The organism is Methanobrevibacter intestini (assembly GCF_047402955.1).
GTDB lineage: Archaea > Methanobacteriota > Methanobacteria > Methanobacteriales > Methanobacteriaceae > Methanocatella > Methanocatella intestini.
The window spans coordinates 1,095,120-1,210,462 of the sequence record NZ_CP187956.1; the positions used below are offsets into that span (position 1 = coordinate 1,095,120).

91 protein-coding genes and 1 tRNA gene (2 of these 92 cut by a window edge) are annotated in these 115,343 nt (G+C 30.7%); 55 read left to right on the top strand and 37 right to left on the bottom strand.

From position 1 onward, the window contains the following. The 3 genes from ACMC9J_RS05020 to ACMC9J_RS05030 form a co-directional block, all read left to right on the top strand. On the top strand, positions 1–930 hold the 3' portion of the coding sequence (locus ACMC9J_RS05020) for a glycosyltransferase family 2 protein (protein ID WP_427002984.1). The gene continues 609 nt to the left of window position 1, outside the view; only the last 930 of its 1,539 coding nucleotides appear in the window; the start codon falls outside the window, past its left edge; its stop codon occupies positions 928–930. A 4-nt stretch (positions 931–934) separates the two neighbouring features. After that, positions 935–3,502, top strand: a complete 2,568-nt coding sequence (locus tag ACMC9J_RS05025) for a glycosyltransferase domain-containing protein (RefSeq protein WP_004032599.1) — start codon at positions 935–937, stop codon at positions 3,500–3,502. 146 nt (positions 3,503–3,648) lie between these two features. After that, positions 3,649–3,783: a hypothetical protein gene (locus ACMC9J_RS05030; RefSeq protein ID WP_427003633.1), complete on the top strand. Its 135-nt coding sequence runs from the start codon at positions 3,649–3,651 to the stop codon at positions 3,781–3,783. Positions 3,784–4,135: 352 nt separating this feature from the next. Here the strand turns inward: ACMC9J_RS05030 and ACMC9J_RS05035 are convergent, their stop codons facing one another. Continuing rightward, the gene (locus tag ACMC9J_RS05035; RefSeq protein ID WP_019266886.1) at positions 4,136–5,194 is read right to left on the bottom strand and encodes a glycosyltransferase; all 1,059 of its coding nucleotides are present in this window, start codon (positions 5,192–5,194) and stop codon (positions 4,136–4,138) included. Between the two features lie 88 nt (positions 5,195–5,282). Here ACMC9J_RS05035 and ACMC9J_RS05040 point away from each other — a divergent pair, with 88 nt between their 5' ends. The 17 genes from ACMC9J_RS05040 to radA all read left to right on the top strand — a co-directional run bounded on the left by ACMC9J_RS05040 (position 5,283) and on the right by radA (position 25,833). After that, positions 5,283–6,821 carry a glycosyltransferase gene (locus ACMC9J_RS05040; RefSeq protein WP_427002985.1) on the top strand — a complete coding sequence of 513 codons (1,539 nt, stop codon included), beginning with the start codon at positions 5,283–5,285 and terminating at the stop codon, positions 6,819–6,821. Between the two features lie 549 nt (positions 6,822–7,370). Then, positions 7,371–7,637: a hypothetical protein gene (locus ACMC9J_RS05045; RefSeq protein WP_019265203.1), complete on the top strand. Its 267-nt coding sequence runs from the start codon at positions 7,371–7,373 to the stop codon at positions 7,635–7,637. 17 nt (positions 7,638–7,654) lie between these two features. Next, entirely contained in the window at positions 7,655–7,933 is a 279-nt protein-coding gene (locus tag ACMC9J_RS05050) for a hypothetical protein (protein ID WP_019265204.1), read from the top strand. A gap of 146 nt (positions 7,934–8,079) precedes the next feature. Continuing rightward, complete coding sequence (locus ACMC9J_RS05055; RefSeq protein ID WP_400247166.1) at positions 8,080–9,120, top strand: glycosyltransferase domain-containing protein; 1,041 nt, start codon at positions 8,080–8,082, stop codon at positions 9,118–9,120. Beyond that, positions 9,113–10,714 (top strand): glycosyltransferase family 2 protein, encoded by a 1,602-nt coding sequence (locus tag ACMC9J_RS05060; protein WP_427002986.1) that lies wholly within the window; start codon positions 9,113–9,115, stop codon positions 10,712–10,714. Before ACMC9J_RS05055 ends, ACMC9J_RS05060 begins: the two co-directional genes overlap by 8 nt. Continuing rightward, positions 10,711–12,219, top strand: coding sequence for a glycosyltransferase (locus ACMC9J_RS05065; RefSeq protein ID WP_427002987.1), 1,509 nt, complete (start codon positions 10,711–10,713; stop codon positions 12,217–12,219). The genes ACMC9J_RS05060 and ACMC9J_RS05065 overlap by 4 nt, the downstream gene beginning before the upstream one ends. Further along, entirely contained in the window at positions 12,209–13,255 is a 1,047-nt protein-coding gene (locus ACMC9J_RS05070) for a glycosyltransferase family 2 protein (RefSeq protein ID WP_427002988.1), read from the top strand. The genes ACMC9J_RS05065 and ACMC9J_RS05070 overlap by 11 nt, the downstream gene beginning before the upstream one ends. Position 13,256: 1 nt before the next feature. Beyond that, a complete protein-coding gene (locus ACMC9J_RS05075) occupies positions 13,257–14,291 on the top strand; it encodes a glycosyltransferase family 2 protein (protein WP_019268450.1) in 1,035 nt (344 codons plus the stop codon). Between the two features lie 132 nt (positions 14,292–14,423). Beyond that, positions 14,424–15,209 carry an ABC transporter permease gene (locus ACMC9J_RS05080; RefSeq protein ID WP_427002989.1) on the top strand — a complete coding sequence of 262 codons (786 nt, stop codon included), beginning with the start codon at positions 14,424–14,426 and terminating at the stop codon, positions 15,207–15,209. Between the two features lie 14 nt (positions 15,210–15,223). Beyond that, positions 15,224–16,984 (top strand): ABC transporter ATP-binding protein, encoded by a 1,761-nt coding sequence (locus ACMC9J_RS05085; protein WP_427002990.1) that lies wholly within the window; start codon positions 15,224–15,226, stop codon positions 16,982–16,984. 2 nt (positions 16,985–16,986) lie between these two features. Next, on the top strand, positions 16,987–18,081 hold the full coding sequence (locus ACMC9J_RS05090) for a CDP-glycerol glycerophosphotransferase family protein (RefSeq protein WP_427002991.1): 1,095 nt from the start codon (positions 16,987–16,989) through the stop codon (positions 18,079–18,081). After that, positions 18,074–19,036 (top strand): glycosyltransferase family 2 protein, encoded by a 963-nt coding sequence (locus tag ACMC9J_RS05095; RefSeq protein WP_427002992.1) that lies wholly within the window; start codon positions 18,074–18,076, stop codon positions 19,034–19,036. Before ACMC9J_RS05090 ends, ACMC9J_RS05095 begins: the two co-directional genes overlap by 8 nt. Before the next feature lie 5 nt (positions 19,037–19,041). Beyond that, positions 19,042–20,007 (top strand): glycosyltransferase family 2 protein, encoded by a 966-nt coding sequence (locus tag ACMC9J_RS05100; RefSeq protein ID WP_427002993.1) that lies wholly within the window; start codon positions 19,042–19,044, stop codon positions 20,005–20,007. A gap of 15 nt (positions 20,008–20,022) precedes the next feature. Next, the gene (locus ACMC9J_RS05105) at positions 20,023–20,880 is read left to right on the top strand and encodes a glycosyltransferase family 2 protein (protein ID WP_427002994.1); all 858 of its coding nucleotides are present in this window, start codon (positions 20,023–20,025) and stop codon (positions 20,878–20,880) included. A 48-nt stretch (positions 20,881–20,928) separates the two neighbouring features. Continuing rightward, positions 20,929–22,332 carry an undecaprenyl-phosphate glucose phosphotransferase gene (locus tag ACMC9J_RS05110; RefSeq protein WP_019265216.1) on the top strand — a complete coding sequence of 468 codons (1,404 nt, stop codon included), beginning with the start codon at positions 20,929–20,931 and terminating at the stop codon, positions 22,330–22,332. Positions 22,333–22,485: 153 nt separating this feature from the next. Next, on the top strand, positions 22,486–24,867 hold the full coding sequence (locus ACMC9J_RS05115; protein ID WP_427002995.1) for an OB-fold nucleic acid binding domain-containing protein: 2,382 nt from the start codon (positions 22,486–22,488) through the stop codon (positions 24,865–24,867). 30 nt (positions 24,868–24,897) lie between these two features. Further along, complete coding sequence (gene radA / locus ACMC9J_RS05120) at positions 24,898–25,833, top strand: DNA repair and recombination protein RadA (RefSeq protein WP_019265218.1); 936 nt, start codon at positions 24,898–24,900, stop codon at positions 25,831–25,833. Positions 25,834–25,870: 37 nt separating this feature from the next. On the opposite strand, the gene ACMC9J_RS05125 is transcribed toward radA, so the two are convergent. Then, complete coding sequence (locus ACMC9J_RS05125; protein ID WP_019268113.1) at positions 25,871–26,026, bottom strand: zinc-ribbon domain-containing protein; 156 nt, start codon at positions 26,024–26,026, stop codon at positions 25,871–25,873. A 101-nt stretch (positions 26,027–26,127) separates the two neighbouring features. Between ACMC9J_RS05125 and ACMC9J_RS05130 the strand changes: the two genes are divergently transcribed. The 4 genes from ACMC9J_RS05130 (at position 26,128) to ACMC9J_RS05145 (ending at position 31,741) form a co-directional block, all read left to right on the top strand. After that, complete coding sequence (locus tag ACMC9J_RS05130; protein WP_019265220.1) at positions 26,128–27,033, top strand: AEC family transporter; 906 nt, start codon at positions 26,128–26,130, stop codon at positions 27,031–27,033. Positions 27,034–27,560: 527 nt separating this feature from the next. Then, entirely contained in the window at positions 27,561–29,549 is a 1,989-nt protein-coding gene (locus ACMC9J_RS05135) for a CoB--CoM heterodisulfide reductase iron-sulfur subunit A family protein (RefSeq protein WP_019265221.1), read from the top strand. A gap of 216 nt (positions 29,550–29,765) precedes the next feature. Then, positions 29,766–31,034 carry a serine hydroxymethyltransferase gene (gene glyA / locus ACMC9J_RS05140; protein ID WP_427002996.1) on the top strand — a complete coding sequence of 423 codons (1,269 nt, stop codon included), beginning with the start codon at positions 29,766–29,768 and terminating at the stop codon, positions 31,032–31,034. 5 nt (positions 31,035–31,039) lie between these two features. Then, positions 31,040–31,741, top strand: coding sequence for a dihydromethanopterin reductase (acceptor) (locus ACMC9J_RS05145; RefSeq protein WP_427002997.1), 702 nt, complete (start codon positions 31,040–31,042; stop codon positions 31,739–31,741). On the opposite strand, the gene ACMC9J_RS05150 is transcribed toward ACMC9J_RS05145, so the two are convergent. Continuing rightward, a complete protein-coding gene (locus tag ACMC9J_RS05150) occupies positions 31,738–32,091 on the bottom strand; it encodes a DUF192 domain-containing protein (RefSeq protein WP_019265224.1) in 354 nt (117 codons plus the stop codon). The genes ACMC9J_RS05145 and ACMC9J_RS05150 overlap by 4 nt on opposite strands. A gap of 160 nt (positions 32,092–32,251) precedes the next feature. Here ACMC9J_RS05150 and ACMC9J_RS05155 point away from each other — a divergent pair, with 160 nt between their 5' ends. From ACMC9J_RS05155 to ACMC9J_RS05175, 5 genes are all read left to right on the top strand, one after another. After that, positions 32,252–33,457 carry a methionine adenosyltransferase gene (locus ACMC9J_RS05155; RefSeq protein WP_094516340.1) on the top strand — a complete coding sequence of 402 codons (1,206 nt, stop codon included), beginning with the start codon at positions 32,252–32,254 and terminating at the stop codon, positions 33,455–33,457. Positions 33,458–33,620: 163 nt separating this feature from the next. Further along, positions 33,621–36,893, top strand: a complete 3,273-nt coding sequence (gene ileS / locus ACMC9J_RS05160) for an isoleucine--tRNA ligase (RefSeq protein ID WP_427002998.1) — start codon at positions 33,621–33,623, stop codon at positions 36,891–36,893. 9 nt (positions 36,894–36,902) lie between these two features. Next, positions 36,903–39,053 carry a phosphoribosylformylglycinamidine synthase subunit PurL gene (purL, locus tag ACMC9J_RS05165; RefSeq protein WP_019265227.1) on the top strand — a complete coding sequence of 717 codons (2,151 nt, stop codon included), beginning with the start codon at positions 36,903–36,905 and terminating at the stop codon, positions 39,051–39,053. Between the two features lie 12 nt (positions 39,054–39,065). Next, a complete protein-coding gene (locus ACMC9J_RS05170; protein WP_250416935.1) occupies positions 39,066–40,283 on the top strand; it encodes a molybdopterin molybdotransferase MoeA in 1,218 nt (405 codons plus the stop codon). Positions 40,284–40,299: 16 nt separating this feature from the next. Continuing rightward, the gene (locus ACMC9J_RS05175; RefSeq protein WP_019268115.1) at positions 40,300–41,445 is read left to right on the top strand and encodes a site-2 protease family protein; all 1,146 of its coding nucleotides are present in this window, start codon (positions 40,300–40,302) and stop codon (positions 41,443–41,445) included. A gap of 8 nt (positions 41,446–41,453) precedes the next feature. On the opposite strand, the gene ACMC9J_RS05180 is transcribed toward ACMC9J_RS05175, so the two are convergent. The 3 genes from ACMC9J_RS05180 to ACMC9J_RS05190 form a co-directional block, all read right to left on the bottom strand. Further along, positions 41,454–42,632, bottom strand: coding sequence for an AAA family ATPase (locus tag ACMC9J_RS05180; protein WP_427002999.1), 1,179 nt, complete (start codon positions 42,630–42,632; stop codon positions 41,454–41,456). Positions 42,633–42,893: 261 nt separating this feature from the next. Continuing rightward, positions 42,894–43,307, bottom strand: coding sequence for a ferritin-like domain-containing protein (locus ACMC9J_RS05185; RefSeq protein ID WP_019265232.1), 414 nt, complete (start codon positions 43,305–43,307; stop codon positions 42,894–42,896). Between the two features lie 49 nt (positions 43,308–43,356). Beyond that, on the bottom strand, positions 43,357–44,583 hold the full coding sequence (locus ACMC9J_RS05190; protein ID WP_019265233.1) for an FprA family A-type flavoprotein: 1,227 nt from the start codon (positions 44,581–44,583) through the stop codon (positions 43,357–43,359). 225 nt (positions 44,584–44,808) lie between these two features. Between ACMC9J_RS05190 and ACMC9J_RS05195 the strand changes: the two genes are divergently transcribed. Beyond that, positions 44,809–45,576, top strand: a complete 768-nt coding sequence (locus tag ACMC9J_RS05195) for a V4R domain-containing protein (RefSeq protein ID WP_094516346.1) — start codon at positions 44,809–44,811, stop codon at positions 45,574–45,576. On the opposite strand, the gene cobI is transcribed toward ACMC9J_RS05195, so the two are convergent. Then, entirely contained in the window at positions 45,573–46,277 is a 705-nt protein-coding gene (gene cobI, locus ACMC9J_RS05200; RefSeq protein WP_019265235.1) for a precorrin-2 C(20)-methyltransferase, read from the bottom strand. The two genes, ACMC9J_RS05195 and cobI, sit on opposite strands and share 4 nt — an antisense overlap. A gap of 200 nt (positions 46,278–46,477) precedes the next feature. On the opposite strand from cobI, the gene ACMC9J_RS05205 reads away from it, so the two are divergent. The 3 genes from ACMC9J_RS05205 to ACMC9J_RS05215 all read left to right on the top strand — a co-directional run bounded on the left by ACMC9J_RS05205 (position 46,478) and on the right by ACMC9J_RS05215 (position 50,070). Then, on the top strand, positions 46,478–47,356 hold the full coding sequence (locus ACMC9J_RS05205; RefSeq protein WP_427003000.1) for a DUF4062 domain-containing protein: 879 nt from the start codon (positions 46,478–46,480) through the stop codon (positions 47,354–47,356). Positions 47,357–47,466: 110 nt separating this feature from the next. Next, entirely contained in the window at positions 47,467–47,925 is a 459-nt protein-coding gene (locus tag ACMC9J_RS05210) for an ATP-binding protein (protein ID WP_427003634.1), read from the top strand. 306 nt (positions 47,926–48,231) lie between these two features. Next, positions 48,232–50,070 (top strand): helicase C-terminal domain-containing protein, encoded by a 1,839-nt coding sequence (locus ACMC9J_RS05215; protein WP_427003001.1) that lies wholly within the window; start codon positions 48,232–48,234, stop codon positions 50,068–50,070. 18 nt (positions 50,071–50,088) lie between these two features. On the opposite strand, the gene ACMC9J_RS05220 is transcribed toward ACMC9J_RS05215, so the two are convergent. The 8 genes from ACMC9J_RS05220 to hpt all read right to left on the bottom strand — a co-directional run bounded on the left by ACMC9J_RS05220 (position 50,089) and on the right by hpt (position 54,586). Continuing rightward, positions 50,089–50,162: transfer RNA gene (locus tag ACMC9J_RS05220), tRNA-Arg, on the bottom strand. A 9-nt stretch (positions 50,163–50,171) separates the two neighbouring features. Next, a complete protein-coding gene (locus ACMC9J_RS05225; protein WP_019265240.1) occupies positions 50,172–51,185 on the bottom strand; it encodes a topoisomerase IV in 1,014 nt (337 codons plus the stop codon). Between the two features lie 11 nt (positions 51,186–51,196). Further along, positions 51,197–51,511 carry a transcription factor S gene (locus ACMC9J_RS05230; RefSeq protein WP_019266911.1) on the bottom strand — a complete coding sequence of 105 codons (315 nt, stop codon included), beginning with the start codon at positions 51,509–51,511 and terminating at the stop codon, positions 51,197–51,199. 89 nt (positions 51,512–51,600) lie between these two features. Beyond that, a complete protein-coding gene (locus tag ACMC9J_RS05235; RefSeq protein WP_304130549.1) occupies positions 51,601–52,029 on the bottom strand; it encodes an NUDIX hydrolase in 429 nt (142 codons plus the stop codon). A gap of 38 nt (positions 52,030–52,067) precedes the next feature. Then, entirely contained in the window at positions 52,068–52,358 is a 291-nt protein-coding gene (locus ACMC9J_RS05240) for a DNA-directed RNA polymerase subunit L (RefSeq protein ID WP_019266912.1), read from the bottom strand. 11 nt (positions 52,359–52,369) lie between these two features. Further along, entirely contained in the window at positions 52,370–52,942 is a 573-nt protein-coding gene (locus ACMC9J_RS05245) for an exosome complex RNA-binding protein Csl4 (protein WP_019265244.1), read from the bottom strand. Between the two features lie 68 nt (positions 52,943–53,010). Further along, positions 53,011–54,015, bottom strand: a complete 1,005-nt coding sequence (gene dph2 / locus ACMC9J_RS05250; RefSeq protein ID WP_019265245.1) for a diphthamide biosynthesis enzyme Dph2 — start codon at positions 54,013–54,015, stop codon at positions 53,011–53,013. Between the two features lies 1 nt (position 54,016). After that, the gene (gene hpt / locus ACMC9J_RS05255; protein ID WP_019265246.1) at positions 54,017–54,586 is read right to left on the bottom strand and encodes a hypoxanthine/guanine phosphoribosyltransferase; all 570 of its coding nucleotides are present in this window, start codon (positions 54,584–54,586) and stop codon (positions 54,017–54,019) included. 104 nt (positions 54,587–54,690) lie between these two features. Here hpt and ACMC9J_RS05260 point away from each other — a divergent pair, with 104 nt between their 5' ends. The 8 genes from ACMC9J_RS05260 (at position 54,691) to ACMC9J_RS05295 (ending at position 61,516) form a co-directional block, all read left to right on the top strand. Further along, positions 54,691–56,034, top strand: a complete 1,344-nt coding sequence (locus tag ACMC9J_RS05260) for a signal recognition particle protein Srp54 (RefSeq protein WP_019265247.1) — start codon at positions 54,691–54,693, stop codon at positions 56,032–56,034. Further along, a complete protein-coding gene (locus ACMC9J_RS05265) occupies positions 56,031–57,245 on the top strand; it encodes a tRNA pseudouridine(54/55) synthase Pus10 (protein WP_427003002.1) in 1,215 nt (404 codons plus the stop codon). The genes ACMC9J_RS05260 and ACMC9J_RS05265 overlap by 4 nt, the downstream gene beginning before the upstream one ends. An 11-nt stretch (positions 57,246–57,256) precedes the next feature. Continuing rightward, complete coding sequence (gene moaC, locus ACMC9J_RS05270; RefSeq protein WP_427003003.1) at positions 57,257–57,724, top strand: cyclic pyranopterin monophosphate synthase MoaC; 468 nt, start codon at positions 57,257–57,259, stop codon at positions 57,722–57,724. Positions 57,725–57,793: 69 nt separating this feature from the next. Beyond that, positions 57,794–57,955, top strand: coding sequence for a preprotein translocase subunit Sec61beta (locus tag ACMC9J_RS05275; protein WP_004032550.1), 162 nt, complete (start codon positions 57,794–57,796; stop codon positions 57,953–57,955). Positions 57,956–58,021: 66 nt separating this feature from the next. Then, positions 58,022–58,846 carry an imidazole glycerol phosphate synthase subunit HisF gene (hisF, locus tag ACMC9J_RS05280; RefSeq protein ID WP_400253827.1) on the top strand — a complete coding sequence of 275 codons (825 nt, stop codon included), beginning with the start codon at positions 58,022–58,024 and terminating at the stop codon, positions 58,844–58,846. Beyond that, positions 58,843–59,778 (top strand): DNA glycosylase, encoded by a 936-nt coding sequence (locus ACMC9J_RS05285; protein ID WP_427003004.1) that lies wholly within the window; start codon positions 58,843–58,845, stop codon positions 59,776–59,778. Before hisF ends, ACMC9J_RS05285 begins: the two co-directional genes overlap by 4 nt. A gap of 4 nt (positions 59,779–59,782) precedes the next feature. Continuing rightward, positions 59,783–60,133 carry a VOC family protein gene (locus tag ACMC9J_RS05290; RefSeq protein ID WP_304147026.1) on the top strand — a complete coding sequence of 117 codons (351 nt, stop codon included), beginning with the start codon at positions 59,783–59,785 and terminating at the stop codon, positions 60,131–60,133. 3 nt (positions 60,134–60,136) lie between these two features. Beyond that, positions 60,137–61,516, top strand: coding sequence for an MFS transporter (locus ACMC9J_RS05295; protein ID WP_427003005.1), 1,380 nt, complete (start codon positions 60,137–60,139; stop codon positions 61,514–61,516). A 10-nt stretch (positions 61,517–61,526) separates the two neighbouring features. On the opposite strand, the gene ACMC9J_RS05300 is transcribed toward ACMC9J_RS05295, so the two are convergent. Continuing rightward, positions 61,527–61,961, bottom strand: a complete 435-nt coding sequence (locus tag ACMC9J_RS05300; protein ID WP_019265254.1) for a peptidylprolyl isomerase — start codon at positions 61,959–61,961, stop codon at positions 61,527–61,529. Between the two features lie 74 nt (positions 61,962–62,035). Between ACMC9J_RS05300 and ACMC9J_RS05305 the strand changes: the two genes are divergently transcribed. Then, the gene (locus tag ACMC9J_RS05305; protein WP_295870322.1) at positions 62,036–63,202 is read left to right on the top strand and encodes an acetylornithine transaminase; all 1,167 of its coding nucleotides are present in this window, start codon (positions 62,036–62,038) and stop codon (positions 63,200–63,202) included. Here ACMC9J_RS05305 and ACMC9J_RS05310 read toward each other — a convergent pair. Next, the gene (locus ACMC9J_RS05310; protein ID WP_019265256.1) at positions 63,199–63,603 is read right to left on the bottom strand and encodes an NUDIX hydrolase; all 405 of its coding nucleotides are present in this window, start codon (positions 63,601–63,603) and stop codon (positions 63,199–63,201) included. The two genes, ACMC9J_RS05305 and ACMC9J_RS05310, sit on opposite strands and share 4 nt — an antisense overlap. Positions 63,604–63,765: 162 nt before the next feature. On the opposite strand from ACMC9J_RS05310, the gene ACMC9J_RS05315 reads away from it, so the two are divergent. The 3 genes from ACMC9J_RS05315 (at position 63,766) to dapF (ending at position 67,083) form a co-directional block, all read left to right on the top strand. Further along, positions 63,766–64,842: an acyltransferase gene (locus tag ACMC9J_RS05315; protein ID WP_427003006.1), complete on the top strand. Its 1,077-nt coding sequence runs from the start codon at positions 63,766–63,768 to the stop codon at positions 64,840–64,842. A gap of 88 nt (positions 64,843–64,930) precedes the next feature. Then, complete coding sequence (gene lysA / locus ACMC9J_RS05320) at positions 64,931–66,214, top strand: diaminopimelate decarboxylase (RefSeq protein ID WP_304170500.1); 1,284 nt, start codon at positions 64,931–64,933, stop codon at positions 66,212–66,214. 8 nt (positions 66,215–66,222) lie between these two features. Beyond that, positions 66,223–67,083: a diaminopimelate epimerase gene (gene dapF / locus ACMC9J_RS05325; RefSeq protein ID WP_019268122.1), complete on the top strand. Its 861-nt coding sequence runs from the start codon at positions 66,223–66,225 to the stop codon at positions 67,081–67,083. A 17-nt stretch (positions 67,084–67,100) separates the two neighbouring features. Here the strand turns inward: dapF and ACMC9J_RS05330 are convergent, their stop codons facing one another. The 10 genes from ACMC9J_RS05330 to polC form a co-directional block, all read right to left on the bottom strand. Beyond that, complete coding sequence (locus ACMC9J_RS05330) at positions 67,101–67,682, bottom strand: HemK2/MTQ2 family protein methyltransferase (protein ID WP_304147031.1); 582 nt, start codon at positions 67,680–67,682, stop codon at positions 67,101–67,103. Between the two features lie 6 nt (positions 67,683–67,688). Further along, positions 67,689–68,600: a 16S rRNA (adenine(1518)-N(6)/adenine(1519)-N(6))-dimethyltransferase RsmA gene (rsmA, locus tag ACMC9J_RS05335; protein ID WP_250416907.1), complete on the bottom strand. Its 912-nt coding sequence runs from the start codon at positions 68,598–68,600 to the stop codon at positions 67,689–67,691. A gap of 9 nt (positions 68,601–68,609) precedes the next feature. Next, positions 68,610–69,257 carry a DUF655 domain-containing protein gene (locus ACMC9J_RS05340; RefSeq protein ID WP_019265262.1) on the bottom strand — a complete coding sequence of 216 codons (648 nt, stop codon included), beginning with the start codon at positions 69,255–69,257 and terminating at the stop codon, positions 68,610–68,612. Between the two features lie 244 nt (positions 69,258–69,501). Continuing rightward, positions 69,502–69,846, bottom strand: a complete 345-nt coding sequence (locus ACMC9J_RS05345) for an RNA polymerase Rpb4 family protein (RefSeq protein WP_019266922.1) — start codon at positions 69,844–69,846, stop codon at positions 69,502–69,504. A 10-nt stretch (positions 69,847–69,856) separates the two neighbouring features. Further along, positions 69,857–70,153: a 50S ribosomal protein L21e gene (locus tag ACMC9J_RS05350; RefSeq protein ID WP_019265264.1), complete on the bottom strand. Its 297-nt coding sequence runs from the start codon at positions 70,151–70,153 to the stop codon at positions 69,857–69,859. A 194-nt stretch (positions 70,154–70,347) separates the two neighbouring features. After that, entirely contained in the window at positions 70,348–70,644 is a 297-nt protein-coding gene (locus tag ACMC9J_RS05355; protein WP_019265265.1) for a putative quinol monooxygenase, read from the bottom strand. 47 nt (positions 70,645–70,691) lie between these two features. Then, positions 70,692–71,762 (bottom strand): NAD(P)-dependent alcohol dehydrogenase, encoded by a 1,071-nt coding sequence (locus ACMC9J_RS05360; RefSeq protein WP_019265266.1) that lies wholly within the window; start codon positions 71,760–71,762, stop codon positions 70,692–70,694. A 186-nt stretch (positions 71,763–71,948) separates the two neighbouring features. Further along, positions 71,949–72,560, bottom strand: coding sequence for a queuosine precursor transporter (locus ACMC9J_RS05365; protein WP_019265267.1), 612 nt, complete (start codon positions 72,558–72,560; stop codon positions 71,949–71,951). Between the two features lie 158 nt (positions 72,561–72,718). After that, positions 72,719–75,049 (bottom strand): anaerobic ribonucleoside-triphosphate reductase, encoded by a 2,331-nt coding sequence (gene nrdD, locus ACMC9J_RS05370; protein WP_019266923.1) that lies wholly within the window; start codon positions 75,047–75,049, stop codon positions 72,719–72,721. 170 nt (positions 75,050–75,219) lie between these two features. After that, a complete protein-coding gene (gene polC / locus ACMC9J_RS05375; RefSeq protein WP_427003007.1) occupies positions 75,220–78,525 on the bottom strand; it encodes a DNA polymerase II large subunit in 3,306 nt (1,101 codons plus the stop codon). A 183-nt stretch (positions 78,526–78,708) separates the two neighbouring features. Between polC and ACMC9J_RS05380 the strand changes: the two genes are divergently transcribed. Then, entirely contained in the window at positions 78,709–79,467 is a 759-nt protein-coding gene (locus tag ACMC9J_RS05380; RefSeq protein ID WP_019265270.1) for a hypothetical protein, read from the top strand. A gap of 22 nt (positions 79,468–79,489) precedes the next feature. Further along, complete coding sequence (locus ACMC9J_RS05385) at positions 79,490–79,966, top strand: nucleoside deaminase (RefSeq protein WP_304130530.1); 477 nt, start codon at positions 79,490–79,492, stop codon at positions 79,964–79,966. Here ACMC9J_RS05385 and lysS read toward each other — a convergent pair. Continuing rightward, positions 79,963–81,546 carry a lysine--tRNA ligase gene (lysS, locus tag ACMC9J_RS05390; protein WP_019265272.1) on the bottom strand — a complete coding sequence of 528 codons (1,584 nt, stop codon included), beginning with the start codon at positions 81,544–81,546 and terminating at the stop codon, positions 79,963–79,965. The genes ACMC9J_RS05385 and lysS overlap by 4 nt on opposite strands. Before the next feature lie 237 nt (positions 81,547–81,783). After that, positions 81,784–87,933, bottom strand: coding sequence for an Ig-like domain repeat protein (locus tag ACMC9J_RS05395; RefSeq protein ID WP_427003008.1), 6,150 nt, complete (start codon positions 87,931–87,933; stop codon positions 81,784–81,786). Positions 87,934–88,300: 367 nt separating this feature from the next. Between ACMC9J_RS05395 and ACMC9J_RS05400 the strand changes: the two genes are divergently transcribed. Beyond that, positions 88,301–92,833 carry an Ig-like domain repeat protein gene (locus ACMC9J_RS05400; protein WP_427003009.1) on the top strand — a complete coding sequence of 1,511 codons (4,533 nt, stop codon included), beginning with the start codon at positions 88,301–88,303 and terminating at the stop codon, positions 92,831–92,833. Positions 92,834–92,912: 79 nt separating this feature from the next. Here the strand turns inward: ACMC9J_RS05400 and thiC are convergent, their stop codons facing one another. After that, positions 92,913–94,211 carry a phosphomethylpyrimidine synthase gene (thiC, locus tag ACMC9J_RS05405; protein ID WP_427003010.1) on the bottom strand — a complete coding sequence of 433 codons (1,299 nt, stop codon included), beginning with the start codon at positions 94,209–94,211 and terminating at the stop codon, positions 92,913–92,915. 184 nt (positions 94,212–94,395) lie between these two features. After that, the gene (locus ACMC9J_RS05410; RefSeq protein ID WP_019264635.1) at positions 94,396–95,310 is read right to left on the bottom strand and encodes a carbohydrate kinase family protein; all 915 of its coding nucleotides are present in this window, start codon (positions 95,308–95,310) and stop codon (positions 94,396–94,398) included. Positions 95,311–95,629: 319 nt separating this feature from the next. Here ACMC9J_RS05410 and ACMC9J_RS05415 point away from each other — a divergent pair, with 319 nt between their 5' ends. Next, a complete protein-coding gene (locus tag ACMC9J_RS05415) occupies positions 95,630–96,973 on the top strand; it encodes an IS4 family transposase (RefSeq protein WP_427003011.1) in 1,344 nt (447 codons plus the stop codon). 127 nt (positions 96,974–97,100) lie between these two features. Here ACMC9J_RS05415 and ACMC9J_RS05420 read toward each other — a convergent pair whose 3' ends face one another. Further along, positions 97,101–97,970 (bottom strand): helix-turn-helix domain-containing protein, encoded by an 870-nt coding sequence (locus ACMC9J_RS05420; RefSeq protein WP_427003012.1) that lies wholly within the window; start codon positions 97,968–97,970, stop codon positions 97,101–97,103. Positions 97,971–98,043: 73 nt separating this feature from the next. Between ACMC9J_RS05420 and hxlB the strand changes: the two genes are divergently transcribed. Beyond that, a complete protein-coding gene (gene hxlB, locus ACMC9J_RS05425) occupies positions 98,044–98,634 on the top strand; it encodes a 6-phospho-3-hexuloisomerase (RefSeq protein ID WP_019264633.1) in 591 nt (196 codons plus the stop codon). An 8-nt stretch (positions 98,635–98,642) separates the two neighbouring features. Here the strand turns inward: hxlB and fdhD are convergent, their stop codons facing one another. After that, complete coding sequence (gene fdhD / locus ACMC9J_RS05430) at positions 98,643–99,392, bottom strand: formate dehydrogenase accessory sulfurtransferase FdhD (RefSeq protein WP_427003013.1); 750 nt, start codon at positions 99,390–99,392, stop codon at positions 98,643–98,645. A gap of 101 nt (positions 99,393–99,493) precedes the next feature. Here fdhD and ACMC9J_RS05435 point away from each other — a divergent pair, with 101 nt between their 5' ends. From ACMC9J_RS05435 to ACMC9J_RS05450, 4 genes are read left to right on the top strand one after another with little or no spacing between them, the layout of a single operon-like run. Continuing rightward, on the top strand, positions 99,494–100,594 hold the full coding sequence (locus tag ACMC9J_RS05435) for an ABC transporter substrate-binding protein (protein ID WP_019264631.1): 1,101 nt from the start codon (positions 99,494–99,496) through the stop codon (positions 100,592–100,594). A gap of 9 nt (positions 100,595–100,603) precedes the next feature. After that, the gene (locus ACMC9J_RS05440) at positions 100,604–101,617 is read left to right on the top strand and encodes a FecCD family ABC transporter permease (protein ID WP_019264630.1); all 1,014 of its coding nucleotides are present in this window, start codon (positions 100,604–100,606) and stop codon (positions 101,615–101,617) included. After that, a complete protein-coding gene (locus ACMC9J_RS05445) occupies positions 101,608–102,411 on the top strand; it encodes an ABC transporter ATP-binding protein (protein WP_019264629.1) in 804 nt (267 codons plus the stop codon). The genes ACMC9J_RS05440 and ACMC9J_RS05445 overlap by 10 nt, the downstream gene beginning before the upstream one ends. 11 nt (positions 102,412–102,422) lie before the next feature. Next, a complete protein-coding gene (locus ACMC9J_RS05450) occupies positions 102,423–103,001 on the top strand; it encodes an FmdE family protein (protein WP_019264628.1) in 579 nt (192 codons plus the stop codon). A gap of 69 nt (positions 103,002–103,070) precedes the next feature. On the opposite strand, the gene ACMC9J_RS05455 is transcribed toward ACMC9J_RS05450, so the two are convergent. The 4 genes from ACMC9J_RS05455 to ACMC9J_RS05470 form a co-directional block, all read right to left on the bottom strand. After that, the gene (locus ACMC9J_RS05455; RefSeq protein WP_427003014.1) at positions 103,071–105,719 is read right to left on the bottom strand and encodes an Ig-like domain-containing protein; all 2,649 of its coding nucleotides are present in this window, start codon (positions 105,717–105,719) and stop codon (positions 103,071–103,073) included. Positions 105,720–105,839: 120 nt separating this feature from the next. Next, positions 105,840–108,338 carry a right-handed parallel beta-helix repeat-containing protein gene (locus ACMC9J_RS05460; RefSeq protein WP_094516624.1) on the bottom strand — a complete coding sequence of 833 codons (2,499 nt, stop codon included), beginning with the start codon at positions 108,336–108,338 and terminating at the stop codon, positions 105,840–105,842. A gap of 120 nt (positions 108,339–108,458) precedes the next feature. Then, the gene (locus ACMC9J_RS05465; RefSeq protein ID WP_427003015.1) at positions 108,459–110,747 is read right to left on the bottom strand and encodes a right-handed parallel beta-helix repeat-containing protein; all 2,289 of its coding nucleotides are present in this window, start codon (positions 110,745–110,747) and stop codon (positions 108,459–108,461) included. 163 nt (positions 110,748–110,910) lie between these two features. Next, positions 110,911–113,241 (bottom strand): MSCRAMM family protein, encoded by a 2,331-nt coding sequence (locus ACMC9J_RS05470; RefSeq protein WP_427003016.1) that lies wholly within the window; start codon positions 113,239–113,241, stop codon positions 110,911–110,913. Positions 113,242–113,636: 395 nt separating this feature from the next. Between ACMC9J_RS05470 and ACMC9J_RS05475 the strand changes: the two genes are divergently transcribed. Further along, on the top strand, positions 113,637–115,343 hold the 5' portion of the coding sequence (locus ACMC9J_RS05475; protein ID WP_019264623.1) for a right-handed parallel beta-helix repeat-containing protein. It continues 234 nt past the right edge of the window; only the first 1,707 of its 1,941 coding nucleotides appear in the window; the start codon lies at positions 113,637–113,639; its stop codon lies off the right edge, out of view.

Below are 115,343 nucleotides of genomic sequence, written 5' to 3' on the forward strand. Positions count from 1 at the left end.
AAAGGAAACAATGATGCAGCTAAAATAGCTAATGGGGAGTATTTACTTTTATTGAATAATGATATTGAACCGACATATGGGTGGCTTAATGAAATGGTTGGAACAGCCTTAAATAATGAAAATGTTGGTTCTATTGGAGCTAAATTAGTATTTCCTTACTATGAAGATATGGAAAGTCAGGGCAAATCCTTTTCAATCCAGCATGCAGGTGTAAAATTTAGAGAAGAAAGAACTCCATATATTTATGGCCCCTATCATGAACATATGTATTCAACAATGCTTTTTTCAGATGAGTTAAATCATCAAAAAGAAGTAATTTCAAATACTGCAGCATGTTTATTAGTTCCAAAAGATGTTTATTTCGAATTGGACGGATTAGATGAACAGTATATTTACGGATATGAGGATATTGATTTCGCATTTAAGTTATACAAAGCAGGTTATAAAACAATTTACAATCCTGCAGTGTTATTGTTCCATCATGAATCTGCAACCAGACATGAAGATGATGACAGGAAAAATCAGCTGAATTATCACAATATAATGCATTTTGCAGATAAGTGGGGAGACTTTATTTTTAAGGAAATTTTAAAGGATAAAATTGAGGCAAATAAGTTTTTCACAAATAAAAAACTGGATTTCTCGATTATAAGTAAAAATAATGATTTGATAAAAAAAGTAGTTTCCAAATTAAACAATGAATGCTATAATGTTAAATTGATTCCCAATATTGATGATTTGGATATTGGTCAGGACTGTGATATTTTAATATCAACTGAAAAGGAATATGATATTAAAAATGTAAGTTCAAGACTTAATTTAATAAAAATTTTAATATCTGATGAAAATAATAATGATTATGACATGGTTTTAAGTGAAAATGACTTTGAATTTAATCTTTTAGATAAAATTAAGGAAAAATATTTGTGATACTATGAGTTATGAGGAAATTTATGAAACATATCAGGAAGTTGCAAAGGAGCACATTAACAGGGATTTATTTAATCATTCCTCAGAAGATGCAGCCAAAACAATTGAAGATATTAAAAATAACAAAATAGCTATTTATACAGCTTTCACAGGGGATTATGATACTTTAAAAGAACCTGAAGTAATTGATGAAAACTGTGATTACATATGTTTTACAGATAATCCTAATCTGGAATCTGACACATGGAAAATTATTCAAATGGATGAAAGCACTTTAGATAACAATAGAAAAGCCAAACAGTACAAATTACTTCCTCATAAATATTTAAAAGATTATAAATACAGTTTTTGGTTAGATGGAACATTTAGAATAAAAGGAAGCATTAGGGAATATATCTACAAAAACATCAAAGCTTCCTCTCCAATGCTTTGTGTAGTTCACACAGAAAGGGATTGTGTTTACGAGGAATATGAAGCTTCTAAAATAATTCCAAGATATCCTCGTGCAGTAATGGAAGAACAGATTAATTATTATAAAAATCAGGGATTTCCAAAAAAATATGGATTGGGGGTAATGGGAGCTATTTTTAGAAAACACAATGATCCTGCAATCATTAAAGTCATGGAAGATTGGTGGGAGGAAAATATTAGGTTTACAAATCAGGATCAGCTAAGTTTTGCATATGTATGCTGGAAAAATGATTTTCATCCGTCAGTTAGCTTAATTTATTACTGGGACAATGAATACTGGGCTAAAGATAAAGGTGATTATCACCATAAGGTAGTATTTTCAATGCCAATAACCAGTGATAACCTGAGAGCTAAAATAGGTGCTCAGGTAGAAAATATGGATCTTGGAGATACAATTGAGCTTTCAAAAGAAGAAATGTATCTTTTAATCAATGATGTAAAAGGAATGGCAGGTTATAGAATAGATACTGCAGGCAGAGTGGGATATCTGCAAAATGAATACAATACTTTTTTAAATTCCAATTCTTTAAAGCTTACAAAACCATTAAGGGTAGCCGGTGATGTAGCTAGAAAAGTTAAGAATAATCATATCTTTGAATTCGTTAAACATAAACATGCAGAAGAAAATATCCATATTTATGATACTATAAAACATTTTGGCATTTTTGATGAAGCAGAATACAAAAAATTACACGGTGAGGTTGGAGATGCTGTTTTACACTTTATAGAGGAAGGTTCAAAAACAGACCATATTGATGATAAATTAAAATATATCAATCCGATATTTGATTTATATTATTATATCAGCTCAAATAATATTTCATCTGATGAAGACCCGCTTATTCATTATATAACTAAAGGGTTTAATAAAAAATTAGCTATTAATAGAAATTATCCTAATTTTGTCGAGTATTTGCATGGAAATTTACACGAGCAGTTAGATGCTTTTGTCACTAAAAGGATAAAAGAAAAACTGGCTGATGAGAGTTATATTTCAGATTCAAAAATTTTAATTGATTATATTCATACAAATCATGAATTTAAAACAGATACAATTAAAGTGGGAGTATTTTTAGAGGATAATTTTGATAATATGAATGCATGTCCATTTATAAGGATTCATTCATTGTTTAAAGAGTTAAGCAAAAGCGGAGACTATCATTTCTTTGTTTATGGTCAGGAAATTTTACCTTTAATTGATGTAAACCAAATAATCAAATCAAAAATCTTCGATGTAATTGTAATTCAAAGAGTAAATCCATATTCTACTAAAATAGCTAAAAAAGCTAAACAGCATGGAATTAAATTGGTTTATGAAACTGATGATGACTTTTTAGATATCAACCCATCTAATCCCTCATTTAATTATATTCAAGGAAATTTATCAAATATTAAAAAACTGGTTTCTGCAGCTGATGAAATAGTTGTAAGTACTTCAGAGCTTAAAAGGCGTTTCGATAGCCTGAATTTGTCAGGCAATGTAACAATCATTAGAAATTACTATCTTGATAATGTATTGCCGTTGAAAGGATTTTCATATAAAGGTAATAATTATGTAAAAATAGGTTACTTTGGAACAATGACTCATAATAATGATTTGGAGCTTATTCATAATGTTATATTAAGATTAAAGGATATTTTTTCTAAAAAAGGCATTCAGGTCGATTTGGAAATCATTGGAGCATCTATTGATGAAAATGCAGACTGGTTCAATGTTAAAAAAATACCATATTATCCGATGTCAATGGCTACATTCATGAAATGGATATCTGCTAGGGCAAACTGGGACATTGGAATAATTCCATTAGTTAACACAGAATTCAATAAATGTAAAAGTGAGTTAAAATACATTGAATTTACAGCTCTTGGAGTTCCAGTAGTAGCTAGTGATGTTGATGTATATAAGAATACTATTGAAGATGGAGTAACTGGATTTTTAGCCAATAGTGAAGATGAATGGGTAAATAAATTATCCCGATTAATTGAAGACCCAACGCTTAGACATGGAATATTAAACAATGCACGTGATGATATTTTGAAAAACTATGATTTAAGATCCCGTGCAAAACAGTGGGATGAAATTTTTAAGAGGGGGTCCTGATAAAAAAGTTTTTTATTAATGGAAAATTGATATTATTTCGTAAAATTGTTTTAATTTCTTAAATAAAAGTTATATACAAAAAATATGATTTAAATGATAGACAATATAAACTTTTAGAAATACTTTCTCAAAATAATGAAAATATTATAAATAAAGAATATAGGGAATTATTTGGAGTATCAAGATCCACAGCAGCAAGAGATTTAAGAAGATTGGTTGAATTAAATTTGATTCAAAAATATGAGATTAGTGGCAAAGAAGTTATTTATTCAATTAAATAATTCTTAGGAATGATATGTTGATTAAAGTAAAAGGTTGGTTTATTATTTTTAAGTTTCTTTAAGTATCTGTAATATGATACACTCATGACACACTTAAATATTTTTTTTAAGTTTTATTATATTTGAATGGGGCTTTTATTATTGTGTGTTGTGTTGTGTTTTTTATTATTTTTTTTTGAAGTTTTCTTTCAGTATTTGTGTGTGTCCTATGCATGACACACTTAAATATTTTTTTTAAGTTTTATTATATTTGAATGGGGCTTTTATTATTGTGTGTTGTGTTGTGTTTTTTATTATTTTTTTGAAGTTTTCTTTCAGTATTTCACTTTGATGAATCATGACACACTAAAATTCAAATCTTTTTTTCCAATCTCTGTTTTATATTTTTAGTTTTATACTTAAACCAGCCTTTTGTAGTTTGCAGATTAGCTACCTGCTGGGTTTTATGAGCCAATTCAACTTCCAGCTGGTGGATTCTATTTCTAAATAGCTGATAATCACCCATGAGACTGTAGGCTTCATCCAGATTTCTGGCTCTTATCTGAGTTATTATACTTTTAATTGCATTATTTTCAGGAGTCGGATTAATGTCATCCATTTCGTCAAATAATTTAAGGGACTTACTTACCAGCTCCTTTTTATCTTCAAAGTCAATTGTTTCACTTAAAGCCACATCACTAATCCAGCAGCTTAAATGCTGATTAAAAATAGTGTCGTAATATTTGCATGCATTGTTTTTCTTAAGTACATCTACTGTATTATTATATCCTTCAATTAATCCATCCAAATAATGCATTCCTTTAGATAAACTTGTTGAACTGTTGTCACCGGTTCTTAATCTGAAATTATAAACAATATCATTTATAAAGACTATTTTTGAGGCATTTACGAAAGCATCAATCATAAAAGTTAAATCTTCAGCAAAAACTCCCTCTGGAAAAGTTATGTTATTTTCATTAAGGAATTCTTTTGGAAATATCATTCTCCAGATATTATTTATTGAAAAAAAGCGTAAATCTTCATCAATTGAATTTAAAACAACATCCTGTGTAATCCAGTCTTCAGGGACTATTTTTTGTTCTCCAAATGTTTGGAATTTACCGATAGCTACATCACATGAATTTTTAGTAACTGCATCGTATAATTTTTCAACACTTTCAGGCAGGTAATTGTCGTCATGATCAATAAACATTATATATTCTGCTGTGGAATTAGCTATTCCTATGTTTCTGGCTCTTCCTGGAGTTCCTGTTTTTTTACCTGATTCAAAGGTTTTTATATTTTCATATTTTTCACAATAGCTGTTTATTAACTCCTGAGTGTTGTCAGTAGAGTAATCATCAACAATAATCAGTTCTATATTTTCAAATCCGATGCTTTGGTTCATAATTGAAGCTATTGTTGAATCCAAAAATTCCACGCTATTGTATGTTGGAATAATGACAGTGACTTTATAAGACATAAATTTATTTTTATGTTAAGGTATTATATAATATATTATGAATTTGTCTAAATCCATTAAAAACAGTCCTTTAGCTTACATAGCTATGAAATCAAAAGCCAGCCCTAAAAAGATTTCAATGTATAAAAAAATTTATTCAAGGATTAAAAACCTGGAATTAATTGATAAAGACAAATATGTAGCTGTTCATGACGATTGCAAGGTTCAGAATATGGATGTTAATTTGCATTATCTGTATTATGGAGTTAAAGATGATTTGGCTACTCAGCAGTCATATATAACTGATTTATTTAATCTGGAATTTTATAAAAGCAAATATGAGGTTGACAATCCTGTTTTTGATTATGTTCTGGATGGTTTTTTTAAAAACAATCAGATTAATGTTTTTGACAATAATTATGTTAATACACTTGAAACTCCTATCTTCACTCAGTATTATAATGGTCAAAACACTAAACTCCATTTGGAAGTTAAAGATAATTGCTATATAACTGATAAACGTACTTTAATTCCATATATTCAGCTTGAAAAACCTATTGATTCAGATAAAATTAGAATTGGTGTTTTCACAAATGATCCTTTTGAAAATTTAGCTCCATGTCCATATATAAGACTTCATGGTCCATTTAATAAGCTAAGCAAATCTGATAAATACACATTTTTCATGTATGGTATGGATAGCTATGTTATGATGGATATAGACAATATTTTAAGGTCTAAACTATTTGACATTGTTGTTGTACAAAGAATTTTACCGTTTCTGGATTTATTATTGGCCAGATGCAAAAAATATGGCATTAAAGTTGTTTATGAAACTGACGATGATTTGTTGGGAGTTGAAAAAAACAGCCCTTCTTTTGAGTATGTTGACCGGGTCAGAAGTCAGATAACTAATTTCATTGATAATGCAGATGCAATAACTGTTACTACTCCTAATTTGGCTTCTAAATTTGATTCAAATAAAACTACGATAATACATAATTATTATGTAAATACAGTTTTCAATGTTAAAAAAGATATTAAAAGAGACGGTAAATTAAAATTGGGGTATTATGGAACACTAACTCATTCTAAAGATTTATTTTTAATTAAAGATGTTATTCTAAAGCTTAAAGAAAACTATGACTTTGATTTTGAAGTAATTGGAGGTTTTAATGCAGAAGATGATGTATGTGAAGAATGGTATGATGCTGTTGAGCTTCCTTTAAATAATATGTGTTTTGAGGTATTTATGCCATGGCTTTCAAAAGTAGCTAATTGGGATGTTGCACTGGTTCCTTTAGAGAATTCAAAATTCAATCTGGGGAAAAGCGAATTAAAATACATTGAATTGGCAGTATTGGGAATTCCTGGAGTTTATAGTGATATGCCGGTTTATAATACTGTTGTTAAAAATGGCGTTAACGGTTTGCTGGCTACTGATACAAAAGACTGGGTTTTAAAAATTGAAGAATTGCTTTCGGATATGTCATTAAGGGAGAATATTCGTAAAAATGCATTAAATGATGTTTTGGAAAATTATTCTTTAGATGAAGTTGTAAATAAATGGGATGATTTATTTTCAAAATTAATTTAGTTTATTCAACTTTTTTTAAAATTTTATTAATATTGTTTAAAAAATTAGTATAATTGCTACTTCGGATATTTATTTTTAACTATTATTTGTGATAACTGATAACAATAAAGTGCTTTTATATAATTCTTTGTTTAATATAGATTAAATTGTATATTATTGTACTATATTTTTAGTTAACTGTTTTAAACAATTGGATTAATGTAGTTTTATGTATAACCTATTTTTATCTAACTTCTATTTTTATATATTTTTGGTGTTTTGATTATTAGAAGTATTTATTTTGAAGCTATTAATTTTTATAGTATTCATTGTTCTAACAATTTGGTTAAAATTCTTAATTAAATTTCAATAAAAATTATAATATCTTATTTTATGTTTAAAGCTTTTTTAGTTTCATAGATTATTTTTAAATATATTAAAAAAATCAGTTACTGTATCTATACCATAATTTTATATACAATTAATTTTAAAGTTGATTAGTGTAGATTTTTTCATCACTGAATGTTATTCAAAATGGAAAAATTTACAATATGGAATATGGTGATTGGAATGTTAGAAGAATTTATACCTTTTATAGGTTTATTAATTTTCGGTAATATCGAAAACTTAGTATTGTCTTCACAAGGTGTGGTTGCTGGAGCAAATATTTTAAAATTAAGTATTTACAGTATTATTTGTGTTATTATTTGGTTAATTGTAGGAACTGTAGGTGCTACTGTTGCTTCTCAATATGCTAGTTTCATTGATTTTATCGGAGGACTTGCTATATTTATATTAGGTCTTCAAGCAATGTATGAATCCATTGCAAATAAATAAAAAAGGAGGATTAGAATATGGCAAATGAATTTAAACAATTTATGGGATTATTAATTTTTGGTAACATTGAAAATTTAATCTTATCTGCACAAGGTGCAACAGCACATGTCGATCCATTTATATTAGGTGGATTAAGTTTAATTTGTGTAATTATTTGGCTTTTAATAGGTACATTTGGAACCAAATTTGCTATTAAATATGCTAGACATATTAACTTTATTGGTGGTCTTGCTATCTTTATTTTAGGTATTCAATCTATGGTTGGAGCAATTCCAGGCATATTAGAATTTTTCTAATACTTTTTTTAATTTAGTTTAAAAAAGTTTTTAATCATTAAGTGTCTTAAAAACTTTTTTAAGCTAATGGCTTTTTAGATATATTTAATTAATATTAAAATGAAAATTATTATCAGTTATTTTAATAAATTGTTTTGCTGATTTTTATGACTGAGAATAATGTTGACCCTTACGAAGTAGTTAAACAGAGATATGAATCAACAGTAGATAGTTTTATCTTAAGTGATTTATTTGGCCCTACTTTAGAAAGCAATCAGGAATTAATAGATGATGTTAAAGATAACAGATTAGTTATTTATACAGCATTTACCGGAAATTACGATGAATTAAAAGAACCTGAATTCATTGATGAAAATTGCGATTATGTTTGTTTTACAGAAAATCCTGATTTGGAATCTGATACTTGGGAAATAGTTCAAATGGAAAAATCAACATTGGATGATAATAGAAAAGCAAAACAGTACAGATTATTCACTGATAAATATTTTCCAGATTATAAATACAGTTTTTGGTTAGATGGAACTTTTAAAATAGTTGGAAGTATTAGAGAATACATTTACAAGTATGCAAAGTCTAAAATGCTCGTTGTTGTTCATCCTGAAAGGGATTGTATTTATGATGAGGCAGTAATGTCAATGCCATTTCCAAGATATTCCAATTACACTATGACTAAACAGGTTGAAAAGTACCGTTCTGAAGGAATGCCTGAACATTATGGTCTTCCAGCTACTGGAGCATTATTTAGAGCACATAATGATCCGGAAATTATTTCGATAATGAGACAATGGTGGCGGGAAGTTGCAAACTACACTAATCAGGATCAATTAAGCCTACCTTATGTCATGTGGAAAAACAATTTTCATCCGTCAGTTTCTGATGTTTATTATTGGGTTAATGAATACTGGTCTAAAGAAGGAAATTATCAGCATAATTTTGAAATTGAAGATTATATAACCAGCAGAAATTTAATCAAATCCTTGGAAGGCAATATTAAAGATAAAAACACTTTAACCAAAGAAGAAATTAATTTGTTATTCAATGATATTGATGCACTAAGAGACGAAGCTAATGCATTAAACATGGCTCGTGATCATTGGGATAGGCAAATCAGAGGAGTTAGAAATTCAACTTCCTGGAAATTAACTAGTAAATTACGTAATGCACGAAATAGGGGAGACAATGACTAAACACTTGATTAATTTCTTACTTAAATCTAATTTTGATTTTAAAAAAGCCATGAAAAATTACAAATATTATAATGCTATTGAAAAATCAGGGCTTTTTGATGAAAAATTTTATTCTAAAACTTATGAGGATGTTAATGGTGACAGCTTAACTCATTATTTAGTTAAAGGACATTTGGAAGGTAAACTTCCAAGCAGAGATTTTGATCCGGATTTTTATAATAATAATTATCCTGATGTTCACAGGGCCCAATTAAATCCTCTACTTCATTATGTTGCACATGGGAAAGATGAAGGTAAAATATTTCAATATGCTTATCCAATTAGAAGAAAAGAGGAAATTTGTGAAACGAATTTAGCTTTCTTAACTAATTATGAATTTGACACAGAACCTTTGGTTTCTATTATTATACTAACAAGAAATGGTTTGGGTCACTTAAAAAGATTATTTAAAGATTTTGATAAGAAAACTAATTATTCAAATTATGAAATTATTGTTGTAGATAATGCATCAACAGATGAATCTGTCAGCTATTTAAAAAGTCTGGATTTACCTGTTAGAATAATTGAAAATGATGAAAATGTCAGCTTTTCAAAAGGGAATAATGATGTTGCTAAAATAGTTAATGGAGAATATATATTGCTTTTAAACAATGATATTGAACCTACTTACGGATGGCTTAATGAGATGGTGGGAGCTATTGTCAATAATGAAGATGTAGCTTCTGTAGGTGCAAAATTAGTTTTTCCATTTTATGAAGATAACAGGGGAAAGTCATTTAAAATTCAACATAGTGGGGATATTTTTGCAGAAAGGATGTATCCCTGCTGTTTATATGCAATTAATAAGGCTAATACTCATTTGGATCTTTTTGATGCTTCACTTACAAAAAATACTCAATGTATTGCTGTTACAGGAGCTGTTGATTTAATTGATAAAAAGGTCTATGATGAATTGGGAGGTCTTGATGAGGATTATATCTATGGACTTGAAGATGTTGATTTTTCATTAAAATTACATAAAAATGGTTATAAAACCCTTTTAGCTTCTAATGCTTTACTTTTCCATCATGAATCAAGTACTAGAATTAAAACTAAAGATTATGCAGATAATGATAAACATAATTACAATGTATTTTGGTCTAAATGGGGAAATTATCTTTCTAAAAACTTGCTTTTAGATAAAATCCATGATGGGAAATTTTTCACTCAAAAGAAACTTAAAATTACAATAATTGATGAAAATTATCAGGATAACTCTGATTTTTTATCTAAAATTTCTAAAGACTTTAATGACTTAGGTTTTACAGTTGAACTGATTTCTGATTTGAAAAATCTGTATATTGGAAACTCTTCAGATATTTTACTTTCTTTATCTTTGGATTATGATTTGGAAAATATGGTAGCCAGAGATGATATTGTTCGGGTATTTATTTCACAAAACGGTGAAGATAATCCGAAAGGTTATGACATTGTAGTATCTGAGGAAAATAAAGATTATGATTCCAAATATAATTTTGTAATTAAAGATAATTTTGTTAAAGAATTTTTAGATAACTTGGAAGATATTCTAATGAAAAGTGACGGATTTTTATGAGCTTTAAAAACAGGTTAATGAGTAAAATTCCAGCTAGCTATATTTTACATAAATCCTCCAGTAAAACGGAAGCTAAAGCAATTATTAAAGGATATAATGCAATTCGTAAAAATAAATTATTTGATGATGAATTTTACTTAAATAAATATCCTAAAGTTAAAGCTTCTGAGATGGATCCTTTGCTTCATTATATTTTCTTTGGATTTGATGAAGGAAAAAAGCCAAATAAGGATTTTGATGGAGTATTTTATAAACATCACTATGGGGATGTAGAGATTAATCCCTTAATTCACTATGCATTATATGGAATTAATGAAAATCGCCAAATTAAAGTAGCTAATGAAGATTTGGCAGCCTTCAATAATCCAAATAAAGTAAATATATTATTTGTTCTACATGAAAAAATAGGAACTATTGGAGGTACTGGTTTTACTAATCTGGATATTATCAATAGTCTTGATAAAAAATTTCAGGCATTTATTTTAACTTCTGATGGTGAAGACATTGAATTATGGAAATCTGATTCCTCTTTAGAAAAAATAGCTAATTTTAATTATCATCCTAAAGAGTATGAATTTTTGGACAGCAATTTAGCTAACATTTACGAAGAAATCCTATCAAAATTAGATATTAAAGTCATTCATATTAATCATTTAATCAATCATACTTTTGATTTGGTTGAAATAGCTAATAAAAAAGAAATTCCTTATATTACAAGTATACATGATTTTTATTATATTTGTCCGTCGATCCATTTAATCAATGAAAATTACAGTTACTGTGAGTTCAAATGCAATAATTGCAAATTTGAAAATATTTTAAAGGACTGGCAAAAACACGGCTTTAAATTACTTGAAAATGCTTATTTAAATATTGCGCCATCTGATTCAGTAATTGAAATCTATAAAACTGTATATCCGGATTTAATTAATTTTAAGTTAATTGAACATGGTAGAGATATTAAAAAATCAGATATTGAACCTGAATTATCTGTAAAACCAATTAAAATTGCTCTTCCAGGTCACATATCACAGCATAAGGGATCTTTATTAATCAAAAAAATAAAAAATTTAGATAAAGACAATGAATTGGAACTGCATTTTATGGGAACTGCAATTCCCAACTTAAATAAATATGGAATAAATCATGGAAGATATAAAAGAGGAGATTTTAACAAGGTTATAGCTGAAATTAATCCTTCATTTATAGCTATTTTATCAACATGTCCTGAAACATTCTCACATACATTAACTGAAAGCTGGAAATCAGGAATTCCAGTAATAGCTACAAACCTTGGAGCACTAAAGGAAAGAATTAATAAGACAAATGGGGGATGGTTAGTAGACTATAAAGATCCTCAGGCAATATATGATAAGATTTTAAGTATTGACGAAACAGATTATCTGAAAAAAGTAGAAAGCATATCTAAAATCCGCTTTAAAAGCCTTAAAGAAATGACTGATGAATACAATCAGATATATGGGGAAATAGCTGATGAATTATAAAATATCTGTAATAGTAGCTACTTACAACTCTGGCGATTTTTTAAATGAGTTTTTAGACTCTATCATATCTCAGAGTTTAGGTTTTGAGGATATTGAGGTTATTTTTGTTGATGATGCTTCAACTGATACTTATACTTTGGAGTTGTTGCATAATTTTGATGAAATGTATTCTAATGTTTTGGCTGTATTTTTAGATGAAAATTCAGGGTTTCCCGGAACCGGCCGGAATAGGGGTTTGGATTTGGCCAGCGGTGAGTATGTTATCTTTGCTGATCATGATGATAGCTATGTAGAAAATGCTTTTGAAGTAATGTATAATAAAATAAGGGATAATGATGTGCTGATATCCAATTTTAATCAGATATTTGATGATAAAGCAGTTAAATTCAAATCATTATACAAAGACACACCAACAGTCAAAGTTAAAGATATTGGTGAAGACAGAAATCTTTTAAGAATTCCTGCAGCTATTTGGACAAGATTATTTAGAAAAGACTTCTTAATTGAAAATAATATCAGGTTTTTAGAAGGGATGCTTTGCGAAGATGTTTATGTAGCTACTTTAGGCTGCTTAAAAGCAAATGGAATAATTTATCTTAATGATTTCTATAGCTACAACTACAAAATTCGTGATGTTGAAGGAAACAAATCAACAATCCATATCAGAAACAGAAAATACATTGAAGCAATGTTAAATGGATATTATGAAATAGCTAAAATGCTTGAAAATGAAAATAAAACAGGTTATGGTAAAGAAATATTTAGACAACATTTAACATCATGGTTATATACAATTGTATTAAGTGAATTGGACTCCAGCGATAAAAAAGAGCTGTTTGCAAAGTCATATGATATTTTTAAAATGTATTATACACAAGATCCCTACTTTAAAAAAAGGTATAATAATCTGGTTAACAATATTTTAACTAAGGACTTTGATGAGGCTGTTGCTGAGGCAAACAAATTAGAAAAAACTCAGGAAAACATAAATAACAGAAGTTTTCTTTCAAGATTAAAAAACAAATTGAGAAGATAGAATGTATAAAATTTCAGTTGTAGTAGCTACTTATAATTCTGGTGATTTTTTAAATGGGTTTTTAGACTCTATCATGTCTCAGAGTTTAGGTTTTGAGGATATTGAGGTTATTTTTGTTGATGATGCTTCAACTGACAGTTATACTTTGGAGTTGTTGCATAATTTTGATGAAATGTATTCTAATGTTTTGGCTGTATTTTTAGATGAAAATTCAGGGTTTCCCGGAACCGGCAGAAATAGGGGTTTGGATTTGGCCAGCGGCGAGTATGTTATCTTTGCTGATCATGATGATAGCTATGTAGAAAATGCTTTTGAAGTAATGTATAATGAAATAACCAAAGAAAATGCTGATTTTTTAATTACTAACTTCTATAAAGTTTATGAAAATGAATCTGTTAAAGAAAAAACAGTTTTCAATAGGGAAAATATTGCTGTAAACAGTTTTAGAGAGGATTTACGGTTATTTGATATTGCTCCGAGTATCTGGACAAAATTATTTAAAAAAGACTTCCTGACTGAAAACAATATTAGATTTTTAGAAGGAATGCTTGCTGAAGACTTGTATGTTTATGTTTATGCACTTCTTAAATCTGAAAGAACAGTTTATCTGGATGATTTTTATAGCTATAATTATAGTATACGTGATGCTGACGGAAATAAATCCACAATTCATATTAGAAATAAAAAATACTTGGCCAGCATGGTTGATGGTTATTTTGAGATAGATAACTTGTTAACTAAACTAAATAATGAGGAATTCTTCTCAAATATCTTTAAAAGACATTTTGTTTATTGGTTAACAAGTTTGGTAGCTAGTGATATTTCCGATACTGAAAAAAGAGAGTTAGTAGCAGCTATTAATCCATTACTTAGAAAACAAGTAAATATAACTTCGGATTTTGATGAAAGAATTTATTCACCTTTGACTAAACCTATTTTAGCAGGGGATTATGATGAAACAGTCAGAAAAATAACTAAAATTAAAAAATCAAGAGCCAGGAAAGATAAAATCAAGTCTTTTTTTGGATTGGGATAATCCATTAAAGATATGTGTTTAATGTGTGGAGATAATAAGACTAAATAATCTTCGGATAAGCAATCTTTTTATAATTCTTTTATTAAAAATAACTAACAGTTTAAAAAAATTTATTTTAGAGAGTTCTTGTTCATGTTTGAAAACAATATGTATGTACAAAATTTTAATAAGTATACTTTTCTGCTTACCGAATTAATTAAAAGGGATATAAGCGGAAAATATAAGGATTCTACTTTAGGTTTATTTTGGAGTTTTTTAAATCCATTATTATCTATGATTGTTTTAACAATGGTTTTCTCTTTAATATTTGCAAATACTATTGAGAATTTCCCAGTTTATTTGTTAAGTGGTAAATTAGTATTTGATTTATTTGCTAATGCTACTACTGGAGCCATGGATTCCATTAAGGCAAATTCTGAGATTATTAAAAAGATTTATGTTCCTAAATACATGTTTGCAGTAGGAATTGTCTGTTCAGAATTTATTAACTTTTTAATCTCTCTGGTGGTATTGGTTGCTGTGATGATAGTTACCGGCGCTCCATTCCATTTTGCATTAATATATTCACCAATTCCATTGTTTTTCTTATTGGTTTTAACAATGGGGGTAGGTTTAATCCTTGCAACAGCTACAACATTCTTTACAGATATTAAATATTTATACGGAGTTCTTGTAATGCTTTTATCATTTATGACTCCTTTGTTCTATCCGATAGATATTATTCCTCAACAGTACCTATTTGCATATAAATTAAATCCTTTATATTCAGCTGTTGAGTGTTTCAGAAACATTATACTTGGCGGGACTTTCCCAGATACCTGGCCATTCCTGTTTTTGATTGTAACTTCAATAATTTCACTTATCATTGGTGTTTACATATTCTTCAAATATCAGGATAAATTTGTACTTAATATATAGGGAGGTTTATTAGTTTGACTATTCAAGTAAGATATCCAAAAGTTATTACTCAAGAAGAAAATTCCAGTAAATCTGAATGGAATGATTTAGATAATGTTAAAATCGATGATTGGGATGAATTAGCTTCTACAGTAGTTAAATCAAATGAAGCTCCTCAGGTTATGTGTACAAGTCATTTTGATTTTAATATTCCTGATGATGCCAGAGTATCAGAAGTTATTGTAGAGCATGATTTTCATAAAGATTCTTCTGAAAATCCCATTAAAATGGATCCTCCTATGATTAAAGCAGTTATAGGAGACAGTGAATTTGAAAAAGAATCTTTTGTTCATGCAGATGTTTATCCTGCAGACAGGTCTGTAAAAATAATTGTTGATGACATAGAAGGTAAGGATATTAATAATAATTTCGCCATTAAAGTAGAATTTCCTAAAAACACCAGTGAAAATGACGGATTACTTTATTTTGATTATATTCGTGTCAAATTAGTTTTTGAGGTTAAAAGATATCTTATAACTTCCGGTGAAACTAACAATTATTTCCCAACAAAGGAAAAACCTATAAAAATAGCTGTAGGTGAAGAATTAAGATATTCTATTTACTTTAGAAATGTAAATGGTATTTCAAAAGAACCTCAGGAAGTTAAAATCAACATTCCTGAAGGTTTTGAACTTGTAAAATATTATTTCAAACCTAGGAAAGTTAATAAGTTATCTGAAAAAGATGTAGAGGTAGCTGAAGATATATTTGATGAAAAAAATTATATTTGGACTCCTTCAGCACGTGGAAAAGGAATGTCTGGATTAAGATTAATTCTTAAAGCTACCTGTGAAGGATTTACTCATATAAATGCCTATACTAAAAATTATGGTGCAACTCCTAATTTTTATGTTGAAGTTCATCCTGAAGGATTTGAAAGTCCGGTCAATATGTTTGATGAAACTTCCGGAGTTTGGGCTTCTGAATTAGAAGATAATGAAGAATTTCAAAGATTAAATCAGGAAGTAGCTATTGATGTTGACAGTGTATCTATGGAATTTGATATGCCTCAAGAAAAAGTGGATAATCTAAAAGAGTATTGTATTAAATGGGTTAAAAGGGAACTTAAACCTAAAACAAATTTCAAAGCACTTAATGATTTATCATTTACTATTAACAAAGGTGAAAGGGTAGGAATTATAGGATTTAATGGTGCAGGTAAAAGTACTCTTTTAAAAGTATTGTCCGGTGTATTTAAACCAACTAAAGGTAAAATATACACTGCCGGAAAGATAGCTCCATTATTGGAACTTGGTGCAGGTTTTGACCATAATTACAGTGGAAGAGAAAACGTATTTTTAAATGGGGCAATATTAGGTTATTCCAAAGAGTTTCTATTAAGCAAATATGATGAAATTGTTGAGTTTTCAGAACTTGGTGACTTTATGGAAATTCCAATTAAGAATTATTCCTCAGGTATGGTTGCTAAACTCGGTTTTTCAGTAGCTACTGTTGTTGAACCTGATATATTAATTTTAGATGAAATTTTATCTGTTGGAGATGTAAAGTTCCAAAAGAAAAGTGGAGACAAACTTAAATCTATGATGGGGTCAGGAGTTACTGTTCTTTTAGTATCACATTCAACTGCCAAAATAAGGGAATTATGTACCAGAGCTATTTGGTTAGATAAAGGTAAGCTTATAATGGATGGTAATGTTGATTATGTCTGTGATGCATATATTGAAGCAGCTAAAAAAGCATCTGCAGATGAAATTAAAGATTTAGAGCTTGTATAAGTATGTATCTTAAACATAAAATTTATGGAAAACTCTTCAATTTATTTACAAAGTTTTCAATTAATGATAAGCAGATATCTTTTATTTTAGATTCTGCTGAATCATTTAAAGGAAATTTGGATTGCATTAAACAGGAATTTGAAAAAAGAGGAGATTTCCAGTTTAACTTTTTTTATAAAGACAAATTATCTTTTTTGGCTTTTAAAAAATTAGCCACTTCCAAATATGTATTTCTGAATGATAATTTTTTTCCATTAGCTTTTATGAACTTTAAAAAGGATACAAAGGTAATTCAGCTATGGCATGCTCCAGGAGCTTTTAAAAAATTTGGTGCATCAAGTGATGTTAAATCTAGAAATATTTTAGCTGAAATTAGTCAGAATATAGATTATTTAATTACCTCTTCAGAGGATATTGAAGATTATTATAGTGAAGCATTTCAAATAAATAAATCTAAAATTAAGTCTTTAGGTCTTCCAAGAGCAGATTATTACTTTAAAAATCATGACTTGGACAAATTAAGGTCAAATTTCAATTTCAAATACCCGATAGCTGAAAATAAAAAAATAGTTCTTTATGCACCTACATTTAGGGACAATCCTGAAGATAATAATGTTTTTAACTTTTTGGATTTGGAAAAATTCAATAAAGAGTTAGGTAAGGATTATATTTTAGTTTTAAGGCTCCATCCTAAGATTAAAAAGTTTTTTAAAGATAAAATTGAAGTTAATCAGAAATATGTTGATTGCAGTGATTTTAAAAATGAACAGGAGCTGCTGTTAATTTCTGATATTTTAATAAGTGACTATTCATCAATAATGATTGAATTTGCCTTGTTGAATAAACCTATAATATTTTTCACTTATGATTATGATACATACATGTCTAAAGACAGGGGATTTTACTTTGATTTTAAAAAAAATGTTCCAGGTCCAGTTGTCTATACAACTGATGAGCTGATAGCTGAAGTTAAAAATAATGATTTTGATAAAAATAAAATTTCCGAGTTTAGAAAAACACAATTTAATTCAATTGATGGTGAAGCATCTAAAAGAGTAGTTGATTTCTTATTAAATGATGGTGGCAAAAATGGATAATATTAAAGTAAGTGTAATTGTTCCAGTGTATAATGATGAGGAATATATACAAACTTCCATATCTTCGATAATGAATCAGGAATTTAGTGAAACTTATGAAATAATTGTTGTAGATGACGGATCAACTGACAATAGCTTGGATATTGCACATGAATTATTAAGTAAAGCTGATATTCCATATAAGCTGGTTCATCAAAGAAATTCCGGTGTAAGTGTAGCTAGAAATCATGGAATTGAAGTTTCAAGAGGAGATTATTTGGTATTTGTTGATAGTGATGACTACATCTTAACAAATCACCTGTCTGAATTGTATAATGGAAAAACAGATTTTACATTAACTCAAATGGCAAAAGAAGGTGTAAAATCAGCAGTCAATTCAATTAATTATCCGGAACTTCCGCTATCTGCTCATGATCTGATTAAAATGGAACTTCAGATGATGATTCCGGAATTTAGTTTTTGTCAGCTGATGTATAAAGCGGATTTGATTAAAGATAACAGTTTGAAATTTGATTCGAAAGCCGTTTATGGTGAAGACACTGAATTTGCCTTGAAAGCATTAAGCTATGGGGAAAGTGTAGCTATTGGTGAAGAAATAACTTATCTCTACATTCAAAGAAAAGATTCAGCTACAAGTAATGCAGGTCTTAATAGATTTAATTTCATTGAAACCTTAGAAAAGCTTTCAGAATTTTATAAATCCCGTGGGCAGAATGAACTGGCAAACCTTGTAATTACAAGCAGAATTCCCAGAGCCATTTTTGGAAATATGAATTATTTTTTCTACCATAATTATGATTTTGATGAAGTAATTTCTAAAATGGAGGATTTGGATTTATTTTCAAAATTGTCCCGCTTCAAAGGGGATTCTAAATTTAAGTTTAAAATAAAGCTATTTTTATTAAATCCAAAATTATATTATAAAATGTGGAAAAAATTTAAAAATACTATCTGATTATTATGAAAGCTTCTGTAGTAACACCAAATTATAATGGGAAAAAATTTCTAAAAACATACTTCGATTCTTTAAACAGGAATAAAGATTCAGTCGGTGAAGTTATTTTAGTAGATAACGGATCAACTGATGGGAGTATTGAATTTATAAAAGATTACTCAAAAAATTTAGATTTCCCGGTTATTATGATTAGAAATGTTGAAAATTTAGGATTTGCAAAAGCAGCAAATCAGGGTATTTTAAAATCTAATTATGATTATATATTTTCTCTAAATAATGATACTGAAGTTGAAAAAGGAGCTATTAAGTCATTAATGGATTTAATTTCTTCAGATGATGATATTTTTTCAGTTGCTTCTAAAATGGTTAAATTTGATAATAAAAATTTGATAGATGATGCCGGAGATGAATACAATATTCTGGCATGGACTAAAAAAACAGGTGAAAATCAGCCTGCAGAAAATTATGATGAAATATATGAAATATTTTCCAGCTGTGCCGGAGCAGCTATGTATAATAAGGCTATTTTAAATAAAATAGGTCTTTTTGATGAAAATTTCTTTGCATATATGGAAGATGTTGATTTAAGCTACAGAGCGAAAATCAATGGCTATAAAAACCTGTTCTGTCCTGATTCTGTAGTTTATCATATTGGAAGTGCAACAAGCGGAAGCAGATATAATAAATTTAAAGTTAAGCTGGCTGCAAGAAACAATGTGTGGATGGTTTATAAGAATTTTCCAGTCCCTCAAAAGATTTTAAATTTTATATTCCTCTTTTTAGGATTTTTAATTAAATATTTGTTCTTTGTTAAAAAAGGATTTGGCAAAACATATTTGGAAGGCCTTAAAGAAGGTTTAAAAACAAGAAATAAAATTGATAAAGTTAAATTTAACAGAAAAAATACCAGAAACTACTTTAAAATAGAATGGAAATTAATTGTTAACACTTTTAAATTTTTAAAAAAATAAAATTAGTTGAGAATTATGGATCTTTCAATTGTAATTGTAAATTATCAGACATTTGACCTGACAAGGAATACTATAAATTCCATATTAAAATATGAGTATCCTTTTAGCTATGAAATAATTGTAGTTGATAATGCATCAGCTGATGATAGTTTAAGTAATTTAAAAAATTATTTTAAAGATTCAGTTAAATTTATTTCTTCAAAAGAAAATAATGGGTTTGCAGCAGGTAATAATCAGGGTTTAAAGATAGCTAGTGGACAATACATTCTTTTATTAAATTCAGATACTATTGTTTGGGAAAATACATTGGAAAAAATTTATAGTTTCATGGAAAATAATCCTTTTGTGGGGGCATGTGGCTGCAGAGTTCTTTTAGCTGATGGAACTCTGGATAAGGCATGTAAAAGGTCTTTTCCAAATGTTAAAAATTCATTTTACAGATTATTTCACATTCCAACAAACAGCAAAGAGGATAATTATAATTTGGATAATCTGCCTGATGATGAAATTTATGAAATTGACTGCTTAACTGGAGCATTTATCTTTCTTCGTAAAAAATGTCTGGATTCCGTTGGATTACTGGATGAAACATTTTTCATGTATGGTGAGGACATTGATTTATGTTATAGGATTAAACAGGACCATTGGAAGATAATTTACTTTGGCAAGGCTAAAATAACTCATTTTAAAGGGGCCAGCAGTAAAAAACAAAAATCTAAATTGCTATATGAATTTTATAGGGCAATGTATATTTATTATAAAAAACACCATGCAAACAACACTTCATTTTTTGTTAATCTGATTGTTTATTTGGGAATTGCTTGTTTATGCATTTTAAAATTGATTCTAAATTTCTTTAAAAAGAAAAATTAAATATTATAAGAAATTTAAAGATATACTTAAATCTATTTTTGTGATAAAATGATTAAGCAGAATCAGAGAGTATTAAATGTAGTTATGGTTTTAACGGATGCATTAGTTGTAACTATAGCTCTTTTCTGTGCATGGTGGTTACGTTTTAAAACCACTTTATTTGGTCCGATTGGAGGTCATTTAGGTTTACAAAGCTATGTTATTTTTTTAACATTTGCTGTAATACCAACATACTTAATATTGTACTTTTCTTTTGGTCTTTATAAACCCTACAGAACTCACAAAACAATTTTTTCAGAAGCAACTCAACTTATAAAAGTTAATATTGTTGCATTCTTTGTTTTAGTTGCTATTTTATTTATTGTTAACGAACCTAACTTTTCAAGAATCATGCTATTCCTTTTAGCTATTATAGCTACTGTTTTTGGAATAATTGAAAGATTTGTTATTAGGAGCTTCTTAAAAGAAATCAGATCTAATAACAAGAACTTAAAGCATATTCTTATTGTTGGGGATAATGATTTAGCTTATACTTTTGCACGTAGAATTAGAAATAATCCATATTTAGGTTTTGCTGTTAGCGGATTTTTAGGTAAAAGTAATCATGTAGGTTTGGAAATTGAAGGAAGCAAAATCATAGGTGCTTTTAAAGATTTAGATGAAGTTCTTGAGAAAAATAATTTTGATAGGGTTGTATTAGCTATTCCGTTAAAGTATTATTTTAAAATCAACGAGCTTGTGGAAAGCTGTGAAAAGGTAGGAATTAAAGCAGAGATTATTCCAGATTATATAAGGTATTTCCCGGCACAGCCATCAGTAGACATGATTGAAGATATTCCGATTATCAATATACGTTATGTTCCGTTAGATGATGCATTTAATAATTTTTTAAAATCCTTATCTGATTACATAATATCTGTTATAGCTATCATAATTACATCTCCAATTATGCTGATTACTGCAATAGCTATTAAACTGACTTCTAAAGGACCGATTATATTTAAACAGGAAAGAATCGGTTATCATGGAGAACCATTCATGATGTATAAGTTCAGAAGTATGAAAGTCCAAAATCCTAACGAAGAAAAATCAGAATGGACAACAAAGGATGACCCAAGAAAAACTAAAGTAGGTAATTTTATCAGAAAAACAAGCATTGATGAATTGCCTCAATTTTTTAATGTTTTAAAAGGAGATATGAGTGTTGTTGGTCCCAGACCTGAAAGGCCGTATTTTGTTGAAGAATTTAAAGAAAAAATTCCAAAATACATGGTTAAACATCAGGTTAAGCCAGGGTTAACTGGATGGGCTCAAATTCATGGATGCAGAGGTAATACTTCTATTAAAAAACGTATAGAATTTGATATTGAGTATGTAGAAAACTGGCATATGGGTTTGGACTTAGCTATAATGATTAAAACAGCTGTAAAGAGAAATCCTAATGCATATTAGATTTTACACATTTGCACTTCAGTGTAGTTTATTAAAATTTATATTCTATTTTTTTAATAATTATTTTAAAAATTACTTTTCAAATGCTGTCTCTAATAGTTTATATACATTTTAATTTAAAATAATAATTAACTTTCTAACGAGGGGTTTGGTATGGATAATGAAATTTTAGAATTATATGAACAAGTCAAAGATAAATTGACGATGGAAGAATTTCAAGCAAAAATAAATGATATTTCTAAAGAAAACGAAGATTTAGGTTTTGTGGATGATTATTATGCTGCTGAACAGGTGGTAAACAATATACTTGGAGCCAGTAAAGATGACCAAAAATCCAATGGTGAAATTTTGGATATTGGTGATTTGGAACCTGGATCCCAACCAGCTATTGTTGGAATGATTAACAGTATCTCAAATCCAAAATCTTTTAAAACCCGTAAAGGTAAATCTGGACAAGTCTGTAATATGGAATTAAAGGATAACACTGGTGAAATTAGAGTAGTGTTATGGACAGAAAATATTAAACTTCTTAAAAACTTTAAAGAAGGAAACATTGTTAAAATTACTGATGTTGATATAAAAGAGGGTTATAGGGGAGATAATGAAGCTAATTTAAGACCTAGATCAACTATAACTCATTTTAAAGAAGCAGATTTATCAAAATTCCCGACATACGAGGAGAATATAACTGATATTGAAGACCTTGTTCCCGATACAAAAGCAAATATTATTGCTAGAATTATAAGAATTCCAACTCCAAGAACTTATGAAAAAGATGGAAAAGAAGGAAAAGTCGCTTCTCTTGAGCTAAAAGATGCAACTGGTGAAATATCTTATACCTTGTGGAATAAAAATGTTGATTTGATTGAGGAATTAGGTTTGGATGCCGGAGATTCTGTAAAAATCTTAGGTGCACAGGTAAGGGAAAGAAACGGGGAATTGTCATTAACTCATTGGGACGGTAGGATAATCAAAGGAGATTTTGATGTTCCTGAATTCAGTCAGGAATTTATTAAAATTGGAAATATTACAGAGCAAAGTAATATAGCTATTAAGGGAGTTATTTCTAAATTGCAAGATGTCAGAACATTCACAAGAAAATCTGATGGCTCTGAAGGTAAATTAAGAAACTTTGATGTTACAGATGATACAGGTTCTATTAGAACTACCATATGGGGACATGATACAGATATTTTGTTAACTAAAGGAGGCATTGTCAAGATTATAGGTGCTGATGCTCGTTTTGATGATTATACTGACAGTGGATATTCACTTAATACAAATTTCAACACTCAAATTTCAATAAATCCGGAAAACCTGTCTGATGAGGAATTAGCTATCTTTGATGAAATCAAACAGAAAGTTTCTCAAATTAAAAGACTTAGTGAAGTTGAAGAATATGATGAAGACGGAATTGAAGTCGATGTTATAGGAAGAATGTTTGCTATTGGAGAAATAAACGAGTTTCAAAGAGATGATGGCAGTGTAGGATATGCACGTTCAGCTAAATTTTCTGACGGTGAAGGACGTGTTAATTTAACATTTTGGGATCAGAAAGCTAAACAGGAATACAAACCTGGCGGAGCATACAAAATTGAAAATGCAAAGGTTAGATTGGGAATGTATGAAGTCGAATTAAACATTGGAACTTCTGCACGCGTAATGGAATTGCCTGAAGACAGTGACCAAGCAAGATTCTTACCGTCATTTAAAACTATTGAAGCAATGATTTATACTCATAAATCAATATCTGATGTTGAAGAAGATGATGAAAATCTTATTGTTATGGGTAGAATAATTGATGCAAGCAATACTCGTGAATTTGATAGAGATGATGGAACTAAAGGATATGTTAAATCTTTAGAAATAGCTGATAATTCTGGTTCTATCAATGTTACTTTATGGAATGAATATGCTAAAAAAGATTGGAATGTTGGAGACGCTATTAAGTTCCAGGATCCTCAAATTTCATTTAGAAATGACAGTTTGGAAATTAATGTATCAAGATCCACTTCTATTCTTGAACCTGATGAATCAGAGATTAATGATTTGCCAACTTATGATGAATTAAAAGAATCAATTTATGTTCCTAAAACCATTGAGGCTTTAGAAGATGATGACAGAAACGTTCGTATAACTGGTACTCTTAAAGAAGTATTTGGCAATAAAATATTAATTACAAAATGTCCTAACTGTGGAAATACTGTAAATCAGTCATCAGAGGATTTTGTCTGTGAATTCTGCGGAGAAGCTGTAGATGAACCTAAATATCTTTTAATGATTCCGGCAAGACTTGAAGATGACACTGGCGAAATTTCAATTACTTTCTTTGATAACCTGGCTGAAGAACTTCTTGACATGAAAAAAGAAGAAATAATTAATCTTACTGATGATGGTTCCGATTTAGGACCTATGGAAGGTAGAATAGATGATTTAAACGGTTTAACTGTTGAAGTTATTACTAATGTTAGTTTTGATGATTATAATGAAGAAATTAGGCTTAATCCTAAAAGAATTTTATCTAAATATTACTAAAATAAAACAAATTAATGAGGCATGATTATTATGGTGGAATTAGAAGATTTACCAAGTGTTGGTGAAAAAACAGCAGAAAAATTAAGAGATGCAGGTTTTGCAGATATGATGAGATTAGCTACTGCAACCCCTAAAGAATTATCTGTTAAAGCAGAAATTGGTGAAGGTGTAGCTGAGAAGGTTATTGAAGCAGCTCGTAAATCTGAAAAAATAGACTTTGAAACAGCGTATGATGTTCTTGAAAGAAGAAGGGATGTAGGTCACATTTCTGTTGGAAGTGAAGGCTTCAATGATTTGATTGGTGGTGGAATTGAAACTCAATCAATTACTGAAGTATTTGGTGAGTTTGGTTCTGGTAAAAGTCAAATTTCTCATGAACTGGCTGTTACTGTACAATTGCCTCCTGAAAAAGGTGGACTTGATGGTGAATGTGTATTTATTGATACTGAAAACACTTTCCGTCCAGAAAGGATTGAACAAATAGCTAATGGTTTTGAATTGGATATTGAGGAAGTTTTACAAAAGATTCATGTAGCTCGTGCATTTAATTCTTCTCACCAGATCTTAATGGCCGAAAAAATTAATGAACTTATTCAACAAGGCAATAATATTAAATTAGTTATTGTTGATTCTTTAATGGCTCATTTCAGAGCAGAATATGTTGGAAGGGAATCTTTAGCTGTAAGACAACAAAAACTAAATCAGCATTTACATGCACTTCAACAAATAGCTAATACTTATAATGTGGCTGTTTTCATAACAAACCAAGTTCAAGCTAAACCTGATTCCTTCTTTGGAAGCCCTACTAAAGCTATTGGTGGACATGTTTTAGGACATGCATCTACTTATAGAATCTGGCTTAAAAAAGGTTTAGCAGGTAAAAGAATTGCTCGTTTAGTAGACAGTCCTCATTTGCCTGAAGGTGAATGTGTATTTAAAATTAAAACAGAAGGTATTGTTGATTAATTATACCTTTCAACCCCTCTTTTTTTACAGTTAATTATTAGTCACTATAACCTGTATAGGTTTCATAATCTACATCATCATTTGATTCATAATCATCGCTGAATTCAGCAAAGCCAATTCCAGTTCCGCAATAAGGACACAGGTTATATTCTTCAGGAACTTCTTCTCCACATTTTGGACATATTCTCAACATTTCATGATCCTCCTTTTGAATTTACATAACTATTTTTTGTTTTACTTATAAGAAATATTTATAAATATCATAATTCAATAATTATACTTCGAGGTATTAATATGAATGCAATTGAAATTACAATTATATCTATTGTTTTAATGATTGGTTTAGGTTATTTTCTTAAAAGAATAGATTTTTTAAGTGAAAAGGATATTGATCCCTTAAATAAGATTGTAATGTATATCCTTATGCCTTGTATGATTTTTTCTGCACTTTATTCTGCAGATATGAGTCTGTTACCTACTTTAGGAATTTTACCATTTGTTATTTTAACAGCATCAATTGGTTCAGGAGTTATAGCTTATATTATTCTTAAAAGACTTCATTATGATGATAAAAAAATTTGGAGTGTTTTAGTAACTGTAATGATAGCTAATACAGCTTTCATGGGATATCCTGTCAATTTAGGTGTTTATGGTCATCCGGGATTTTTAAGAGCTATATTTTGCGATTTAGCTACAACATGTATGTTCTTATTATTGTCATTTGTCCTTGTTCTTAAGTTTGGAGGAACTGTTAAAAGGGCATTTAGGGAAATTTTACTGTTCCCGCCGTTATGGGCTGTTGTTTTAGGTATTTCATTTAATTTATTAAATATTCCTATTGGACCAGTTTTAGATAAAACAGTTAATTATCTTGCTGATGGTGCTATTCCTTTAATTATGATTTCACTTGGTTTATCAATTGAGCTTGGTGGCCTTGCTAGAAGTAAAGCAATGGTTATTTTTACTTCAATTATTAAATTAGGTGTATTTCCGTTAATTGCTTTGATTGTTGTATCATTATTAGGACTTACTGGTTTACAACATGATGTAGGAATTATTGAGGCAGCTATGCCTTCTGGTATGTTGTCTTTATTACTGGCTATTACTTATAAATTAGATTATGAATTAACTTCAGATTGTATTTTAATAAATACGGTTATTTCATTAATAACATTACCAATCATAATGACATTTTTGTAAATGTTGATTTTTGAACAGTTTTTTTCTGTTCTATTCTTTTATTTTTTTCAATGAGGGGTACTGAATATTTTCTTAAAGGAATTGATTTTTTAAGTAAATGGGGTATCGATATTTTAAGTTTATATTCTTTTGTTAGCTAGGATTAACCTGCAGCTGATATTTTAGTAAATGCTATTGATTTCATTAGTGGCTCTGCATATGTTGATATTGCTGTTATGAGCCCCAAAATTTCAAAATTTAACTTCGCCTAAATTTATTATTTTTCTTAAAGAATAATTTTTATTATTTTTTAGCTTTTAGAAACCTATTTTTAACCGCTTTTTAGCTTAACCAATTGGTTTAAAGTTTTTATTTTTTTATTATATATAAACTTTACTCACTAATTTCTATAGAAATCTTTATTAATGTGGGTTTACTACATATTTAATATCTAATTAATTTCTAAAAATTATAATAATTTTTTTTTGCATTAAATTTTTATTAATATAATTAGATTATTTTCACGACTTGTACAAGGTGAATTAAATATGGCAGAAGAAAAAAGAGATAATAATGAAGAATTAAGGATTGGTGTTTACGTCTGTCACTGTGGTGTAAACGTTGGTGGAGTTGTAGACTGTCCGGATGTCGCAGAATACGCAGGTAATTTGCCTGATGTTGTAGTTGCAAAAGACTACAAATACATGTGTTCTGACCCAGGTCAATTAATGATCCAAGAAGATATTAAAGAACACAACCTTAACAGGGTTGTTGTAGCTGCATGTTCTCCTCGTCTTCACGAACCTACTTTCCGTAGATGTGTAGAAGAAGCTGGTTTAAACAAATTCTTATTTGAATTCGCAAACTTAAGGGAACAAGACTCTTGGGTACACATGGCTGAACCTGAAGCAGCAACTGAAAAAGCTAAAGACTTAACTCGTATGGCTGTTGCTAAAGCAAGATTACTCGAACCATTAGAAGCTACTAAAGTAGCAGTAGATAACAAAGCATTAGTTATCGGTGGTGGAGTATGTGGTATTCAAACTGCTTTAGATTTAGGTGACATGGGCTTTAAAACTTACATGGTCGAAAGACACCCTACCATTGGAGGTAGGATGGGACAATTAGATAAAACTTTCCCAACTCTTGACTGTTCAATGTGTATTTTAGCACCAAAAATGGTAGACGTTTCCAAACATGAAAACATCGAATTAATTACCTATGCAGAAGTTAAACAAGTGGACGGATACATTGGTAACTTCCATGTAACTGTAGGTAAAAAAGCAAGATACGTAATCGAAGAAGATTGTACCGGATGTGGATCTTGTGTAGAAGCTTGTCCAATTGAAATACCTAACTACTACGATGAAGGTGTAGGTATGGTAAAAGCTGCTTACATTCCATTCCCTCAAGCTGTACCATTATGTGCAACAATTGATAAAGATTACTGTATTGAATGTATGTTATGTGACCAAGCTTGTGAACGTGGAGCTATTGACCACAATCAACAACCATCTGAAATTAAATTAGATGTTGGTACTATTATCGCAGCTACTGGTTACGATCCATTTGACCCATCAGGTATTTACCAATATGGATACGGACGTTTCTCCAATGTAATTACTGGTATGGAAATTGAAAGGATGATTAACGCATCTGGTCCTACTGGTGGACACGTTGTAAAACCATCTGATGGTAAAGAACCTGAACGTGTTGCATTCATCCACTGTGTCGGTTCTAGGGATGAACAAATCGGTAAACCATATTGTTCCAGAGTATGTTGTATGTACTCCATGAAAAACGCTCAATTATGTATTGACCACGAACCAGATACCGAAGTAACCTGTTACTACATGGATATTCGTGCATTTGGTAAAGGATACGAAGAGTTCTACAAAACCTCTCAAGAAAAATATGGTATTGAATTTATCAGAGGTAAACCTGCTCAAATCTTCGAAAACGATGATTTAACTTTAACTATCAGAGCAGAAGATACTTTACTTGGTAAAGTAACTGAATACACTTACGACTTAGTTGTTTTAAGTGTTGGTCTTGAACATCCTGAAGGTTCAGAAGAACTCAGACAAACTTTAGGTGTTTCCAAATCTTCCGACGGATTCTATATGGAAGCTCACCCTAAACTTAGGCCTGTTGACACCTTAACTGATGGTGTTTACATTGCTGGTGTAGCACAAGGTCCTAAAGATATTCCTGACTCTGTAGCACAAGGTTCAGCTGCAGCATCCAGGGCAGCTATCCCAATGGCTAAAGGTCAAGTAGAAATTGAACCTATTATTGCACGTACTGACGATGTAGTTTGTGGTGCTTGTGAAGTTTGTGTTGAATTATGTCCATATGGTGCTATTTCCATTGTTGGAGATGACAATGCTGCTCACGCAGAAATTAACGCTGCATTATGTAAAGGATGCGGTACCTGTGTAGGTGCATGTCCATCTGGAGCTATGGATCAACAACACTTCAAAACCGATCAAATTATGGCACAAATCAGTGCTGCTCTTGAAGACGTAGGTAAATAGATGCGGAGATTTTTATCTCCAATTCTTTTTTTTAAAATTTTAAACTATTTTTAACACTTAATAACTTATTTTACTTCCTTAATTAGATGTTGGTAAGTGGATTATTGACATTTGAATTATATTATAATTACTGCAAAAATATTATATTATAAGATAAACATAATGTATTTGTGTATCGTTAATTTTTAATACTAATTGGATACTTAGGTGTAGTAAATGACTGATTATCAAAACGAAGTTTTAGAATTTGAAAGAATCATGAAAGAACACACTAATTATATGAGAAACAGTATAAATCTCATTGCTAGTGAAAATATTACAAGTTCAGATGTAACTGAGGCTGTAGCTTCTGATTTAGCTCATAGATATGCAGAAGGACAATCTCATGAAAGATTATATGAAGGATGTCAGTATATTGATGAAATAGAAGATCGTGTTATTGACTTATCTAAAAAATTATTCAATGTTGACTATGCAAATGTTCAGCCTATTTCTGGAGTAACAGCTAATTTAGCAGCATTTTTCGGTTATTCTAATTATGGTGACAAATTAATGGCATTAGATGTTCCTTATGGAGGACACATTAGCCATGCTAAAGTTAGTGCAGCAGGAATTGCTGGTTTAAAAACTATAAGTCAGCCTTTTGACAAAGAAGTTATGAACATTGACATTGATGCAATGAATAAAAAAATCCTCGAAGAAAAACCAAAAATAGTTCTTTTTGGAGGAAGTTTATTCTTATTCCCTCATCCTGTAAAAGAAGCTCGTGAAGCAGCTGATGAAGTTGGAGCAAAAATCATGTATGATGCAGCACATGTTTTAGGACTTATTGCTGGTGGTCAATTCCAACAACCAATAGCTGAAGGAGCAGATTTAATGATGGGAAGTACTCACAAATCATTCCCTGGTCCACAAGGAGGAATTATTCTTTCTCATAAAGAAAACAAGGAAGTTATTGACAATGCAGTATTTCCGGGTGTTGTAAGTAATCACCATCTCCACCATTTAGCTGGTTTAGGAATTGCTTCTGCAGAAATGTTGGAATTTGGACAAGACTATTCTAAACAGATTGTTAAAAATTCCAAAGCATTAGCTCAAAGCTTATATGAGCGTGGATTTGATGTATTATGTGAAGAATTAGGATTTACAGAATCTCACCAATTAGCTATTAATGTTTCAAATATTAGAAGTGCTAGTGATATTGCACGTGATTTAGCTAATAATGATGTTATTTTAAACAAAAACCTTCTTCCTGGCGATGATGTAAATGATAGTGATAATCCTTCCGGTTTAAGAATAGGAACTCAGGAAATCACCAGAAGAGGATTAAAAGAAAAAGAAATGGATGAAGTAGCTGAATTCATTAAAAGAGTTGCTGTTGATAAAGAAAACATTAAAGACGAAGTACGTGAATTCATGGATCAGTACACTACTGTTCACTATTCATTCTCACAAAACGAAGGTTACAGGTTCCATAAACTTTAGATAATATGAGAATAGGATTTGCATTTACTGGAGCTGGTCATTTACTTAATGAGTCTGTTCAGGTAGCTGAAAAACTAGCTAAGGATCATGAATTAACTATATTTTTATCTGGTGCTGGTGAAGATGTTTTAAAAATGTATGGTCTTTATGAAAGAGTAGTTAGTTTAACTGGCGGAAAATATAGGGAATTAGCTACTGACAGGACTCAAAAATTTAGCTATCCAATTACTGGAAGACTTTCACTTGGTAAATATGATTTGCTGATTGTGACTCCAGCTACTGCCAATACAGTTGCAAAGATTGTTCATGGTATTTCAGATACTTTGGTTACAAATGCTGTGGCTCAGGCTGGTAAAGGAGCTGTTAAAACACTTATAGTTCCAGTAGATATTCATCCAGGTCCTATTGATACAGTTTTACCTTCAAAAATGGAAGTTTCTAAATGTGAGGCTTGCAGTGAGTGTGTTGCATCTTTGACATGTGAACAGAAAGCAATTGTTCCTCACAAAGAAATTGACTTGTTAAAATGTATTGGATGTGGTCTTTGTAAAGACGTATGTCCAAATGGAGCAATATCTGAAGGTAAAATCATAACAATGTATATGAGGGATATTGATATTGAAAATACTAAAAAATTAACTGGTATTGGCGATATTGAAATATTTGAAAATCCTAATGAGTTACTGGACTTTTTAAAAGATTATTAGATGAATTCTATTTCATCTCCTTTTTTTAATTTATTTTTCATTTTATTTTCTTCAAACTCAATTATGTAATCTGCTTTTTTTGAAGGGGTATATTTTTCCCAGGGTTTCAGAGTTTGAATATCAAAAATCTTTAAATTTTCATCTAAAAAGTACACATCTATGTTAAATTTCATAAATGATGTGTGAATTCCTGAATTAAATCTGCTTTTAGCTTTTATAATAAAAACCAGTCCGTAATCAATATTTTTTTTAAACATCAATCCTTTAAGCCGTTTAAAATATGTGTCTGCAAATTTAATTTTCATATTGATGTTTTGTTTAGTTGTTTTGTTGTAAATTCCTTTTTTCATTAGCTTAGCTTTTGTTTTTATTGTTTTTAAGTTTTTAGAATCTGATTAGGGAATATTGCTTTTGTTTTAAGAAATTTAGTTTGAAAGTTAAAATCCCATACATTTATTTATTAATTAAACTAAAAAAATATAATATAAATAACTGATATGTGTTGATAAAATGAGAAACATAATTGTAAAAGAATTAAATCAAACTTATATTGAAGATATCGATATTGAAATCGTTGAAAGAAAAGGTATAGGTCACCCAGACAGTATTAGTGACGGTATCGGTGAAACTGTAAGTGAAGCTTTATGTAAAATGTACATGGATGAATTAGGAGGAGTTCTTCACCATAACACTGACGAAGTTCAAATTACTGCAGGGGAATCCAATCCTGTATTCGGCGGAGGTAAAATCTTAAAACCTATTGATATCTTATTGACTGGTAGGGGAGTTTCAGAATATGATGGAGTTAAATTCCCTCTTGACAGAGTAGCTATTGAAGCAGCTAAAAACTTTTTAGATGAAACTATCATTAATTTAGATGTTGAATTGGATACTGTTGTTGAATGTAAAATTGGACACGGATCCGGAGATTTGGTAGATGTATTTAAAAGGGAAGGTGCGCCTTCTTCAAATGATACCTCTTTTGGTGTAGGTTATGCTCCATTTTCAGAAACTGAAAATTTAGTTAAAGCTACTGAAGAATTATTGAACTCCAAAGCTTTCAAAGCTAAACATCCTGCTGTTGGTGAAGATATCAAAGTTATGGGTTTAAGAGAAGGAGAAAAAATTACCTTAACTATTGGATGTGCAATGGTTTCAAAATTTGTTGCAAACAGGGAAGAATACATTGCTGTTCGTGAAGAATTAAAAGATATTGTATCTGATCTTGCAACCAAATACACCAACAGGGAAGTTGAAGTATTTGTTAACACTGCAGACAATGATGATGCAACTGATGAATCAGGTTATTATTTAACTGTAACAGGTACTTCTGCTGAAATGGGTGATGACGGTTCTGTAGGTAGAGGAAATAGGGCTAACGGTTTAATCACTCCATGCAGACCAATGTCAATGGAAGCTAGTTCAGGTAAAAATCCTATTAACCACGTAGGTAAAATTTACAACATATTATCTAATGAAATAGCTAATGACGTTGTTGAAAATGTTGAAGGAATCAAACAGATGAATGTTATGATTTTAAGCCAAATTGGTAAACCTATTGACCAACCGAAAGCAGCTTCTACTCAACTTATTTTAGAAGATGGCGTCAAACTTGAAGATGTTGATAAAAAAGTAGAACAAATTGTTGACAGGTGGCTTGAAGATATATCAATCATTACAGAAAATGTTGTTCAAGGAAAAACAAGAACCTTTTAGATTATAGGTATAATTTAATTATAGTTTGATAACTATATATTAAATTTCCTTTCTCGTTTTTTCAACTAAATTAAATTTCTATTCTTTAGAGATTTTTATTTTTTTTTAAATTATTCAACACAACATATCAATTAATTTCTTATTTAATATAGGGAGAATTATCATGCCAATAAAAGAGGCAGACAAATCATATGATCATAAAAAAATAGAAAAAAAGATTCAAAACTTCTGGGTAGGAGAAGATACTTTTTCTAAAGTAAATAAACTTAGAGCTAATGGTCCTCAATATTCCTTTTTAGATGGACCTCCGTATTGTAGTGGTAAAATACATTTAGGAACTGCTTGGAATAAAGTTATTAAAGATTCTTACTTACGTTATAAAAGTATGAATGGATTTAGCTTAAGAAGACAGGCAGGATGGGATATGCATGGTCTTCCAATTGAACACAAAGTGGAAGAATTGATGGGTATTAAAAGCAAACAGGAAATTGAAGAAAACATTGGAATAGCTAAATTTGTTGATAAATGTAAGGAATTTGCAATAGACAATAAATTAGCTATGGAAAAAGAATTCGATGATTTGGGAGTTTGGATGGATTGGGAAGACCCATACATGACTTTAGATCCCAAATATATGGAATCTGCATGGTGGACATTAAAAAGAGCTAATGAACAGAATTTACTTGTAAATGATAAAAGAGTAATTAGCTGGTGTCCTCATTGTGAAACAGCATTGGCCGCAGCAGAAATTGATTATGAAGAAAAAGTTGACCCTTCAATTTTTGTTAAATTTCCACTTAAAACTCCATTGCTGGAAGACAGCGATTTGCCGGAATATTTCTTGGTATGGACAACAACTCCATGGACACTTCCTGCAAACCTTGCTATCTGTGTAAATCCTGAATTTGATTATGCATTTGTTAAAATTGATGGAGAAATTTTACTTCTTGCTCAAAACCTGGTAGAAACAGTTTTAGGTCCTGCTACCATTGTACATAAAACTAAAATACCTGCTGAAAATGAAGATGAAGAAGATAAAATCATAAAAGAAACTGAAGTTGTCTATGAGATAATTAAAGTTGTCAAAGGTGAAAGTTTACTTCATAAATCATACATTTATCCATTGGAAAAAGAAGTTTCAATACATGATGAATTTGATAAAAATGAAAATGTTCACACTATTTTGCCTGGAGATCATGTAGAACTTGGTGAAGGTACAGGATTCGTACATACAGCGCCGGGACATGGTCCTGACGATTTTGAAGTAGGTAAAGCTTATGATTTGCCGATTTTCTGTCCTGTTGATGAAAGCGGTAATTTCACTGATGATGCAGGCAAATATGCCGGTGAATTCTGTAAAGCTGCTAATGATGAAATCATGGCTGATTTGCAGAACAGCGGTTTGATGTATAGAAACGAAACAATAGAACACAGGTATGGTGTATGTTGGAGATGTAAAACTCCTATCATATATTTAGCTACTAAACAATGGTTTTTAAAAGTAACAGACATTAAACAAAAAATGCTTGATGAAATTGACAAAGTGGAATGGGTGCCACAATGGGCAGGTCAGGGAAGATTCAGAGATTGGGTAGATAATGCTAAAGACTGGACAATTTCAAGACAAAGATACTGGGGTATTCCAATTCCTATTTGGGAATGTCCTGATTGCGGTGAATTAAAAGTAATAGGTTCTGTAGAGGAATTAAAAAACGAAGCTTTAAATGATATCTCTGTTGATGATGATGAGCTTGTTCACAGACCATATGTTGATGAAATCGTAATGAAATGTGATAAATGCGGTTCTGAAGTAAAAAGAATTCCTGATGTTTTAGATGTTTGGATTGACTCAGGAGTAGCTGGATGGGCTTCATTATATTATCCTCAGCAGCAGGATAAATTTAATCAGTGGTTCCCATATGACTTCATTACAGAAGGCCATGACCAAACCAGAGGATGGTTCTACTCACAGTTAGGTGCTGGTGTAATCTCCATGGGACAGGTACCATATAAGAAAGTACTGATGCACGGTTTTGTTTTAGATGAACACGGTAAGAAAATGAGTAAATCATTAGGTAATGTAGTTTCTCCTGAAGAAGTTATTGAGAAATATGGTGCCGATGTATTAAGATTCTATTTATTATGGGCAAGCAAGCCATGGGATGATTTAAAATTCGTATGGGATGAATTGCTTAATGTAAATAAGATGTTTAATATTTTATGGAATGTATATGTATTTTCAACTACTTACATGTCTTTAGATGAATTCAATCCAACTAAAATAACTGAAAAAGATATCATTTTAAGAGATGAGGACAATTGGATTATATCCAGAGCCAATACTTTAGTAAAAGAAGTTGGTCAGGACTTGGAAGAGTTATCATTCCATAAGGCTACAAGAAAAATCAATAACTTCATACTTGAAGATTTAAGCCGCTGGTATGTAAGACTTATTCGTGGAAGAACATGGGTAGAAAGTGATGATCCGGATAAACTTGGAGCTTATTACAGTCTGTACACAGCTATTTACAAACTGATTTCAGTTTTATGTCCGATAGCTCCTCATGTTTGTGAAGAAATCTATGAAAACTTAGTTAAAGGAGTTGATGAAAATGCTCCTGAAAGTATTCACATGCTTGACTGGGGATATGATGAATCTAAAATCAATTCTGATTTGGAGCAAAAAATGGATGTAGTAAGGGAAGTAATTGAAGCATCTGCAAGAGCAAGGGATATAGCCAGATACAAACTTAGATGGCCTGTATCTGATATTACTATTGTGTCTCAGGATGAAGATGTTCTTAAAGCTATTGAAGAGTTACAGGATATTATTAAAGACCAATCAAATACTAAAGAAGTGTTAACTGCTGCAGAATTTGAAAACTTGTCATTTAATGCAAAACCTAATCTTAAAACTTTAGGTCCTAGACTTAAAGGAGATATGGGTATTGTTAAAAAATATCTTGAAGAAGCTGACGGTAATCTAATTAAAAGCGAATTGGATGATGCAGGTAAATTCACTGTTGAAGCAGATGGAAAATCATTTGAATTAGATAGTAATGATATACTATTTGATACAGAGCTCCCTGATGACTTTGTAAGTTCTGAATTTGAATTTGGTAATGTATTTGTAAATACTAATGTAACTACTGAAATTAAACAAGAAGCAATGGCTCGTGAACTTATTAGAAGAGTTCAGGACATGAGGAAAGATTTAGATTTAGATGTGGAAGCTAGTATTGATGCTGTTGTAAGTACTTCTAGCGAATTTAAAGAATTAATACTTCCACAATCTGAATTTATTGTTAATGAAATCAGGGCACGCAGCTTAATTAGCTCTGATGGAAAAGAATGTTTAGATGGCGAAGATATTTATACTAAAAATTGGGATATTGAAGGCGAGGAAGTCTGTATTTCTATAAGATTAGTGCAATAGGTGTTTAAAATGACTTTAACAGATTCTGAAATGGAATATATTGAAGGTATCCTTGGCAGGAAAATGAATGAACTGGAAGAAGGGATGTTGGATGTAATGTTTTCAGAACATTGCTCCTACAAAAGCAGCAGACCAATTCTAGGTACATTTCCTACTGAAGGGGAAAATATTATTTTAGGTCCTGGAGATGATGCAGGTTTAGTTTCAGTAACTGATAAATATGCTTTGGCTGTTGGTATGGAAAGTCACAACCATCCTTCAGCTATTGAGCCTTATGGTGGAGCAGGTACTGGAATTGGAGGAATTTTAAGAGATATTATTTCTATGGGTGCAAGACCAATAGCTCTTTTAGATTCTTTACGTTTCGGATCATTGGATGATGAAAAATCAAAATATTTATTTGAACATGTTGTAGAGGGAATTTCTGACTATGGTAATAGGGTAGGAGTTCCAACAGTGGCAGGTGAAGTTGAATTTGATGATTCATTTAGAACAAATCCTTTAGTTAATGTAATGTGTGTAGGACTTGTTGAAAAAGATAAAATCGTTCGTGGAAAAGCTCCATATGTTGGGGATGTCTTTTTATTGATGGGAGGTACAACTGGCCGTGATGGAATTCATGGTGTAACCTTTGCATCAGAAGAGTTAACTTCAGATAGTGAAACAGAAGACAGGCCTGCTGTACAGGTAGCTGATCCATTTACTAAAAAAAGAGTTTTGGAAGCTTCTCTTGAAATTTTAGATGAAATTAATGTTAGCGGAGTTAAAGATTTAGGTGGTGGAGGATTAACCTGCTGTATTTCAGAGCTTGTTGATGAATCAGATAATGGTGCAAGAGTTGATTTACGTAATATTCCTTTAAGAGAAACAGGAATGACTCCATATGAAATCATGCTTTCAGAATCTCAGGAAAGAATGGTTTTTGTAATTAATCCTAAAGATGTTGAAAAAGCACAGGAAATCTGTGATAAACATGAAATTGTTTCAGCAGTTATTGGGGAAGTTATTGACGGAAACAACATGATAATTGATGATGAAGGTTCTTCTTTAGCTGATTTGCCAACTATACTGTTAGCTGATCCTCCTTCACTTAATCGTGAATTAAAAGAAATACCTGAAGATACATCAAAAGTTGAAGTAGAGCACCCTCCAGTTAGGCAATCCTTACTTGGACTTTTATCTTCACCTAATATTGCTTCCAAACAATGGGTTTACAAACAGTATGACCACGAAGTTCAGGTAAGAACTGTTGTAAAACCTGGTGATGATGCAGCTGTTTTAAGAATTGATGATGAGACAGCTATTGCACTTGCAACTGATGCAAATACAATCCACACTAAATTATCTCCATTTGATGGCGGTGCAGGTTGTGTAGCTGAAGCTATTCGTAATGTAATTTCCATGGGTGCAACTCCTTATGCTGTTGTAGACTGTCTTAACTTTGGAAATCCTGAAACTCCTGAAATATTATGGCAATTTAAAAGAACAATTGAAGGTATGTCACTTGTAGCTGAGAATTTTAATGCTCCGGTTATCAGTGGAAATGTAAGTTTTTATAATGAAACTGAAGGTATTAAAATTAATCCTACTCCTGCTGTTGGTGTTATAGGTGTTGAGAACATTGAAAATATCAGAACAATGGACTTTAAAAACTCCGGTGATAAAATCCTTTTAATTGGTACTACTTATGATGAAGTAACCGGTTCGGAATATCATAGGGCTATTCATAATATTGAAAAAGGTATGGCTCCAAGAATTAGGATTGAAGATGAATTGGCTAATGGTAAAACTATCTTAAAATTACTTGATGAAGATTCATCTAAAAATATTACAGCTATTCATGATATATCTAATGGCGGATTAGCTGTTGCATTATCTGAAATGGTTATGAAAGGTAATATTGGTTGTGAAATAGATTTGGATTCAGTTATAACTTCTGATGATTTGGAAGAATCAGATTTAATTTATAGTGAATCACATGGTAGATATATTGTAACAGTAAAGGCTGATGCTGTTGATGAAATATTAAATAAAATAAATGTTCCTGTAGCTATTATAGGGGAAGTTAAAGGAACTGTTTTAAAACTTGGAGATAATGAATTTACCATTGATGAATTAAATAATTCTTATCATGGAGTTATTGAAAAATACATGGCTTAAGCTGGTGCGCTGATGTTTTTGTCTAAATTAGATTCTCTAAAAGATGCTTTGAAATTAATGGAAAGTAATCAGAGGGTAATGGATTATGAAGAAATACCTTTAAAAGATGCTCATAAAAGAGTGTTGGCTGAAGATATTATTTCTTTTCATGATTCTCCTCCTTTTGATAAATCTGCAATGGATGGTTTTGCCCTTAAGGGAGTAAATACTTTTGGAGCATCACAAAGCAATCCTAAACATTTAAAAATTGTTGATTCAATTGGTGCAGGAGATTTTTGTGACAAGATAATAGGTGAAAATGAAGCTATTGTAATAGCTACTGGATCTCCTGTTCCTGCAGGTGCAGATGCTGTTTTAATGAAGGAGTATACTACAACACAGAGTGATGAGTTAACCATTTACAGTCAGGTAACTCCTGGTGAAAATGTAAGTCCGAAAGCTGAAGATATCAGCAAGGGGGATGTGGTTTTATCTAAAAATACCTTTATCAGATATCAGGAAATGGGCTTAATAGCGTCTGCAGGATATAATACAGTTAAAGTTTTTAAAAAACCTAAAGTAAAGGTAATTATTACAGGCAATGAACTTGTAGATCCAACTAAGGAAGAAATATCTAAAGCTAAAATAATCAACTCTAACCAGTACACAATTGGCTCCATGCTTGAAGATTGTGGAGTTGTTTTTGATATTTGTCATGTAAAAGATAGTTTTGAAGAAGTTAAGAAAGCTATTTTGGAAGCATTAGATGAATATGATGTTATAATGACTACTGGGGGAACAGCTATCAGTAAAGGTGATGTGGTTTTGGATGTTGTTGGTGATATTGGGGAGATATTATTCCATGGTGTATCTATAAGGCCTGGAAAACCTATTGGTGCAGGTATTGCTAATAATAAAATGATATTTACATTTTCAGGACAGCCAGTTGCAGCTATGACTCAATTTGATATTTTTGCGAGGAAATATTTATTTAATATGCAGGGCAGAGACTTTAATTTCCATATTGTTCAAAGAGAATCTTTATTAAAAATTCCTTCTCAGCTTGGAAGAACCGATTTTGTCCGTGCATTTTCAGATGATGATTTTGCAAGGCATGTGTTGAACAGGGGTTCTGGTATAATTAGGTCTATGGTGGAGGCAAACAGCTACATCATAATAGATGAAAATGATGAAGGATATCAAAAGGGCGATATAGTTGATGTTGTCTTCTTTGATTCATTAATTTGGTAGACTAAGAGGTCATTTAATGAATGGTATTTATTATTATTTAATCGCTTTCATTGTTATCTGGATATTGGCATTCGGATTAAAAAGCAAATTAACCAATCATGGATTTGAAATTCAGTTTCCTCTTATTATGTGGAGAACTGAAAAGTTTAAAAATTTTATAAAAAGGATGGCTAATCTTTCTCCACGGTTTTGGAAATGGTTTATGAATGTAGGGATTGTAATTTCATATATTGCAATGATATACATTACATGGACACTGCTTAGTTCATTATCCTCAATGTTATATGCTCCTTCAGTTTCTTTAGTTATTCCGGGAGTTGAACTTCCTGGTTCATCAATTTATGTTCCTTTAGGCTATGGATTGGTTGCATTAGCTACTGTATTGATAGTTCATGAATTTTCTCATGGTATATTGGCTGTTGCTGAGAAAATAAATGTTAAATCAGTAGGTCTGATGCTTTTTGCAATTCTTCCGGGGGCATTTATGGAACCTGATGAAGAAGAAATGAAAGAAGCTAAAAAATCTTCTAAATTAAGGATATATGCTGCAGGGTCAATGGCAAACATTACTTTAGCAGTAATAGCTCTTTTAATAGTTTCTGCAGTTGGATCTTATGTTATTCCATCTACCTTTGAAGAAAATGGGATAGAAATTGATAGGCTTGTAGGTGATTCTCCTGCAAGTAAAGTTCTTAAAGAGGGAATGATTATTGAATCAATTGATAATCAAAAGGTTAATGATACAAATAGCTATGTAAATGCTGTTAATAATCTTAAACCTGGTCAAAATATAACTATAGGAACGAATGAAGGCGATTATTCAATTATTTTAGATAAAAATCCAAACAATGATTCTAAAGGATATATGGGTATTCAGGCAGCTAAACATTATGAATTGAATGATGGTGTAGCTAGTGTATACGGCGATACACTGCCTTGGATATGGTTTGGTGTACTTGAACTATTCCAATGGATAGCTATGCTGAATTTAGGTATCGGATTATTTAATTTGCTTCCGATAAAACCGTTAGATGGAGGGCATATGTTTGAAACATTGCTCAGCTATAAAATACCTGAATTCTTTTACAAACCTGTTGTCAATGCACTGTCTTTGATTTTAGGAATGATTATCATATTCAGTATTGTGTATGGATTTTTATAATAAATCCCTTAATAGGGATAATCTCCTTTTTCTTCATATTCTTTTTTTAACCATTCTTTAAAAATGGAATCATATATTTCATATTTTTTGTTATCTAATTCTATCAGACTTTTGTTTTGCAATGTTTTTAGTGAAGCGCCAATAGCTCCGCTGGTTACTTCTAGTTTATTTGCTATTTCAATTCTTTTCAGTGGTTTTTCAATAAGTGATGTGATGATTCTTTTTTCCTGATTATTTAGTTTGTACCATTCATTTGTCAAATGGAGTAATAGGTAAGGTAAGGATTTTCTAAATTCACTAATTATTTTATCTTCATTTAATTTTTCATTTGGAGGCAACAATCTTGCAAAACTATTGATATAATATGGAATTCCCTTTGTACATTTATAAAATCTTTTCAAGCCATCATCTGTAAATTTAAGATAATCTGCTTTTTCTTTCAAATAATTTTTTGTTGTGTCAAATGAAAAAGTAGTAATTTCAAAATTTAATATTCTGCCACCGAAAGCTCCTTTTTGACCGGCAATATCTGCAATTAATTCATCCTTAACACTCATACTTCCAGAAAAGATATACCCTATATGATTTTGTGATTGGATTACACTTCTGATATACCATAGAAATCCGTTAACATCTTCATCAAGCTGTTTTAAAATCTGGAATTCATCCATAAATATTAAAACTCCATTTATCTGCTTTTTATAATTTCCATATATTTGTTGAGGCAAATCCATTACAAAAGTAGTGAATTTAGTGTAATCCTCTTCTGTAAGAGGGAGTAGGGGTATTTTATTAATTGTTTCTATTTTATCTAATTTAAAATTACGATTTTTGAAATATTTAAGAATTTTTGTATCAATGGTTATGATATTTGATTCACTACATGATTTTATAATTGATTCGTAGAATAATTTCATAAAATCAAAGCGAGTTAATGAATTCTTTTTATATTTGTCTATTGCAGATAAGTCCATATAAACAACTAAATATTCATTCTGGAGATTTTTTTTTAATTTTTTCATTAATGCACTTTTTCCCACTCCTCTAATGCCAGTAAGAAGTATTGTTGGAGTTGATCCTTTTTTAGTTAGTTCTAAATTATCAGAGAGGAATGAAATTTCATCTACTCTATTATAAAACTGAGTATCATCTAAATCATTATCATTTCCTAATGGCAAACTTGTCATAATTTCACCTTTAATTAATATCTTTAAAAACATCCCATATGAATGTAATGTAAATTCCATTATAATGTAAAAAACACACATCGCATTATGTTATGCAATATAAAAAAAGATGAAAATGAATTATTTATTTATAAAAAAAGCTTAAATCCTTTTAAGAATTCTGAAAAAGTCATTAAAAATAGATATTGTAAAATTATTTAAATTAAAAAATATTAAAGCTAAAAAAAGATTAAGGAAGAATAATTAAATTCTTTCCTAAATTTAGAAGTATCTTTCTAAGATTCCTTCTAAGATTCTGTAATGGCGTCCTTCATCTTTGGAACTTTCTTTGAAGAAATCAGTTGCATCTTCGAGGTCTTCAGCTGCAGCTTTTTCAGATGCTTCTCTTTTTTCAGCGTTAGCCATTTTTTCTCCTTCTAACATCATTTCAATGTTAGCTTTGAGATCATCTTTAATAATTCCGTTCATTTCACAGAATCTTGCTGCATGTTCTGCTTCTTCCCAAGCTAATCTTTTAAATACTTCAGCTAATTCTCCGTAACCAGACCTTGATGCTTGTCTAGACATAGCTAAGTACATACCTACTTCTTGGGTTTCTCCATTAAAATTATTTTGTACTTCTTTTTCTACTCCAGTACCTACAGTACTGCCTATTTTATGTTCGTATTTAACCATAATAATAACCTCCAATTGATTAGTATTTAATAAATTTATATTTTATATTTTATAATTCTTTACATGCTTTAGCTAAAGTTTTTCCTAACTCATAGCTGTCAATATTTTCTTCTTCAGTTGGGATGTAATAAATTTCCTGAGTATCTACTACATCAAATCCGTAATTTTCAAGTTTTTCAGCGAGTTTTTTAGCAGTTCCTCCTTTTCCACCCATGGAACCGAATGTAACTGCTTTTCTGTTAATATTTGTTTTATCAAATCTTAAACCTTTCAGGTAGTACATAATATCCCCAATACTTGGGTATGGTTCATCATTAATGGTAGGATCTCCGATAGCTATTCCTTTACTGGTTAAAATACTTTTAACGATTTCACTTCTTTCATCTTCGTGTAAGTAGAATATTTCAACATCGTAACCTTCGGATATAGCACCTTCAGCTAATTCGTGAGCCATTTTTTGGGTAGAGTAATGCATAGTGTCGTAGACAATTGTAATTTTATCTTCACACACACCTTGTGCCCAGTCAGTATAAGCGCCGATAATTTTCATTGGGTCAGTCCAGATTTGACCGTGAGATGGTGCAATCATTTTGATTTGTTCAAGTAAACCTAATTCTACTACTTCATTTAATTTTTTAAGAACAAGTTTTGAAAGTGGAGTGATTAAGTTTGCATAGAATTTTTGTGCAGCATCCATTAACACATATTCCGGAATTTCGTGGTCGAATCTTTTTGTGAAACATAAATGCTGACCAAATGCATCATTTGGGAATAAAATTCCATCTTCTACAAGTAAAGTAAACATACTGTCAGGCCAGTGTAATAGGAATGCATCTAAAAATGCAAAGGTTCTGCCATCCATTTCTAGAGTGTCCCCTGTACCTACAGTAACAAATTCTGCACCTTCTAATGCAGGGTAATGTTTTAAAAGACCTTTTACAGCAATTTCTGAACAGTAAATTGGTGCTTCAGGGAATCTTTTATGTAAATCTACAAGAACTCCTGAGTGATCTTTTTCAACGTGATTTTGAATAATGTAATCTACAACTACTTCATCTCTGCCTTCTTGTGCGAAAGCATCTTCAATACGTGCCATCATTTCCTGAGTTTTACCTGGGTAAGCATTATCAATAACAGCTACGTGGTCTTCACCAAATACAATATATGCATTGTAGGTTGTTCCGTCTAAAGTGTATCCATGGTAACTTCTTAAGTCCCAATCGAGTACACCAATCCAATATACTCCATCACCGATTTTTTGAGCATTTGCTTTCATTTGAATCGCCTTATATGTCTTTTTGAATTTTGTTTTATTTCATACGAATAATTCGCATGATTAGAATTGTATTATGTATGTACTAATATATAAAGTTAATGGGTGTTTGAAACATTTTTAAATTAAACAGTTTATAAAAAAGGGTTAATTTTATTAGATACGAATATTATATTATAGTTATATAAATTTAGTTTGTTAGTATAGTTACAAACGGAGATATTTTTAATGATTAAACAAAAACCACTTCAAATATTTTCTAAAGATGCAGATATGGGCATTGATGTTGTTAAAAGCCCAGTTAAACTTACAATTTTGGAAATGCTTCGTAGTAATGACATGGAGTTTGATGAAATTGTTAAAAATACTGGCAAATCAAAATCTACAATTTCTGTACATTTAAAAAGTTTGCGAGAAGATGGAATAATTTCATACAGATTAGGTGAATCAGATAGTAGAAGAAAAATTTTTTATTTAAATTCCAAATATCTTGGCTCTGTAGATGTATCAAAGAAAAATGAAATTGAAGAAACAAGAGCAGAATATTTAATTGAGAATATTGTTGAAAATGATGGAGATTTTACAGTTTTATTATTTCATACTTTGAGATCAATGCTTATACAGGAAGGAATAAACATTGATCCGGTATTGCATTCTACAGGAATACGTATGGGTCAATCTTTATATAATAAGTTGTATGATGATGATTTGGAGGTGTTTATAGGAAATATTGCTGAATTTTGGGAAACCAAAGGTTTAGGTAAATTATCTTTTAAATTAGGTCAAATTATCAAAATCACAGCTGCTGACTGTTTTGAATGCGAATTACTTCCAAAAACAGGAAAACCTGCATGTTATTTGGATACAGGTATTTTTCAAGCATTGTTTAGTGAATTTTTCGGATTACCTGTTCGTGTAATCGAAATTCAATGTTGTACAATGGGTGATGAAAACTGTGTTTTTGAAGTTGAGCCTTTCAAACCTAAAGAAATTTAGTCATCTGTAAATTTGATTATAGTTGTTGTAAGGTATGGTTTTTCAGTTGAGAAACCTTCCACTATTTTTTCATTTTCCCTGGTACAATTTTGCACTGAAAATACTTCTTTAGGTCTGTTTTTTTCATCGATAGCGGATTCTAATTCTTTTGGATTTCTTGAAGCTTTCATTAAAACAATTGAATCGCTGTGTTCCAGGAAATTGTCTAGTCTGTCATCTATTTTTGGAACAATAGTTAATATGTCATTTTTTTCAACTAATGGTTCATTTTTAGCAGCTGCACAAGCAGTAAATGAAGTAATTCCAGGTATTGTTTCTATTTCATAATTATTAGCCAGTTTCTTTTGAGTATATGAATAAGTACTGAATATTGAAGGATCTCCAAGAGTTATAAAAGCCACATCCCTTCCGCCATCTAAATAGTTAGCTATTAATTCTGCAGCACTATTCCAATATTTTTCAAGCTCCTGTTTATCTTCAATCATTGGGAATAAAGGTTCTACAACCATTAATCTTTTATAATCCTGTCTTTTTTCTAAAATTGGTGTTACAATTGATAATGCTATACTTTTCTTTTCTTTTGCTGATTTTGGTGAGAATATTACTGGCACACTTTCTAAAACTTTAGCTGCCTTTAAAGTAAGTAATTCTGTATCTCCAGGTCCAACACCAATTCCAATTAACTTTCCTTTTTTCGCCATATTATCATCTTTATGATTTAATTTTTGTGAATATTAGTTTTCATATGCACTTCTATAGTTTATTTATAATATTGTTTATAATACACTTTTGTATTTGAAAAGTAGTAGAGAATAATATTCATCTATTCCTATAAATAAAATTAGTATATAAAAATAAAATTTTAAAATTATTAAAATATATAATATATTTGGTGGTTTAAATGGCATATAAAGTTTTTATCAGCAGTAATATGGTCGAATTTAAAGAAGAAAGGGAAGCTATTGTAAGTACGATTGAAAACGATGATTTCCTTAATGATTTTTTTAAAGTTTTTGTCTTTGAAAATATTCCTTCTTCTGGACAATCACCAAATGATACTTGGAGAAAAAATGTTTTAGATTCAGATATTTATATTGGATTAATAGGGTCTGAATATGGAACAATATTAGACACTGGTTTATCTCCTACTGAAACAGAATATGATTTATTTAATGAAAAATCAAATGAGGTATTTATTTTTATAAAAGATTCTGTTAAAAGGGATGGTAAAATTGAAAAATTTATTGCTAAGATAAGTGATAATCACATATATAAACCATTTGGCACTATTGAAGTATTAATTAAAGAAATTAAAAAAAGTTTGACGCATTTTCTCCATAATCAGATAGTTGAAAATGATTTTGATAAAAGAATAATTGATTATTCAAGTTCTAAAGATATTGATATGGATTCTTATAATCTTTTTTTTAAATCGGTTAATAATAATAGTTTAAAACAATTAAAAGAAGAAAAAACTCCTGAGGAAATGTTAACTATAATTAATGCAGGTAGTATGAAAAATAATATATTTCATTTTAATAATGCTGGTGCGTTATTCTTTGCTAAAAATATCAATAAATTTAACATACCTCATGAAATCAAAATGGCTAAATTTAAAAATGGAACTAGGGCAGATATAATTGATAGAAAAAATTCATATAATACGTTAATTGATTTAATGGAGGATGTTCGATTATTTTTCAGTAGAAATACAAAAACTAGTTCTGTGGTAGTAGGTATGGATAGAATAGACCTTATGAGTATCCATTTGAAGTTGTAAGAGAAGCTATTGTAAATGCAGTAGCACATAGAGACTATAAAATAAATTCATCACCCATTACATTTTATATATATGATAATAGGATAGAAATTACAAGTCCTGGTAAATTAATTCCACCATTAACTATAGCCACTTTAGAGTCAGCTAATCCATTACATAGAAATAAAATAATATGTGATATATTTTCAAAAACAGGATATATGGAACATTATGGGACGGGTATTTCAAGAATGAAAAAAACCATGTTTGAGGAAGGTTTAAAAGAACCTAAATTTGAAGAAATGGGGGAATTTTTTAAAGTAACATTATGGGCAAGGGATGAAAATACTATTGATCCAGAATTATATAAAAATAATAGGAACCCTTTGGATAAATTAGGTTTAAATGAAAGACAAATAAAAGCATTTGCATTAATGGTTAATGAAAATAAAACTTTCACTATCAATAATTATTTAAATTGTTTTGAAATATCTAGAGTTACTGCTTCAAAAGATTTAAATAAATTAGAGAGTTTAAATTTGATTAATAAAGTAAAAAAGGGCAGATCTTACATATATTATGTTAAATAAAATTTTCCATAAAAAAACTTTGCATGAAACTAAAAAACTTTACATTAAACTTTACACTTTAAATTAAAAGTAGCTATTAATATTTTATGGTTAAGTGTATAAATTTTAATTTAATTAATCCGTTTTTTGTTTATTTTTTATAAGTATATAAATAATTTTTCTTTCTAATCAGTGGTGATATTCACATTCCTAATATTTTTTTAGTATTGGTAATATTATCATCGTTATGATTTAATTTTTGTGAATATTAGTTTTCATATGCACTTCTATAATTTATTTATAGTATTGTAACTAATATATTGTTTGATGTCTAATTCTATTTTTTGTCCAAATTGTGGTATGTTAAAAAGTAATTGTACTTGCAGTCATTCAAATGATGAGGTTTCTTCATCAGATGAGGATTCTGTTGATTTATTTAGCTTTCAAAAGCCAAGAACTTCTTCTATTTTAGATGATGAAATTCCTGAAGTTTATTCTATTGAAGATCATAGATTAGATGAAGATACAGTTTCATATCTTCAAGGAAAATGCCCTCACATTGAAAGGGACATAATTGAAAATTTCCCTTTTGAAACACCTAGGATGGGACAGCTGGATATTATACAGGATATTAATGATGCAATTCGTCAGGGATATAAATATATTGTTTTAGAAGCAGGAACTGGAACAGGTAAATCTGCAATAGCTACAACACTAGCTAAAATGTATGGTTCTGCTTATATTTTAACAATGACAAAACAGTTACAGGCCCAATACGCTGATGAGTTTGATTTTCCATTAGTTAAAGGTAGGCGGAATTTTGCCTGTTTAAATGATAATTTGGAGTCTACCTGTGATATGGGGACTTGTAAGACATCTCCAACTTCAAGTAACTTTTTTTGTCCATATGGCGTAGCTAAAAATCCAACTTTGGATGCAGAATTGGCTTTTGAAGATTCTCATGGCGGGGCTGTATTTTATCAGTCTGGTCAGCATTGTCATTATTGGAATCAAAAAGCAAATGCAGTTAATTCTCCAATTACTTTAATGAACTATGATTATGGAATTTTAGAGTTAAATTATGTAAAACATTTCGGTACAAGGTCTTTACTGATTTTAGACGAGGCTCACAATATTGAAAACAAATTAATGAATACAATGGAAGTTGATTTATTTAATCATAGTTTAGAAAAGGATATTAATAAGGTAATTTCTAAAGAAACATTGGAAGATGGCGAGATTGAAGATTGGATAATGGAAATTGCAGCTATTACAGAAAGCTATGAAGATATTAATATTAAAGATGTTTCTAAAAATAAGGCAGAAAGAATAAGATCAACTATTGGAAGACTTAAATCACTTAAAAATAATCTGGAAAAAGAACCTAAAAACTGGGTTATTGATTCTGATGATAAGGGTGTTGCATTTAAGCCATTAAGAGTTCATCACTATGCTAATGATTATTTGTTAAAATATGGTGATGTTGTTATCTTTATGAGTGCAACTATTCTTTCCCATAAGATGTTTTCAAAATGGTTAGGTTTAAATCCTAATGAAGTGTATCATATTAAAGTTGACAGTCCATTTTCAAAAGAAAAAAGGCCTATTATTTTAGATTTGGCAGGTAAAATGTCTGCAAACAGAATTAAAAATACTGCACCTAAAACAATTCCTATTTTACAAAAGATTCTTGAAAAACATAAAAATGACAAAGGTCTGATTCATACTAACAGTTATAAATGTCAAAGATATATTAATCAGAATTTGCCTAATTCAAGGTTAATTTCACATACTTCAAAAAATAGGGAAGAAGTATTGAATTATTTTGAAAAAGATGAGAATCCTTTGGTTTTGGTATCTCCGTCAATGAGTGAAGGTGTGGATTTACCTTATGATAAATGCAGATTCCAGATTATTTATAAGATTCCTTTCCCTTATCTTGGAGATAAGCAGGTTAATATGAGACGTAAAAGAGACCAAAAATGGTATGCATATAAAACGGTAATGACTCTTATGCAGGCTTACGGTCGTGGAATGCGTGCAGAAGATGATTCATGTTATACTTATGTTTTAGATTCGGATATTAATATGATTCTTAAAAGCCCATTATACCGCTCTCTAATTCCTGATTTCTTTAAGGAAGCTATTGTTAGGCTTAAAGATTAAAACATTTTAAAAAAAGTACGGACCTGGGGGGATTTGAACCCCCGACCTCAGGATCCGAAGTCCTGCGTCATTCCTGGCTAGACTACAGGCCCAGATTATATTTATTCTTTTTTATTTTTCTTTTTTGAATCAACAGAAACAATAGGAATTTCGTCTATTTCTTCAACATTTGAGAAAATATCATCAATAGATTCATTATCTAAACTAGCTTTTTCGTATTCTATTTCCTCAATTTCTTCTTGACTAAGTCCTTTTTCTTCTTCAGGTCTTTCTTTAGCTGGAGGAACATCATCTAATGTTGTCTGTTTGGTTTTGGTAGATTCATTTATTTTAGAAACAGGTTTTTTAAGGTTTTCTTTAAATTCACCAATGTCAAATTCTCCAATTTTGTAAGATTCTTTGTCTAATGGAATATTACTTTTTGGAATAATTTTTTCTTTTGGTTTTTTTATTTCTTCTTTTTCAGATTTTTCTTTATTATCTATATTTTTAATTGAATCCGCTAGTTTATCTACATGTTTAAATCCAAATATTTTGTATGCTCCTATTATTACAAATAATATTCCGAGTATTATAGTAAATACCATAATACTATTATGTTCTCCAGAGGATACATTATCAATAACCCTATCACTAGCTCCTGTAAACATAATAAGTGATCCAATAAGCAACAATATTCCTATAGCTAAACTAATTATTCCAATTATTGGTGTTCCACCTATTTTTGTATTTAATAAATTATCGAAACCTTCTGATATGCTTCCATCTAAATCAGAGGATTCGTCATTGTATTCTTCATTATCTTCAGAAAATTCAGTATCCTCTAATTTAGTTTTGATGATGTAATCTTCATTTATTTCTTTTTTTTCTAAATTTTCCCGAGGTGTTGAATCAGAATCAGGGCGATAAATAAATTCATCATTTATTTCGTATTCTTTGTCTGTGTCATGAAGGTATGCAAGCAATTCTTTATCTTCTTCATACTCTTCATCATCTTTTATGTCGAATACATCTTCTGAATTGTCATTAGGTTCGTTTATATCTTCATCTTTGACATTATTTAGCATATCCTTTAAATTAGAAATTCTATGCTCATTTTCTTTAGATTTTTTCATAAACTATCCTCTTAATCGTATTCTCTCCAGGTGTGTCCGCATTTAAGACACTTAAAGAAACGTGTTTCTGCTTCATCAGCACTACGGGTTTGTTGCAACCACCATGAAGCTTCTGTGTGACCACATTCTGGACAAACAGCTTTTGTAGTTGGGAGTGTATTTACATCTTCTCCTTTTTCAATAACATTATCAGTTTCTTTAATTTTTTCATTAACATTATATTCAGATTTATCTTCAGATAATTTTTTAGTATATCCGCAACTACATTTTAATTCATTATCTTCTGTTGGAAGTAACATTGATCCACATTCAGGACAAAATTCCATATTTTTTAACCCCTTATATATTTTTTCTCATTAAAACTTTTATAACATTTTAAATTATATTCTTAAGTTATTTATATTTTTACTATTTTTTAACATTGAAATTTACTTGAAACGGCCTTTAAACAATCTTTAATAATTTTTTCATGGTCGAAAGCAAGTTCAATGTTGGCCAAATCTTTTTGGGAAAAAACACCTATTTCACAAGCATCACTATCTGCTTTTTTATTATCCATATTTCCTTTAGCTATATATGCTATGGTTATTGTGTGTCCGCGGGGGTCTCTGTCAGGTTTTGAGTAAACATTAACCAAATCTATTAATTCTACATCAATATTGGTTTCTTCTTTAGCTTCACGAATAGCTGCTGTTTCTACACTCTCACCATATTCTACAAAGCCTCCGGGAAGCGCCCAATAATTTTTAAAAGGATCATTTTTTCTTTTAATAAGAATAAAATTAGTGTTGTCATCAAAAATAAAAATGTCTGTGGTTAATGAAGGAATTTTATAATTTTTCATCATACCTCCCTCAAAAATAAAATAAGTTTTTATTGAAGTTATAAGGTTTCTTCAATAAGTTTTTTAAAGTCTGCAGCATCATCTTTAAGTTGGCTAGCTGCTTTTTTTAATACTTTTCTAGGTCTTTTTCCTCTTTTTGTTTTGATGGTCATATCTGGTTCACCAGTAAGAGGATGATCAATATTGTAAACAGCATATTCGACATCACTATCTTGCATTAAGATGTGTCTAAGTGCATTACATACTCCGTGGCTTTCGCCATGTACAATAAATTCAAGTTCTAATGTTTTATCTTCAATAATTTCAATATTGGTATTGTTATCCATCATATCAACCTTAATTAGCTATTAACATAATTTATAGAAACTTCACGTTTTTCTTTTTTATTACATGTTCTACATTGGACTTCATTTTCTTTTTGTGTGGTGTTCATATAATCTCTGCAACGAGTACACATTGCTTTTAATACTCCACAATCTTCATCCACTGTAGCTAAATCAACATTATCTCCAGTAATTTTCACTACTTTTGCTTTTATAATGTCTCCAATTCTAAAAGCATCTGTTAATTTGTCTAAATATCCTGATTTTGCTTGGGATATATGAATTGCACCCATATATGGAAGTGCTAAAGGTCTACTACTATTTGTTAAACAATCAATATTTACATTAGCTCTTTGAGTTTTTATATCTGTGATTTGTCCGTAAACGGTGTCACCTATTTTTAAAAGAGCTGGTTGGCCAGATTTGGCTTTTACAGTAATAGTCCTCATTTTTGAATCAATTTGAACATTTCCTAATACTGATGATTTAATCTCGCCGTTATCTTCATAGGTACCTTTTCCAAGTAAATATTGCTCAATTATCCCTAGTTTATCTCCAGGCATTACGAATGCCCCGTTTTTTATACTCATAATCAAATCACCAAAATAAGGAATTATTAATATTAATATAATAATTTTATTTTTATTAATATTTAAAACTATTTGTACCTTTCATGGAATAAAATTTCATCTAATTGGTACTTTTCCCATTGTCTTTTGTTTAAAACTATTTCAAGTTCCTGTGGTGTTAATAATGGTTTTTTATACATTTGGGAATCATCAATGGCTATTCTTGGACAAGCTGAAACAACAAATGCATCTAATTCCATATAAGGTAATAATATCTCTGGATTTATATTGTCTGCCATTATGATATAGGCTTCCATGTTATTGTCTTCCAGAATTTTCTTAATTTCTTTAGCTAGTTTCATTCTGTACTGTCCTTCCTTGGAAGAAACTAATATTCCCCATTTTTTAGCTTCTTTTGCTTTTGTAATTCTTGCAAATCTGATTCTTAATATTCTGTCTGCAAAAGCACTTATATCTCTTATTTCACTGTTATATGGGTCTAGGGCTAATACTGGTGATTTGGTAAATAAATAGATTCCTAAAGGGTGGAAATTTCCACTACCTACAAATAAGTAAACTTCGGCATCTAAGTTTTTAATTGATGAGAAATTACAGCCTAAAACCTGTCCTTTTTTGGTATTTTTAGATGATCCAAGAACTACCTCTTTGCCATTGTCTTCTAAATAGTCTTTAATTTCATTTAACAAATGTAGATGTTGAGTTGTAGTTACAAGAGCTATTTTTGAATAGTCTTCTAACTTTTCAAGACATTTTTCAAGGTCTTTTTTGATATCAATATTAGAAAAAGCTTCTATGAATAATGTTGGTACTTCATATTTTAATGGAAGGGGGGTGTGGCCATAATGAACGATTAAATCAACAGAACCTTTCATTTTGTAATCGCTAACGTCGCATGCTCCAAAACATGGGTCTCCAGAAATTATCACTGTTGCTTGAGTTTGTGATTCAATAGCTTTTGCTATTTTAACAGCTTGCATTTTAAGGCCTTCCGGAAATTGAAGACCTACAGTTCTTGCTCCTTTTTTATTGATTTTTCTTATGACTTTGTCCAAGTCCATATTATACATTGACATTTTAATCTGCAATGGTTTTTTCAATAACTACTTTGCCGTCAATTACATCTAATTTTACAACTGAAAATATTGGGATGCCAGTTTCTTTTTCAACTAATTTTTTACCTTCACCTTTTTCAATAACAGCTACTGCAGCTTTTATGTCTATATTCAATTCTTTTAGCGCATTTAAAGTTGAAATTAAGGTTCCACCAGTACTTACAACATCATCTATTAAAAGAATTTTTTCCCCTTCTTTTAAATCGTTTATGTATAATTTAGAAGATCCGTAGCCTGTTTTCTGACTTATTTCTTTTTCTCCTTCAAGTCCATATTGTCTTTTACGGATAATTACAAATGGAATGTCGGTAGCTAAAGATAAAGCTGTAGCTAAATGTATTCCCATAGCTTCAATAGCAACTATTTTATCAATATCCATATCAACATGTTCTTTCACCACATTTGCTAATTCACGAAGCATTGAAGGTTTCATAGTTGGGACTCCATCACTTATAGGATTAACAAAATAATTATAATCTCCTTTTTTAACAATAGGAGAAGCTTCTAAAGATTTTTTAACTTCTTCTAACATTTATCTCACACAAAAATTTAAAAATTAAATTAAATATAATATATATTTAATATAAAATTTAATATAAATTTTTCTTAAAAAATTAATTTTAATCGTGTGATATTATGGCGATGCTTGGAAATTTAGGTGAAAATCTTACTAAAACCATGAAAAAATTAGTAGGGATGTCAGTTATTGATAAAAAAACAATAAAAGAAGTTGTAAAAGAAATACAACGTGCTTTAATTCAATCTGATGTTAATATCGCTTTAGTTTTAGATTTATCCAAAAAAATTGAAAGTAGGGCTCTTGAAGAGGAACCTCCGAAAGGTATTACTCCAAGGGAATATGTTATAACAATTATTTATGAAGAGATGGTAAATCTTTTAGGTGGTGACGCAGCAGGATTGGATATTGATGTTAAACCTTATAAAATTTTATTCTTAGGTTTGCAAGGTAGTGGTAAAACAACTACTATTGGTAAATTATGCAGATATTTACAGAAAAAAGGTTTCAACCCTGCTGTTGTATGTACAGATACATGGAGACCTGCTGCTTATGAACAATTAAGGCAATTAACTGAAGAAATGCAAGTGCCTCTTTACGGAGATCCTGACAATAAAGATGCTCTTGATTTAGCTCAAAAAGGTTTAAAAGAGTTTAAAAATAGGAAAGTTATTATTTTTGATACTGCAGGAAGACATAAACAGGAAGAAGACTTAATTGCTGAAATGGATACTTTGGATGATATTATCCAACCGACTGAATCTATTCTTGTAATTGACGGAACAATTGGTCAGCAAGCTGGTGAACAGGCTAAAGCATTCTCACAAGCAACAGATGTTGGTTCTATAATTATTACCAAACTCGACGGTTCAGCTAAAGGTGGGGGAGCAATGTCTGCAGTAGCTGAAACTGGCGCTCCAATTAAATTTGTCGGTACTGGTGAACGTATTGATGATTTTGAATTATTTGATCCTGAAAGGTTTATTTCAAGATTGCTTGGAATGGGTGATATTCAAAGTCTTATAGAAAAAGCTGAAGACAACATTGATGAAGACATGGCTGAAAAAACCATGAAAAACATGATGTCCGGTAAATTCACATTGGTGGATATGAAAAACCAATTTGAAATGATGAACAGTATGGGGCCAATGCAGCAAGTTTTAAGTATGATTCCTGGACTTGGAAATAAAGTATCTAAAGAAGCATCTAAAATGACGGAAGATAAAATTGAGGGATATAAAATCATAATGTCCTCAATGACTCAAAAGGAAATGGAAAATCCGAAGTTAATTAAACAGTCACGTATTAAAAGAATAGCTATGGGTTCAGGTGTTGAAGAAGCAGAAGTCAGAGACTTATTGAAATATTATAACAATACTAAAAAGACCATGAAAGGTATTGGAAAACGTGGACGCTTTGGTAATGGCTCAATGAACCGTATGATGGGCCACTTCATGAAATGATTAATATGTATGATTTAGCCAAAAAAATATTAGCAGAAACTGACGGTCAAATTTGCAAACACTGTTTAGGGCGTAAACTTTCCCATATTGTAGATGGCAGGGATAATATAAATCGCGGTGAAAAGATATTTGAAGATTTGGAAATCCCGGAGCCTGAAAAATGTGTGATTTGCGGAAATATATTTGATAAAATCAACGATGACCTGTTTAAAAAAGTTTATGACAAAATTGACTTTTTAGATATAGAATTTGATACTTTTCTTGTAGGATCCAGAATTGATAAGCAAATTAAAATCCGTGATGATGAATTAAGTGAAAAATTTGATTTAGATGTTGAACCGATTAAAAAAGAAATAAATAGAATAATTGGTCGTGAAATTGAAAAAACTTTAGAAAAGGAAGTTGAATTTGAAAAACAGGATATTGTAATTAATGTTGATTTAAGAAAAGAACCTAAAGTTAGAATTCAAATTAATCCTCTTTTTATTGAAGGGAAATATAACAAATTAGTCAGGGGAATTCCTCAAACAAAATGGCCATGTGGCAAATGTAATGGAAAAGGATGTGAGGAATGTAATTTTACAGGTAAGCAATATGCCGAATCTGTAGAAGAATTATTGTCTGAGCATATTTTGGAAGCTACAAATGGTTGGCAGGCTAAATTCCATGGTGCGGGTCGTGAAGACATTGATGTATTGATGTTGGGTTCTGGAAGACCTTTTGTTCTTGAAATAAAAGAGCCTAAAATTAGAAAAATTGATTTGCCTGCTTTGGAAGAAAAAATAAATAAAATAAATGAGGGAAAAACAGCTTATCATAATTTAAAATTCTGTGAACGGAACAGAAAAGCAGAAATTAAAGTATCTTCAAGTGATGCTTATAAAATTTATAAAGCATTGGTAAAATGCGATAAGCCTTATGACAAGGACAAATTAGCTACTTTAAACAATTTGGATGAAATTCATCAGCAAACACCTTTAAGAGTACTTCATAGAAGAGCCGATAAAGTAAGAATTAAGCATGTTCATAATGTTTCCTGCGAAATAATTGATGATACTACTTTTGAAATGACTGTCAAAACAGAAGGCGGTCTTTATATTAAGGAATTAATTTCCGGTGATGAAAACAGAACCGAACCTAATGTCGGCGAAGTTTTAGGAGTTAAATCTATTTGTGAACAGCTGGATGTTGTAGAAGTAAGTGAAAAATAGGAGAAATAATAATGGGTAAAGAGTTTACACACCTTACAGACAGTGGAGTACATATGGTTGAAGTTGGCCAAAAGCCGGATCAAAAAAGATTAGCTATAGCTAGTGGAAAAATACATTTGGATGAAAATACCATTAAAATGATTCAGAATGAAGAAATTAAGAAAGGAAATGTATTGACTACTGCTCAAATAGCCGGAATTCAGGCAGTTAAGGACACTTCTTCAATTATTCCGCTCTGTCATCCGTTAAGTTTAACTGGGATTGAAATAGATTTTGATGTTAAATCAACTGAAATAACTGCAACATGCAGTGTTAAAACATTAGGAAAAACTGGTGTTGAAATGGAAGCTTTAACTGGTGTAAGTGTTAGTTTGCTTACAATATGGGACATGGTTAAGGCAGTTGAGAAAGATGAAAACGGACAGTATCCTGATACAAGAATAAGTGACATTTGCGTAATTAAAAAAGAGAAAATCTAAAGTTTATATACTATGAAAAAAATAAATATAGTCAATTATTTTTATAAATTAATTTGAAGGGAGTTTATTATGTCAAAAAAGAATGATAAAATTAGCATGCCTCAAACTGGTGCTGGTTTAGTAAGATATTTTGATGAAGAAAGTGTAGGTCCAAAACTTTCTCCTGAACATGTTATAGTTATTACAGTTATTTTAGCTATTTTCTGTTTTGTTTTAAGATTCTCTGGATAAAATCCAGACTTTTTTTCTTGTTTTTTTTAAAAAAACAAGCTATTTTTTTATATTTAGGTAATTTAAATGTTAACTAAAAGAATTATTCCTTGTTTAGATTGTGATTTGCAGGTTCCTGAAGGAAGAGTTGTTAAAGGTGTGGAATTTAAAGAAATTAAATATGCTGGAAATCCTGTAGATTTAGCTACCCGTTACTATGAAATGGGTGCTGATGAAATAGTTATTTTAGATATTACTGCATCTTATGAAAGAAGAGCTACAATGGCTGATGTAATTGATCGTTTAACTGAAAATGTTTTCATACCTATTTGTGTAGGTGGGGGAATTAGAAAAGTTGAAGATTATACAAAAATGTTAAAAGCAGGTGCAGATAAATGTTCTACAAATACTGCAGCTATTAAAAATCCGCAATTGCTTACTGAAGCTTCTAAAGTTGTGGGTTCTCAGGCTGTTGTTGTTGGAATCGATGCAAAAAGACGATATGTAGATGATCCGTCAGATGCTCCAGATAAAAATGTTGTAGAAACTGATGAAGGATACTGCTGGTTTGATTGCAGCATTTATGGCGGAAGGGAATTTACCGGTATGGATGCTATAGACTGGGCAGCTAAATGTCAGGAATTAGGCGCTGGTGAAATTCTTTTAACAAGTATGGATGGTGACGGAACTAAAGAAGGATATGATATTGCTCTAAATAAAGCTATTAATGATGCAATTGATATTCCTGTAATAGCTAGTGGTGGGGGAGGAAATCCTGCACATATTTTAGAGGTATTTCAAAAAACTGATGTTAGTGCAGCTCTTGCAGCGAGTATTTTTCATTTTAACCAGTATTCAATCAGTGATGTTAAAGAATACTTAAAAGAAAATAACATTTCTGTGAGATTATGATAATTAAAGCTCCTGTTGACCTGAATTTAACTCAAAATTCAGGCCAAACATCTCAACCTCCCTGGAAATTAGAAAGTAATGTTTACTCTGATGTTGTTGTAGTGGATAATAATGCAGTTTTATTTCAAGTTAAACAGGAAGGAAATAATTTGAAATTTGATTTTGTTGGAGATATTTCTAATAAGGAAGCTACCAATAAAATAAAGACTATTTTTGATTTAGATTTCAATTTAAATAAATTTTATAAATATTTAAATAATCAGCCGGAATTAGCTGACATGACTAATTTTTGCAGAGATTTAAGATTATTTTTAGCTAAAGATAAATTTGAATGTGTAATTTCTTCAATATGTTCTGCAAATAATTCAATAGTCAGATGGACAAAATCCATTGATGATATTAAAAAATCATGGGGAAATAAATTCACTTATTTGGGAAAAGACTATTTTACATTTCCTGATGTTTCCGATCTTAAAAATGTATACTGTGATGATTTAGAAGAGTTGAAATGTTGCAGCAATCTGAATAATCCTAATGAATGTATTAATAACTTAAAAAGCTGCGGTGTGGGATATAGGGCTCCATACATGAAAAAAGCCAGTGAAATTTTTACACTTGAAATGGACCTGGAGGATATTTCAAAAATGTCTTATGATGAGGCATTTGACACAATACTGAAAGTTCCTGGTGTTGGACCTAAAGTAGCTGACTGCATACTGCTTTACGGTTTTAATTTTAGACAGGCTTTTCCCAGTGATGTTTGGATTAAACGTATAGTTTCTTATCTTTATTTTGATGGTAATGAGGTTAATGTTTCTAAAATAAGGGAATTTGGCATGGAAGAATTTGGAGATTATGCTGGATATGTTCAATTATATTTATTCCATTATGCCAGAATGTCTGGTTTAATGAAAAAACTTAAGGGGAAGTGATGCTATGAAGATAAAGTATGTTACGATTATTGTAGATGATATGGATAAGTCTATTGAGTTCTATACAGAAGTTTTAGGTTTTGAAGTTGATGATGTATTTGATTTGCCCGGCGGAAAAATTGTCCTGCTTAGCAACGGAGATGAAACGGGTTTTGAATTAATACAGAACAGCACCTTTAAAACAGGTTTTTATTCTGTAGGTTTGGATGTTGAAGATATCCATAAGGAAATGGAAAATTTCAGGAAAAACAATGTTGAAATAGCCATGGAACCTACCAGAATATCTGTTGGAATCATGGCGAGGGTTATTGACCCGAATGGTGTTAATATAGTTCTAATTCAGCACGGGACTTAGAAAATGAATCTTAAATTAGAAAATGTAGTTCTTATTATAGCTACTTTATCATCATTTTTCACGGTTTTTTTATCATCTGCTTTAACAATTGCTGTTCCCAGTATAGCCAGTGAATTTTCAATGAATAATATTCTTCAGAATTGGGTAACAATGGTATTTTTCTTTGTTATTGCAATTTTTACAGTTCCAGTTGGACAAATTTCAGGAAAATATGGTCTTAAAAAGTCTATGGTTGTGGCAACTCTTTTATATATTATTGGTGCAGTTGTAGCTATTTTTTCAATGTCTAGTGAAATATTTTTTATTTCCCGTATAATTCAGGGAATTGGAGGGGCATTTTTAAGTGTTGCATCTATGGCTTTGGTTGTATCTGCATTCAAACCTCAAGAACGTGGTAAAGCTATTGGAATTACCGTTACCGGTGTTTATTTAGCTACTTCATTATCTCCGGTTATTGGAGGATTTTTAAACCATACTGTAGGATGGAAATCAATATTCGTATTTACAATTCCATTTTTGGTACTGATTCTTGTGCTGTTGATTACAAAAGTAAATAAGGAATGGAATTCTTTAAAAGATACTTCTATAGATTGGAAAGGTTCTGCAGTTTATAGTATCGGTATTGTATTGTTTATTTATGGATTTACAATATTGAATGAAACATTAGGTGTTATTTTAACAGTTTTAGGATTGATTACATTAGCCATTTTTGTAGCTATTGAACTGAAAGTGAAATATCCTGTATTTGATGTTAAATTATTTAAAAATTCTGAATTTGCATCAGCTAATTTCGCAGCAGTATGTGCATATTTAGCATCTTTTTCACTTATTACAATTGTCAATTATCATTTGCAGTATATTAGAGGCTTTGATTCACAACTTGCAGGTATATTTCTCCTTGCAGCACCTCTGATTCAGGTAATTGTTGCTCCTTATGCAGGAAAACTTTCTGATAAGGTGAATCCTCAAAAACTATCTGCACTTGGAATTGGAATCGCTGCTGTAGCTATTGGATTGCTTGCCATGTTGGATTCCAGTACTCCATTATGGTTATTAATATTCGCCCTAGCTTTGGAAGGTTTAGGCTTCGGAATATTTTCTTCTCCAAATACCAGTGCAATTATGGGAGCAGTTCCGCCAAAAGATACTCCTACAGCTTCTGCTTCAGTCTCTACAATGAGAGTTATTGGCCAGTCAATGAGTATGGGGATGCTTACATTAGTATTTGCTTTTGTGATGGGTAATGTTCCTATAATTCCTAAATATTTCTCATTACTGATAGCCAGTTCTCAAATAACCTGTTTTATTTGTATGGTGTTATGTATAGCTTCAGTATTTGCTTCTTTAATTGGAATTAAATCTAAAAAAATAGTAAAAGGATAGTTAGAAATAACTATCTTTCTTCAACATATAAATGGAGCATTTTGTCTCCTTGTTGGATTTTATTTACAACATCCATACCGTCACCAATAACATGGCCAAATACAGTGTGTACTCCATCTAAGTGTGGTTGTGGTGAATGGGTGATGAAAAATTGGCTTCCTCCAGTATCTTTTCCTGCATGAGCCATTGAAAGTGCACCGGTTCCATGTTTGTTTGGGTTTCCTTCGGTTTCACATTTAATGGTGTAGCCAGGTCCTCCAGTACCGTTACCGTTAGGACATCCTCCTTGAATTACAAAATCTGGTATTACTCTGTGGAAAGTTAATCCGTCATAAAATCCTTCGTTTATAAGTTTTTCAAAGTTAGCTACAGTATTTGGAGCATCTTTTTCGAATAATTCTAATTCAATTGTTCCTTTTTCAGTTTCAATTATTGCAACTTTCATTTTATCACTTTTAAATTTTAAATATCATTAATACTATAAATATAGTTAATATAAGTATTTTATGGAAGTATTTTATGAACACAAATGAACTTATTGAAGCTGAAGATAAATATTTTATTAACACTTTTACAAGACAGCCAATTGTTTTAGACCATGGTAAAGGTGTAAAAGTATGGGATAAAGATGGAAATGAATATATTGATATGTTTGCAGGAATTGCTGTAAATGCTTTAGGACATGCACATCCTAAATTAGTTAATGCACTTCAAGGCCAAGTTGAAAAGCTTATTCATGTTTCAAACATTTATTATAATGAGCCAGCTATTGAATATGCTAAAAAATTACTTCCTTTAACTGAATTTGATAGAATATTCTACGCAAACAGTGGAGCAGAAGCTAATGAAGGAGCTATTAAATTAGCTTTAAAATACACAGGCAAAAGTGAAATTATTACAGCTAAAGACTCTTTTCACGGAAGAACTTTACTGACATTAGCTGCTACAGGTCATGAAGAATACAAAGAGCCTTATTTAAAAAATCTCCCACAGGGATTTATTGAAGTTCCATATAATGATATTGAAGCTATTAAAGAAGCTATAAGTGATGAAACTGCAGCAATTATGGTTGAACCAATTCAGGGAGAAGGAGGGGTAAATGTTCCGTCCAAAGAGTATTTTGATGAAATAACTAAAATCTGTGCTGAAAATGATATTCTTTTGATTTTAGATGAAGTTCAGACTGGTTTTGGAAGATGCGGAACATTATTTGCTCATGAACTTTTTGATATAAAAGCAGATATTATGACTATAGCTAAAGGTGTTGGAGGAGGAGTTCCTATGGGAGCATTTCTTGCAACTGAAAAAGTAGCTAGTGGTTTTGTACCTGGTGATCATGGAACTACTTTTGGCGGTGGCCCTTTAGTATGTGCTGCAGCCAATTCTGTTTTAGATACTATTCTGGATGAAGGTTTATTGGAAAACTCCAAAAAAGTTGGAGCTTACTTTAAAGATAAATTAAATGAATTAAAAGAAAAGCACGATAAAATAGTTGATGTTAGGGGGCATGGATTGATGATTGGTGTTGAATTGTCTGAAAATGGTGCTGCTTATGTTGATAAATTAAGAGAAATGGGATTCTTAATTAACTGTACTGCAGGCAATGTATTAAGATTTGTTCCCCCTCTCATAATTACTGAAGATGAAATTGATAAATTTGTTGAAGCTTTAGATAAAGCTCTTTAAATTTTCCAATTTTTCTTTTTTAAAACTTTCTCAAATGCTGTTGACAATTCCAATGTTTTTATTTTTTCTAAATTAGCCCACATCCAGTCATCATGTTCATCACTGATAGCTACATTTCCTGTGATATTTTTTAAATACATAATAACTTGAACAGTTCTTTTATGGACATAATCATCTTGTATTGCTTCATAAAAGTCACCAACTGCTCCATCTAAATTAGTTTCTTCTTTTATTTCACGTACTAATGCTTCGTCGAAAAATTCTCCGGGATCTACTTTTCCTCCGGGCAATTCCCATTTGTGAGGGTTTGTTCTGGATTTTGGATGTCTTCTAAGTATTAATATTTCATTATCTTTGTTTTTAACGATTCCTCTCATTGTAAGTCCATATGGTTTGTCCATTTTAAATCCACCTGCTTTACTGTTTGCCACGGTGATATTTAATTATTTTGATTTATTTGTTATGTTCATTTTTAGTATCATTTCAAGAGTAATGTTTATAATATATTAAATTTTATAACTAATTATTAGTTAATAGTTCAACTTTAAAGAGGGTAAAGTTCAATGGAAATTGGTGAAAGGATAAGATATGTTGATCAATTAAGGGCAGTCAGTATACTTTTCTTAATTGCAATAAACGTAGCTATGGTTTTTAAGTATAAAAGTGTAGGAAATTTACAGGAATATGTTGTTTTTACGACTTTCGGATTCGGTGTTCCAATATTTCTCATGCTTTTAGGTTTGTTAATGATTGACAGGGATTACTCAGATATTGAAACATTTATTAAAACGGATTTTCTAAGGATTTTCATTCCTTTTTTAATCTGGAATACATTACTGGCTTTACTTATGACGGCATCTGCAGGCAAGCTCAGCTTTAGCTTTGGATGTGTAGCTTATTTTGCATCTAAATTCATGACTCAGCATTGGTATGCATGGATGTTACTTGGGCTTTACCTGTCTTTACCTATATTTTCCCCTTATGTTAGGTCAACAAAATTAAAAGGTGCAAAATATTTCCTTATCCTTGCAATATCTGCATCACTTATCTATCAACTAATTGCATATATCGGGTCTCCAACCTATTTTAATCTAACTTTCTTCATAGGCCCCATCCTTTACATGTTTCTGGGATATTATTTGGAAAATCATAAATTCAATGTAAAATCCAAATGGCTGATTTTAGTTGGATTTATCATATTTTTAATAACAACAGCTTATATGATAAATTTTGATATATTTGTAAATGGAATTCAGAAAACAATATTCCTGCATCATTATAATTTCCTTACAGAAAACTATGTAGATGTAAGTGTGGTAGCTATCCTGCAGGCGGCAGGAGTGTTTGTAATGATTAAATATTTAAATGATCCAAAGCTCCAGAACAATAGGATTCTAAAAAGAATTCATAATAGCAAAAAGTTCAATTATTCTGTAATGACAATTAGTAGAGCATGTTACGGAGTTTATTTGCTTAACCAGTCATTATTGCTTATATTAACTACATTTGTGGATATTTCATTTTTAGATAATTTTGTTGGAATTGTAATACTGACATTTGTTCTGGCATTTTTATGCTGTGTCATTATTTTAGGTTTGATTGAAATGGGAGTTCCTGCCAAATATATAGGTTATGATTAAGCGGAAAATTTTTTTCCTTCCTTAATTTTAAATACAATATCTAATAAAAATTAATATTAATAATTTAAATTACAGGAGTTTTTACAAAATGGATTTAAATATTAAAATTAATGATAAAAACCACTTGGATATTGGTGGTGCTGATGTATGTGACATTGCTGAAGAGTTTGGAACTCCTACTTATGTCATAGATGAAAACAGAATAAGGGATAATTATAACAGATTCTACAATGCCTTTTCAAAATATTATCCTGATTTTAAAGTATATTATGCATGTAAAGCCAACACTAACTTAGCAGTAATGAAAATTCTTGAAAGTGAGGGATGCTGTATTGATGCAGTATCTCCTGGGGAAGTATACACTTCTAAAAAATTAGGATTCTCTGGAGATAGGATATTGTTCACTGGTAACAATGTAACTACTGAAGAATTAAAATTTGTAGCTGAACAAGGAGCAGTTCTTAACCTGGATTCAGTTTCAGCATTAAAAAGATTAGCTGAAGTTGTTGATCCTGAAGGATTTAAAATATCATTTAGAGTAAATCCGATGGTTGGTGCAGGTCATCATGATCACTGTATTACAGGGGGAGTAATGAGTAAATTCGGTATTATGGATAATGAAGCTGCAGAAGTATATCAGTTTGCAGAAGATTTAGGTTTTACTCCAGTAGGTATGCACTCCCACATCGGTTCAGGAATTTTAGATCCGGAACCATTTAAATTAGCTATTGAATCAACAATAGATATTGCAGGAAAAGTTCACGATGAAGCTGGTGTAGATTTTGATTTTATAGATTTCGGAGGAGGAGTTGGAATTCCATACACTCCTGAAGAAAACATTGTAGATATTGATATGTTTGCAAAAGAAAACATTGAATTATTCAAATCTAAATTGGAAGAGCATGATTTAGGTAAACCAACAATGTATCTTGAACCTGGAAGGTATTTGGTAGGTGATGCAAGTGTGCTTTTAACTCGTGTAAACAGTGTAAAACAAAGTTACAGAAAATTTTTAGGTGTAGATTCAGGATTCCATACCTTACTCAGACCTGCAATGTATGATTCATACCATCATATTGTAGTAGCTAATAAAATGGATGCACCAAACACTCAGGAAGTGGATATTGCAGGAAATGTATGTGAATCAGGAGATTTATTTGCAAGAGACAGACCAATGCCTGATGTTGAAGAAGGGGACTTATTAGCTATTCTTAATGCAGGCGCATATGGATTTACCATGTCTTCAAACTATAATTCAAGACCAAAAGCATCTGAAGTTCTTGTTAAAGATGGCGAATGTTTCTTAACCCGTGAAAGAGAAAGTTTTGAAGATTTATTCAACAAACAGATAATTCCTGATTACTTGCAATAGGTGAAAAGATGGATTTAAAAGGATTAAAATTCTCTAAAATGCATGGAATAGGTAATGATTTTCCGATAATTGATGAAAGTGCTGGAGAAGTAATACCTGAAGCAGATAAAGCTGAAGCATGCAGGTTTTTATGCCACAGACATTTCGGTGTAGGTGGGGATGGAGTATTATTTGTAACTCCTTCTGATGTAGCTGATATTGGGTACAGAATGTTTAATCCTGATGGAAGCGAAGCTGAAATGTGCGGTAATGGTATTAGATGTTTTGGTGATTTTGTATACAGAAAAGGTATTTTAAAACAGAAAAAAATGACTGTAGAAACAAAATCCGGAATTAAAACAATTGAAATTACATTAGAAAATGATGAACCGGCATTATTTAAGGTTGACATGGGAACATCTACTTTTAAAACTCCTGAAATTCCAATGGCATCAGATATGGAAGAATTTTTAGACTCTCCATTGGAAGTATTAGATACAACATTCAATACAACAGCCATTAGTGTAGGTAATCCTCATGCAATTATTTTCGTTGACAATATTGATGAAATTGACATAGACAAATATGGTCCTGCTATTGAAACACATGAAGCTTTCCCTGAAAAAATCAATGTTCATTTTGTTGAAGTGATTTCTAAAAATGAAGGAAAAATGCTTACCTGGGAACGTGGAGCAGGAGTTACACTGGCTTGTGGAACTGGAGCTACTTCAACAGCTATTTCAGGATTTAAATTAGGTCTTTTTGATAGTGAAGTTTTATTGCATCTTCCTGGTGGGGACTTGAAATTTAATGTCTATGAAAAAGAAGGAGAATTAGGAGCTTTTATGGAAGGTCCTGCTCAATTAGTATTTGATGGAGAAATTCAATAATTTCTCTTTTACTTTTTTTATAAATAACCATTAATCAGCACAACATCTTCAAAAAAGAAGTGTTCACTAACAGCTATTTCTGCTACAAAACCCTGTTTATCCAGAATATCTAATGTTTTGTCATTGCCGCAAAGTGAAGACTGAATTAGCTGGACGATTCCACCATCATTTAAATGATTTTTTACTTCATTTAAAAAAAGATCAATAACTTTTCTACCATCTAATCCGCCATCAAATGCATAATTTAAATTATCATCAAGAACTTCATCATTTTCAGTAGGTAGATATGGAGTATTAAATAAAATTATATCAAACTTTCTATCTTTTACAGGCTCAAATAGATTGCCGAACAATAATTCAATATTTTCTATATTATTAGCTTTAAAATTCTTACTAGCTAATTCTATTGCATCATAATTAATATCTGTAGCTGTAACCTTACTGGTTAGTTTTGAAGCATACATGGCCACTATTCCAGATCCCGTTCCAATTTCCAGGACACTTTGACCATCTTTAATTAAAAGATTTTCAGCTAACATATAGCTGTCTTCAGCGGGAGTGTAAACAGTTTCAGCAGTATCTATTATAAAATTATCCATTTTAAATTACTCCTTTAATGCAGAATTTAAGTGTATTGAAAGATAAAGTATTTCTTCAGGTGTCAAATTAGTTATTCTTTCAGATAAAAGTTTTTCAATTTTATTTTGTTTAATTGAATTTAATTTAGCTTTCACTTCTTTTTTATCTAAATCAGATATAATGTGTCTGGAATCAATTAAAGCATTTTTAACTTTTTTATTTCTATGCTGGAACAGGGCTTTTACAAATTTGGAATAAGTTTTAAAATCATTTTCATTTATTTCATTAATATTTAAGTGTTTTAATTGCCCGTTTAATTCGGGAAGTTTTGGAGTTAATTTGACAATTGCAGAATCAACTTTTGGCTTTGGAATAAAACTTTCAGCACTTACACTAGCTAATAAATCAACATCGCATTTAAAATATAACATAGCTGAAAGTCTGGAATAATCTTTGCTTCCTACTTTTCCATTCATTCTAGAGGCAAATTCTTTTTGGTACATTAAAATAGCTAGCTGGAAGTCATAATTTAGAAATTTAAATGTAATTGGTGATGAAATTTGATAAGGTAGATTTGAGATGATTTTGTTAAATTTTGGAAAGTCCACATTTAATGCATCATCATTGATTAATTCTACATTATCTATATTTTCGTTTTTCAATCGATTTTCTAATATCTGGCAAATATTAGAATCTTGTTCAATAGCTATTACTTTTTTAACTCGTTTGGCAAGTTCTATTGTTAGTGTGCCAATTCCAGGACCTATTTCTAATACAATATCATCTTTTGTAAGATTACCGAATTGGATAATCTGATCTCGTTTATTTCTATCAATCAAATAGTTTTGTCCGAGATTTTTATTTAATTTTATCCCATATTCATTAAGGATAGATTTTGTTGTTTTAGATAATGAAGTGGAAGCAGCATCACTATTCAAGGTTATCACTTACTTTCTTTGATTCCTATTATTTCTGTGTTTCTTTTGAGTTTTTGGAATTGGAGTGAATAGGTAATATTTTTTCTTACCTTTTTTAGCTGTTGTTGTATCTAGTTCTTGTTTTACTCTATTTACAATCATTTCAGCAGGATTATTTAATGAAGGTATTCTTGTAGTTATGTCTTCAAAGCTTTCAAATGGTTTTTCTTTTCTAGCTTCAACAATTTCCCACATATATTTTTTACCAATTCCTGGAATCAATTCTAATTTGTGAAGTCGGGTACTAATTGCACCTGCAGTATTAAAGAAATCAACAAATTTTTCTTCGTTATTATTAACTATTTCGCGTATACTATATTCTAACTCGATTCTGCTAGTTGCAGTTAAGTTTTCATAGTCTAATTTTCCAAGAACTTTATATATTTGGTCTCTTTTTCCTTTTCCAATATATACTGTGTCTTGAATTTCTAAATCAACTCCTCTTTTAGGAACTAATTCTAGCAAAGTGAAATAGTCGGTACCAATAGCTTGAGCAATAGCTTTACCTTTAAATTTAGACATATCTGAGTTTACATATCCTAAACTAAGATAATCCAATATAACAGCATGTTCTTCAGTTGCTGCTGGTATTTTTTGTTTTTTGTTTTTTGTTTCCATTTTATCACTTCACGTTTGAATTACTCCGTCCTCATGGAGGATGGAATTTTCTTACATTAACGATTAATTGTTAGTAAGGAAATATTAATTGTTTTAATAGTTTACAATTCATTTTTTCTTAAAGTTTTATTTGCCAATTTAATAAACTATAATTATATGTTTTAATTGTTAACTTAAATAAACATATCTAAAAATAGTGATGTGATTATTTTTTAAAAATAAAAAAAGAAGAATAGTTTAAAAACTATTCAATGATGGTATATTGATCTAAGATTTCAAGAATATCTTCCATTTGCTCTTTTTCAATGTGTGTAGCTTCTTTAGCAAATATTAATCTTAAATCAGATAAATCTTGTGGAATTAAATCAACAATACGAACAGCTACTTTTTGCCTTAAACCAATTTTATCTTCAAGTTCAGATATTATTTTTTCGCTGTCTTCAACAGAGTATCTTTTAAATCTTGAAAGATGATTTAAAGTGATATTTTGTTCGTAATTTAATTCATTTTCTTGTGAAAATTCTTCGAGAGCTTCTTTAACTTTTACACTTTGAATTGGTTTGCTCTCAATTATTTTTTTCCCAATCATAGTTATCAGTTTATTGGCTTGTTTGTAATTTTAAGTGATCCGGTCTGATAATTAATTCTTTTGCTTTGTTTCCATCAGTTAATGAAACAATGTAAGCTTTTCCTTTTTTATCAGTGATTTTACCAGTTTTTCCATGGAATCTTGGATGTGGTTGACCTTTTTGGATACTTGGGTTGATAGTAATGTGAACTAAGTCTCCTTCTTCAAATTTTTGAAGTCTGTTGGTAATTGGGTTAGACCTACCTTCTCTTACTACTTTAGTCATTTTTCTTCTTGATTTACTTCTAAATCCTCTTGATCTTTGCATTTAAATAACCTCTTTTATATATTAATGCACTGGGTAAATGAATCCATGTTATCAGCTACCTAGTATAAAATGCCCATAATACTAGTAACACAGAATATAAAAATTATAAAAATATTATCACTTATTTGATAATATTAAATTATTTCTATAAAGATATTAATATACTTTTAGTTTTTTGGATTTGAAGTAACACATTAAAGTTCAATATTTTCTGCTGTAAATACATTAATTTCTAAATCTTCTTTTAAAAGACCATCAATATCTGCTCCAAATTGATTAAAATGCTCTGTTTGGAGGTGTGCTTTTAATATATCCAGATTTTCCCATTGTTCTACAAAAAGTAAGGTGTCCTCTTGAACACTTGAATATAAGTTATAGTTAATATTTCCATTTTCTGATTTTGACTTTTCAATTAAATTTTCAGCAGCTTTGATAATTCTGTTTTTTGATGTTTCATCTTTAGGGATTGCTTTTGCCTGAACGATTATCATTTTCAATCCTCCTTTAAAAGGAAAAAGTAATGAAATTAATCATTACTTTAATCTATCTTTACGATTGGTTTAATCAAGTCTTTTGGTTTGTCTTTCATCAGGTATAAAGCATCTTCAATTTTTTCAAGACCTTTAAACCTGTGGGTAACTAAGAGTTCAGGGTCTGCACGGTTTGTAAGTGCAAGGCGAGCTAATCTCTCCATTCTTACACGTCCGCCAGGACATAATCCGTTTGTGATATTTATATTGGACATACCACAGCCCCACTCTACTCTAGGGATTAAAACATCATCTGCTCCACTTAAGTAGTTTACATTTGATATTGTTCCTCCGGCTTTTGTACTGGCTACAGCTTCTTTCCAGGTGTTTGTTAAGTTTCCTCCTGCAATAATTACAGAGTCAACACCTGCTCCGTCTGTAGCTTCTCTAACCTGTTCATCAATTGGAGCTTCTCTGTAGTTAATAATTTCTGTAGCTCCGTATTCTTTAGCAACTTTTACTGAAATAGGACGGGTTCCTGCAGCGTAAATATCTGCAGCTCCTAAAAGGGCAGCACCTGCAATTGCTGAAAGTCCTACAGCACCAATTCCAATTACTAATACACTTCCTCCCAATGGTATATTTGCATTTTCAGATCCCATCATACCGGTAGACCACATATCTACAAGCATTACTGCAGCTTCATCAGTTAATCCTTCAGGCATTAAGGCTAAGTTAGCATCAGCTAAATTAACATGGAATCTTTCTCCAAAGACACCGTCTTTGAAATTTGAAAATTTCCATCCGCCTAATGGCTCTGTAGTCTGTGAAGGATAACCTCTTTGAGCAGCTTCATCATCCCAGTCTGGAGTAATAGCTGGAACGATTACTTTGTCTCCTACTTTGATATTTTTCACTAAACTGCCGACTTCTTCAACAACACCGACAGCTTCATGACCTAAGACCATATCTTTTCTATCTCCGATAGCTCCTTCCCATACAGTATGTATATCAGAAGTACAAGGAGAGACACATGTCGGCCTTACAATCGCATCTAATGGTCCACATTCTGGGACTTCTTTTTCAACCCAACCAGTTTCATTCAGTTTTTTCATTGCAAATCCTTTAAATGTTGCCATAAAATCCCTCAATAGCCTTTTTTATCAATTGGATTTTGGTTAGGAAATTTAAAAAAATAGTAGTTAAATATGTCACCAATTGTAATTTTAATAAGACTATGTTTATTGGTATGTTTTATGAACTATATATTGTTTACTGTTGATATTAAAAAAAGAGTTAGAAAGATTTAAATTAATCTTTCTTAATTATGCGGTTATCGGTTCACCTTTTTTAGCCCATTTGGTAACTTTAACTGTAATAGGTTGTGCTATAAATGTCCAAATGAACATTATGGTGAAATGAACAAGAATCATTATTGCAATATTGGTCCAGCTTACAGTAAATGCAAATGCTAAAGAGATGAATATTGTATTGTCTAAGATTTCACCAATAGCAATAGCTCCAATAGATTTATATCCGACATTTCCGTCTTTGGATCTTTCTTTAATCATTCTGGTTAATTTAGCATTTACAAAGTTACCAACGATATAGGAAATGAAAGATGCAATTAACATTCTTGGAGTTTGTGAGAAGATATATACAAAACTGTCCTGCCCTTCCCAGAAACTAGCTGCCGGCAGCATCAATGCAATTGTTGAAACAACAACGAAAAGCAAGTTACATACTACTCCAAAAAGAATGGTTTTTTGTGCTGTCGATTCTCCATATGTATCAGCTATTACTGATGTGAGAATAAAGACTACTGGATAAATTATTACTCCGCAGGGAACTGTAAGTCCCCAAAAGCCCAGATCTAAAATTTTTATAGTAACAATATTCGTTGTAACAAAAGCCACACAGAATATTGCAATTAACATTATTTTCTTTTCAAAATAATTTATATTTAAATTTATAGAAATTCCTCCTAATTTTTGAACAATATGTTTTATTTCTGGAAGATTTCATATAATAAGTTTCTGATAAAAATAGGATGGTGTGATGATTTTTTTTTTAAAGGATGGTGTTTGGAAGAAGATTATTCATCTTCAAATCTTCTTCTGTCAATTAACTCTTGACGTTTTCCAGGGTTCCAACCACCAGATGATGATTTTGCACGTCCTACTTGTTGAACATATCCTGTAATTCTGTCATACCATTCAACATCTTCACTTTCTCCACAAGTTGGACATTTGTTGTTTAAACCTTTCATTAAAGTTTTACAATTAAGACAGAAACTTAATGCAGAACTGTAAGCCCAGAAACCAATATCTGATTTTTTAGCTATTTTGTTAGTTAAACTCATTAATGAATCCGGATCGGAATATGATTCTCCCATAAATGCATGGAAGATATGTCCGCCAGGAGTTAGACTGTGGTATTGTTCTTCGATTTTTATTTTGTCAATAAGGGATACATCTGTGTTTACTGGAACATGTGAGGAGTTAGTGTAGTAATTAGCACTTCCGTCACCTTGTACGATAGCTTGATCTCCGAATTGCTCTTTATCAAGAGTTGCAAATCTGTATGCAGTGGATTCTGCAGGAGTTTGTAAAACAGACCATCTGAGACCGGTTTCCTCTTTTAATTTGTCAGCTCTTTCATTTAAGTATTCAATACATTTGACACCAAATTTGTTTGCATCTTTATCTTCGATACCGTTTCCAAATAATGATAATAACATTTCGTTAAGACCAACAAAACCAAAGGATAATGTTGAATTTTGGATTCTGTAATAACTGTCTTCTCCAACTTTTTGTTTAAGGAAAGGCAATATATGGAAGTCATTTAAACATTTTAATCCTTGTTCTCTTCTGAGCATTAATGTTTCTGCAGCTAAATCCATGTATTCATCTAAGTACTCAAATACTTGGGATTCGTCTTTGGATTGGTATCCGATTCTTGGGAGGTTTAAAGTTACATATGCAAGGTTACCTGTTCTTAAACAGTCTTGTTCCCAATCACCAGTCCAATTATCTTGTAAACAAGTTCTGCATCCCATGTAATTCGCCATTTTACCTCTGTAATCAGGCAACATATTGATAAAATAGGATGATCCGTATTTTGCAGATAATTCATGGACTAAATGTAAGTCTTCTTCGTAATCTCCTTTTAATGTTTCTTCACGAAGTGTGTAAATAGTATTCGGGAAAAGATGAGGTTTTCCTTCTTGGTCTCCTGCAAGCAATGTTTCAGTAAATGCTCTTTGGATTAATCTGGTTTCTTCTTCAAAATCACCATAAGTTCCTACTACTTCTCCTTTTGGACCGTATGCAGTTACATCCTGTAAGAACTTTGGAACTCCGAATTCTAAAACCATACTTGTAAACGGTACTTGGGAACCTCTAGCTGCGTAAGCCATATTTAAATTATAAATAAGCATTTGAACAGATTGTTTGATTTCTTCATAGGTTCTTCCTCTTGCAAATGGTGCTACAAATACGTTCCATAAGGACATAGCTTGCCCTCCGGACATATTCTGTTGTGATGCAAGCATAATTTCTCCAGTATGGTTCATTAAAGTTTCCATATGGTTTGGAGCACCTGCAACAGAGGTATGATCTCCAGTTCCGTCTACTTTAAGCCCGTATCTGATGAAAGTTCTTATATCATGTTGCATACAGTTTAGAGGTCTTCCTGCAAAGAATTCCAAATCGTGAATATGAATGTCTCCAGACATATGTGCATCAGCTAAATGTGATGGGAGCATTTGCAAAAGAGCATATTGTTTTAATGCTTCATCAGCTACATGTTTGTGGATACTTTCAGGATTATGAATCATATTTGCATTATCTCTGTTACCGTTTTCAATTAATGAAGTGATGTTGTATACAGGGATACCTAAACGAGTGTAACGGCTTCTTAGGTCTTCTAATCCATATTCTACAAGTTTGGTGTTTACCATTTCCCTGATCATTGGTGCAGTTAAGTATTCAACATTTAATTTTTTAAGTTCTTTCCAAACTTCAGTAGCTATTTCAAATGCAGTTTCTTGAGATGCACCGGTTTCTTCAATTAAAGTATTTGCGATTTTGGATAAATCAAATGCTTCAATAGTGTCTCTGGAAGTACGTACTTTTAATTGGGTGCTGGCTAAATATTTGTTAGCTATTTCACCATCAATATCTTCTAAACATTCATATACGATTTTTTTAATTTCTTTGGTTTTAATGCCGTCATAAAGTGAAGAAACAACCTGTGCTACAATTTTATCAGATTCAAAGAAAGGGGTTTCAACCATTACTAATGATTTTAATAATTTTTCATAGCTAAATCTTTCTTTAATACCGTTGTTTTTTTCAACGTTGATTTTCTTGGAGTTAGCAAGTTCTTTCATTATTTCGGAAGTCTTTTCCATATATGTCACCATCCTATAAATTTTGACGAGAGAGTTTTCTCTCACTTGTATTAATTGTATATTGTTACTTGTATATATTATGTTCGTTTTGATACGAACGATATATGCTTCAGTTAAAATTATTTATGAATTTTTAAATATTATATTAAATTGCAAGAGCAATTAAAAAGTATTGATGTTCTTTAGAAGAAAACATCTAAAGAACTTTGTTTGGATTTATCACTTTCAAAAAGCGAATGAATTCCAAACTCTTGAATTTCTAAACGCTGTCTTAAATAATGAGACACTGGGTATCTATTTACCAAATCCTGCGATATCTCAAGATATTTAGTTACTGAGCCTTTAGAAACTGAAAGTATTAAATTTCCACCACATTTGCATTTTCCGGTAAGTGGCATTCTTCTGTATTTTGAACCGCATTTTGTACATCTTACTTTTTGTTTGGAAAATGCCCTTGAATTTCCCATAATATCCGGTAAAAAGTGGGAAGATAAAACTTTTTCCACAACTCCCCTTTGATCTACCGCTCTGATATTTTCAGCCAGTGCAATTTGAGCTTCTACTTTTTCCCTCATTGAAGGAAGTCTTTTATAAAGACATACTGTAGGTCCAGCATGGATACTTGATGTATGGTGGGAAAACATCAATCCTTCGTATTGCTGTGGGGTTCCTAAATGCATTTCCACATTGTCAATGTATTCTAAAACTTCAGCAGGTTTTAATGGTTCATAAGTTTTTTCATAAAACTCAACAGGGAATCTTTCAAAAATATCCAGATTGTGGGATTCGTCATCTATTTCTTCAGGATCAATTCTTGAAGATAGAACTAACGGAGCATCCATACTTCCTCCTCTTGTATTTGGAAGGTATGATTTTGAGAAGTTGATTAATGCATCTAGAAGCAGCATTACTGCATCTTCATCACTATCACAATTTCTACGTTTTGCAGAGTGGAAATAAGGATGTGCATAACAGCATAATGCTTTTGTAAATCCAACAATCCTGCCTAATACTCCTGCAGAAGTGTGGGGAGCAAGACCTGCCACTAAATGTCCAATCAAGTCAGATCTTTCCTTAACATTATAGAATTTTTCCATTCCATAATATCTTTCAAGTTCATCATCAATGAAATTGGCGGTACGGACAAGATAGTCTGCACAGTTATTGGAAATAACAATATCCTGCACTCTAAGCTCTATAATCTGCTCATCATTTTCAATTGGATTTCCATAGCAGTCTTTAGTATAACCCATTTCCAGAAGTTTTTCAACAGTAACTCCAATTTCTTTTGGTATAAAATGAGTTAAAGGCAAGTCTGTTGAATCATGACGGATGGTTCCATCTTTAAATGTAAATACTTCGTTTTTGGATCTAAGTATTCCTTTTTCAAGAGGTTCAGGTAACTTGGATTCAGAAATCATACCTACAACACCTTTCATTTCATCAACTTTTCTTACTTTTACATTGTCAGATGCTTTTTTAAGCATAGCTGAAAGGTTTATGTTTTTTACACTATGTGGGCTGATTTCTGTTGGAGCTCCACAGTGAGGGCAGATAGACTGGAATGAACTAATTTTACATTGAGTACATTTTCTTCTAGCTAAATCTACTTTGATATTACCTTTTTTAGCTGCAGTAGCTACTAATCTTCTGCTTCCACCATAATTGCCAATTGGGAATAATCCGTGTGGTGCAGGCCTCATTAATCTTTCTTTGGATTTTTCAGGTCTTCCTACACGGGTACCAATATATGCAGGAGCTTTATTTTTAATTTCAACTGGTGAAACTTCATTTAAAGCTTCTATAGTATGTTCTTTAACAGGAACATGATTTACTAATGTATTTATTAAAGCATAGCTGTGGTCTTTGTCTATTGTTATTTTTCCATCTTTTACAGTGTGGGGAACACCTATAATTTCCAGTACTCTTTTTCTGTAATCCAAATCAATAGTAAGTCCGTTTTCTTGTGAATATTTGGATTTATTTTCAAGAATCACATCAATCAATGAGTTTAAATCATTTATTGTTACATCATTATAGCAGTAGGTGTATTTTGGATGTAGAGGTATATTATATTCTTCAGATAACTTAAAAGCTTCAGCAGCAGGAATATAATCATATTCCAGATGATGTAAATCTAAAGTTTCATCCGTGCTATCAAATTTGTCGCTTTTTTGAAGCAGACCAATCCACCATTCTTCACACCATCCTGAAGGCATTAATGGTTGGTTGTTTCTTAAAAATTCTCCAAATGCAACAAGCATATCTCCTAAAAACAGGATTTCTGCAACCTGATTTTTAAGTTCTTTTGCCTGTTTGATTTTATCTATTTTTACAACATCTCCGTTTTTAAGTTTTACAATAGGTCCTTCAATGGAGTCTACCGGAACAACACAGTTACCTTTTCCAGGATATTCAATTTTAAGCTGTGTTCCAACAGCTAAAAAATCAAGCAATGCCATTGTTGCAGGATGGACCCCCATAGTTGCAAGTCCTGTGTTTCTGGAACGGCCATACCTTAAACGGAAACCTCCTTTTTCAGAAGGATAACCTAAAACAGGCCTTCCGCCAATAATATCCTGAATATATTTTGGTTCAGTTACTAAATCTGTGTTGTCATCATCAGATTTTTTGTCATCATTTTTTGGTTTTGAATATTCGGAAAGCCAACCCCAGCTATCCAGTTTAAGTTTTTTAGAGATTTTTAAAATCTTTTTGGATTTCTGAATAACTCCTTCAACCATAGCTAAAAGAGCTCCTCCCCTAATATTATTGGTTTCAACACGTTCTAAATCTCTGTGAGATACTTCAACCTGATCAGTTTGTTCTCCAGTAACTTCTACTGGAATATGGTTAGCTGCAAATCTTACCTCTTCCGGTGTTGGTGAGTATTGCAGGTTGGTAACTTCTGATTCATAAAGTTCTACTTCTTCTACATAACGTTCAATTTCATCATCAACAGGTTTAAAATCATCAATACCTATAGCTTCTTTAATTTTATCTCCAAGCAAAACAGCTAATGCTGCTGCAGTTCCTCCTGCACTTCTGATAGGTCCTGCAAAATAAACTGCAATATATTTTGTAGAATCGAAATTCTGTTTAATTTTTACCTGGGAAATACCTTCCAATGGAGCAGCTACGACTCCTTCTGTAAGAATAGCTAGTGCAGTCCTGAGAGCCTGGTCGCACTTTTGCTCTTCATTATAATTTGCCTTTTCTTTTGTAAGCTCAAATTTTCCAGATGCTATTTCTGCAGCTATTTCAAAAGCTACTTCTTCTCTGGTAATATCCTGTTCTAATTCTTTAATACGTTTAGCAACACCTTCAGGACCAACAAGCCCTTCAACTCTTTCAGCTAAATCCTTTGCTAAAGGAACTTCACTTTTTGTTTCAACATCAAGTCCTTTAGACCTTGCATCATTAGCTATTTTATATAATACTTTAGTATCTGCTTCTAATCTATCAAAATAGTCCATGTTTATCTCCATGAGTTTTTAAAATCTGTTAGTATAATGTATGTTTTGCTACTTATTTAATCATTGGGGAGGCACAAAAATTTTCATCTGTAGTTGATAAAGATTTAAATAATTTAATAGTAATATATTTATTTTTGTATACTTGTTGTTGAACATAAATTTAGAAAAGATTATTATTGCTTGTATGGTGATATAGTGTCTGAAGAAAACGTAACTGAATTTGAAAGCCAATTAAAAGAAAAAGATCAAAAATTAGATAATCAGTCTAGTGAACTTAATTATTTAACTAATGAAATTATTCCTAATCTTAAAAAAGAAAATGCAGAGTTAAAGAAAATTAAAAATGAATTAACTGAAGCATTAGAAAAAACTACTAGGAAATATTATGATCAATTAGATATTAATGCAGATTTAAGCGAAAAATTAACAAAAATTGGTGCTGAAGATGCAATTAATAAAGTAAGGGCTGAAAAGCTTGAATCTGAAATTGATGATATTAAAAAAGATGCAGAAGCTAAAGTAGCTGATTTCAAAGCTAAATTGGATGATGTTGATGCAGATAAAGTTGATAAAATAAAAGCTGAAAATCAGGATTTACATTCCCAATTAACTGAAAAAACTTCTGAATTAGATAAACTTAAAGAGTTAGTCCCTGATTTTAAATCTGAAATTGATGATTTAAGAAAACAAGTTATTGAAATGGGAAATTATAAGGAAGAAGTTGATGCTAAAGTTAAAGGCGAAATGAATAAGCTTAATGAAGAAATTAAGTCACTTACTGCAGAACTTAAAGGTAAGCAAAGTAGTTACGATAAATTACATAACGATTCACAAAAAACTATTGATGATTTAAAAGGACAAGTTTCCAAACTTAAAAAAACTTTAGAAAAACAAGCTAATAGAGGATTTTTAGACAGACTTTCCAATAAAAAAGTCTCAATTGATGATGATTAAATCATCATCCCATTTTTTTATTATGCATAATGATACTTATTTTATAAATGAAGCTTTAAAGGAAGCTGAAAAATCTTTAGCTGAAGGAGGCATTCCAATCGGAGCTGTTTTAGTTAAAGATGGAAAAATTATTTCTCGCGGCCATAACAGGCTAATTCAAAACGATTCTGTAATTTTACATGCAGAAATGGACGCTATTGAAAATGCCGGCCGTTTAAATCATGAGGATTATCTTCAATCCATATTATACACAACTCTTTCTCCCTGCCCGATGTGTTCTGGAGTTATATTGTTATATGATATTCCGAAAGTTGTAATTGGTGAAAATACAACATTAATGGGTGCAGAATGTTTGCTTGAGAAAAATGGTGTAGAAATAACGGTTTTAAATAATTTAGAATGTAAAAAATTGTTTGAAAAATATGTAGAAGAAAACCCTGAATCTTGGAAAAATGAATTATCCAAAGTAGGGAATTCTACTAATGTTTGTGATTTTTAAGCTTCTTGCCTTAATCTTTTAACAACAAAATCTTTATCAAGAGATAGTAAGAATGATGCTGCTCTTGGACCTTGTTTTTGACCTAAAATCATTTTATAAATAGCCTGGAATCCTTTTTGAGGTTTTAATCCTTGGCCTTCAAGAATTTCATACATTGCATCATGTAAATCTTCTGCTTTGTTAAATTCTTTTGATTCCATTAAATCAGCTAAATCACTTAAGAATTGTGTTTGTTCATCAGTTAATGGTAATTTTGGAACACTTTTCTCTTGAACTTGGAATTTTACAAATTTAGGAGCATAGTTGTCTAACCAGTTAACTACATTGTCAACACGTTCCTGGAATTGTTTTAATTCAGTTTCATTTAAATCTCCGAATTCTTTATCCTTAAAGCTTTTTGTTAACTGGGAATTGTTTTTAAGAATTGTAAATATTTTTTCCAAGTTATTTCCAGCTATTTGGTAAGCATTAACTAAGAATCTGTAATGTGGTCTGAATGGTAAAGGACTGCCTTCATTTATTTGAGCTATTTCATAGATTTTTTTGAATTTTTTACCTTCTTTTTCAGATGGTGCTTCTTCTTCATCGTAAAATACTTTTTCTACTTTATCAAACTGATCCATGAAGTCTAAAAATGACATTTTAGGTGAAAAATCTTTAGCTTTCATAGGTTTGCTTCTGAATAAGTAATAATTGAGACTTTCAGCAGGTCCGATAGCTAACCATTGTTCCGGTGTGAAAAATACTCCATGAGATTTACTCATAGCTTCTCCATCTAAAGTAATCCATTCGTAAGGAACTGGGTATGGTGCTTCATAGTCAAATATTTCTTTTGAAATAATGCTACTTACATCATAGGAACCTCCACTGGCTGCATGGTCTTTCCCGAATGGTTCGCAGGTAACATTAAATATTTTCCACCTTGCTGCCCATTCCACTCTCCATGTAAGTTTTCCGTTTCCGGATTTGATATCCATTTCACCTTCATGACCGCAGTCACATCTGTATTTAATGATATCTCCATCAAAATCATATGCATAGGTGGTATTTACTCTTCCACATTCTTCACAAATCGGATTGTATGGTAACCAGTCATCTGCTAGAGGTTCTCTTCTGTATTGATTGAAGATTTCTTTGATTCTGTCTACATTTTCAAGAGCGGTTCTTATGTAGTCATTGTAGATTCCGCTTTTATACATTTCAAATCCTGATTTATGTTCTATTTCAATGCCGTATGAATCCATAACTCCTAAAAATGGTTTTTCAAAGTGTTCTACAAAGTTGTCACAACATCCGTCAGGACATGGAATTGTTGAGTAAGGCATTCCAAGATATTTGTCATAATTTTCAGGTAATGGATATGGAACTTTTCTAAGGGGGTCATGATCATCAGCAATCCAAATAGTTTGAGCTTCTTTTCCTAATTCTCTTAATTTTTTTCCGATTGCATTAGCTATAAATACATCGCAGGAGTTTCCAATATGAATAGAACCTGATATGGAGGTTCCACTTGCAATTACATGTTTATCAGTATCTCTTTTACTTAATTCCTCAGCTATATTTTCAATCCAATGTTTCATTACATCACCGATAATTTATAATCATAAAAAATAAGTTATACAATTAATATTTCTTGTTATTAATATAAAAAGATTGTTTAAAAAAGGCAGTTATGGAAAGTTTTTTTAGTCTTTTTTTAAATTGTATTTTTATTGAAAATTTTATAGTAAAAAGTAAAATAACATGTTTGTGCATGTTACGAAGAAAAAATAATAATGAATTTTAAAAAATGTAAAAGAGATTAGTTATTTAATCTCTTAAGATATTTTTATTGTGTTTCCTGTTTGGAAGTCGTTCCAGTAGGAAGTTATGATGTATTCACCTGCCATCAGTCTGATTCCTAATTTGGCAATACCGTTATTGTCTGTGAGTTTGTGGTAAAATACTCCGTTTACATTAAATGATACGTTTTGGTTGGCTATTGGTTTGCCTTGACCGTCTAATGTTTGTGCAGTGAAGCTGCTTCCGTCCAGGTATTTCATGTTTAAGTTTTTAGTAATTAATGTCGGCAATACATTGACTTTGTTTCCTATACTTAATCCGTCAACCATTGTGGTTATTATGTATTCTCCAGGTCTTAAAGAGATTCCCAGGCTTGCAATACCGTTTTCGTCTGTTTTTTTAGTGTAGAATACACCGTTGATGTTAAAGGTTACTTCCTTGTTTGCAGCTAATGATCCGTCTTTGTTGTAGATGGTTGTCTGGAATCTGGAAGCATTCAAATAGTATTTAGTTAAATCATTTTGAACAATCAGTGATTTTACAGTAATATTATTACCTGACTGCTCACCAGTAACAAGGTTAATTGCTGTTATAACATATTTGCCGGGATTTAAGTTAATACCCATCATAGCTATTCCTTTATCATTGGTGGTTTTAGTGTAAAAGACACCATTGATATTAAACTGAATATCTTTGTTTTTAAGAGGATTACCCTGTGAATCAGTAAATATGGCATAATACTGAGTATTGTTTCTAAACATTTTAACAACGTCCAATCCTTTAACTGTCGGTTCAATAGTAACTTTCGCCTGCCTGGTTATTGGAGTATAATCTGCTGTTCCTTTAAAGTTAACAGTTACTGTGTATATTCCACTGTCCAAGCTCAATCCTAAACTTACAACACCTTTTTCATCTGTTGTTTTAGTATAGGTTTTCCCGTTAATTGTTATTTCAATTGGAGCATCTCTTATAGGATTTTCCTGTTTATCAGTTAAAGTAGCTATAAATCTTGTACCGTCATGATAAATCATTTTAACATCAGGAGCATTTAAAATAACATTATACTCAACAGATTTGATTTCAAAAGTTCCGTTGTCAGTAGCTCGAGAAATTTTATCAGTTCCTTTATATGTTGCAGAATATGTGTATTTGCCCTCTGGAAGTTTATCAAAGCTTCTAAAACCAACACCATCAGTTATTACTATTTTATAGAACTCTTTATTAAGCTCTAAAGTTACATTACCTGTAATTGGTCTTCCATCTTCTGTTTTAAGAGTTGCACTGAATATTATTTCATTTTCACCTATTTCAACATTAACTTTCAATATGGATTTTGTTTGATTGATTATGAGTATTTTAGTTGTATTTGAGCTTAAATAATTGTTATCTCCGTTATAGTATGCATTTATGGTGTATGATCCACTTGTTAATGGTGAAATAAGCCAAGTAGCATTACCGTTGCTGATGGTTTTATTTCTTGGTGAATATAATCCTAAAATCCTGAAAGTAACATTTCCTGTAGCATCATCATTTACTACTGCATATATTCTAATATTTTGGCCTTCTATGATTTCTGAAGTTATAATGTTTATATTTGAAGGTGCTTTAGCTATTTTAAATTCTTTGTTGTCAGAGGAGCCTTGGTAAATATTGTTTCCGTTGTAGGTTGCTTTAACATTTTTATTTCCTGCATTGACTTTATTGAATGTAACTTTGGCTACTCCGTTTACTATTTCAACAGTTTTTGAGTCATGGTCAATAGTAAAAGTAACGTTTCCATTTGCACCGCTTGTAATGCTGGCTGTTATAGTAATGGATTCTCCATAGATGCTGTCTTTAATTGTATTGATTGTAATGGAGGATAATGAGTTTTTAATATTGAATTCAACTTCTTTTGTGTTATTGGTATAGTTGGAATCTCCTGAGTAAATTACTTTTAATGTATGTTTTCCTAAGGCTAAATTAGCTATTTCAACACTTGCAGTTCCATTTTTCAATGTTTTACTGTAAGTTTTACCATCTATAACAAATAATATAGTTCCTGTTGCATTGGCAGGTAATTTAACAGTAATTACTTCAGTTTCTCCGGCTAAAATATCTTTAATGTCAATATTTAAATCAGCAGGTTTTACAATAATTTTGTTTTTGGCTGTAATTCCATTGAATGTTGCTTTAAGGATATATTCTCCTGCTTTTAAATTTAAATTAAGATAACCTAAACCTTTAGAATTTGTCATTACTGTGTAATTTTTGTTATCTATGTTTATTTCAACTTTTGTGTAAGTGTAAGGATTTCCTTGTTTGTCTGTTAAATTAAAGTGATATATTGAGTTATCCTGCTCTTTGATTGTTAAATTCTCACCAGTTAATATAAAATCAATGCTTGTTATGTTTATTGTAGTATTCCAGCTTGCAGATTCAAACTGTTTATCTCCAAGGTATAAAACATAAATGTAATTGCTTCCTTTTGTGAAATTAACATTAAATACAGCTGTTCCGTTTGTGAGAGTTAATTTATAGAATTCTTTATTGATATAAACTCCAACTTCACCGGTACAGGTGTTGGGATTAGTTTTTACATTGACGATTCCGGTTAAATCATCGTTATATGTAATATTTACAGTTAGATTACATGAATCTCTTAGAACTTTAAATGTTGTTGTTGCAGTTGATGGGGCGTATTTGGAGTCTCCAGGATAATAAACAGTTACATTATAACTTCCGCCAGTTAAATTGTGTAGTGTAATGTTTGTTACTTCTGATTTTAAAAATATTGTAGTATTTATACCATTTACACAGAGTATAGCTTCTCCACGAAGATTGCTTGGATTTACAGTTATTGTAGCTGTTGCATCTTCTCCAGCTTTAACATCATCTACATTTATTGTTAAATTAGTGTTAAATTTACTTACTTTAAAAATTGTACTTGCATTGCTGCTTTCATAGTATTTTGAATCCCATAAAACTACTGTAAGGTTATATTCTCCAACAGCAAAGTTTTTAAGAGGAATTGTAGTTTTTCCGGCATAAATATAAATTATTTGTTTAAGTTCTCCATTGATGTACAGGTAACCTTGTGTTTGGGAGCCTTTAGGTTCAAGATTTATAATTAGTTCTCCGTTTTGCCCGATTTTAACTTCAGGTGCAGTAATATTTAATGTAGTTGGATGTTTATTTACAGTATAATTGCAGTAATAGAAGACTTTAGCATAATCTGAGTCGCCTTCATAAACTATTTTAATACTATAAGTTCCAGGTGTTAAATTAGTGACTGTTAAATTAGCTAATCCATTAGTTAAGTTTATGGAATATTTTTTATCGTTAATAATGACTGTTACATTTCCAGTTGGGATGTGTGTGTAGTTTCCGTTTACTTTAATTTTAAATATTGCATCTTCACCGTAGATAATGTTGTTATTTAAATCCACATCTATTTTTGAAGTTTCTTTTCCAACATCAAGGATTATTTCTTCGCTGTGGCCTCCTAAATTAGCATAAACTTTGTATTGGCCTTTTTGAGAAGTGTAATTATATTCTAATACGGTGGTTCCATTTATTAAAGGTTTAGTTATATTTACTTCTTTTCCATCAATTATAGTGGTAAATGTAACATTCATATTCGGAAGTAAGTTATAATCTGTAAATGCTTTTCCATTTGCTAGTTTTAAATCTACTTTAAGTTGAATAGTATCTCCAATTTTTAAAGATTTATATTCTGGTTTAAATGTGAATATAAAATAATTGCCTATTTCAGTGTTTGAATCTTTTGGATAAGGATTAGTATTTGTACAAAAATAGTTGTAATCCATATTTATAGTACCTTCATTAAATAGGAATGCATATGGGTCTGTTGGGGTAATGTAGTAAACATGTGTTTTTACAGTTAAATGTTTTGTATTTATGAATATATTGTAAAATGCATTTAAAGTACCTTTATTATAAATATTAAATGCTCCTGAAAGATAATAGAAATCGTTATCTCCATTAATGTTGTTGTCAAAGATTGTTTTATTAATTGTTAAAATACCGGAATTTTCTATTGCGCCATAAAAAACTTTATTTGCATAGTTTTTTATTGAGTAAATTTTATTGTTTTTTATTATAGAATTGGTTATTAATAAGTTACCTGTTTCATCGTTATGTATTGCTCTATATCCAGTTATATTGTGGATTATAGTTTTGTTTAAGGTCATATTTCCAGTATTTTCAATTGCAGATCCGTAGATCTTAGTATTGCCTATTGATGTTTTACTTATTGATGAATTTAAAAGATACATGTTCCCCGCATTATATATTCCTCCACCTGCAGTATATGTTATGGCACCACTTTGTGTTGCTTCGGAAGTTGTTATCATAATATTTGTGGCATTTAAATCTCCTATATTATATATTCCTCCTCCATTGTTTCTTGTTTTTGAGTTGCTAATGTTTGTATTTATTATAATTAATTTCTCAGTATTTAATATGGAACCACCATTTCCAATTGAAGTCAAATTATTAAAATTTGAATTTTCAATAGTTCCAATTCCGGAGTTATATATTGCTCCTCCAGTTTTTGTTTTTACATTGTTAAATGATGTATTTTTAATTTTAAAGTTTCCAATATTATATATAATTCCTTTATCACTTCCAAACCATCCAAAAGATCCAAAATAATCTGTAGGTGCAATATAAGAACTAAAATAACCCTGATTATTAGTAATATCCATGATATTTCTGAAACTTGAATTTTCAATTATCATTATATTTGAATTATGAATTATTGATCCATTTACACTTTTTATAGCTTTTTCCCTATATGACTGATATATATAATTATTTAATGTTTGATAAGTGGTATCATTTATTATTTGATTTATTTGAAGTTTTGTTTTATTTTCAAAAGAAGTATTAGTAATATTTATTTTTCCATTGTTTTTAATAGCTCTAAATTCAATATTTGTAAATTTTGAGTCGGCTATGGACAGTATGCCATTTTCAGTGTTATAAATTATTCCTATCCAGGTTATATTCTTATTTTTCATTATTATTTGATTTGGAATGTAAATATTATTAAATTTACAATTTGTTATATGTAATGTTCCTGCATTATAAATTAATCCATTATTTGTATTTTTGTTTAAATTAGTTACTTTGGGGTGTTGGTAGATAGAATCAGTGTTAAATAATGTATTAGTTAAATTTAGCATCCCAGTATTATTGATTGCTCTTCCAAGGATATTTTTAAATGTACAATTTATTAAATTAACTTTTCCTTCTGTATTTATGCTGTAACCTGTGGTATTTGTGATTGTTAAATTTACAAAAGTAACTTCTGCATTATTTGTTATATTGAAGAGGCTTTCTTTTTCAAATCCATTAAGAGTAACATTATTTCCAATTATTGTAACTGATTTATTTATTATAATACTTTCATTGGTGTCATGGATTATGTTAAAATTAGATAAGTATATTGTTCCTTTATTTTCAACTAACTCTAATGCCTTTTTAATAGAATTTATGGAATTTGTCCAGCTAATATTGGATTTGATTTTATTGTCTATAATTATGTTGTTATTTGTTAAATTTATTAATTGTAAATTGTTTAATTTTTCAAAAACAAGAGTATTGGAATATATTCCAAATGCATACACTTTTAAAATACTTTTATCTTGCATATGGTATGGAAAAGTTATATCGAATGTGTAATTTCCAGGTGTGGTATAATGTTGGTAAGGAGGTAGGTTTAATTCGCTTAGGTTTTTTTGTTTTATGATGGTGTCATTTTCATAAATTATTAAAGAAGTTTTGTTAAATTCGTCTTCACCCATTGTAAATTTGCCGGTTACATGAATATTTACAGTTATATTTCCCGTTTTGTTAAAATCATTTGTGTTATTAACTGTTATTGTAAGTTCAATAGACGAATATCTTGGACCGATAAATATGTTGTCTCCAATTTTATCTTCGGGTTTGATTTTAAAAAGTGCATTTTCTGAGTTATAATCATTTTTAACAATATTTTTGCTATTCTGAGTCGATTCATCAATATCTGTCGAGCTGTCCTCTTCATAAATTTCAACATTGTTGATGTTAGGTTGATTTAAAGTGGCAGTTGAATTATCCTCAGCATTAACTGTGGTTAATGCTATAAAAAATAATCCTAGAATCAACAATATTAAAATTATTTTTTTTCTATTTTTCACAAAATTCCTCTCCTTATTATTTATATTAAATTATTAACAACTTATAATATAAATTTTATTTGATTTATAATCAGCACATATTGTTCCATAAATTTTATGAGATTGTTTATTTTTTTTTTAAATTATTAAATATATTTTACGTATATTGTTATTTTAGGTAATTTATAACTATATTTATATACTATGTTGATAAATAATTCAATTAGTTAAGACTTATTTAATAAATATCCAGTTATATTTACATTTGTTTTTTTTTTAAAGATGATTGGTATTGAATAATTTATTGAGTTTACTTAACTAGCATAATTTAATTGGGGGATTTAATATTAAATCAAACTATAAATATATTTTAATCGCTTGTTTAGTGATGATTTGTAGTATTGGTGCTGTTAGTGCAACTGATTTAAATGATAATTCTACTGTTGAAGTTACTTCAAGTGTAGATGATAGTATTTCAGTTGATGAAGCATCAATTATTGATGTTGGACAAAATCAGGAGGTGGCTAGTACAAGTGCAGCTACTTGGGATGAGTTAAAAACAGCTTGTCAAAGTAGTGGTGATAAAGTTATTACTTTAACTGGTCAGTCTTATAATGCAAATAGTCAAATTGTTTTTGGAAATAGTGCTACTATAATAGGTAGTTCTGATACTTATATCACAACTAATAATCCTAATCTTATTCCATTTTTTAATTCTAATTCTAATCTTAATATTACATTTTTAAATGTGAATTTTAAAGATAGTAATTGTAAAATTTTTATCCAGTCTGCTGGAAATAATGAGTTAAATAACTGTATTTTTTCAAATATTACTACTGGTGCTGGTAAAACTTCTGTAGTTTATAATACTCAAGGCTTAATGAATCTTGACAACTGTACTTTTACTAATTGTCATACACAATATGGTACTATAACTAATTATGGTAGTAATGTTCGTATGAATGTGGATAATTGTAATTTTGTAAATAATAATGCAAGTGTAGAACCTGGAGCTATTAATAACTGTGGTATTTTAAATGTAACCAATTCAATGTTTGTTGGTAATAATGCTACTTGGTGGGCTGGAGCAATTCACACTCATTCTAATGCTCAAACTCGTATTAGTGGTTCTAAATTTATAAAAAATCATGCAGGATGGAATGGTGGAGCATTATTTACTTACAGTAAACTTGAAGTATATAATTCCACTTTTGATGAAAATATATGTGATACTACTACTGGTGGTGGAGCTATAGGATCTTATAATTTCGGATCTTCTTATAATATCACTATTGAAAATTGCAGTTTCAAAAATAATAAAAATACTGCAGTTGATGGAAATGGTGGAGCAATTACTGCATTAAATGGAGGATATTTAAATGTCCATGGTTCTAATTTCACTAATAATTCAGCAGGAAATGGATTAGCTATTTGTGCATTTAATGCAAACTATCCTAATGCTACTGGTGGAGTTCCATTTTTACAAGTGTATAATAATACTTTTAATAATCATTGGTCTAATATTACTGAAAACACCGTACAAATTTCTGCTGGTAATTACACGTTTGAAAATAATACTTTTATTAATTGTAATCAAACCATTAGAGGTGTAAATAATACTTTTATTAATTGCACTCCAGAAGATTCTAATTTATTAAAATCTTTAAATATTCAATCAATTAGATTAAATCAACCAATTGTAGCAAACCCTGATGATAATGTTACAAGCCCTCAATGGGCTATGACAGGGCATGATGCTCAAAATTCCGGACAATCTCCATATAATGGTATTAAATCTTTAAAAGTTCTTTGGAGCAATTCATTAGCTTTAATTTCAAGCCCTATTATAGATGAAGAGGGTAATATTTATGTTGTTTATGGCAATACTATTTCTTCTTTTTATAATAATGGTACTTTAAGATGGAATGTTAATTCATGGATGCCGGCAGGTATAGCTCTTTATAATGATTATATTATTGCACCTGAATCTGGAAATAAATTAACTATTGTTAATAAAACCACTGGAAAGGAAGTTTCAGGTAATATTTGGCAATTATCAAGTGCTTTCACTCCTATTGTGGATTCAGAAGGTAATATATATGTTTCACATGAATATCCTTATAATGGTCCGGGGTCAGTGTCTGGTAGTCATTGGGTAGGAGTAGCTAGTTATAATAATGATACTACATCTCCTTCTTATGGGTATGATTTTTCAGCAAGCTTGATAAAATTATCTAAAAATCCTAGTTATGGTAAGCCTGGAACTCTTTCAGCTCCTGTTTTAGACAAACTTGGTAATGTTTGGGTAAATACTATTGAAGGTATTATTGGTGCAAATATTAAATCTGGAGATAATATAGTTAAGATTTCAAATGCCGGTACTAGTGGACGTCCAGTTGTTGGAGACAATAATGTAGTATATTGTTTTGGTAATAATAATGTAATTTTTGCTTTAAATGCTGGAGGTATTATATGGAATACTACAGTTCCAGATGGAATTGGTAAAGTATTAGCTATTGATAATGAAAATAATGTATTATATACTGTAAATGCTAAAGGCATGATATATAAAATTGATAGTTTAACTGGTAATATCTCTGAGTTTTATGATATTGAAAGCACAGTTTCTTCAGCAATTATGGTTGGTGCTGATGGTACATTATATTTAGGTGATGATAAAGGAACTTTCTGGATAATTGGTAGTGATGGTAAATTATTAGATAGCTACAATTTTGGATCTGCTATTGTAGGCATGCCTGCTATGGATAAAACTGGAAACATTTATATTGGTACTAAAAATACATTTTATGTATTAACATCCAAAATGGAGTCTAATATTTCAGTTGATGTACAAAATATTAATGTAGGTGACAATGCTACTATTATAGCTACTTTACCAGCTAATGCTACTGGAAATGTGACTTTTACAGTTAATAACAAAGAATATATTGTAGCTATTGAAAATGGTTCTGCTAAATTAAATGTTGAAAACTTACTTTCTGGAACTTATGATGTACTTGTTAGATTTATGGGAGATAATAATTACTTACCTGGTGAAAATAGTGCTTCTTTTATAGTATCTAAAATACCTACAAATATGATAATTGCTGTAGATGATATTAAAGTTGGTGAAGATGCAGTTATTAACATAACTCTTCTTAATGAAATTTCTAATGAATTGGTTAGTGTAACTATTGACGGTAAATCTTATACTGTTCTTATCAATAATGGTAAAGGTTCTTTAACTTTATCTAATTTGGTAGCTAATTCTTATCCAATTACAGCTAAATATGATGGAAATTACAAATATACTGAAGGTGAAAACAGTACTACTTTAACTGTTGCTAAAATGCCTTCAGCTGTAAATGTCACAGCTAATAACATCAAATTTGGTGAAGATGCTGTTATTAACATTGCTGTTCCTAATGTAGCTTTAGGTGTAGCTACTGTTGTTGTTAATGGTAAATCTTATAATGTAGCTATTGTTGATGAAAAAGGTGTCTTAACTATTTCTAACTTAGCTGCTAATGATTATGATGTAAAAGCAGTTTACTTAGGTGATAATAAATACTTATCAAGTGAAAATACCACTAAATTCACTGTTTCTAAAGTAGGTTCTTTTGTAAATGTTGCTGTTAGTGATATTAAAGTGGGCGATGAGGCTGTTATTAATATAGCTGTTCCTGATGATGCTACTGGAAATGTAACTGTAAACATTAATGGTAAATCTTATAATGTAACAACTAAATATGGTATGGCTTCTATTAAAGTAGCTGGTTTAGCTAATGGAACTTATGATGTAAAAGCAGTTTATTTAGGTGATAATAAATACTTATCAAGTGAAAATACTACTAAATTTACTGTTTCTAAAGTGTCTGATTATAATATGACTGTTGATATTGCAGATATTGTTAAAGGTGAAAATGCTACAATTACTGTTACTGTTCCTAAAGACGGAACCGGTAGTGTAGTTGTAACAATAAACGGTACAGATTACAAAGGAACAGTTACTAACGGTACTGCTAAAGTTATTATTCCTGGTTTAGATGAAGGAACCTACAAAGTAGTAACCTTCTACACAGGAGATGCTAAATACGACTCCATGATAGTTAACGGAACAATAACAGTTAATAAAAACACTAAAACCACCTTAACAATGGACAATGTTGTAAAATACTTCAAAGGTGCTCAAAATCTCACAGCTAAACTAGTTGACGCATTTGGAAACCCAATAGCTAACGCAACTATTTACTTCACAGTAAACGGCAAAGTTTATGCTAAAACAACTGATGAAAACGGTACAGCTTCCATGGGTATCGGATTAGTTCCTAACGAATACAAAGTAAATGCTGTATTTAACGGAACCAAAGATTATGATAAAGCAACAGCTAATGCAACAGTAACTATTAAAAACACCGTCTTTGGAAACGACACTACATTATACTTCTGTAACGGAACAAAATATGTAGCTAAATTCTTAGACAGCAACGGAAAAGCATTAGCAAACACAACTGTTAAATTCAACATTAACGGTGTGTTCTACACCCGCGTAACTGATGAAAAAGGTACAGCTGGTTTAGGCATCAGATTAAATCCAAAATCATATGTTATAACAGCTTACAACCCGGCAACCGGTGAAGAAAGAGCTAACAACATAACTGTCATGCCAACTTTAGTAACAAAAGATTTAAATATGAAATACTTAGACGGCAGCAATTTCACTGCTTTAACTTTAGATGGTCAAGGTAAACCATTAGCTAACCAAAATGTATCATTTAACGTAAATGGTGTATTCTATCACAAAGTTACTAATAAAAATGGTATTGCAAGCTTAGGAATCAGATTAATGAGCGGCGAATACATCATAACTTCCTACTGGAACGACTTCCAAACAGGAAACACAATAAAAATCAGTCCTTAAAGAGAATTCCCAATTCTCTTACTTTCTTTTTTTATATATTATTAAATTTCTCTTAAAAAAGAAAAATAGATATGAAAATCTATTTTAAAATATCGCTGTCAGATTTGTCCAACCATTCGTTTACTATTTTTACTGCACAGTAATTTCCACACATGGTACATGCATCTGAATCTTCAGGAGGTCTTTGGTCTCTTTTTGCACGTGCAACTTCCGGAAACATTGCACATGCATATTGTGCTTCCCAATCAAGTTTTTTACGAGCTTCAGCCATAGCTAAATCTTGTGAACCGTCGATTGTACCAGTTGCTAAATCACCGGCATATGCTCCTATTTTTGTTGCAATTACTCCTTCTTTTACATCATTAGGGTCTGGAAGAGCAAGGTGTTCTGCAGGAGTTACATAACAGATGAAATCTGCTCCTGCTTTTGCAGAAGATGCTGCACCAATTGCAGATACTATGTGGTCATAACCTGGCGCTACATCACATACAATAGGTCCGAGCATATAGAAAGGAGCATTGGAACACATTTTCTTTTGGATCATAACATTTGTTGGAATTTCGTTAATTGGAATGTGTCCGGGGCCTTCAATCATACATTGTACTCCTGCTTCACGGGATCTGTCGATTAATTCTCCTAAAATAATCAGTTCTTGGATTTGAGCCCTGTCTGTTGAATCGGCAATTGATCCTGCTCTCATACCATTTGCAAGTGAAAGAACAACATCATGTTCTTTAGCAATTTCTAAAACATAGTCAAAGTTTGAGTATAGGGGATTTTCTTTTTCGTTTTCAACAATCCATCCGGACATAAATGATCCTCCACGGGATACAAGTCCGGTTACACGGCCCTGTCTTTTGAGTCTGGTTAGAGTTTCGATGTTGATGCTGCTGTGAATTGCCATGAAGTCAATACCGTCTTTTGCCTGTTTTTCGATGGTTTTGAATAAATCTTCTTCTTCCATATAAATTACGGAACCGTCTTTTCTGATTCTTTCAATAGCTGCCTGATAAACTGGCACTGAACCTACTGGTAATGGAGACATATCAAGAACTCTTCTTCTGATTACATCTAAATCTCCACCAATACTCAATTCCATTAAACAGTCTGCACCATGGTCAATTGCAATTTGAGCTTTTTTAACTTCTTCATCAAAGTCAACAATGTCTGTTGAGGTTCCAACAGTTGCGTTTACTTTTGTTCTAAGTCCTGCACCAATACCTGAAGCTTCGATGTCTCTGTTTACATTAGACGGAATTACTATTGTTCCGTTAGCTACTGATTTTAAAATGAATTCTTCAGAAACATTTTCCTTTGCAGCTACGTGTTTCATTTCATCAGTTAAAATACCTTTTTTTGCATCCATTATCTGTGTCATAGGTCATCACATTAATTTAGTCAAATAATTTTTAAAATTATCAAATAAGTTTTAAAAACTTATCATTTTTGATTGATACTATTCTCTTTTATTGTAATAGTATTTAAATTAATATGATTGAGTTTAATTCAAAAAAAGTTGATATGTGTAAAGTTTATTTTAAAAAAATAAGTAAAAAGAGTGATTAATAAAATTCACTCATTCTGTCAAATGCATCATCAAAAGTAGGCATGTTGGTTTGACATCCTTGTTCTTCTACAATAAAAGAAGATACTGATGATGCAAATTTGGCAGATTGTTCAAGTGATTCTCCATTTAGGAATCTTGATAAAAATCCGGCTCTATAGGAATCTCCAGCTCCGGTAGGATCTACAGCTTCACGAACAATGGCATCAACTTTGATTTTATCATTGTTTGAATAGATTTCACTTCCATTAGCTCCGCAGGTTTTTACAATGATTTTAGGACCAATTTCTCTTAATCCATCTAAATCCACTTCTAATGATTCCAATATTCTTTCAATTTCGTAATGGTTTCCAAAAAGGATGGTAGTATTTGTAATAACGTCTCTTAATTTATCTGTATCGTACATTCCAAGATCCTGACCAGGGTCAAAAGAAACAAGTAACTCCTGTCTTTTTGCTTCTTCACTGCATTTCCAGTTAAAGTGAGGATCACCAGTAGCTAAATGAACGGCCTGTACATTGGATATTGCATTTTTAGGTACTTTACTTGATGCAAATTCTTTAGCAGCTCCCCAGTAGAAATAGCTAATTTGATCATCATTTTCATCAGTTAAAACAAATGCTGTAGGGCTGGTTTCTCCAGGAACTATAATTAATGAATCAGTATCCACATCTAAACTTTCCATTATTTCATAATAATTGGATTTTTTAAAGTCTCCGCCTACTGCAGAAACAAGTGATGTTTTTAAACCTAAATTGGCTCCAACAAGTGCAACATTAGCCGCAGCACCTCCATTAAATGTTTTCATATCGTTTATTGGTGCTGAAAAATTAGCTTTAGGAAACTCTGGTACTCTAATGATATAATCTAATGCAGAATGTCCAATAGATAGTAAATCTCTGTTTTTTGCCATATTATTTTCTCCTTTTTTATTAGTCTATTTATTGTTTATTTTATGATTTTTAAAAAATTTTTGGTTAATTTGCAGTACTATCAAGTTAAGTGATTTTTCTGATTTTTAATTTTAATTTTTTCCAATTTTTTTATTTTTTTATTTATTTTGCTTGTATCGGTGTGTTATTATTTTAATTTTATTTTATTAGGTGTAAATTTATTTATATCTATTTTTAAGTATTTTATATAGTTAATATTATATATTATTAATTATAAAGTATTATTATCTAATAATATTAGTTTTTATTTGAGGATTGTTGTTTTTAGGGTGGTTTTTGATGGTTTTTGAATATGTGTTTTCAAATTTTTTAGCAAGTTTTAATAATTTTGTTGATGAAAAATATATATTAAGTGATAATGCTTTTGTTCGTAGTGGTAAATGGAGTTTGGAAACTGCAATTAAATTTCCTTTATTTAATCGTAAGAAAACAAAATTTAATGAAGTTAATAGGTATTTAAGGAGTCAAACAGGTGATTATTCTATGAAAATAACTGGTTCTGGTGTTTGCGATAGAATGCAATATATCAATCCCAAAGTTTATATAGACATGAATGATGGAGTTATAATGGAAATATACAACAATGTGGAAGAAATGGAAACTTTTAAAGGATTTCACGTTTTTGCAACTGATGGATCTTATGTTGAAATTCCAAATCATCCACAGGCACGTGAAGAAATGGGAGTTCCATCAAATAATGAAGTTGAAACATTTGCTGCAAATGCAAGAATTTCATGCACAGTAGATACAAAAATGGACTTTGTAATATCATCAATAATTGAAAATCAAACCATAGATGAAATAACACTAGCATTAAGACACTTAGACGATGTAAAAAACAAAATAAATATGAATAACATAATTACCTGTTATGATAGATACTATAATTCCACAGAAATCATGTTAAAAACAGAAACATTGAATTCATACTATCTAATCCGAGGAAAAACAAATACATTCAAAAAACAACAACAAAAAATGGATAATGATAAAAAAACCGACGAAACATTCGATATCAGCTTAAATAACGCAAAAATAAAAAAATTTCACGACGAAGAACTGAAAAAAATCGCAAGAAAACAAAAAAGCATACAAGTCAGAATAGTTAAAGTAAAATTAAAAACTGGACAAACAGAAATACTATTTACCAATTTACCAAAAGAAATAGCAACACCCGAAGAATTAAAGCAATTATACGGCGAAAGATGGAAAATAGAAACCGATTACGACAGACTAAAAAACAAACTATACATCGAAAAATTCAGCGGAAGAAGACGAACCATAATCGAACAAGACTTCTACAGCCACATATTCCTACTAAACCTACTAATAGGAATAAAACACGATGCAGAACTAAAAATAACACGAAAACCAAAAGAAACAGCAAAATACACCTACAAATACCACTCCAACATCAACACACTCATCGGAGAAATCAAAGACCAACTACCAAGACTCCTAACAGACAACCAAGACGAAATACAAAAAGTAATAAAAGAAATAATGGAAATAGGTTCTAAAGAACTCGTAGCAACAAAAATACCCCCACAAACACACACAGAAAGAGATAAAAAAAGAAATTGGAATAAAAATTGCAAAACAAGCAAAAGCCAAGGATTCTAAAAATCAGAAAAAAAATCACTTAACTTGATAGTACTGGTTAATTTGGTATAAATTTTTCAGTATAAATACAAAAATAACTTTTATATGTTTAATTAAATTTTTATTTCCTTAGGGCATTTGAAAACTTTTAATCCATTGGGATAAATCCCTGATTTTTAATAGCTGTTTGTCCATCAGTTAATAAATATTTTATGAATTGGTCCAGTTCTTCTTTTTCATCATTTACTTTTATTAAACTGATGATATGTCTTGTATCAAACTTTAAGATGTCATTTCCTTTGAAATAACTGGCATTTAAAAAACTATATAAATTTTCAGAATTTCTGACTATTTTAAATGCATCAAATTGTGAATTTACTTTTGTTTTAATGTTATAATCGATATCATAATGTTCTAATGTATTCCAGGCCAGTCTTTGAGCGGAACCCTGAACATTTACAAAATCCAGTCCTTCCAGTTCATGAATACTTTTAATGGGTTTGGAATCTGGACTGGATATTAGAACCAGATAATCATAAGCTATTGGAACCATATTTAAATCTCTCTCAAAAGCTATTACAGGATCATCTAATGTTAATAAATCCACAACTCCTCTTTTAGCTAGTTTAAATGCATCTTCATCATTGCTGCTGTATATATTGGCATTAAAAGGAGCATCAATACTTTCCAAAAGCCCTGTACTGATATGGCCGCCGCAGATATTGATTTCAGAAGTTTTATCTATTTGAACCATATATTTTTTATACTCTTCAAGTAAGGATTTGCCTGCAGGAGTTAATAAAGTACCATTTCCCTGTTTTCGAGTAATTTTAACCCCTAACTTGTCTTCAGCTTTAAGCAATCTTCTATTAAAAACAGTATGTGATATATTTAATTCTTTAGCTGATTTTCGCTGAGACCCTGTTTTGGCTAATGAATTCAGGCTTTGATATAATTTATAGTCATAAATCTCACCGTTTATGTCTAAATTGATGATGCCTTTGCTTTTGAGTTTCATAATTAATTATATATAAAGTTGTAATCATAATTAATAATATTGATTTGATAATATATTTTGGGAATTGGATAGAATGGAATTGATGAAAAGTTCAATTAAAGCTATTTTAGAGAATATTGTTTGTGCTGAAGAGTATTTGGATGAAGATGCTATCAATGAATTTGAAGATATTATAATGACTTCAAAAAATGTTTTTGTAACTGGTGCGGGAAGGTCAGGTCTTGCAGCTAAAGCTTTTGCAATGAGATTAATGCATTTGGGAATTAGTTCTTATGTTGTTGGTGAAACTATTTCTCCAGCTATTTATGATGATGACTGTATTATAGCTATTTCCGGTTCTGGAGAAACCAACACTATTGTATCTGCAGCAAGAATTGCAAAAAATAGAGGTTCTAAAGTATTGGCTGTTACTTCATATCCTGAATCAACTCTTGGTCAGTTAGCTGACGGTTATTTGCTTGTTAAAGGAAGAACTAAAAAGGAAGTAGATGATCAAAATTATATGAAACGTCAGATATATGGAAATTATACTTCTTTAACTCCTTTAGGTACTGCTTTTGAGTTAACTACTTTAGTATTTTTAGATGCAATTGTTTCTGAGCTGATGGAAAAAATGCATCAGACAGAAAGCGATTTGAAATCAAGACATACTGTTTTAGAGTAATTTTAACTCTAGAATATTATTCTATTTTTATTGTTGTAAACATTAAATCTCTGACCTCTTAAAAATCCAACAAGAGTTACATTTCCTTTTTTAGCTGTTTCACATCCTGAATATGCTGGAGCAGCATTTGATGCAAGTACAGGTATTCCAGCTCTGACTATTTTTATTACCATATCTGCAGGCATTCTGCCACTGTAAATTACATAACAGTTGCTTAAATCATAATCATGTAATATTCCATATCCAATTACTTTATCTACAGCTACATGTCTGCTTACATCTTCTTTTACAATGAAATTGTCTTTATAAACAATTCCCGCCACATGTGTTCCTCCAGTTGCCTGCCAGATTTGTGCATTATTTTTCAGCTCTTCAATTCTGCCAATTAGCTCATCAGATTTTACCTGAAAATTAGAATTTATTGGTTCAATATTGTTTATTTTACTTCTCCAGCCTCCTGAAGAATCGGAACACAAAACAGTTTCTTTTGTTTTAAGCAGAGTATCATTAATTTCTACATTAATCTTGTTTCCGTCAATTTCGATTTTTTCAATGTCTTCTAATGTTTTTACCATATTTTCATTAAATAGATAACCGACGGCAAATTCCTTAAGGGAATCTTCAATTGCAGACAGGCTGCGTTTGATTTTATCATTTATTGTTAATGTTATGGTGGAATCCTTAACAACATTTTCTGTAACATCGGTTATTTTTCCATTTTTATAATTTTGGGCTTTTTCTTCCATTATCTGTTTCATATAATTCCTTCTTTATTTTTGAATATGACTTTCAGTAAATTATTTATTTATTTAAGTAAATAAATTCATATCAGTATTTGACTAAATGTTTAGTGATATTTATGGAAAAGAAGAGTAAGATTATTATTTTAATTTTAGCTGTTTTAGTTATATGTGGAGTTGCTGCTCACTTATTTTTAACTCCTTCTACTGTGGAAACAGTAGGATCTAAAAATATAACTGATATGGTTGGCAGAACAGTACAGATACCTGCTTCTGTTGGAAATGTTGTAGCTACCAGCCCTCCAATGACTACTGTAATTTATATGATTGCTCCGGAGAAGTTAACTGCAGTTAATTTCCAGTGGAATGATGATGAACTTAAGTATGTTCCGTCCCAATATGCAAATCTCCCTGTTGTTGGAGGATGGTATGGAACACAGGATGGTAGTTATGAAGAATTTATAGCTTCTGAACCGGATATGGTTATTGAATCTATTGATGAAGGTGGAGATGGAGATCTGGCTACTGTTCAGGAACGTCAGGATAAATTTGGTGAAATTCCTGTTGTTGCAGTTAATGACACTACCGATGTTGAGAAAGTTGACGGGTCAATAACTTTTATTGGAGATGTTTTGGGAGCACAGGACAATGCTAAGAAATTAACAGACTTCAACGACAAATATTTGGATATGGTACATCAGAAATCCGGCCAGATTACTGATAAGAAAACAGTATATTATGCTCAGGGTAATGACGGACTTCAGACAAATCCTTCCAATTCCACTCATGGGCAGTTGATTGATCTGGTTGGTGGGGAAAATGTAGCTAATTCTTTAGCTCAGGGAAATACTACTGCAGGTATTCAGGTATCTATGGAACAAATTATTAAATGGAATCCTGATGTTATTATCACTACAAACCCTGATTTCTACGGAAAAGTTTATAATGATTCAAACTGGGCAAGTATTACAGCAGTTAAAAATCATGATGTGTATTTATCACCGCAGTCTCCGTTTAAATGGTTTGACAGGCCGGTTGGAGCAAATATGATTATTGGTGTTCCATGGACGGCAAAATGTATTTATCCAGATCAGTATCAGGATATAGACATGGTTTCCACTACTCAAGAGTTTTACAGTGAATTTTATCACTTTGATTTAAGTGATGAGCAAGCTAAGCAAATATTACTTGATTCCGGACTTAAGGAGTCAGACCTGTAAGGGATTTATATGAATAAGGAAAATAAGGAGATATTAGGCATTGTGCTTTTAGTGTTCCTTCCTATAATTCTTTTTTTCGCATCTTTTTTAATTGGAAGATATCCGATTGATCCTGTTGATGTGATTAAAACCATATTATGCCCTATATTTCCGCAGCTGGAAGTTTCTCAAACTATTACAACAATTGTTTTTGAAATAAGGCTCCCCCGTATTATTGGAGCATTAGTTGTAGGGGCAGCATTAGCTATGGCAGGTTCCGCATTTCAGGGAATCTTTAAAAACCCATTAGTGTCTTCTGATTTACTTGGAGTGTCTAATGGTGCAGGTTTTGGAGCGGCACTGGCTATTTTACTTTCCGGATTAAATGTTGTAACTCAAATATTTGCATTTGTATTTGGTTTAATTTCAGTATCAGTTACATATTTAATTTCAAAATCTTATAAAAACGGCGGAATACTGGTTTTAGTTTTATCTGGAGTAGCTATTTCAGCATTTTTCGGAGCGTTAGTTTCTGCAGTTAAATTCATAGCTGATCCTGATGACAAATTACCTGAAATTGTATACTGGTTAATGGGAAGTCTGGCTTCCATTACTGTTGATAAATTAATTATGATTTCAGTTCCGATAATTATTGGTGTGGTTATTTTGATGCTGCTTAGATGGCGTATTAATTTATTGTCTATGGGAGATGAAGAGGCACAGGCTTTAGGTTTAAATCCTTCAAGAACCAGGTTAATTGTAATTGCTGCTTGTACTTTACTTACTTCAGCAGCAGTTTCTGTTAGTGGAATTATTGGATGGTTAGGTTTGGTTATTCCCCACATGACAAGAATGATTGTAGGTCCGGACAATAAGATTCTTATTCCTGCTTCTTTAAGTTTGGGAGCCAGTTTCTTACTTTTAATTGATAATATATCCAGAGCAGTAATTTCAATTGAAATACCTATAGGAATTTTAACAGCAGTTATTGGGGTTCCAATATTCTTATATTTACTTAGAAAGGGGTATTCAGAATGGTCGTAGAAGATAAAATATTGGAAGTTAACAATATATCCTTTTCTTATGAGGATAATTTAATATTTGAAAATATTAGTTTTTCCATAAAAAAAGGAGATGTGTTATGTATTCTTGGACCGAACGGAACAGGAAAAACAACTTTAATCAAATGTCTAAATGGATTGCATGATACTGATTCCGGTGAAATTTTAGTTAATGGTGAAAATATTAAAACATTATCCTTTTCTCAGATTTCCAAACATATTGGTTATATTCCACAATCGCATATTCCGTCTTTTCCCTTTACAGTTTTTGATGTTGTACTGATGGGCAGAGCTCCTTATCTTAATTTAGCTCAATCTCCAAAAGCTGAAGATGAAAAAATAGCTGTAAAATCATTAAAAACATTGGGAATATATGATTTAAAAGATAAGGAATATACCAATCTCAGTGGTGGTGAAAGACAGCTGGTATTTTTAGCCAGAGTGCTTACACAGCAGCCTGATATTTTAATATTGGATGAACCGACATCTCATTTGGATTTTGGTAATCAGATTAAGCTTCTGGAAATCATTGACAGGCTGGCTGAATCAGGTCTGTCTGTTATAATGTCATCACATTTTCCGGATCATGCATTTTTAAGCTCTACTAAAGTAGCTATCATGAAAAATAAAAAATTCATTGATTTTGGAACTCCTGAAGATGTGGTAACTGAAGATAACTTAAAAGAAGCTTACTCTATTGATGTTAAATTAATTGAATTAGATGAAAATAGAAAAGTTTGTGTACCTATGAAAACAAACTTAAAATTAGATTTATAAGGTGATAAAAAATGATGAGTGAAGAAGACTATGATGAACAGTTAGCAAAAGCAGGTGATTTCCACGGAGAAATTTGTGGAGGAATAGCTATTGGAACTAAATTAGCTATGTATGGTTTAGATTTAATGGGAATGGAATTAAATCAAAGACATAAAAACTTAATTGTCTTTTTAGAAATCGACAGATGTATGGCTGATGCAGTTCAGGCTGTTACAAAATGTTCCATGGGTAAACGTTCATTAAAACAAATGTATTATGGTAAATTTGCAGTAACTTTCTATAATATGGATACTGGTGAAGCTTTAAGGGTATCTGACGCTGATGCAAATAAACAAAATAAATCTAAAGAAACAAGAGAAGAAATGATTCATCGTTTCAGAGTCACTCCTCCTGAAGAATTATTTAATGTAGAAAAAGTTAAAGTAGAATTAACTCCATCTCAAATGCCGGGCAAACCTCACACTTCTGCATGGTGTTCTGTCTGTGGTGAAAAAGTAACTGACGGACGTCATTTGGTAAGAGGCGGAAAACCTATCTGTATTTCATGTGCAGAAGGTTCTTACTATGAAATAATTGAAGATGATGAATAATTAAGCCACATTTTGTGGCATCTTACTATTTTTTTAAATAAAAAAAGTTAGATAGTAAATAAATACTATCTATTTTGGAATTTCACTTTCCGGCACATTATATGTGTATATTACTGATTTTGGCCTATTTGGATCAAATACTGAAAATCCTTCTATAATGTTATCTGTTGCATTGTAATTTTTAGCTGAAAACTCAAATGTAGCTTTTCCTTGGTGTGCAACAACTTCTACCACTTCTTCTTTAGCAGTATTGTAGTTTAATACAAAGTATGTTGTTAAATCAGGAAGTTTGCTAGCTATACTACCATTATTATAGAAAGTTACTTCGTATTTTCCTGGAGAAATACAGGTTATGTTATATGGGATTAAAGTAGTGTGGATTCTCGGACAAATTGTTCCGGGACCTGTCTGATTTAGTCCCCAGGTTGTGTATTTGTTTGTTCCATACCAGTTAGGCCCTAACTGTAATTTTAATGTATCGTTCCATTCACCAGGTCCGTAAATTCCATTAGGATTAGCACTGACTTCTCCAAGAATTATTTGACTTGGTCCTTTAGCATTATTGTAAATAGCATTGTTTTCTACAATAAGAACAGCTCCAGGTGCATAAGTGTAGTTTTCATTTACAGTTAAACCTTCAATAGTGCTGTTTGAAATTTCATTTCCTGTAATTACAATTCCGCTACAGTTTTTAGCATCGATAAATACTCCCATGTAGTTATTATTGATTCTATTGTTGGTTACAGTTACATTTACTCCGGAATGCCTCATACTTATTCCGTATCCGTAAGGACCTTCAATCATCACCATTGTATTGAATCCGATATTTTCAATAATGTTATTGTTATTAATCAATGTGTTTGAAGCATCTTTATCAAATTCAACACCGAAATTGTTTTTAGTTATTGTGTTCTTTTGGATAGATGTGTATTTGGCACCGTTTAAGTAAATTCCATTGTAATAATATTGAATATTATTGTTTTCAACAGTAGTGTTTTTGGAGTTTAAAAGTGCAATACCTTTTCCAGGCAGTAATGTTTTACCAGAATTATAGTTGTCCATATTACTTTGATTTAATAAGTTGTTAATGTTATTATTTTCAATGACTGTATTTTTAACATTATTGACTATGATTCCAGACCCATTGTTTCCATTAATATTTAAGTTTTTAACCAAAACATCATCTGCTTTAATGTTTAAAACACAGGTATTTAATTTTCCATTTAATGTAGTGTTAACATCACTTGTGAGAATAATGCTTTTTGTAATGTCTAATGAAATGTTGTTGTAAACTTTACCTAAGAATTTAACAGCGCCTTTGCTGCCAACAGAGTCTATAATATTTTGAATTTCACTGTTTGTAGCATTTTCTTCAACTGTTCTGGTATTTAAAACACTAACTTTAGCACTTGCAAAAGCTGATTTGCATGTAATGGTTGCAATATATTCTCCTGGATTTAAGCTAATATTTAATTTAGCTATTCCATTTGCATCAGTAGTTTTATTGTAGAATACTCCATTGATATTATAGGTTACACTTTGATTAGCTAGTGGATTACCTTGTCCATCAACTAATTTTGAATTTAATGAAGCAGGAATTCCGAAGTATTTTGTTAAATCACTTGTAGTTAAGACAGGCAATACGGTAATGTTGTTTGAAACAAAGCAGTCTTTGTACATTGCTGTTATTATGTATTTCCCTGGGTTTAGATTGATGTTTTGGGTAGCTATTCCTTTATCATTAGTGGTTTTTGTGTAGAATACTCCGTTGATGTTGAATGTTACATTTTGCTTAGCTATTGGATTTCCATGTTCGTCAAGAGCTCTTATGCTATACTGTGTATCATTCCTGAAATATTTGACTAACTCTTTATTTTGATCCATGTTTGGTTTTACAATAATTGTATTTGAAATAGATTCGCCGGTTGCTGTGTTGGTACTTGTTATTATGTATTTTCCAGGGTTTAAGTTAATAGTTTGGGTAGCTATTCCTTTATCATTAGTGGTTTTTGTGTAGAATACTCCGTTTATGTTCATAGTTACGTTAGTGTCTTTTAATGCTTTTCCGTTACTGTCTGTGAGTTTTGGATAGTATTGGGTTTTGTTTCTAAAGATTTTTTCAACATCTTCAGCAGTAATTGTTGGGATTACGGTTAATACATTTCTGGAAGTCATTGCAGGGATTTGTGAATCTCCTTTGTAACTGGCTGTTATGTTGTATTTTTTATTGGAAATTAATTTAATTGTTAATTTAGCTATTCCATTATTGTCTGTGGTTTTTTCATAATCCATGCCATTAATTGAAATTGTAACTTTAGCATTAGCTAGTGGATTCCCACTAATATCCTTTAATAGGTATTGTGCTTGGTTTCCATAGTAAACAGTATCATTTTGCAATGTTAATGAAGAATGATTTGGAGAATGATCCATTGGAATATTATCTGATTTGTCATTAAAAAGAACTCCATTTTCATCTGCTATTGGTATTTTTGATGATGATTCAATATTTGAACCAGAGGAAGCATCATTATATGTTAATGAAGTTTCAGAATCTAAACTTACTTCATCACTGTTTTGAATTATCTGATTATTATCAGCAAAAAGTACTTCATTACTATTTGCATTGGTGCTGTTGTCATCTAGAGCCGTAACACCTTGTAAAAATGCAAATAATATGAAAATACTTAATAAAATTAGCAATGTGCTTTTATTTTTCATATTTTATTACCTCATATAACTATTTTATAATAATATTATAAACTATTGTTATATAGGATTTTCCATTGGTTTTTAGAAAAACAGATTTAAAAAAATAAGAAATGAGGTAGTAAAATACCTCTAAGCTTTAACAGTAACTTTGTTTGAAGTTGCATATCCGTTATACATGGAGGTAATAATATATTCTCCGGCCATTAAACGGATATTTAATTTAGCATCACCATTAACATCAGTTACTTTGTTGTAGAATACACCATTGATGTTAAATGTTACATTTTGGTTAGCTAATTCTTTTCCTTGACCGTCAACAACTTTTGCAACAAATTCTTTAGATTCACTAAATGTTTTGTTTAAGTCATGTGCAGTTAAGGTAGGTAATACAGTAATATTGTTTGAAACAAAGCAGTCTTTGTACATTGCTGTTATTATGTATGTTCCAGGGTTTAGGTTGATGTTTTGGGTAGCTATTCCTTCATCATTGGTTGTTTTTGTGTAGAATACTCCGTTGATGTTAAAGGTTACATTTTGCTTAGCTAATGGGTTTCCTTGTTCGTCAAGAGCCCTTACGCTATATTGTGTATCATTCTTGAAATATTTGACAATATTCTTATTCTGATCCATGTTTGGTTTTACAAGAATTGTGTTGGATATAGATTCGCCGGTTGCTGTGTTGGTACTTGTAATAATGTATTTTCCAGGGTTTAAGTTAATAGTTTGGGTAGCTATTCCTTTATCATTAGTGGTTTTTGTGTAGAATACTCCGTTTATGTTCATAGTTACGTTAGTGTCTTTTAATGCTTTTCCGTTACTGTCTGTGAGTTTTGGATAGTATTGGGTTTTGTTTCTAAAGATTTTTTCAACATCTTCAGCAGTAATTGTTGGAATTACGGTTATTGTACTGTTTAAGGCAGCTCCATTGTAGTCATCATCTCCAGCATAAACTGCAGTTATGTTGTACTGTTTGTTGGAAATTAATTTAATGTTCATAAATGCAATTCCATCTTTATCAGTGCTCTTATTGTAGGTTTTACCATTGACTGTAATGCTTATAGTAGCATTTACAATTGCAGCTCCATTACTGTCTTTTAAAATGTAGCTTAATTTTCCACCATAGTAAATACTTGCATTTTGAAGAATTAAATCACTGTCTTTAGTGTCATTTGATGGAATGTCAGAATCAGGTATGGTATAATATGCACATGGTCTTGTTGAACTATTGGATTGGCTTATTGCACCATATCCTGGTCCAAGAGCAATCAATACATTTTGGCTTGGTTTAAATGTAGCATTTTTAAAGTTTACAGTAGCAGTTCCGTTTATTATTGGTACAATTTGGTAAATGTCTCCCGGTTTTATGCTGCTGTCAGTACCTTCTTTATTTAAGAAGAAAGTTACATTTCCAACACTTAAACATTTTGCTACTTCGCCGGTATCTTTTCTAATAAGGCTTATTTTGTATACTCCTTTTGATATTTTGGTCATTTCTCCAAATATCATATCTCTTTGACCCTCTTTCAATACTCCAGGTTCATAGTATGTACTTGGACAAAGCTGTTCAAATGAATATACATTGCTTCCAACATAAATGATTCCAGTGTCACCACCTTCATTTTGCTGTGCAAATACTCCTCTTGTTTTATGACCAACAAAAATATTGAAGTTAATTTCTTGTGCTTTGTAATTGTCTTCAAAACTTTTTTTAGTTTTATAAGTATCAAATACTCCGTAATTTCCATTTTCAAAAATGTAATTACCATTTATTTTCAAGCTGTCTACTGTACAATCGACGTATATTCCTGCTCCGTTATTTGCTCTTGCCTGAACGGAATTATCTCTGTTTGCCATTATTACATTGCTTATGATGTTTACATTGTTTGCAGAATTAACAACAATTCCTTTCCAATTATTTCCTACAATGTTATTGTTCATTATGTTGATATTTTTGTTATTTTCACCAACATAAATTCCGGAGTTTTTATTATTTTCAATATTATTGTCAGTTATAGTAATTTTATTACTATTTTCGATTAATATCCCATTTTTGGAATATTGGATATTGTTATTGTTAATTAAAATATTTGAAGCATCTTTTAAGTATATTCCAGGACCGTTGGATACTTGGTCTATAGTATTATTGGTTATTTGAATGTCTTTTGCACCTTCAATATAAACTGCATATGGGTCGACTTCTCCGTTTTTAGCAGCATTGTTTACAAAAGTAAATCCTGAAAGAACAGATCCTGATGCCTCTGGACTAAAGTAGAATATTCCAACACCATTTGATCCTTTAATATTACTTGGACATGTAGACATTGTTGTTCCTACATTACTAATGATATTTAATTTTTTATCTACAACAAAATGACAGTGTTCATAGTTTTTTCCAGTAATTTCTATAGTGTCACCATCTTTTGCATTATCTATTGCAGTTTGTATTGTTGGATCGTTCATTTGATTTTCTGCAGAACCATCAACAACATATTTAGTTCCTAGTACTTCATGTGTTTCTGCTTGGCTTATTACATCAGTACTGTTGTCTATATCTGCAGCACTAATGCCTTGTGCAAATGCAAATAACATGAAAACACTTATTAAAATTAATATTATTTTTTTATCCATATTATTTACCTCATATTTCACGATATGATTAATAATAAATATCATATCTATTGTTATTTAATTGTTGTCTTTTAAATATGAAGTTAATTAAAAAAATAAGAAAAGGAGGTATTAATACCTCTAAGCTTTAACAGTGACTTTATTGGAAGTTGCATAACCGTCATAAATGGAGGTTATGATATATTCTCCAGCCATTAATCTGATGGATAAACTGGCTATACCATTTGAATTAGTTGTTTTAGTGTAGAATACACCATTAATATTGAATGTTACATTTTGGTTTGCTAATGCTTTTCCCTGACCATCAAGAACAGTTGCATTGAAACTTTCAGGTCCTAAATAAACTTTGGTCAAGTCATTAGTTACTAATGTTGTTTTTACAGTAACATTGTTAGATACAAAACAGTTATCGTATTCAGAAGTTATGATGTATGTATTAGGACGTAAATTAATATTCAATGTTGCAATACCTTCTTTGTTTGTTTCTTTATGGTAAAATACTCCGTTAATGTTGAAATTAATTATTTTATTAGCTACTGGATTTCCATCACTATCTACTAATTTTGCATTAAATTGAGTTCCATTTTTAAAGTATTTTACAACATCCTGTGTTAAGATAATTGAATTTACTTTAACTTGATTAATAGTACTTGCATTTGGATTAACTTTGTCTCCAGCATATTTTGCAGTAATTGTGTAGGTTTTAGGTTGGAGTTTTAATTTCATAAATGCATTTCCGTTAGAATCTGTAGTTCTGATGTAATCTTTACCATTAATGTTAATTGCTATATTTGCATCAGCAATGCCATTGCCTTTTTTATCTTTTAATATGTATTTTAGTTCTCCGCCAAAGTATATGCTGTCTTTTTCTAAAGTTAAGGTAGTTTTTGCATTACTTTTTATTATAATATTTTTAATTTCCTGATCAACTTTGTTGAAGTAATAGCTGCCTATTATTTTATCGGTTCCATTATAAGTTAATTTTAAAGTATATTTGCCTTCATCGTAGTTTAACGGAATATCGATAATACCAAAATCATTAGTTTTAGTATTGATTGTATCTATAACTTCTTCATCAAATATAATGGATATTTTGACATTTTGATTAGGTAAAACAATTCCGTTTTCTCCAGTTAATTGCACTCTATAATAGGAACCAGATTCAACAGTTTTATTTGAAGCTCCAATAAATTTACTGTCTAAACTTGCAGGTAAAATAATATAATCTCCGGAGGTTTCATTTTCTATCCATGATTTGTCCATAAAGGTCAATACTTTAATACCTGTTTGATAAGTGTTATTTGCAATAGTTATAGTACCTACTGGAAGTAGTGCTCCATTTGCACTGCCAATTCTAACTGCCTGAATAGTGTATGGGGTGATTGGATTATCTTGGTCTAATGCGGTAAATTTATTGTTTGTAACTGTAATAGTTTCAATATTACTTGGTGATCCGTGTGCGGTATTACCCTGTTCAATGTAAAGACCAATATTATTAGCAGCTAATTTAAAAATGTTATCGGATACAATACTTGTTCCTGCTGCTTTTTTAAAGTCAATAGCTATTTTAATTATGTCTATGAATGTGTTGTTGGTAGTGTTAACATTTCCAACTCCACCTCCATAAAATACTCCGTACCAGTTATTTACAAAAGTATTGTTTCTTACATTTACATTTTGGCCTCCGGAAGCTATTGATACTCCGTCAAGACATTGTGAACCAAAGAAATTGTTTTCAACTAAAATATTTGATCCGCCCATAATGTTTATAGCTTTAGTTCCGGTTTCTTTGTTTTTTCCAATAGATGAAATGTCTGTTGTTCCATTAAATCTACAGTTGCGGACGGTTATATTTCCAAGTGTTGCAGATAAATAAACTCCGGAATTTCCATTTAGGAAAGTACAGTTTTCAACAATAATATTTGCACCGTTACGGATTTCTATTCCACGACCATTCCATTTTGCAGTTTCATTGGTCATAATAAAATTTAAATTGTATATTTGAGTGCCGTCAATTGTTCCGGTTTTACTATATATTTGGAATCCTTGAAGAGCATAAAATGTAGCATTGTTTCCTTGAACAATAATATTTTTGTCTACAACAATTCCATCTAAACTTGTAAAGTTATAAACTCCATTTTTAGTGAAATTAAGAGTATCTCCAGCACTTACATTTTCTTTAATGTATTTATTAAGTTCTGTGATATTTGTTTTTGGGTCTATATTGTGAATGGTTGTATTTTTAATATCATTATTTACTGGTTCTACAATTTCATTAGCTATTGCAGATTCATCTGCAGAAGTAGATATTATTGAAGTATCATTTTCATCTATTGCAGACACGTTAGATATTGATACTGCAACAATAAATCCAATTAATAATGATAAAATTATCTTATTAATTTTCATATCATTTCTCCATTTTAATTAATTTATATGATAACCTATTATTTTCGATGTATAAATATTTTTATTTCGAATAATTTTTGAAAAGTAGTTAATTAATTAAAATGAATGTTTTTAAAAAAAGAAAAATAGGTAGAGGTTATAAAACCTCTAGTTTAATGTAAAATTATGCTTTTAAAACAGTTACGTTGTTACCAACTTGATATCCATCCCATATAGAAGTAATGATGTATTCTCCAGCCATTAATCTAATGGTTAAAGCAGCTTCACCTGACTCATTGGTGACTTTGTTGTAAAATACACCGTTTATATTGAATGTTACATTTTGGTTAGCTAATGCTTTACCTTGACCGTCTAAAGTTTTTGCAACGAAAGTTTTGTTTTGACCATAAGTCATGTTTAAGTCGCTAGTTATTAAAGTTGGAAGTACAGTAACTTTGTTGGATATTTGGATACCGCCGTAAATGGTAGTAATAATGTAATCTTTAGGTAATAATTTAATACCTAATTTTGCAGTACCATTTTCATCAGTAGTTCTGGTGTAGAATACACCATTGATGTTGAAAGTTACATTTATTCCTTTTCCAACAGCTTTTCCGTTAGCATCTAAAATAGTAGCTTCAAAGGAAGTACCGTTTTTGTAGTATAATGTAATATCTTTAGTAATGATGTTTGAGGTTACAGTAATAACATCTTTAGATGTGATAGTATCATTTCCAACTTTACAGGTTGCAGTAACTAAATAATCTTTAGGTTGGAGGTTAATACCCATACTTACAGTACCGTTTTCATTAGTTATTTTAGTGTAATCTCTTCCGTTTATGTTTAATGTAACAGTTACATTTTCAATAGGTTTACCATTTGCATCAGTTAAGGTGTAAATAAGTTTTCCGCCTTTAATGATGGTAGTATTTTTAATAGTTAAAGCGGTTTTACCAGCTACAGTTGCTTTTATTGTAGTTTTGGATGCACCATATAAGTATCCGTTGGTACTTGTGGTGGTTCCTGCATAAGCAATATCTAAAGTCCAGTTTCCGTTACCTAATCCTTCAACAGTAAATAAACCAAATGCATCAGTGGTAGCTTCAATAGTTTTGTTCATATTTCCGTTTTTAGCAGTAATAGTAACTTTTGCATTAGGAATAGTAATACCGTTTTTAGTAGCTAATTGCATAGTGATTGAGTCACCAACAGTTATTGCAGTAGTTGGTGCTTTTACTAAAGTGTCTAAAGTTGCAGGTCCAATAATGTAAGTATTGTTTTCACCTTTCCATGAATTGTCCATGAAAGTTACTGGAGTAATTCCTTCTTCATAAGTGTTGTTAGTAACAGTTATGGTTCCGATAGGGAGTAAAGGACCTCCTTTACTTTGAACATAGACTGCATCGATGGTGTAAGGGTTAGTATCGTTATAAGCTTCAAATATGTTGTTGGTAATAGTAATAGTTTCAATGGTACTTGGAGCACCGTGTGCGGTGTTACCTTGTTCTATGTAAATAGGAGTACAAGTTCCACTGAGTGTTGTGTTTTCATCTACTTTTACAGAATAATATCCGCTAATGAAAGTGTTGTTGTTTATTTTAGTTTCACCAGCAGCTTTAACAAGACCTAAATCATAGATTTTGTTGTTTATGAAAGTGTTACCTTCAACAACAACTCCTCTTACTCCTCCTCCGTAGAATACACCATACCAGTTATTTACGAAAGTATTGTTAATAAATTGGAAGTTGTTTTGAGCACCACTTGCAATAGATACTCCGTCAAGTAAATCTTTTCCAAAGTAATTGTTTATTAAAATGTGGTTGGATCCACCCATAATATTTATTCCTTTGGTACCTTTTTCTTTTTTACCACCAATGGTTTTTATATCAGTAGTTCCCATAAATGAACATCCGATAACTGTAATATTGGAACAGGTACCAGTGTATATTCCGGAATGACCGTTTTCGAAAGAACAGTTAATAATTTTAACATTATTAATGTTGATTAATTCAATTCCACGACCGTTAATTTTATTTTTTTGATTTATATTGAAGTTAATATTTTGGAAAGTTGTTCCATCAATGGATGTTAATTTACTATCAGCAGTAAATCCGTTATCACAGTCGATAGTAGCATTGTTTCCTTCAATAATCAAAGCATGTGGAATAGTTATAGCTTTAAGCACTTCAGATTTGTTAGCACTATGCCAGTTGTAAACAGCATCTTTAGTGAAGTTAATTGTATCTCCACTTTTTGAATTATCAATTATTTTTTGTACATCTGCAGCAGTAGCTGTTGAATTTACATTCCAAACAGTATTATTTGCAGCAGGTGCAGCAGGTTCACTTATTACACCACTCATATCAATGCTAGATATTTCTAAAGCTTCAACTTGTTCAGCAGGAGCAGATACTGCATTAGTATCAACATCTTCTGCAGCTGAAACAGCGGAAAGTGAAATAGCAGCAATAAGAACGATTAATAAGGATACCAATATCTTATTGTTAATTTTCATCTTTATTTCTCTCCATAAAGTTATAAATTAGCTAATAACATCTAACGATAAAATAAGAAATGACTATCATTAAGGTATTATTAGTAATTTTAATTATGTTTTTATTTAGTATATAACAGTTTTTCTTTATTCTTTCAGCAATAGTTATTTTTATTATAAGTATTAGTTCATTTTTTTAATTATTTTATAAAAATTTTTCAGATTTTCATTTAATTTTTGAATAAAAAATATGTCATTTTTATAATATGGTGTAAAATTTAGATTACAATATTATGTAATAATTAAATTACATACTTATTTATAGTACCTGTCGATATAATCAAGTATGTAATTACAATTTTCATTCTGTAATTAGGTGAGTAGTTTAAAAAGGGGGTGAAAATATAGTTAAAAAAGTGTTTTTCATTTCAATTTTAATATTGTTCTTAGCAATAAATATTGTATCTGCTGAAGATGTTAATAATACTGCTGCTGATGTATCTAATTCATCTCAGACAGGAAATGAAGTATTGCATAATATAGAAATAGAGTATGTTCAATTAAATACTTCTGATGTGTCCGTATTTTCTAAAGGTGAATCTTATAATGCTACACTTATTTATGATGATGGAACTCCAGTTTTTAATAAAACAGTCATCTTTGATATTAATGGAGTCAAATACAATAAAGTAACTGATAATCATGGTGTTGCAAGTTTGGATATACGATTAAATCAGGGAACATATGTTATTTCTACTAGTTTTACAGATTCTTACGATAGAATTTTAACTCATTACAATTATGTTTATGTGTCTGATGTTAAAGGAACTATTATTCCAGAAGGATTGTCCAATATTGAAATTCAAAAAATCATTGATTCTGCAAATGCAGGGGAAAATATAATTTTTGCGGGTAAAAACTATGAAAATATATCATTAACAATATCTAAAAATCCGGTTAATATTTATAGTTCAGTTAAATCTACTTTAAATGGAAATTCTAAAAATCCAGTTTTCACAATTAAATCATCAAAAGCTGCAGGGACAGTTATTTATAACTTAATTGTTAAAGGTGGTTCTGAAGGAATTTTGTTAAAGGGAACTAATAATGTTACCATTCTTAATAATGATATAATTAATAGTAAGTGTGGCATTAGTGTAATTGATACAGATAAAGCAAATATTGTTGGAAATTTAATTTCTAATTCAAACAGTTTTGGTATTTATCTTAAAGATTCAACTAATACTGTTATCTACTCTAATTGTATTACTAAAGGAGGATATGGTATTTATTTTGATAAAGGTGTAGAATATACAACTGTTGAACATAATCAAATATCATACAACAAAGAATATGGAATAAATCTTCATGGATCAGGGCCTTACACAACCATAACGGATAATAATATTTCAAATAATTATAAGGGAATCAATATTGACTGTAAAGGAGATTCTGAGTTATATATTACCAACAATGCAATTCACAGTAATGATGTAGGTCTTAATGTTGGTGAAAATTATGTAAGATCTGGTGAAGACGGATTGATGGGTGTTGGATATAATTTTATTGGACTTAATAAGGAGTTTAATATTTTAGGCAGGGAAAATGATAATTATCCTGCTTTTAAAATGGGTCCTGTACTTACTGATGGAAGCAAAGAGTCATTTGTTAAAATCTGCAGTAGAATAAAAACCAAATTATTAGGTTTTAATGTTAAGCAAGTTGATAAAAGTTCTATACTTGTATCTGTAGATGAAAGAATTACTACTGCTATTCCGTGGAAAACTTCATTGAATGATGGAAAAAATTGGGGATACTCAATAATCAGTAATGGAAAAGGTCTTATACATGTCAATAATGGAAATGGTAATGTAAAATTTGGTTATTATGGCATATCTGGTCAGGAAACTTATAAACTGTCCGATTATGAGCAATATATTAAACCAACTTATCCTGTTCCTCCTGCTGATTTTAAACCTACAAATCCAGACAGTCCAGCAAATCCAAATACTGGCAGTCAAGGTAATGGAACTTCATCTAACACACAACAAGGTCAAGGTTCTGCAACTGCTTCTGGAGGATCCAATGATGGTTCTTTAAGTGTGTCTGAAGCTAATTCTGCT

What these genes read in the sequence shown, in the direction of transcription:
- ACMC9J_RS05435 (WP_019264631.1), top strand. Translation starts at nt 99,494, where the DNA reads ATGGAAAAGAAGAGTAAGATTATTATTTTAATTTTAGCTGTTTTAGTT.
- ACMC9J_RS05340 (WP_019265262.1), bottom strand. Translation starts at nt 69,257, where the DNA reads ATGGAAACAAAAAACAAAAAACAAAAAATACCAGCAGCAACTGAAGAA.
- ACMC9J_RS05055 (WP_400247166.1), top strand. Translation starts at nt 8,080, where the DNA reads ATGACTGAGAATAATGTTGACCCTTACGAAGTAGTTAAACAGAGATAT.
- ACMC9J_RS05190 (WP_019265233.1), bottom strand. Translation starts at nt 44,583, where the DNA reads ATGAAAGCAAATGCTCAAAAAATCGGTGATGGAGTATATTGGATTGGT.
- ACMC9J_RS05310 (WP_019265256.1), bottom strand. Translation starts at nt 63,603, where the DNA reads ATGGACAAACCATATGGACTTACAATGAGAGGAATCGTTAAAAACAAA.
- ACMC9J_RS05215 (WP_427003001.1), top strand. Translation starts at nt 48,232, where the DNA reads ATGTCTAATTCTATTTTTTGTCCAAATTGTGGTATGTTAAAAAGTAAT.
- ACMC9J_RS05130 (WP_019265220.1), top strand. Translation starts at nt 26,128, where the DNA reads ATGAATGCAATTGAAATTACAATTATATCTATTGTTTTAATGATTGGT.
- ACMC9J_RS05205 (WP_427003000.1), top strand. Translation starts at nt 46,478, where the DNA reads ATGGCATATAAAGTTTTTATCAGCAGTAATATGGTCGAATTTAAAGAA.
- ACMC9J_RS05415 (WP_427003011.1), top strand. Translation starts at nt 95,630, where the DNA reads ATGGTTTTTGAATATGTGTTTTCAAATTTTTTAGCAAGTTTTAATAAT.
- hpt (WP_019265246.1), bottom strand. Translation starts at nt 54,586, where the DNA reads ATGTTAGAAGAAGTTAAAAAATCTTTAGAAGCTTCTCCTATTGTTAAA.
- ACMC9J_RS05455 (WP_427003014.1), bottom strand. Translation starts at nt 105,719, where the DNA reads ATGAAAAATAAAAGCACATTGCTAATTTTATTAAGTATTTTCATATTA.
- ACMC9J_RS05355 (WP_019265265.1), bottom strand. Translation starts at nt 70,644, where the DNA reads ATGATAATCGTTCAGGCAAAAGCAATCCCTAAAGATGAAACATCAAAA.
- ACMC9J_RS05260 (WP_019265247.1), top strand. Translation starts at nt 54,691, where the DNA reads ATGGCGATGCTTGGAAATTTAGGTGAAAATCTTACTAAAACCATGAAA.
- ACMC9J_RS05175 (WP_019268115.1), top strand. Translation starts at nt 40,300, where the DNA reads ATGAATGGTATTTATTATTATTTAATCGCTTTCATTGTTATCTGGATA.
- ACMC9J_RS05385 (WP_304130530.1), top strand. Translation starts at nt 79,490, where the DNA reads ATGCATAATGATACTTATTTTATAAATGAAGCTTTAAAGGAAGCTGAA.
- ACMC9J_RS05305 (WP_295870322.1), top strand. Translation starts at nt 62,036, where the DNA reads ATGAACACAAATGAACTTATTGAAGCTGAAGATAAATATTTTATTAAC.
- ACMC9J_RS05245 (WP_019265244.1), bottom strand. Translation starts at nt 52,942, where the DNA reads ATGAGTATAAAAAACGGGGCATTCGTAATGCCTGGAGATAAACTAGGG.
- radA (WP_019265218.1), top strand. Translation starts at nt 24,898, where the DNA reads ATGGTGGAATTAGAAGATTTACCAAGTGTTGGTGAAAAAACAGCAGAA.
- ACMC9J_RS05225 (WP_019265240.1), bottom strand. Translation starts at nt 51,185, where the DNA reads ATGAAAAAATCTAAAGAAAATGAGCATAGAATTTCTAATTTAAAGGAT.
- cobI (WP_019265235.1), bottom strand. Translation starts at nt 46,277, where the DNA reads ATGGCGAAAAAAGGAAAGTTAATTGGAATTGGTGTTGGACCTGGAGAT.
- ACMC9J_RS05025 (WP_004032599.1), top strand. Translation starts at nt 935, where the DNA reads ATGAGTTATGAGGAAATTTATGAAACATATCAGGAAGTTGCAAAGGAG.
- ACMC9J_RS05180 (WP_427002999.1), bottom strand. Translation starts at nt 42,632, where the DNA reads ATGACAAGTTTGCCATTAGGAAATGATAATGATTTAGATGATACTCAG.
- ACMC9J_RS05240 (WP_019266912.1), bottom strand. Translation starts at nt 52,358, where the DNA reads ATGATGGATAACAATACCAATATTGAAATTATTGAAGATAAAACATTA.
- ACMC9J_RS05420 (WP_427003012.1), bottom strand. Translation starts at nt 97,970, where the DNA reads ATGAAACTCAAAAGCAAAGGCATCATCAATTTAGACATAAACGGTGAG.
- ACMC9J_RS05065 (WP_427002987.1), top strand. Translation starts at nt 10,711, where the DNA reads ATGAGCTTTAAAAACAGGTTAATGAGTAAAATTCCAGCTAGCTATATT.
- ACMC9J_RS05300 (WP_019265254.1), bottom strand. Translation starts at nt 61,961, where the DNA reads ATGAAAGTTGCAATAATTGAAACTGAAAAAGGAACAATTGAATTAGAA.
- ACMC9J_RS05075 (WP_019268450.1), top strand. Translation starts at nt 13,257, where the DNA reads ATGTATAAAATTTCAGTTGTAGTAGCTACTTATAATTCTGGTGATTTT.
- ACMC9J_RS05350 (WP_019265264.1), bottom strand. Translation starts at nt 70,153, where the DNA reads ATGCAAAGATCAAGAGGATTTAGAAGTAAATCAAGAAGAAAAATGACT.
- ACMC9J_RS05330 (WP_304147031.1), bottom strand. Translation starts at nt 67,682, where the DNA reads ATGGATAATTTTATAATAGATACTGCTGAAACTGTTTACACTCCCGCT.
- ACMC9J_RS05150 (WP_019265224.1), bottom strand. Translation starts at nt 32,091, where the DNA reads ATGAAAAAAGGAATTTACAACAAAACAACTAAACAAAACATCAATATG.
- ACMC9J_RS05045 (WP_019265203.1), top strand. Translation starts at nt 7,371, where the DNA reads ATGTTAGAAGAATTTATACCTTTTATAGGTTTATTAATTTTCGGTAAT.
- ACMC9J_RS05100 (WP_427002993.1), top strand. Translation starts at nt 19,042, where the DNA reads ATGAAAGCTTCTGTAGTAACACCAAATTATAATGGGAAAAAATTTCTA.
- ACMC9J_RS05080 (WP_427002989.1), top strand. Translation starts at nt 14,424, where the DNA reads ATGTTTGAAAACAATATGTATGTACAAAATTTTAATAAGTATACTTTT.
- ACMC9J_RS05445 (WP_019264629.1), top strand. Translation starts at nt 101,608, where the DNA reads ATGGTCGTAGAAGATAAAATATTGGAAGTTAACAATATATCCTTTTCT.
- dph2 (WP_019265245.1), bottom strand. Translation starts at nt 54,015, where the DNA reads ATGTCAATGTATAATATGGACTTGGACAAAGTCATAAGAAAAATCAAT.
- ACMC9J_RS05155 (WP_094516340.1), top strand. Translation starts at nt 32,252, where the DNA reads ATGAGAAACATAATTGTAAAAGAATTAAATCAAACTTATATTGAAGAT.
- ACMC9J_RS05040 (WP_427002985.1), top strand. Translation starts at nt 5,283, where the DNA reads ATGAATTTGTCTAAATCCATTAAAAACAGTCCTTTAGCTTACATAGCT.
- ACMC9J_RS05365 (WP_019265267.1), bottom strand. Translation starts at nt 72,560, where the DNA reads ATGTTAATTGCAATATTCTGTGTGGCTTTTGTTACAACGAATATTGTT.
- nrdD (WP_019266923.1), bottom strand. Translation starts at nt 75,049, where the DNA reads ATGGTGACATATATGGAAAAGACTTCCGAAATAATGAAAGAACTTGCT.
- ileS (WP_427002998.1), top strand. Translation starts at nt 33,621, where the DNA reads ATGCCAATAAAAGAGGCAGACAAATCATATGATCATAAAAAAATAGAA.
- ACMC9J_RS05230 (WP_019266911.1), bottom strand. Translation starts at nt 51,511, where the DNA reads ATGGAATTTTGTCCTGAATGTGGATCAATGTTACTTCCAACAGAAGAT.
- ACMC9J_RS05110 (WP_019265216.1), top strand. Translation starts at nt 20,929, where the DNA reads ATGATTAAGCAGAATCAGAGAGTATTAAATGTAGTTATGGTTTTAACG.
- ACMC9J_RS05060 (WP_427002986.1), top strand. Translation starts at nt 9,113, where the DNA reads ATGACTAAACACTTGATTAATTTCTTACTTAAATCTAATTTTGATTTT.
- ACMC9J_RS05125 (WP_019268113.1), bottom strand. Translation starts at nt 26,026, where the DNA reads ATGTTGAGAATATGTCCAAAATGTGGAGAAGAAGTTCCTGAAGAATAT.
- ACMC9J_RS05290 (WP_304147026.1), top strand. Translation starts at nt 59,783, where the DNA reads ATGAAGATAAAGTATGTTACGATTATTGTAGATGATATGGATAAGTCT.
- ACMC9J_RS05470 (WP_427003016.1), bottom strand. Translation starts at nt 113,241, where the DNA reads ATGAAAATTAACAATAAGATATTGGTATCCTTATTAATCGTTCTTATT.
- lysA (WP_304170500.1), top strand. Translation starts at nt 64,931, where the DNA reads ATGGATTTAAATATTAAAATTAATGATAAAAACCACTTGGATATTGGT.
- ACMC9J_RS05315 (WP_427003006.1), top strand. Translation starts at nt 63,766, where the DNA reads ATGGAAATTGGTGAAAGGATAAGATATGTTGATCAATTAAGGGCAGTC.
- ACMC9J_RS05095 (WP_427002992.1), top strand. Translation starts at nt 18,074, where the DNA reads ATGGATAATATTAAAGTAAGTGTAATTGTTCCAGTGTATAATGATGAG.
- ACMC9J_RS05145 (WP_427002997.1), top strand. Translation starts at nt 31,040, where the DNA reads ATGAGAATAGGATTTGCATTTACTGGAGCTGGTCATTTACTTAATGAG.
- polC (WP_427003007.1), bottom strand. Translation starts at nt 78,525, where the DNA reads ATGGAGATAAACATGGACTATTTTGATAGATTAGAAGCAGATACTAAA.
- ACMC9J_RS05345 (WP_019266922.1), bottom strand. Translation starts at nt 69,846, where the DNA reads ATGATTGGGAAAAAAATAATTGAGAGCAAACCAATTCAAAGTGTAAAA.
- ACMC9J_RS05295 (WP_427003005.1), top strand. Translation starts at nt 60,137, where the DNA reads ATGAATCTTAAATTAGAAAATGTAGTTCTTATTATAGCTACTTTATCA.
- ACMC9J_RS05105 (WP_427002994.1), top strand. Translation starts at nt 20,023, where the DNA reads ATGGATCTTTCAATTGTAATTGTAAATTATCAGACATTTGACCTGACA.
- ACMC9J_RS05070 (WP_427002988.1), top strand. Translation starts at nt 12,209, where the DNA reads ATGAATTATAAAATATCTGTAATAGTAGCTACTTACAACTCTGGCGAT.
- ACMC9J_RS05195 (WP_094516346.1), top strand. Translation starts at nt 44,809, where the DNA reads ATGATTAAACAAAAACCACTTCAAATATTTTCTAAAGATGCAGATATG.
- ACMC9J_RS05235 (WP_304130549.1), bottom strand. Translation starts at nt 52,029, where the DNA reads ATGAAAAATTATAAAATTCCTTCATTAACCACAGACATTTTTATTTTT.
- ACMC9J_RS05115 (WP_427002995.1), top strand. Translation starts at nt 22,486, where the DNA reads ATGGATAATGAAATTTTAGAATTATATGAACAAGTCAAAGATAAATTG.
- ACMC9J_RS05410 (WP_019264635.1), bottom strand. Translation starts at nt 95,310, where the DNA reads ATGGCAAAAAACAGAGATTTACTATCTATTGGACATTCTGCATTAGAT.
- thiC (WP_427003010.1), bottom strand. Translation starts at nt 94,211, where the DNA reads ATGACACAGATAATGGATGCAAAAAAAGGTATTTTAACTGATGAAATG.
- ACMC9J_RS05265 (WP_427003002.1), top strand. Translation starts at nt 56,031, where the DNA reads ATGATTAATATGTATGATTTAGCCAAAAAAATATTAGCAGAAACTGAC.
- hxlB (WP_019264633.1), top strand. Translation starts at nt 98,044, where the DNA reads ATGGAATTGATGAAAAGTTCAATTAAAGCTATTTTAGAGAATATTGTT.
- lysS (WP_019265272.1), bottom strand. Translation starts at nt 81,546, where the DNA reads ATGAAACATTGGATTGAAAATATAGCTGAGGAATTAAGTAAAAGAGAT.
- ACMC9J_RS05400 (WP_427003009.1), top strand. Translation starts at nt 88,301, where the DNA reads ATGATTTGTAGTATTGGTGCTGTTAGTGCAACTGATTTAAATGATAAT.
- moaC (WP_427003003.1), top strand. Translation starts at nt 57,257, where the DNA reads ATGGGTAAAGAGTTTACACACCTTACAGACAGTGGAGTACATATGGTT.
- ACMC9J_RS05170 (WP_250416935.1), top strand. Translation starts at nt 39,066, where the DNA reads ATGTTTTTGTCTAAATTAGATTCTCTAAAAGATGCTTTGAAATTAATG.
- ACMC9J_RS05135 (WP_019265221.1), top strand. Translation starts at nt 27,561, where the DNA reads ATGGCAGAAGAAAAAAGAGATAATAATGAAGAATTAAGGATTGGTGTT.
- ACMC9J_RS05050 (WP_019265204.1), top strand. Translation starts at nt 7,655, where the DNA reads ATGGCAAATGAATTTAAACAATTTATGGGATTATTAATTTTTGGTAAC.
- ACMC9J_RS05450 (WP_019264628.1), top strand. Translation starts at nt 102,423, where the DNA reads ATGATGAGTGAAGAAGACTATGATGAACAGTTAGCAAAAGCAGGTGAT.
- hisF (WP_400253827.1), top strand. Translation starts at nt 58,022, where the DNA reads ATGTTAACTAAAAGAATTATTCCTTGTTTAGATTGTGATTTGCAGGTT.
- ACMC9J_RS05460 (WP_094516624.1), bottom strand. Translation starts at nt 108,338, where the DNA reads ATGGATAAAAAAATAATATTAATTTTAATAAGTGTTTTCATGTTATTT.
- ACMC9J_RS05360 (WP_019265266.1), bottom strand. Translation starts at nt 71,762, where the DNA reads ATGGCAACATTTAAAGGATTTGCAATGAAAAAACTGAATGAAACTGGT.
- glyA (WP_427002996.1), top strand. Translation starts at nt 29,766, where the DNA reads ATGACTGATTATCAAAACGAAGTTTTAGAATTTGAAAGAATCATGAAA.
- ACMC9J_RS05465 (WP_427003015.1), bottom strand. Translation starts at nt 110,747, where the DNA reads ATGAAAATTAATAAGATAATTTTATCATTATTAATTGGATTTATTGTT.
- ACMC9J_RS05285 (WP_427003004.1), top strand. Translation starts at nt 58,843, where the DNA reads ATGATAATTAAAGCTCCTGTTGACCTGAATTTAACTCAAAATTCAGGC.
- ACMC9J_RS05185 (WP_019265232.1), bottom strand. Translation starts at nt 43,307, where the DNA reads ATGGTTAAATACGAACATAAAATAGGCAGTACTGTAGGTACTGGAGTA.
- purL (WP_019265227.1), top strand. Translation starts at nt 36,903, where the DNA reads ATGACTTTAACAGATTCTGAAATGGAATATATTGAAGGTATCCTTGGC.
- ACMC9J_RS05090 (WP_427002991.1), top strand. Translation starts at nt 16,987, where the DNA reads ATGTATCTTAAACATAAAATTTATGGAAAACTCTTCAATTTATTTACA.
- ACMC9J_RS05440 (WP_019264630.1), top strand. Translation starts at nt 100,604, where the DNA reads ATGAATAAGGAAAATAAGGAGATATTAGGCATTGTGCTTTTAGTGTTC.
- ACMC9J_RS05275 (WP_004032550.1), top strand. Translation starts at nt 57,794, where the DNA reads ATGTCAAAAAAGAATGATAAAATTAGCATGCCTCAAACTGGTGCTGGT.
- dapF (WP_019268122.1), top strand. Translation starts at nt 66,223, where the DNA reads ATGGATTTAAAAGGATTAAAATTCTCTAAAATGCATGGAATAGGTAAT.
- fdhD (WP_427003013.1), bottom strand. Translation starts at nt 99,392, where the DNA reads ATGAAACAGATAATGGAAGAAAAAGCCCAAAATTATAAAAATGGAAAA.